Genomic DNA, 115,343 nt, shown 5'->3' with positions numbered 1-115,343 from the left:
GCTGGGCCTCGTTCCGCGCCAGCACCGAGCGCAACGTCGCCGCGCTCGGCGCGGCGATGCGGCTAGGGCCGGACACGGTCGCGCACGTCGTCGCGACGGTTCCGCCGCAGCACATGTACGGCATCGAGCTGTCGATCCTGCTGCCCCTGCTCGGACCGTTCGCCGTGCACGGCGGCCAGCCGCTGTTTCCGGCCGACGTCGCCGCCGCCCTGGCCGACCTGCCCGAGCCGCGACTGCTGGTGACCACGCCGGTGCATCTGCGCGCCCTGCTGGCCGATCCGGTGGCATTGCCCAGGCTCGCCGCGATCGCCTCGGCGACCGCGCCGCTGGACGCCGCCCTCGCCGCCGCGGCCGAAGCGCGCTATGGCGCGCCGGTGCTGGAAATGTTCGGCTCGACGGAAACCTGCGTCATCGCGCAGCGGCGCACCGCATTGGAAACGGATTGGCGCCTGTACGACGGTCTGCGGCTGCGGCCGCAGCCGGACGGCACCCTGGTCGAGGCGCCCTACTTCGACCAGCCGGTGGCGCTGCAGGACCTGGTCGAACTGTGCCCCGGCGGCTTTCGCCTGTGCGGCCGCCACGCCGACCTGATCGAGATCGCCGGCAAGCGCGCCTCGCTGGCCGACCTCACGCGACGCCTGCTCGCCCTGCCCGGCGTGCGCGACGCCGCCGTGCTGCAGCAGGAAACGCCCGACGCGATCGGCGTTCGGCGCATCGCCGCGCTGGTCGTCGCGCCGGAACGCTCCGAGGCGGAACTGCTCGAAGCGCTGCGCGCCGAGGTCGATCCCGCGTTCCTGCCGCGCCCGCTGCGCAAGGTCGATGCGCTGCCGCGCAACGAAACCGGCAAACTGCCGCGTGCCGCGCTGCTCGCCGTTTTGCGCGATCAGTCCTAGCTTCTGCGATCGTCCTTGATCGCCCTCCTCTCGAACGCTGTCCACAGCTCGAGCGCCGCGACGCCGGAGCGCCCAACGCGGCCGTCCTTGGCCGCACTTTTCATGACGGCTTTACTTGCCCGACGACCGCGCCATCATTCGCTGCTCGAAGCCATCCGCGAAAATAAGATCGCCGCCGCCACAGGTTCCAGTTGGCGCGGCGACAGCCGCGACGGCGAAGCCACCACCTTCGAGCCGGCGCTCGACCGGCGCCAGCTTCGCCTGCAGCGCGAAGCCGCTGCCGGCCTGGGCGGCGGACTTGCTCTGCAAGGCGGCCTGCACCTCGAAGCGCACCGGCGCTGCGCTCGCCGAACCGGCGGCCGTCAGAAGGAGCAGTACCGCAGCTGCACCAATGCGACCGCGACCTGGAAGCGGTGGCATCCGCCGTTCGCCGCATCGGGAAATGGGCGCGTTCATCTCACTTCCCCCGCCCGGCTTCGAGCTTGGCCACGCGCGCCATCAGGCGCGTCATCGCCGTCTCCAGCGCGGCGTTCTTTTGCGCCAGATCCCGATTCTTCTGCGCCAGCTCCTGCACCGCCGCGATGGTCACGATCTGCGCAGGATAGGTGTCGACCTGCAGGATCTCGTTGTCCGCCGTCTTCTCGGCGCCCGGCAGGTATTCGCCCGACTTCGTCACCGCGTCCGGAAACACCTCGGCGAACTGCTGCGCGATCACGTTGTAGTAGCGCTGATCGGCGACTTGCGGATGCTCGGCGCGATACGCGTCGGTGTAGCGGAAGCTGACCGGATGCACTTTCGCCAGCGTGTCGAGCGCATCCTCGACCGGTGCGATGTCCTGCTTGATGCGGCCGTCGGAATTGGCCTGCCAGGCGCCGGCGGTGGATTTCGAGGCGGGGCCCTCGACCTTCAAGCTGTCCGCGATTCGTACGGGAGTATTGATATGAACGCCACCCGTGGCCAGTACCTGCATGACTCCGTCGGAATTCCTGACGTAGAGCTTGCCGTAGTGGCCCGATGGAGTTCTCAGTTGCAAGTCGGCGTCGAGGTCGCCTCCCCCGCGCGGATAGATCACGAGGTCATCGGCGGCGAAAGGCACCGTCGACCCATTGATTATGAAACCCCCATCGGCGTAAACGACGAACTGATCCGGCCCCGTGCTTTCGACCCGATTGGCGTCCCCGGTGAAATCTCTGCCGCCCCATACGAAGGTCCGGTCGTGTCCAGCAGGCACGCGGCTGCTGCGCCCGGCGGCGAAACTGTCCACCGCATAGGCAAGTCCGTGGTTGAACGCGGCGGCATGGGCTGCACTCGCCCCGCTGTTGCCCACCTCGAACGAGACGCCATCGGTGTAGTGGCGAATCCCCGCTCCGAAGCGGTCACCCACCCGCATGATCAGATTCTGGTTGTCCAACGTGCCGATGAAACTGCCGCCAGGCAGGCCCGTATTGCCTGTTGTCGACCAGCACTCGCCGCTGCCGTTGATCTCCGAACGCCCGCCCAGTTCGGCGAACTCGCCGTCGCCGGCCTTGCGCACGGCGACGCCGATCCAGCCGCCGTCGGCGGCCACGCTGCCGAAATCGACTTCGGTGCTGAAGCGGCCGTCCTTGACCTCGACGCCGTACAGCGTGATCGCCTCGGCGCGCGGCGCAGCGGCGTTCTCGCTGGCGTAGGGCGTCAGGCGCAGGTCGTAGCGGCCGCTGGCCGGCTGGCCGCCGTCGTCGAGGCTGCCGTGGTAGGTGAAGCTCGCGGCGTGCGCCGCGGTGGCGCCGAGAGCGAGCGCGAGAGCGAGCGCGGCCGGGATCGTGCGGGTTTTCATGAGTCTTCTCCGTGCGTGCGAGGGACACTCCTCGCCGGCACATACGGGAAATCGCGCCGAGCGACGCCACGGGGGGCAAGGAAGGCGATGCCGCTCGCCGGACGTCAGCCTCGCGCCCCTGCCTTCGCGCTCGCGGGGAAAAGGCGTAGCGGCCGCTACCGCTGCGCGAGCCGCTCGCGCAAGCGTTGCAACGGCGCGGTATAGCGCGGCGACAGCGAGCTGTGCTGCGCTTGAATCGCGGCCGCCTGCTCGACCCATTGCATCGCCTCGGCGCGCTTTTCCTGGGCGAGCGCGCATTCGGCGAGCGCGAGCTGGACTTCCGCGATTCTCGGGCTCTTGGGCAGGTACAGGTCGATGCGCGCCGCCAATGCACGCTCGAGAATCGGCCGCGCCGCGGCCGCGTCGCCCGTGCGCAGACGCGCGAGGCCCTCGATCAGATCGCTGTCGGCGATGACCGGACGCAAATAGCGGGCAATGTCGCTCGCGCGCATCCGCTCGCCGAGGGTACTTGCCAGGCGCGCGCTTTTGACGGGATCGCCACCCTGCAGCTCGATTTCCGCTTCCAGCACGGTGCGATGGAAGGACACGAACTCCGCCTCACGCCCCACAGCGTCACCGCGAGGATATTCCTCCAGCAACACGCGCGCTTGCTGCGCATTCCCGAAATCCAGCGCCATGTGAATCTGCGTCGGGACATGGCCGTTGCTCGAGGCGCTCTTGGTACGTTCCCGAATGGCGCGCGCCTCCTCCAGCGCCGCCGAAGCCTCGGGCAGCCTGCCCAGTTCGGCCAGCCGATAGGCCGCGACGAGAAGCGCGGGGGCAAGGCGCGAGTCGGACGTCGTCTCGCGCAGAATTTTCACCGCGGCCGACGCCTCCGCCAGAGCGTCGTCGAATTCTCCCGCGGCACCGAGCGTCACGGCGAGCGTCCGCAGCACGTCGGCGGAAATGGCCGGGTTGTCCGACCCGCCGGCAGGGCCGGCGAGCCATTCCTTTGCCAGGCGCGCGGACTGGAGGCTCTCCTTGATCCGGCCGCCGGAGAACTGGATCGAGGCGATGTTGCTCATCGCCCGCGTTCGGTCGTAGTTGAATTCGCTCCGGTCCTTCAAGCTCAGGTCCAGCGCCTCGCGCGCGGCCGATTCGGCGGCGTCGTAGTCCCTCACGTTCCTCTGCAGTTTTGCCAGACTCGCGTAGGCGCTCATCAACATCGGATCGCGGTCGCCGTCGACGGCGCGTGAGACGCGAATGGCCTCCTGAAGGCTCTCCATGGCGGCTTGCCCGTCGGCGCTCCAGCCCTGGTAGATGAGCGCCCGCACCAGGTCCCTGGACGGCGGGTGTTTGCGCAGCACGGCGACCGCCGCATCGGCCTCCTCGCGGGCGCGGCGCCTGTCCTGATCGAGAAAGGCATATGCCTGCGCGGCGTGGAGACGACCGCGCAGTTCCGAGGTCCGATCGCCGCGGCGATCGAGCGTGCCGGCCGCCGCTTGCAGCAATGCTTTCGCCTCGGCGCTCTTGCCCTGCTCCATCAGCGGTCTCGCCAGGCGCATGCGGTCGCTGGCCGACTCGACGGAATCCTCTCCGTACAGGTCTGCGCTGAGGGCAAGCGCCTGCTGCAGCAGCGGAATGCTCGGATACCCGTCTCCGAGCCCGTTCGCGTACAGGTCGGAAAAAACCCTCAGCAACGCGAGCTTGTTCTCCGGCGCGATGTCGAGCGATTCCTCGATCCGCGCCGCGCCGATGTCGAGCAGTTCGCGCACCGTAGTCTGGCGCGCCTCGGCCGGATCCTTCTGCCCGGTGGAATTCTTGTTGAACAAATCCACCAGAAACCCCTGCACCGCCTCGGCGCGCTGCGCCGCCAGGCGCGCCTTGCCCGCCTGCCAGGCGACCGCGACGGTTGCGACGGCCATCGCCGCGAACAGCAAGCCTGCGGCCGAAAGCGGCAGCCAGTTGCGCACGACGAACTTGCGCAGGCGATAGCCGGCGCTGGCCGGGCGTGCGGCGATCGGCAGGCCGTCGAGATGGCGGCGGATATCCGCCGCGAGCGCTTCGGCGGAGGGATAGCGCCGCGCCGGATCGCGCGCCATCGCGGCCAGCGCGATGCGGTCGAGGTCGCCCCGCAGCTGGCGCCGGCGCGCAGCGGCGACGCCGGTGCCGCGCGTAATCGCCGTGCTCGGCGGCGGCGGCTCAGCGCTCGCCGCGTCATTCGGCGCGAAGCGGCGCGGGCGCGCGTCGGCCAGCAACTCGTAGAGCACGACGCCGAGCGCATAGACGTCGGTGGCGGTGGTGATCGCGCCGCCGCTGAACTGCTCCGGCGCCGCGTAGTCGGGCGTGAGCAGGCGCGCGAGGGTCTGCGTCGGCGCATCCGCCTCGCCGGTCGTCAGCACCTTTGCGATGCCGAAGTCGAGCAGCTTGGGCGTGCCGCCGGCGGTCACGAAGATGTTCGACGGCTTCAGGTCGCGATGCACGACGAGGTTCTGGTGCGCGTACTGCACCGCCTCGCACACGCGCAGGAACAGGTGCAGGCGCGCGCGCAGCTCCGGCACGCGCTCGCGCACGTAGTCGGTGATCGGCACGCCTTCGACGTACTCCATCACCAGATAGGGAATTCCCCTCGCGTCGAGCCCGCCGTCGATCAGACACGCGATGTGCGGATGCTCGAGGCGGGCGAGGATCCTGCGCTCCTGGCGGAAGCGCTGCAGCAGCCGCGGCGTCGGGTAGGCGAGTTGCTTGACCGCCACGCGCTGCTCGAACTCGTCGTCGCCGCGCTCGGCCAGCCAGACCTCGCCCATGCCGCCGATGCCGATCGACCGCAGCACGCGCCAGGCGCCGAATGCGCTCGGCGCGCCGCTTCCTCTCGCCGCCGCCGCCGCGTCGGCGACCAGCCCCGGCGAGCGTTCGATGAAATCGCCCACCTCCGCGTCGGCGCGCAGCAGGCGTTCAACTTCGGCGCGCGTGGCCTCGTCGCCGGCGCACTGCGCGGCGAGCCAGTCCGCGCGCTGCGACTCGGGGAGATCGAGCGCTTGCGCGAACAGCGCGCCGATGCGCTCGCGGTTCATACGTCCGGATGCAGGTGGACGTAGAGCTGCGCTTTCGCGCGCCGCCAGTCGCGGCAGAGCGTGCGTTCACTGGTCGCCTGCAGCAGCGCGATCTCGGCCAGATCGAGACCGCCGAAGAAGCGCATTTCCACCAGCTGAGCCAAGCGCGGCTCGTCCTCCCCGAGCTGGGTCAAAGCGCGGTCCAGCCGCAGCAGTTCGTCGGGCGCAAGCTCGCCGCTGCTCAAGCTGGAAGCTGCTTCGACGTCGATCCACTGCGCGTTTCCGCCGCCGCGCTTGTCGGTCAGCCGCGCACGCGCGTGATCGATGACGATCTGCCGCATCGCCTTGGCGGTGAGCGCGAAGAAGTGCACGCGCCCGCGCAGCTCGCGGCCGTCCGACTTCGCGAGCTTCAGATACGCCTCGTGTACCAGGGCGGTGGTGTTGAGAGTCGATGCGGCGGCGCCGGCGAGTTGCTTGCGGGCGAGAACCTTCAGCTCGCCGTAGACGCGCGCGAACAACGGCTGTACGGCGGAGGGGTCCCCGCCGTTCGCGGCCTCGATGAGCGTCGCGACATCATCGGCCATACGGCCTCCCCGCCACCCTCCGACGGCCGAGTATAACGAGGCAGCCGGCACAGCGACGCGGCGCCGGGGAAGGAGCCTGAAAGCAATCCGTCACTGCGCCCCGAATAGGCGAATCGCCGATACCCGAGCAGGACGGAAATGGATGACCAGCCCTTCGGCCTGTTGAAAGGCGCCTCCCGCATCCGCGGAATGACGGCCGGAGTGCTTGAATGCCCTTCGGCACCCGAACGCCCTACTCGAAGCCGCACCTCATCTGAAAAATGCGGCCATGGACGGCCGCGGGTGGACAGCCCCGAGGGCAATACACCGCAAGACCCGCGAGAGGCCGCAGGCCACGGCGATCCCGGACGGATCGCAAATGAAAGGACGGCCGCGGATGGACAGCCCCGAAGGCAGCCCCCTCACAGCTCGCAAGACTCGCAGGCCACAGCGATCCCGGACGGATCGCAGAAATAAATCGCAGAAAAAAATGCCCCGAGGGCCAGGGGGAGCCCTCGGGGCGGTGAAAACCGGTCTGGGGAGGGACCGGCCTTCGCGGGGTTGCACTCAGGGAGGTGAGTGAACCAGGGCGCCGTTGCGTGCGCCCGGAAACATAGATGGGCATCGGGCCGAAAAGTTTCCAGAGCGGTGACGGGCGCGTTTAGCCGGCATTCATTCCCGTGAAAAGCATGACGAATGGCCTATGCCGCCTCGCGCACCGCCTCAGTGCGCTTCGTCCCAGTTCGCGCCGACCCCGACGTCGACCACCAGCGGCACCGCCAGTTCCGCGGCCGCGGCCATGCGTTCGCGCACGCCGGCGACGACCGCGTCGATGCGGTCCGCACGCACCTCGAACACCAGTTCGTCGTGCACCTGCATCAGCATGCGCGCGCCGTCTTCCTGCTCGAGCAGCCAGGCGTCGACCGCGATCATCGCGCGCTTGATGATGTCGGCTGCGGTGCCCTGCATCGGCGCGTTGATCGCCGCGCGTTCCGCGCCGGCGCGCTGCGCCTGGTTGCGCGAGTTGATGTAGTCCAAGTACAGGCGGCGGCCGAACAGGGTTTCCACGTAGCCGTCGCGGCGCGCCTTCTCGCGCGTTTCTTCCATGAAGGTCTGCACGCCCGGATAACGCGAGAAATAGCGCGCCATGTAGTCCTGCGCCTCGCCGCGCGGCACGCCAAGCTGGCGCGCCAGACCGAACGCGCTCATGCCGTACATCAGGCCGAAGTTGATCGCCTTGGCGGCGCGGCGCTGGTTCGCGTCGACCTCGCCCTGCGGCAGGCCGAACACCTCGGCCGCGGTCGCGCGATGGATGTCCTGGTTGCCGTGGAACGCGGCGAGCAAGCCGGCGTCGCCGGACAGGTGCGCCATGATGCGCAGCTCGATCTGCGAGTAGTCCGCCGCGACGATGCGCCAGCCCTCCGGTGCGACGAAGGCCTGGCGGATGCGCCGCCCCTCCTCGGTGCGGATCGGGATGTTCTGCAGGTTCGGATCCGACGAGGAAAGCCGGCCGGTGGCCGCGGTCGCCTGGCCGTAGCTGGTGTGCACGCGGCCGGTGCGCGGATTGACGATCTCGGCCAGCTTCTCGGTGTAGGTACTGCGCAGCTTGGCGAGGCTGCGGTAGTCGAGGATCACGCGCGGCAGCTCGTGCTGGTCGGCGATCGCCTCCAGCGCCTCCTCGTTGGTCGACGGCTGGCCGCCCGGCGTCTTCACCAGCGCCGGCAGCTTCAGCTCCTCGAACAGGATCGCACCAAGCTGCTTGGTCGAATCCAGGCTGAAGGCATGCCCCGCCAGCGCATGCGCGCGCTCGGTCAGCTCGTGCATGCGCCGCGCGAGTTCGTGGCTCTGCCGCTTCAGCGCCGCGGCGTCGATCAGCACGCCGCGCTGCTCCATGCGCGCGAGCACCGGCACCAGCGGCATCTCGATCGTCTCGTACACCGAACGCAGCTGCGCGTCGCCCTCCAGCTGCGGCCATTGCGCGCGATGCAGGCGCAGCGTGACGTCGGCGTCCTCGGCGGCGTACCGGCACGCGGTGTCGACGTCGACCTGCGAGAACGAGATCTGCTTGGCGCCCTTGCCGGCGACATCCTCGTAGTGGATCGTGTCGTAGCCGAGCAGGCGCTTGGCCTGGGTGTCCATGTCGTGCCGCCAGGTCGAATGCAGCACGTACGACTCGAGCATCGTGTCGTGCGCGACGCCGCGCACCGCGACGCCGGCGTTCGACAGCACGTTGATGTCGTACTTCGCGTGCTGGCCGAGCTTGCGCCGCTGCGCGTCCTCGAGAATCGGCCGCAGCACTGCGAACACGGCTTCGCGCGGCAGCTGCGCCGGCGCGCCGGGATAGTCGTGGCCGAGCGGGATGTAGCAAGCCGACTTCGGCTCCACCGCGAACGACAGGCCGACGATTTCGGCGCGCATCGGATCGAGCGAGGTCGTCTCGCTGTCGAAGGCGATCAGCTGCGCGTCGCGCAGTTTCGCGACCCACGCGTCGAGCCGTTCCGGCGTGGTGACGAGTTCGTAGTCGCCGGGTCCGGCGAGCGCGCTGTCGACGGCTTCCGTTTCGCTGCCGTCATTGCCGCGAACGCCGGAACCCGTGTCGCTTTCCGTACCCGCGTTCGCAGACTCTCCGGCCCGCGCCGGCGACGCCGCGGAAGCGCCGGTTGCCTCCAGCTCCTTCAACGCCGCATTGAACTCGTAGCGCTTGTACAGCCCGCGCAGCGCATCGACGTCGCGATCGCGCAGGTGCAGGTCGGCCGGCCCGCGGTCGAGTTCGACGTCGGTCTTGATCGTCGCCAGCTGGCGCGACAGCGGCAGCTGCGGCAGCGCCTTGCGCAGGTTTTCGCCGATCTTGCCGCCGACCTTTTCCGCCGCGGCGATCACGCCGTCGAGGCTGCCGTACTCGGCCAGCCATTTCGCCGCGGTCTTCGGCCCGCACTTCTCCACGCCGGGAATGTTGTCGACGCTGTCGCCCATCAGCGCGAGGTAGTCGACGATCTGGTCCGGCCGCACGCCGAACTTCTCCATCACCGCGGCGGCGTCGAGCGTGGTGTTGGTCATCGTGTTGACGAGTTCGATGCCGGACTCGACCAGCTGCGCGAAATCCTTGTCGCCGGTCGACACCGTCACGTCGATGCCTGCGGCGACGGCGCGCTTGGCCAGCGTGCCGATCACGTCGTCGGCCTCGACGCCGTCGACGCGCAGGATCGGAAAACCGAGCGCGGCGACGATCGCCATCATCGGCTCGACCTGCGCGATCAGGTCTTCCGGCGTGGCCTGCCGCGTCGCCTTGTAGGCGGGATACAGCGCGTCGCGGAACGTCGGCCCCGGCGCGTCCTGCACGAAGGCGGCGTAGGCGGGCTTCTGCTTCAGGATCGTGCGTAGCATGTTGACCACGCCGAACAGCGCGCCGGTCGGTTCACCGGCCGCGTTCGTCAGCGGCGGCAGCGCGTGGAACGCGCGATACAGATACGAGGAGCCGTCGACGAGGACGAGGCGCGGGCGTGGTTCGGACATGACGGGACGCAACGGCAGCGGGCCCGCAGCTTGGCGCGCGCCCGCCGGCTTTGCAACGCCGCCGCCCTCAGCAGCCTTGCGGCGGTGGATTGAGCGTGCACAGGTCGAGGCTGAGCAGCGTGTCCTCCATCGCGGAACGGAAGATCACGTCGCCGTTGGCGAACGCAGGCACCTGCGGATAGCCGACCACGCCGATGTCGGGATTCACGCGCCAAACGATGCTGTCGTTGCCCAGATACACCTGCGTGGCGCGCAGCGGGATCAGGATTTCCAGCCAGAAGCCCTGGTGCATGCCCCACGCGCCGCTGTTGCCGAGCCCGCCGCGCAGCGGCCGGACGGCATACCCCTGCAATCCCGGCGGAAAGCTCGTCGGGCAGCCGTAGTCCGGATCGGTGTCGAGATTGTGCAGGCGGTTGGGGTTGGGAAGGATCCCGAAGCAGAACACCGGGTCGGTGGCCGAATTGGCGATCTCGATGCCCGGCGGCAGGATCAACTCGATGCCGACCGCGCTGCCGGTGCAGGGATTGCCCGGATGGCCGAGCACGACGTGCGTGTAGAACACCTCGCCCACCGCCGGGGTGAAGTCCGGCGGCGGATGGCTGAAGCCGGCATAGCCCATCACGCGGTCGGAGAAGATCGGCGGATCGCTGAGGCAGTACTGGACCGTGCCGATGCGGGTGATGGGGCCGTTGTACCAGGGCATCAGCTGCATCAGCGCGTCGGACGTCTCGACGCGGTCGAGAAAGGTCGCCTGCGCGGCGGCGGGACCGGCCGCCCACGTGCAGGCGACGGCGAACAGGGCGGAAAGAAAGCGCTGGAACATGAGGCGACTCCGGGCAGGGACCGTCCTCTCCTACGCAAAAGCGCGGCGCCGATCCCAAGCAGGGCCCACAGGGCCGTCGTGACGGCGGCAGCGCACGTCGCCAGTTCCCGGCGTCCACGCTGGAGACGATCCTGCGAACCGCTCCGTCCGGACATCCAGGATGCGGCAAGAACGCGCGCCGCGTTCGCCCAGGTTCAACGGCGGTCTGCTAGGCTCCTGCGCATTCCCAGGAGGCGTCTGCATGAACCCGAAAATCCGTCCTCTTTTCGCCGCCCTGCTCGCCGCCTGCCTCGCCGGCACGGCGCCGGCGATCGCTGCCGAACGCAAGCCCCCGAAGGCCGAAGTACCGCCGCCGCCGGGTCTGAACGATCCGGGCGTCGGCACCGCCGCGGCGCCGCAGGCCGGCACGGAAGCGGCCGCTGCGCAGGAGCCGGCCGTCGTCGACGATCCGCTCGCGCCGCCGCCCAAGCCCGACGCGCGCCTGGTGCGCGACAAGGCCTCGCGCGACCGCGCGGCCAATGCCGAGCGCGTCGCCGCCAGCAACGTGACCACGCGCCAGCAGGGCGACGACACCATCGAGGAGTACCGCCAGAACGGACGCTTGTGGATGATCAAGATCAAGCGCCCGAACGGTCCGGTGCAGACGTTCTACGACGAGGACGGCACCGGTCGCCTTGTGCGCGACGCGCGCGAAGGGCCGGTGTCGCCGGTCTACTTCACGCTGTACGAGTGGAAATGACCCGGCCCGCTCACGAGCCTCAGAGCCAGTCGCGCGGCGTCAGATACTCGGCCAGCCGCGCCTCCGCGCTGCCCGGTTCCGGCACGTAGCCGTACTCGAAGCGCACGCGCGGCGGCAGGCTCATCAGGATCGATTCGGTGCGGCCGCCGGACTGCAGGCCGAACAGTGTGCCGCGGTCGAACACGAGGTTGAACTCGACGTAGCGGCCGCGCCGGTACAGCTGGAATTCGCGCTCGCGCTCGCCGTACGGCGTCGCCTTGCGGCGCTCGACGATCGGCAGATACGCATCGAGGAATCCGTCGCCGACCGCGCGCGTGAAGGCGAAGCAGCGCTCGAAGTCCCACGCGTTCAGGTCGTCGAAGAACAGCCCGCCGATGCCGCGCGTCTCACCGCGGTGCTTGAGGTAGAAGTAGTCGTCGCACCACTGCTTGTAGCGCGGATAGACCTCGGCGCCGAACGGCGCGCACAGGTCGCGCGCGACCGTGTGCCAGTGGCGCGCGTCCTCGTCGAACGGATAGAACGGCGTCAGGTCGAAGCCGCCGCCGAACCACCACACCGGCGCCTGCCCCTCGGCACGCGCCTCGAAGTAGCGCACGTTCATGTGCGTGGTCGGCAGATACGGATTGCGCGGATGCACGACCAGCGACACGCCCAGCGCGGTCCAGGCGCGGCCGGCGAGTTCGGGCCGATGCGCGCTGGCCGCCGGCGGCAGGTGCTCGCCGCCGACGCGCGAGAAGCCGACGCCGGCCTGCTCGAACACCGCACCGTTCTTCAGCACGCGCGAGCGTCCGCCGCCCAGCGACGGAGCGCCGGCCGGCGGCGATGCGGCAGCGGTCTGGGTGTCCGCGCCGCGCTGCCAGACGTCCTCGGCGAACGAGGCGGTTCCGTCCGCGGCCGCCAGCGCCGCGCAGATGCGGTCCTGCAGATCGCCGAGGAAGGCGGCGACCTGGTCGAGCCGGGATGTCGAAGCGGAAGCGGTCACGGTCGGACTCGGCAGCGAGGACGGCGCGCGGGATCGTAGCAGGACGCCGCTGCGGCTCCGCCGCGTCGCGACGCCGCAGCCCTCGGCTTCGCGCGCGCGGCGGCGTGTCATAATTCTATTAGTCCACTGCACCGTTGCCGCGTGCCCAGCCGCATCCGCCCCCTCGCCATCACCGCATTCACCGCCACGTCCGCGCTCGGACGCGGCCGCGCCGCGCACGCAGCCGCTCTGCACGCGCGCCGCAGCGGCCTGCGCGCGAACGACTTCACCCCCGAGCCGCTGGCCTGCGCGATCGGCCGCGTCGAAGGCCTGGAAGCCGCGCCGCTGCCGGCTGCCTACGCCGATCACGACAGCCGCAACAACCGGCTCGCCTGGATGGGCCTGGCCGCCGACGGCTTCCTCGACGCCGTACGCGAATGCATCGAGCGCCACGGCGCCGGCCGCGTCGCGCTCGTGGTCGGCACCTCGACCTCGAGCATCGGCGCGACCGAACAGGCTTACCGCGAACTCGACCACGGCCGCTTTCCGCCGCATCTGCAGGCCGCGAACCTGCACACGCCGCATTCGCTGGGCGAGTTCCTCGAGGCGGCGCTCGGCACGCGCGGGCCGTGCCTGACCGTCGCCACCGCCTGCTCGTCGAGCGCGAAGATCTTCGCCAAGGCCGAACGCCTGCTGCGCCTGGGCCTGGCCGACGCCGCCGTGCTGGCCGGCGTCGACACGCTCTGCGGCAGCGTGCTGTTCGGATTCAATGCGCTGGAGCTGGTCTCGCCCGAGGTCTGCCGCCCGTTCGACGCCGCGCGCCGCGGCCTGTCGCTCGGCGAGGCGGCCGGCTTCGCCCTGCTCGAACGCGACGGCGCCGCCGACGCGCCGCGCCTGCTCGGCTACGGCGAATCCTCCGACGCCTACCACATGTCCACGCCACATCCGGAAGGCCTCGGCGCGCGCCGCGCGCTGGCCGACGCCCTCGCCCGCGCCGGCCTGGCGCCGCGCGAGGTCGACTACGTCAACCTGCACGGCACCGCCACGCTGAAGAACGACGCGGTGGAGGCGGCCGTGGTCGCCGACGTGTTCGACGCCTCGACCCGCGTCAGCGCGACCAAGGGCTGGACCGGCCACACGCTCGGCGCGGCCGGCATCCTCGAGAGCGCGCTGACCTTGCTGGCGATGGAAAGCGACCTGGTGCCCGGCTGCCTCAACAGCACCGTGCCCGACCCCGCCTGCAGCGCCTCGTTCGCGTTCGACAACGAGTCGCGGCCGATCCGCGTCGCCCTGAGCAACTCGTTCGGCTTCGGCGGCAACAACTGCACACTGGCGTTCGGGCGGGCGCACTGAGCCGCGCGCATGGACGCACTGACCGTTCATCTCGAAGGAATCGGCTGGTGGTCACCGCAGTGGCCGACCTGGGCCGCCGCCGCGCGCGCGTTGCGCGGCGAAGCCGTCCCGCCGCAGGCGCCTGTCGCCAGGCCCGCAGCGGGCGTGCTCGCGCCGGGCGAGCGGCGACGCGCTCCGGACGTGGTCCTGCTCGCCTGCGAGGTCGCCGAACAGGCCTGCGTCGCGGCCGCGCGCGCCGCGGCCGACCTGCCGTGCATATTCGTGTCGATGCACGGCGACGTCATCACCACCGACGCCGTCTGCACCACGCTGGCGAACGCCCCGCTCGAGGTGTCGCCCACACGCTTCCACAATTCCGTGCACAACGCCGCCGCCGGCTACTGGACCGTGGCGACCGGCTGCCGCGAGGCCTCCACCGCGCTCGCGGCCGGCAGCGGCAGCTTCGCCGCTGGCCTGCTCGAAGCGGCGCTCGAAGCGCTGGCCGAGCAGCGGCCGGTGCTGCTCGCCGTTTACGACGTCGGCGCCAGCGGCCCGCTGGCCGAGGTCATGCGCGCGGACACGACGCTCGGCGCCGCCTTCGTGCTGAACGCCGTGCGCGGGCCGCAGACGCAGGCGACCCTGCACCTGCGCCATGAGGCCGTGCCCGCCGAAGCCGCCGAGGCCAGGGCCTCGGTCGCCGCCGCGCTGCCGCTGCTGCGCGCGCTGGCGCGCGGCGAAACCGCTTCGCTGCGCCTGCCGGCCGGTGCGGCGAGCGCGCTCGTGGTGGAGGTGTCGGCGTGAGCGCGACCGATCCCGCCCGCGTCGCGGTGGTGATCCCGGCGCTGAACGAGGAGCGCGCGATCCGCGACGTGATCCAGTCCGTGCTGGCGGTCTGCCCGAACGTGATCCTCGTCGACGACGGCTCCACCGACGCCACGCTCGAGCGCGTCGCCGACCTGCCGATCACGGTGATCCGCCACACCGCGCCGCTGGGCAAGGGCCAGGGCCTGCGCGACGGCTTCCGCAAGGCGCTCGAGCTCGGCTTCGACGCGGTGGTCGCAATGGACGGCGACGGCCAGCATCTGGCTTCCGACATCCCGCGCCTGCTCGCGGCGGCGCGGCGCTATCCCGAACACGTCGTGATCGGCGCGCGCATCCGCAACCGCGAGAACCAGCCGCCCGCGCGCCGCCGCGCCAACGACTTCGCCGACTGGGGCATCTCCTGGGGCTGCGGCGTGCCGGTGGCGGACACGCAGAGCGGGCAGCGCTACTACCCGCTCGGCGCGCTCGAACTGGCCGACCTGGAAGCCGACGACTTCGTGTTCGAGGCGGCCCTGCTGATCGCCGCGGCGCGCGACAAGAAGCTCGGCATCGTCTCGGTGCCGATCGAGTCGCGCTACCACGGCGAATTCCGCCTCAGCCATTTCCGTCCGGTGCGCGACGTCACGCGCATCACGCTGTACACGGTCGGCCGCGTGATCCACTACGGCCGCGTCGTGGACAGCTACCGCCGCTCGCACGCGACGCCGCCGCTGGTGTTCGACCCTCCGGCCGACGCCTGACCGCGATCAGCGCTCCAGCACCGCGCGCGCGGCGACCGCGGTGTCCGGGTTGTCGCTGAAGGCGCCGTCCAGGCCCAGGCCGAAGAACAGCGCGTACTCGTCGAAGGCCTTGCCGTACAGCGCCGCGCTGGCCGGATCTGCCGCGTCGCCGACGCGATAGTCCAGCGGCAGGAAGCTGTTCTCGTTGCGGAAGGTCCAGGCGTGCACCAGCAGGCCGGCCGCGTGCGCATCGGCGATGAGGGTCGTCGGCGGCAGCAGGGCCCCGGCCATGTCGCGCGGCACGATCAGGTTCTTGGCCACGCCGACGCCGGCGGCGTAGCGGCGGACTTCGCGCAGGCCGTCGGGCGTGACGAGATCGGCGTAGGTGCGCGGATCGCCGCTGGCGACGAAATCGTACGGCTGGCCGGCGGCGTCGACGAGCTGCACCAGCGGCAGCCGCGTCATGCGCGAAAGATCGCGCAGGTTGCCGACCTCGAAGGACTGGATGAACACCGGCGAGCGCGCGCTGCGGTAGCCGGCCGCGTGCAGCGTGCGCACCAGCGGCGCCTCCAGCGCGAGGCCGATGCTGCGGAAATAGGTCGGATGCTTGGTTTCCGGATACAGGCCGATCGTGCGATGCGTGCTGCGCTGCTTGGCCTTCACCAGCGCGATGACCTCGGCCAGGGTCGGGATCTCGTAGCGGTCGTCGTAGAGCGTGTTGCGCTGGCGCAGCTCCGGCAGGCGCTCGCGCGCGCGCAGGGTCTTCAGCTCGGCCAGCGTGAAGTCCTCGGTGAACCAGCCGATGACGGCGTTGCCGTCGATCGTCTTGGTCGTGCGGCGCTCGGCGAACTCGGGATGATCGGCGACGTCGGTGGTGCCGCCGATCTCGTTCTCGTGGCGGGCGACCAGAACGCCGTCGCGCGTGGACACCACGTCCGGCTCGACGAAGTCGGCGCCGAGATCGATCGCCAGTTCATAGGATGCGAGCGTGTGCTCGGGACGATAGCCGCTCGCTCCGCGGTGGCCGATGACGATCGGCGCGTGCGTGATCGGACGGTTGTCGGATTCCTCGCCGCCGTCGGCGGCCAGGGCGGTGACGCTAGACACGGCGGCGAAGCCGATTGCGAGCAGGACGGAAAACAGGCGCATGGCAGACTCCCCGCGCGACGCGTCGAACGCGCCGCGCATGACGTTGCCCCCTTCGCGAACGAGCTTGCGGTGCGCGCATGAAACATGCGTGACCGTCACGTTGCGCGAGTGCGCAGTGCGTCACGCCATGCCGCCGTTGACGCCGATGACCTGGCCGTTGACGTAGGCGGCCGCCTCCGAGCACAGGAAGCGCACCACGGATGCGACTTCCTCCGGCGTACCGGCGCGGCCGGCCGGAACCAGCGCCCGGATCTCGGCCTCGCCGAAGCTGTCCGCGCTCATGCGTCCGGCGATCACGCCCGGCGCGACTACGTTCACGGTGATGCCGCGCGAAGCCATCTCGCGCGCCAGCGATTTCGACGCGCCGTGCAGGGCCGATTTCGCCGCCGCGTAGTTGGTCTGACCGCGGTTGCCGAGCACGGCCGCCACCGACGACACGCACACGATGCGCCCCCAGCGCAGGCGCGCCATCGGCAGCAGCAGTGGCTGGGTGACGTGGAAGAAACCGTGCAGCGAGACGTCGATGACGCGCCGCCACTGCTCCTCGCGCATGCCGGCCAGTGGCGCGTCGTCGTGGATGCCGGCGTTGTGCACGAGGATCGGCACCGGGCCGCCCTCGAGCACGCGTTCGAGCGCTGCGCGCGTGGCCGCGCCGTCGACCAGGTCGAAGGCCAGCGCCTGCGCGGCGCCGCCGTTGGCGCGGATCGTTTCGGCCACCGCTTCGGCGCGATCGAGCTGCGCGTTGGCGTGCACGAACACCTCGCAGTCTTCGGCCGCCAGCGCCTGCGCGATCGCACCGCCGATGTCGCCGCTGCCGCCGGTGACGAGCGCTCGCCTGCTTCGGTTCATGCGTGGGTTCCCGCCGGAAAACGGCGCATGATGCCGCAAATCCGGCGGCTGCGATCGCGCGGCCGGGTGCGCCGCGCGATCGCGTCCGGCTCACGCGCTCTTCTTCGCCGCCGCGTGCGCTTCCTGCAACGCACGCGCGCAGTCTTCGCAACACACCTCGACGGTCTTGCCGCCGATCTCGACCTTGATCGCGTTCGCGTCCAGTTCGTAGTCGCAGGCGGCACAGGTTCTCGCAGTCATGGTTCGTACTCCTGGTGGGACCCGGGGATCGGGTGGGCCTAGAAAAACAAATCCGCCGCGGCGCCGCTGTCAGAATCTTTAGCGAAACGGGTTCAGCCGTGGATCCGGAACAGCGGCGCCAGGCCGCGCGGTGCCGTGTCGATGCGGAAATCCCGCCAGGGGCGGCGGTCGCGCATCGCGTTGCGCGGGCGGGTCGCACGGATCCGCAGCCGCAACTCGCGCGCGGCGGGCGGGCGTCCGCAGGCCGCGCAGGTCTTGTCGTTCATGGTTCGCTCCGCATTTGCCCGCGATCCGGGCAGGCACAGGAGACCACGCGCGGGCGGTGCGGCGCTGTCGGAAACTTTAGCGAGCGTGCACCGAGCGCTGGAATTCCGCCGGCGTGCGGCCATAGGCCTGGCGGAACGCGGCGCTGAAGTGGCTGTGGCTGGAGAAGCCCAGGTCGGCGCCGAGCCGGGTCAGGTCGTCGTACTCGCCGAGCAGATCGAGCGCGCGCGCCAGACGCAGGCGCAGCTGGTAGCGGTACAGCGGCATCGCCTCGACCTGGCGGAACACCTGGGTCAGGTAGACCGGCGACACGCCGACTTCGCCGGCGATCTCGGCCAGCGTCCAGCGCCGCGCCGGATCCGAACCGAGCACGAGCTTGGCGCGGTCGACCAGCTTCTGCCGGCCGGCGCTGGCCCCGGCCGCGTGCGCGGTGCGCTCGCCGACCGCGCGCCGCAGCAGGGTCAGCGCCAGCGTCTCGGCTTCCAGCGGTTCGGCGGCGCCGCGTGCCAGGCCGTGCCGCAGCAGCGCGACCAGCGCCTGCGCGCGCGGATCGATGCGCAGGCGCTGGCGGCGGAACGCCAGCGCGCCGCCGTCGCGGATCTGGCTGCCGGGCACCAGTTCGCGCAGCCACGCCTCGTCCAGCGACAGCACCAGGCAGGCGTCGCCGCCGGCCACCGGGTGGCTGATGCGATAGCCCTCGTCGCGATTGAAGAACAGCACCTGGTTCGCCTCGGCGACCGCGTCGTCGCTGCCGAGATGGCGCACGTAGACGCCGCGATACGGGAACACCAGATGCGTGTGGCTCGAGCACTCCTCGGCGCTGCGGTGCCGGCACCCGCCGTCGCAGACGACGTCGCGGATCGCCAGGGTATCCGTCTGCAGCAGCGACTGGACCGAGAGTCCGGACATGGTGGGATGGCGCACCGACCCGTTCGAGGCCCGCAACATACTCCGTCCGCGCCCCGGAGTCTGCGCCCTGCCGGCACGCCGCGCCGGCCGCCGTGATTTTTTGCGCCCCCGTGCGAATCATGATTCCGTATTGCGAATGCGGAGCGGCGAAGGTGGAAGGCGTGCTGACCGGCAAGACACGGAACCCGTTGCGCGAGCACTGCCAGCAGCTGCTGCAGGAGCATCGCGGCATCGTGCTCAAGGTGGCGAACCTGTACGGCCGCGGCGTCGAGGACCGGCGCGATCTGGCGCAGGAAATCTGCGCGCAGGCGTGGAAGGCGTTCGCGTCCTGGGACGCGGCGCGGCCGTTCCCGACCTGGCTGTACCGCGTCGCGCTGAACGTGGCGATCTCGCATGCGCGTGCCGGCGGCGTGCGCACCGTGGTCGCGTTCGACGAGCTCGACGTCGAACCGTCCACCGACGGCGAGGCGCAGCGCGAGAACGACGACGGCGTGCGCCGGCTGTACCGCTGCATCGAACGGCTGGGCCCGCTCGATCGCGCGCTGATGCTGCTCTACCTCGACGAGCGCAGCCAGCGCGAAATCGCCGAGGTGCTGGGCCTGAGCGAAACCAACGTGGCGACCAAGATCGGCCGCCTGAAGATCCGCATCCGCCAACAGTTCGGAGCATGACGTGGAGCACACGATGGAACTTGATGATTTCAGGACCGCCTGGCAGACCCTCGACCGCCGCCTGCGCGAGCAGAACGAGGTCGGCTTCCAGCTGCTCAAGCACCAGCGCCTCGACGCGATGCGCCGCGGCCTGCGCCCGCTCGCCGTCGGCCAGGCGATCGGCATGCTGGTCGGCGCGCTCGCGATGGTCTGGCTGCTGCCGATGTGGACCGCGCCGGCGCCGACGCACGATCCGTGGGTCAAGGTCTGCGGCGCGGTGCTGCACGCCTACTGCATCGGCCTGATCGTGCTCGGCGGCATCGTGCAGGCCATGATCGCGCGCGTGGATTACGCCGAGCCCGTGCTGGCGATCCAGCAGCGGCTGCTCAGGCTGCGCCGCATCTATCTCGTCGGCGGCCGCCTGCTCGGCCTGCCGTGGTGGTTCCTGAGCGCGCCGCTGCTCGTCGTGCTGACGCGCGGCGCGATCCTCGACACGGCGCCGTCGGTGATCTGGGGCCAGCTCGCGGTCGGCGCCGCGGGCCTCGTCGCGACCTGGCTCTTCCACCGCTGGGCGCACCGGCCGGCCCGTGCCGACTTCGGCCGCCGCCTCGACGACGGCGCCGCCGGTGGCAGCCTGCGCCGCGCACAGGCCGCACTCGACGATCTGGCGCGCTTCGAGCGGGAATGACGCGGCACGGGCGACGCGACCGCGTCGCCCGCGGCACGAAGGCGGCTACCAGACCTTCACGCGCTGCGCCGGCTCCAGGTGCAGCTTCTGGCCGGGCTTCACGTCGAACGCCGCGTACCAGGCGTCGAGATTGCGCACGGTCAGTGCGCGGTAGCGGCCCGGCGCGTGCACGTTGGTCAGGATCGTGTTGCGCAGCGCCGGCTCGCGCGCCTTGCTGCGCCAGGCCTGCGCCCAGCCGAGGAACAGGCGCTGGTCGGCGCTGAAGCCGTCCAGCGTTTCGCCGGCGCCGGGATGGGCCAGCTTGTAGGCGTCGTAGGCGGTGGCCAGGCCGGCCACGTCGGCGATGTTCTCGCCGAGCGTCAGCTTGCCGTTGACGGCGAGGTCCGGGAACGGCTTGTAGGTGTCGAACTGCGCGGCGAGCGCGGCGCCGGCCGCCTCGAAATGCGCGAGGTCCTCCTTCGTCCACCAGTTCGCCAGCTTGCCGCTCTCGTCGAACAGCGCGCCGCTGTTGTCGAAGCTGTGGCTGATCTCGTGGCCGATCACCGCGCCGATCGCGCCGTAGTTGACCGCGTCGTCGGCGGCGCCGTCGAAGAACGGCGGCTGCAGGATCGCCGCCGGGAAGATCAGCCGGTTCTCCAGCGGCACGTTCAGCGCGTTGACTTCCTGCGGCAGCAGGAACCACTCGCCGCGATCGACCGGCTGGCCGAGCTTGGCGAGGTTGCGCCGGTACTCGAACACGCCGGCGCGCTGTGCGTTGCCGAGCGCGTCGTCGCGGCGCACCTCGAATGCGGCGTAGTCGCGCCACTTCGCGGGATAGCCGACGCCGACCTGCAGCCCGGCCAGCTTGGCCTTCGCGCGCTGCCGCGTCTGCGGGGTCATCCATTCCAGCGCGTCGATGCGCTGGCCGAACGCGACGATCAGGTTCTTCACCATCGCCTCGGCGCGCGCCTTCGTCTCCGGCGAGAAATGCTCGCCGACGTAGATCCTGCCGACCGCCTCGCCGAGCGCGTGGTCGGTCTCGTCGACCGCGCGCTTCCAGCGCTCCTGCTGCTGCGGCGTGCCCGACAGGGCGGTGCCGTGGAACGCGAAATGCGCGTCGGCGAATGCCTTGGGCAGGTACGGCGCGGCGCGGTCGAGCGCGTGGAAGGCCAGATAGTCCTTCCACGTCGCCAGCGGCTGCTTGCCGACCAGCGCGGCGATGCCGCTCACGGCTTTCGGTTGCCAGACGACGAACGTCGGCTGCTTCTGCAGCCCGGCGCCGTCGAGGAAGGCCGCCCAGTCGAGTCCCGGCGCACGCCGCGCGAAATCCGCTGCGGCCCACGCGTTCGCGCCCTTCTGCACGTCGTTGGTGTCCAGCTGGCTGGCGTGCGCGCGCGCGATCTGCGTCTCCAGCGCGACGATGCGCTTGGCCTTCGCCTCGCCGTCGGCGACGCCGGCCAGCTCGAACAGCCTGGCGACGTAGGCGGTGTACTGCGTGCGCAGCTCGGCCATGCGGCCGCCTTCGAGATAGAAATCGCGATCGGGCATGCCCAGGCCGCCCTGCACGAGATACGGCGCGTACGCCTGCGGCTCGAGCAGATTCGGCGACACCCACAGGCCGAACAGGCGGTCGGTGTAGTAGTTGGTCGCGTTGAGCAGGTCGACGTCGGCGCGCAGCGATTGGCCGAATGCGTGCGCCAGCGCCTTCTTGTCGGCGATCGCGGCGATCGCGTCGAGTTCGGGCTGCAGCGGCGCCAGGCCCTTCGCCTCGATGCCGGCCTCGTCGAGGAAGGCGGCGTAGTAGTCGCCGATCTTGCGCGCGTCGCCGCTGGCCGCCGCGTCCGCCGACGCCTTTTCCAGGATCGCGCGCGTGTCCGCGCGCGCCTGTTCGGTCAGCACGGTAAAGCTGTTGTAGCTGGACCGATCGGACGGGATTTCGGTGTTGCGCACCCAGGCGCCGTCGGCGTACTCGAAGAACTCGTCGCCCGGCGCGACCGAGCGGTCCATGCCGGCGGCGTCGAAGCCGAAGCTGCCGAGCGCGGGCTTGGGCGCCGCCGGTGCGGCGGGAGCGGCCGGCGCCTGGTTCGCGCTCGGCGCCGGCGCGGCGCGTTCGGCCGGCGCCGCATCGGAGCGGCCGCAGGCGCCGAGCGCGGCCGCGGCGACCAGGACGGAGAGCGTGGCGGAACGTCGGACCTGGGCGGACATGAGGCGCCTCTGCGCAAGGGAAAGGCCGAGCGTAGGAGCTGCGCCCCCGCGGCGCAAAGCGCGGAAAGTCACGGGTCGCCGCGAAGCCGCTACTGCTGCGCCGGCGGCTCGCTCCGGCGATCGCCGGGCACCTGGACGGAACAGAACGCGTCGAACGCCTCGGCGCGGTTCTCCAAGCCGTGCTCACGTGCGAGTTCCCACGGCCGTTCGCAGCGCTGCGTGCGTGCGCACCACGCGTAGCCGGCGGAGGGAATGCAGCCGTGCGCGTCGCGATCCGATCCGGGCATCGGCGGCTTCGGCGGCGACGCAGGAGCGGTGGCGCGAGCACCGGCGCAGGCGCCGAGCGCGGTGGCGAGCAGCGTCACGAGAAGCGCGCCTGCGCTCGTGCGTCCGATCCAAGCCTGGCGAGTCATCGTGCCCTCCGTCGTCGCGCCCGGCCGGGCGGCGAAGCAGTGTCGCGCGCGCGGACGTGCGCGTCGAGCGGACGGCGTGCGTCAGGCCACGCCGCCGGAGACCGCCGCGATCACCGCCGCCCTCCCCTTCGCGACCACCTCGCCGCGATGCTCGACGCGGAACGCATACTGCCAGCTGCCGTCGCCGCCGAGCAGGCGTTCGGCGTGCACGTCGAGCGTGCCGTCGAGGTCGTCGACGCGCGTGCGGCCCAGCTCGACCTCGCGCAGGGAGACCAGGTACCCCGGCCTGGCCGCGGCGCCGGCCGCGCGTGCGACAAGGCCGCCGTGCACGGCCATCGCCTGCGCGCCGTACTCGCACAGGTGCACGGCGCGCAGCCCTGCGTCGCTGCGCAGCGGATGATCGGTGCGGCGGTGGGAGTCGCTGCGCGCGTGGATGCGGGTCTCGTCCCAGGCGACGACCGCGTCGAGCAGGCTCATCGCGCCGGCGTGCGGGATCAGGCCGGCCCAGTCGGACTTCGGCGGCGCGGGATCGGATGGACGGGACATCGCCAGGCTCCGCAACGAAGGAAACCGGCCGATTATGCGTCCGCCCGGCGCCGCGCGTGCGGGGGCGCGGACCTGCGGGTAACCTAGCCGCATGGCAACACCGCTCTTTCGATTCGGCGCGTTCCGGCTCGATCCCCAGGCGCGCGAATTGTTCGAGAACGGACGGCGCATCGACCTGCCGCTCAGTACCGTCGACTGCCTGATCCACCTGATCCGGCATCGCGACCGGCCGATCGGCCGCGACGAACTCGCCGCCGCGGTCTGGGGCCGCGTCGACGTCAGCGAGGTCTCGCTGAGCCACGCGATCATGCGCCTGCGCCGCGCGCTCGGCGACGACGGCAATGCGCAGCGCTACATCCGCACGGTACCGCGCCTGGGCTACCGCTGGGTCCTGCCGCTGGACGACGACGGGCCGGCACCGGCCGAATCGGCGACGCCGCCCGGCGAGGCCGGCGACGCAGCGGCGCCGCAGCCGGAGCCTGTGCCACACGCGCCGCCGCGTTCCGTGCGGCGGCGTCCGTTCGTCGTGGCAGCCGTCGCCGCAGCGCTCGCGCTCGGCGCATCGGCGCTGTGGCTCGCCCGCGCGCCGTCGCCGCCGGACGCCGCCGCACCGGCAACGAACTCCGCGCTGGTGCTGCCGGTCGCGATCGACGCCGGCGAGGAATCGGCCTGGCTGCGCCTGGGCCTGATGGACCTGCTGGCGATGCAGCTGCGCCGCGGCGGCCTGGCAACCACGCCGAGCGAGACGGTGGTCGCCCTGCTGCGCGAACACGGCGCGGGCAGCGATGCGCTGCCGGCGGCCTGGCGCGTGCAGTCCGCCGCACGCTTCGCGCACGCCGCCTGGACACTGCAGCTGAAGGCCACCGGCGCGGAGCGCACGCTGGAGATCGAAACGCATGCCGACGACGCGCTGAAGGCGGCGCGCGCGGCGGCCGACGAACTGCTGATCAAGCTCGGCCGCACGCCGCCGAACGACGACCTCGGCGACGCCGCGCTCGCCGCCGCGACACTGCGCCAGCGCGTCAACGCGGCGGTGCTCAGCGGCCAGCTCGACGTGGCGCGGCGCGTCATCGAGCAGGCGCCGCCGCCGCTGCAGGCCAGCCCGGAGATCGCGCTCGGCCGCGCCCGCGTCGCGCTGTTCTCCGGCGACTACGCCGCCTGCCGCGCGCAGGCCCAGCAGCTGCTCGACCGGCTGCCGGCGGACGCGCCCGCCGACCTGCGCGCACGCACACTCAACACGTTGGCCGCGGCGGCCATGCGCCAGGGCCGGCTCGACGTGGCCGAACCGGAATTCGCCGAGGCGGCGCGCCTGCAGGACGGCACCGGTCCCGACGTGCTCGCCGCCGCGCACATGGGCCTGGCCAATGTCGCCGCCGGCCGCGGCCAGCTCGAGCGCGCCGCGGCCGACTACGGCCGCGCGCGCACGCTGTACGAGATCGGCAACGATCCGCTCGGCGTCGCCACGGTCGACCTCAACCTCGCCATCAACGCGATGCAGCGCGTGCGGCCGGCCGACGCGCTGCCCATGCTGCGCAGCGTGCGCGAGCGACTGGAGCGCTACGCCGCGACCGAGGCGCTCGGCGCCACCGAGATCGTGATGGTCGAGGCGCAGCTGCTGCTGCTCGACCACGACGGCGCGCTGGCGACCAGCGGACACTTCGCCGACGCCGCCGCCACGGCCGGCAATCCGCGCCAGCGCTGGCAGTACACGTTCGCACGCGCCGCGGCGCTGGCCGGCGCCGGCCGGCTCGACGCGGCGGACGCGCTGCTGGCCGGCCTGCGCGACGGCAGCGACGCGCAGGCCGACGCACTGGCGCGCGCGCTGGGCGACTCGCTGTCGGCGCTGTTCGCGCTGCCGCGCGGCGTGCCGGCGCGCGCGGCCGAGCTGGCTGCCGCCGCGATGACGCCGGAACTGGAGGCGCGCAACCGCGAGCAGTACGCGCAGGCCGGCCTGCTGCGCGTGCGCGCGCTGCAGCAGGCCGGCCAGCTCGACGCGGCCGCGGCCGGCATCGCCCGTCTGCAGGCCTGGAACGCCGCCGCGCCCGACGCCGGCCCGAGCGTGCTGCTGGCCCTCGCCGAGGCCGAACAGGCCGCGGCCGCCGGCGACCTCGATGCCGCACTGCGCCGCTACGCGCAGGCGATGGCGGACGCCGCCGCGCGGGCGATTCCCGAGGAGATGGTGCGCGTGGGCCTGTCTTACGTGCGCCAGCTGGTCGCCGCGCACCGCCTCGACGAGGCCGTCTCGGTCAACGGCCGCATCGCGCCCTGGGCCGACCGCGACATGCGCGCGGCGTGGAGCGAGGCCCTGGTCTACAGCGCCCTCGGCCGCGAGGCGGCCGCGACGGCAGCCCTGGAGCGCGCGCGTCGACTGGCCGGCGAACGCAGCGTCAGCGACGTCGTGGCGAGCCGCCGCTGAGCCGCGGAGCGCGCTTCCTACACGCCCGATACACGCTTTTTACATGCGGATCGCGATGCATTCGCCGACTTTCGGCCCTTCGCGAGCACACCGCTCCGCTGCACGAGACCGCCGATGACCCTCCTTCCGCCCCGAATCCCGCCGCGCCTGCTTCCGTCCGCCCTCGCCGCCGTGCTGTTCTGCGCCGAGGCCGGCGCCGGCACGCCGCTGTATCACCTGAGCGTACTGACCGTGCCGGACGGCGGCGGCACCCAGGCCACCGACGTCAACGACGCCGGCCAGGTCGTCGGCAACTACATGGACGCCGAGTTCAACGCGCGTGCCGTGGTGTGGGACGCCGACGGCACGGCCCATCCGCTCGGCGTGCCGGGCCAGGGCGACGTCTACGCCTACGCGATCAACAATTCCGGCCAGATCGTCGGCTCGTTCCTCGACTACGTGAACCCGGTCGCCGGCCTGCTGTGGAACGCGGCGACGCCGCAGCAGTCCACCCCGCTGCACGACGAGGCGGACGTGAACGTCTCGCCGGCCGACATCAACGACGCCGGCGTCGTGGTCGGCGCCTTCGGCCTGCCGGCGCAGAGCCGCGCCTTCGTCTGGACCGCGGACGGCGGCCTGGTCGACTACGGCGTGCAGGACCCGGACGTCGAGTTCCAGCAGGCGCAGTGGGCGGCGGTGAACGCCTCCGGCAAGCTGGTCGGGCACTGGAACGTGCATTCCTCGACCGTCCACGCCACCGGCGGCCAGGTCGGCACGCCGGCGGTGCTCTCGCTGGGCTCGATGAGCGAGACCTACCCAACCGTCGCCACCGCGCTCAACGACGCCGGCACCGTGGTCGGCGTCGGCCTCGCCGCCGAGGCGCCGGTGCTGGTGCCGGTCGTGTTCGACGAGAACGGTTCCTACACCGAGATTCCCGGCGCAGTGCTGGACCAGGAGAGCGGCTGCGCGTCGGCGATCAACGCCGAAGGCGTCATCGTCGGCAGCGCCGGCATCGGCTCGGCCAGCGGCTGCGTGCCGGGGCTGAAGATCTGGGTCCATCGCGACGACACCGTGTACGACCTGCTCGAGGTGGTCGACGATCCGGGCCCATTCGTGAGCCTGCACAGCGCCGCCGCGATCAATGCGCACGGCGTCATCGTCGGCTTCGGCCGCGACGCGGACGACAACCTCGCCGGCTTCGTGCTGACGCCGATCCAGTCCGACGCGATCTTCGCCGACGGCTTCGACGGCTAGAGACTTCGGTCCGCTCCCCTCACCCGCGCCGGCGGCGCGACCTCTCCCGCAAGCGGGAGAGGTGAAGTCGCAGGCTTTCCGCGCGACGGCCCGAATCGAAAGCGTCAGCGCGGCGAGCGCGCCATCAGCACCGACAGGCAGAAGTGGAAACCGACGCCGAGCGCGACGGTGAGCCCGATCGCGCGCAGCACCGGCAGCGAAGACCACGCCTGCAGGCCGAACACCAGCAGGGCCGAGATCACGCAGACCAGGGTCGCGTGCAGGGTGCGGCGCGCTTCGGCCGCATCCGCCACCGGACGCTCGAAGAACAGCGCGTAGTGCAGGCCGAGGCCGGCGGCGAGCGTCAGCGCGACGAGGTGGAACAGCGACAGCGAGATGCCCGCCGCGCGCTCGACCACGAACACCAGCACCGTCGCCAGCGACATCGGTGCCAGTACGTGCCAGGCGCGCGCGACACTGCGCAGCGCGATCACCACGGTCACCGCGAGCAGACCGAGCGCCAGCGCCAGCGCGGCGAGGATGCGTTCGCGGTAGGCGGCGACCAGCGATTCGGACGCCGCTTTCAGGTCGAGCAGGTGCGCGCGCCCTGCAGTCGATTCGGCCAGCGCGGCCACCGCGGCGGCATCGTGCACGCCCGACAGCGTCGCCAGGCCCAGCCAGGCGTCCTCGCGCTGCACCAGCATCGAGGCGAGCCGGGCGCCGAACGGCGACTGCGCGAAGCGCTCGGCGTGCAGCGGCGGCAGCGTGCGCGCGCGCTCGACGTCGTCGAGGAACGGCGCGAACAGGTCGGCACGGAACGGCAGCTCCGCCTGCGCCATGCCGAGCGCCGCCTCGAGCGCGGCGCGGTCGGGCAGCTTCGCCTGGCGCGCGCGCTGCGTCGCGATGGGCGGCAGGTAGCGGCTCGGCAGCTCGGCGGCGTCGAGCGCGCCGCGCCGCGCAAGTTCGTCGAAGCGCGGTTCGAGCGTCTCCGACAGCGCGAGCACGCCGTCGGCGTCCGGCGCGCGCAGCACCAGCAGGTAGCGCACGTCCGGCGCGCCGAGTTCGCCGCGCAGCGCCGCGTCGCGCAGCAGCAGGTCCTGCGGCACCGGCGTCAGCGCGGCCAGATCGTTCTGCCACAGCGGGCCCGGCGCGCGCCACAGCACGGCCGCCGCGACGAGCAGCAGCGCCCACGGCAGCCAGCGCGGCCGCGGCACGCGATCGAGCCAGCGCGCGGCCGCCGCCATCGCCGGCGAATCGGCCACGTCGCGGAAACCCGCCGGCAGCACGCGCGGCAGCAGGTAGCGCGTGCTCAGCCCGGCGACGAGCAGGCCGGCGATAGTGAACACCGCCAGCTGCTGCAGGCCGGTGACGCCGGAAGCGAAGAACGCCAGATACGCGATCGCCGCCGAGACGATCGCGGTCGCCAGCAGCGGCCACAGCGCGCGCGCGCTGGCGACGGCGTCCTCGCCGGAACGACGGTGGCTGAGCAGGCGGATCGGGTATTCCTGCGCCACGCCGAGCAGGGTGAAGCCGAACGCGAGCGTGATGCCGTGCGCCTGCCCGAAGCCCAGCGCCAGCGCGGCGATGCCGGCCAGCCCGCCGCTGAGGACCGGCAGCGCGGCGAGCAGCAGCGTGGCCAGGCTGCGGTAGGCGAACAGCAGCAGCACCACGAATCCGATCGTGCTGATCGCGCCGAGCCGGTCGGCCTCGGCGCGCGTCCTGGCGTTGATCAGCACCGTGAAATAGCCCGGGCCGCTGATCGTCAAGGTCGCCGCGCCACGCCCGGGCAATGCCGCAAACGCGGCCTGCAGCGCGTCGAGCGCGGCGCCCTGCGCGGCCGGATCGAAGCCGGCCGCGCGCGTCTGCGCCAGCAGCAGCGCTTGACCGGTGGAAGAAAACCAGACGCCGTCGCGCACCGCCGGCGCCTTCGGCGGCGACCAGCGTTCGGCCAGCGCGAGCGTTTCCAGGGTCGGATCGCGCGGCAGCAGCGGCTTGAGCAGGGCCGCCGCCGGCGAGGCCAGTTCCTCGACGCGCTGCTGCAGCTGCTCGGCGAGGTAGTCCGCGTCCAGCGCGTGCGCATCCAGCGTGGGCGACAGCAGGTAGCGGTACGGCAGCAGCGCATCGTCGAGCGCGGACGGATCGAAGGCGCCGTTGAACGCCTGCTCGAAATGGGACGAATCCGCGCGTAGCGCGTCGACGAGGCCGCGGCTGAGTTCGGCCAGGTGCGCTTCCGGCGCGCCGCCGATCGCCAGCAGCAGCAGGCGCGAGCCCGGTCCTTCGCCGACCTGCTCCATCAGCAGCTTCTGTTCCGGCGTCTGCGGCGGCGGCATGAAGCTGCGCAGGTCGGTGCCGATGCGCAGGCGATGGATCGCGAACGCGCCGAGCGCGGCGAGCGCGAGCAGCCACGCCACGAGCAGGATCCACCGCGTCGCCGCGCGCGTGGTCGCCGCGCCGGCGGAAGTCATCGCGCCGGCGCGCCGCGGCACAGCAAGTCGAGTTCGGACTTCGCCGGGCGCGTGGTCAGCTTCGTCGCGGCGAGCGTGTCGACGAGCAGGATCGCCAGGTCGCCGTCGCCCTCGTGCGTGCGGAAGCAGCGCGGCGTGCCGTTCGCGCCGTCCACCTCGATCGCGCGCACGCGCCGCGCCAGGCGCGCGTCGCGCGGCTTGAGCTGCAGCTGCCAGTTCGCCGCACTGCCGCTGGCGGTGAGCGTGAAGTCGTGTTGCAGCGTCTGCGCGTCGCCGCCGAGCAGGGCGGTGAAGCCGCGCAGGAAGCCTTCCAGTTCCGGCGCCTGGCCGAGCGCGAACGTGCGCGGCTCGCGTTCGCCGCGCCGGATCGTCGCGCTGCCGTCGGCGATCGTGGTCTGCTCGCGATAGGGCTGCTCGACGCGCTTGCCGAGCCGGCCGGCGCCGAGGTATTCCAGCTCGCCGCGCAGGATCAGCGGGCGGTCGAGCATTCCCGAGTAGCGCACCTCGGTGTAGGCGGTGCGCGCCGGCGTCTCGCGCTTGAGGCCGGCGACGATCGCGGCCGCGTCGGGACCCGCCTCAGGCGGCGCCGCGCGGGACGGCAGCGGCGTCGACGTCGTCACGGCGATCGCGAGCGCCGCTGCGCAGTTCTTCGGGATTCCAGAAATCATGCCAGTTGAACCAGTTGTAGGGATCGCGCCTGACGTAGTGCTCGAGCCGGTCGGCGTAGCGCTGCGCGACCGCCTGCAGCTCGGCCGCGCGCGCGCGGCGCGGCAGGTCGAGGCGGTCCGCGAACGCCTCGAAGTGCAGATCGTAGCGGTTGCCGCCGCGGTACAGGCCCAGGCACAGCACCACCGGCACCTTCAGCAGCGAGCCGATCAGGAACGGCGCGGCCGGCAGCGCCGCCGGCGCGCCCATGAAGTCGACGGCGACGGTGGACTCGTGCTCGCGCGCGCGGTCGGCGAGCAGGGTCACCAGCGCGCCGGACTGCACGGCCTCGTGCATGGCGAGCACGATGTCGGTGCTCGGCCGCGAGGCGTCGATGACGTTGCGCGCCATCTCCGGATCGAGCGCGTGCAGCAGCTCGGTCAGCGCCGGCGTCTTCTGCGTATCGAGCACCACGCGCACCGGCGGTGCGTCGTCCCTGCGCGCCAGCACGCGCAACACCTCGAAGCTGCCCACGTGCGCGCCGAGCAGCAGCACGCCGCGCCCCGGCTGCAGGCGCGAGGTCAGCGCGTCCAGGCCCTCGACGCGCACGTCGAACGCCTTGAAGCGCTGCGCGAGCAGGAACACGCGATCGAGGATCGTTCCGGCGAAACGGTGGATGTGGCGCAGCACCTGCCACGCGCTCGCCGGACGGCCGAACGCGCGTTCCAGGAACTGGTACGACACGCGCCGCTCGTACGGCCGGCGGATATAGAAGTACAGCGTGATCGGATACAGGCAGATCCGCGCCACGCCGCGGCCGAGGTTCAGCGCGATCGTGCGCAGCAGCCAGATGGCGAAGCGGCCGCCGCCTTCCCTGCGGGCCGTCCAGTGTTCGGTCATGCGAGCTCCCCTTCGCCCGACAGTATCGTCGATCCGTCGCGCTCGATGCGAAAGCGTACGCGCGTACCGTGACGTTTCCAGCTCAGCTGCGCTTCCTGGCCCGGCAGCAGGGGCGATGCGAACTTGACCACGCCCAGGCGCGCGAAGCGGCCCGCGCCGGCGCGTTCGAGCGAGGCGGCGATGCGGTCGAGCAGCAGCACGCCGGCGACGACCGGCGCACCCGGGAAATGTCCGGGCAGGCTCGGATGTTCCGGCTCGATGCGGAAGCGTTCGGTCGCCTCGGCGTCGCTCATCGCGCGGCCCTTGCCGCATCGTCGGCGAAACCGCGCACCAGGCGCGGCCAGCGCCGCACCAGGCGGCCGACGAAGCGCGGCAGCGAGGCGTGCGGGATGTGCCGCAACCGCCAGCGCCGGAACGCGTATTCACCGACCAGGAAGACCAGCACCAGCGCGTAGCTGCCCAGGTGCAGGTACCAGCGCCAGGCGTCGCCGTGCAGCGGAAACGACGACGGCAGCCCGAACGCGGCCAGCGCGCCCGCCGGCACCGCGCACGCGACCAGCCAGGCCAGCAGCGCCGCCTGCGCGCCGAACAGCACGGCCCAGGCCAGGGTCAGCCCGCGCGCGTAGCCGGCCACGCGCGGCAGCGCGAGCCGCTCGCGCCCTTCCAGCGCGGCGATCACGCTCGCGATCAGCGGCTCGCGTCCGCGCGCGAGCGTGCGCGCGAACAGCGTGCACAGCGCCAGGTTGACGAAGATCGGCATCAGGTCCAGCGCGAGGCGGCCGTGGCCGAACGCGGCCAGCGCGACGAGCGCAGCGCCGACCAGCAGCCACAGCCCCCAGGCGAACGCACTGCCGCGACGCAGGCCCGGCGACAACAGAAGGGTCACCAGGGCGAAGGCGGCGAGCAGGTCGAGCCAGGCGTTGCCGCTGGCGATGGCGGCGACCAGCAGCACGCCGTACGCGGCCAGCAGGCCGACGACGAGTCGCGAGCGCGACCCGGGCGGAACGGTCGATGGCGGAGCGGCGGACACGGGAGCGGCGGGCGGGTCGGGTTCGGCGGCGGTACGCGGACCGGCGCGGCCATTGTCGCGCAGAAGGCGGCCGGTGCGCGCCCGCCCGTCCCCGTCGCGCACGCTAGCTCGCGCGGTGTTCCTGGATGTGCGCCGACAATGCGCGCAGGCTGCCGAAGATGCGCCGGTTGTCCGGATTGTCCGAGCGCAGCTGGAAGCCGTAGCGCTTGGACACGGCCAGCGCCAGCTCGAGCGCGTCGATCGAGTCGAGGCCGAGGTCGCTGCCGAACAGCGCGGCGTCCGGATCGATCTCGTCGGGCTTGACCCAGTCGATGTTGAGGCTTTCGGTGAGCAGCTGCGCGAGCTCGTGTTCGGCTGGCGTCTGCGCGACGCTGGCTTTGGTGTTCATGCGGCGGGTTCGGGCGGAAAGATAGCCCGGTAGTGTATCATCCGCGCCCCGCGCCTTCCGTCCCGCCGCAATGCCGTGAACCGCATGTCGATGCCGATGACCGAACCCGACGCGCTGGTGCGGTTCGGCTACGAGCAGGCACCGGCGGAACTCCTGCTGCAACAGCCCGACGTGCTGGCCGTGATCGGCTTCGGCGCGTCCGCCGCGCTGCCGTCCGATCCGCGCGTGCTGCGGGTCGGGCTGGAGCCGGTGCAGGCGTCCGCGCTGGAGGTCTGGCGCGGCGTCGCGCCGGTGCACAGCGGCCGCGACGGCGACCTGCGCTGGAGCAGCGACGGCGAGCACCTGTTCTTCGCGATCGAGGCCGACGAGGCGGCGCACGGCGGCATCGTCGCCGCCGCGCAGTATGCCTATCACACGCTGACCGCCTTCGTCTCCGGCGGCTCGACGCCACATCTGCTGCGACTGTGGAACTACCTCGACGCGATCAACCTCGGCGACGGCGACGAGGAGCGCTACCGGCGGTTCTGCGACGGCCGCGCGCAGGGCATGCGCGCGGCGGCGGGCACGCGCTATCCGGCCGCGACCGCGATCGGCCGCCAGGACGGCGTGCGCGTGCTGCAGGTCTACGGCCTGGCCGCGCGCAACGCGGGCGCTGCGATCGAGAACCCGCGCCAGGTCAGCGCCTGGCGCTACCCGCGCCAGTACGGCCCGACCGCACCGACCTTCGCGCGCGGCATGCGCACCTCGGCCGCGCAGCTGCTGATCTCCGGCACCGCCGCCGTGGTCGGTCACGCCTCGCGGCACGAGGACGATCTGGACGCGCAGATCGAGGAGACGCTGGCCAATCTCGACAGCCTGCTGCGCCAGGCGGCGGTTCCCGATGCGCAGCTCGGTGCGGGCAGCCTGCTGAAGGCGTACGTGCGCGACGCGGCCGACGCGGCCGTGCTCGAGGCCGCGCTGCGCCGGCGCGTGCCGCGCCTGGGCGGTCTGCTGCTGCTCGCCGGCGACATCTGCCGCCGCGAACTGCTGGTCGAGATCGACGGCTCGCACCACGCCGCCTCCTGACGCGCCCGCGGCGCGTCGCTTCCCGCGTTTCCTCCCCGATCCGGCCGCGCTATGCCAGCCGCGGCGCAATGCCGCGCGGACGACTGTTCCGTGCTTGGCACAGTGGCAAAAAATCGTTGCGGCGCAACAATTTGCAATGCATTGATCCTTGTGAATTTCTCCTGGGCGGCCGCTTTTGGCACGAGCGCTGCAGATAAAACGGTGCGTCGCAGGACCGGCCCGGCAGCGGGATCGGGCTTCTGCGACAGATCCGGCCGCACGAGCGCCTCAAAAAAACTTGCCAGTTCGTCAGGAGGGAGCACCGATATGAGTAGATTCTTCGCAGGGTATCAACCGCGATCGTTCGCGCTGTGCGCGGCCGTCGCGGCCGCGCTCGTCGCAGGCGCCGCGACGGCCAACGACGAAGTCATGAAGATGTCGCAGAACCCGGACGGCTGGGGCACGCCGAGCGGCGACTACGCCGGCACGCGCCACAGCAAGCTGGCCGACATCACCAAGAGCAACGCCAAGGACCTGGAGATGGTCTGGTCGATGTCGACCGGCGGCCCGCGCGGCCACGAGGGCCAGCCGCTGGTGATCGGCAACACGATGTACTACGTCAGCGGCTACCCGAACTACGTGTGGGCGCTGGATCTGTCCGAGCCCGACGCCTACCACGTGCTGTGGAAGTACTCGCCCAAGCAGGACGAGCACGCGGTCGCGGTGGCCTGTTGCGACACGGTCAACCGCGGCGCCTCGTACGCCGACGGCAAGCTCGTGTTCAACACGCTCGACGGCCAGCTGATCGCGCTCGACGCCAAGACCGGCAAGGAGGTGTGGAAGGTCAAGCACGCCGAGCCGAAGAAGGGCGAGACCTCCACGCCGGCTCCGCTGATCGTCAAGGATCTGGTCATCACCGGCATGGGCGGCGACGAGTTCGGCGCGCGCGGCCGGCTCGCCGCGTACCGCCTGGCCGACGGCAAGGAGGCCTGGGTCTGCCACAGCACCGGTCCGGACAAGGACGTGTGCCTGGGCAAGGACTTCAACAAGGCGCATCCGGAACACGGCCAGCTCGGCGACCTCGGCGTGAAGAGCTATCCGGGCGACGAATGGCAGCGTGGCGGCGGCGCGCCGTGGGGCTGGCTGACCTACGATCCCAAGCTCGACCTCGTCTACTACGGCACCGGCAACCCGGGCCTGTGGAGCCCGACCTACCGCTGCAAGTACAAGACGCACGAGGAGTGCAACAAGGGCGACCAGGACAACAAGTGGTCGATGACGATCTTCGCGCGCAAGCCCGACACCGGCGAGGCCGTGTGGGGCTACCAGAAGACGCCGTTCGACCAGTGGGACTACGACGGCATCAACGAGAACATCCTCGTCGAGATCGACGGCAAGCCGGTGCTGGTCAACTTCGACCGCAACGGCTTCGCCTACGTGCTCGATCGCCGCGACGGCACCATCCTGCACGCCAACAAGTACGTCAACGTCGACTGGGCCGAGAAGATCGACCTCAAGACCGGCCGTCCGATCAAGGTCAAGGAACACTCGCCGTTCGACCTCAACAAGCCGGTCAAGGCCTCGCCGTCGGCGATGGGCGGCAAGGACCAGCAGCCGTGCGCGGTCGATCCGAAGGATTCGAAGATCTTCTTCTGCCCGACCAACAACTGGTACATGGAAGACGAGCCGAAGGAACGCGGCGCGATCATGACCGGCATCGTCTACGTGTTCGCCAACGTCGCGATGAAGCCGGAGAAGCCCGGCAACCTCGGCAACTTCAAGGCCTTCGACGTCACCACCGGCAAGACCAAGTGGGAGATCAACGAGAAGTTCCCGACCTGGGGCGGCGCCCTGGTGACCGACGGCGGCGTGGTGTTCTACGGCACGCTCGACGGCTGGTTCCGCGCGGTCGACAAGGACAGCGGCAAGATCCTGTGGTCGAAGAAGCTGTCGTCGGGAATCATCGGCAACCCGATCACCTACAAGGTGGCCGGCCACCAGTACGTGTCGGTCTTCACCGGCATCGGCGGCTGGATCGGCCTGCCGATCGCGGGCGGCCTCGACCCGTCCGATCCGTTCGGCGCGCTCGGCGCGGTCGGTCTGGCGTACCAGAACGGCTTCGACAAGATCCCGACCGGCGGATCGCTGTTCACGTTCCGCGTTGACACCGGCGAGGCGGTCGGCAAGAAGGTGGCCCAGAAATAGGCCAGATCACGGTCCACACGCCGGGGCCCGATGGGCCCCGGCGCTTTTTTTTCGACCCGGGGCGGGGGTCGTCGAGTTCCGGAAATACAGAGCAGTGAATTTTTCCCTATCGAATATCCGCCGTTTATTGCTTCGATACACGCGCTACACTCCCGATCAGCCTGCATTCAATCCGGTCCGCATAACGTCTTCATTCGTTCGCGGATCGCAGCCGAAATCGAGGAGTGGCCCATGTCCTTGAAAGCGACCCTGGCGCTCGCCGCCGCCCTGGCTTGCGCGAACTTCGCCGCCGCCGCCGAAGATGCCCTTCCGCTGCGCGTGTGCGCCGACCCCGGCAACATGCCGCTGTCCAACAACAAGGGCGAAGGCTTTCAGAACAAGGTCGCCGAGGTGCTCGCCAAGGGCATGGGCACCACCCTGGAGTACTACTGGTACCCCTACTACGGCCGCGGCCTGGTACGCAGCACGCTCAACGCCGGCCAGTGCGACGTGCTGATGGACGTGCCGTCCGATTTCGAAATGGCATTGACGACCAAGCCCTATTTCAAATCGACCTTCGTTCTGGTGCACAGAAACGACCGCAAATACCACATCGGATCGCTCGACGATCCGCTGCTTAAAACCCTGAATATCGGCGTGTTCCAGAGCTCTCCGGCACGCGAAGCCCTGCGCTCACACGGAGTGCTGGAAAAAACCAGGGTTCAATACGTCTTTTTCGACTCCTATTCCAATACCAAGGATTATCCCGGCAAGCAGGTCGAGCAGGTCGTCGACGGCACGCTCGACGCCGCGGAGGCCTGGGGGCCGATCGCCGGCTACTACGCGGTCAAGAAGAAGGCGCCGCTGACCCTGCTGCCGATGAACCGGCTCGACGACGGCATCCCGCTCGAGTTCGAGATGTCGCTCGGCGTGCGCCGCGCCGACAAGGATCTCAAGCAGCGCCTGGATCGCGCGCTGGAGGCCAATCGCGACGAGATCCGCGCCATCCTCGCCGACTACGGCGTGCCGCTGGTGCACTGCGACGACTGCGTCGTGTCCGGCGACCTGCCCGAGCACGGCCCGTACACGGCGATCGAGAAGGCGCACCTGCAGGCGCGCGGCGACCATCCCGAATCCTCCGCACAGGAACTGGCCGCGACCAAGTCGCGCCTGGCCGAAGGCGGCGACGCGAGCAAGGAGCTCGTCGACGCCGTGCTCGGCAACGATCCCGACCGCGTGCGCTTCCTGCTCGATCGCGGCGCCGATCCGAACAAGGTCGCCGAGCTCGACTACAACGCGCTGCAGACCGCGGTGCGCGAGGGTCATCTGGCGATCGCGCAGATCCTGCTCGAGCGCGGCGCCGACATCGACCGGCTCGACAAGGACGGCTGGTCGCCGCTGATGTTCGCGGTGTACCGCAACAATCCGGACATGATCGCGCTGCTGCTGCGCAAGGGCGCGAACAAGGACATCTACGGCACCAGCGGCTGGAGCGCGCTTTCGGTCGCGATCACCTACGGCGACGCCGCGCGCGTGAAGCAGCTGCTCGACGCCGGCGCGAACGTCAACGCGGCGAATGCGGCCGGCTACACGCCGGTGATGTTCGCCACCGCCAAGAGCGCCGACGGCGTGCTCGATCTGCTGATCCAGCGCGGCGCGAAGGTCGGCGCGGCGAACAAGGCCGGCATCACCTCGCTCATGCTCGCCGCGGCCGAGAACAACGCCGACGCGGCCCGGCTGCTGCTCGCGGCCGGCGCCGACACCACCACCAAGGACGCCGAAGGTCAGACCGCGCTGGAGATCGCGCGCGCCAAGCGCAACGCGCAGGTCGAGGCCCTGCTCAGCGAGCGTCCGAAAGGCTGAACCGCGCGACCGCGGAACCCTGCTGTTGATCGATGCAAGACGATGGAGATGAAGATGACCTTTCGCACCACCTTGACGGCCGTCGCGTTCGCGGCGGCGTGTTCCGCCGCGGCGCTGGCCGCGTTCCAGCACGACGCCCACGCGCAGGCCGACGCGACCAAGCCGGCGGCGGCCGGCGGCAAGAACGACCACGGCCTGGACATCGTCAAGAATCCCTACACCGACAACGCCGAGGCGATCGCCAAGGGCAAGGACCTGTTCGTGTCGAAGGCGTGCAGCGGCTGCCACGGTGCCGGCGGCGGCGGCGGCATGTGTCCGCCGGTCGTCAACGACACCTGGGTCTACGGCAGCGACGACACGACCCTGTTCAACCTGGTCAAGCTCGGCAGCACCGGGCTGCAGGGCAAGGGCTACTCGCGTATCGGCCACGAGAACGTGGTCGGCGACATGCCGCCGTTCGCCAGCATCGTCACCGACGACGAGCTGTGGAAGATGCTCGCCTACGTGCGTTCCAGGTACGCCGGCGACCCGGCCGCCAAGAACTGGTGAAACTCCGTTCGCGGTCGTCCGGCGCCCCGCGCCGGATGACCGTGCAGGGACTCTGAGGCACGATGCCGGGTCCGACACATTCGACCGGAGCAGACATGATTTCCTCCAGCCCCCGCAGGATCCCGTTCCTCTCCCCCGTCCTCGCCGCGCTCGCCTGCGCGGTGTCCGGCGCGGTCGCCGCCGCGCCCCTGGCCTACGTGCCGAACCAGAAGAGCGGCACGATCTCGGTCATCGACACCGCGGGCGACACCGTGGTGAAGACGCTCAGCGCCGGCGGCAAGCTCGGCAAGCGCCTGCAGGCGATCGACGCCGACGCCAAGGGCACCACGATCTACGTGGTCGACGCCGAGCACGATCAGCTCGTCGCGATCGATCCGGCCACCGACACGATCCGCCACAGCGTGAAGATCGGCGAGGACGCCGAAGGCGTGCGGCTGGCGCCCGGCGGCAGGAAGCTGGCGGTCTGCGTCGAGGGCCAGCACCGGGTTCTGCTGATCGACGCGGCGACGTTCGCGGTCGAGGCGCAGATCCCGACCAAGGGCCGCAATCCCGAGCATTGCGAGTTCACGCCCGACGGGAAATCGCTGCTGACCAGCAACGAAGGTTCCAACGACATGGACGTGATCGACCTCGCCGCGAAGGCCTCGACCGGCACCATCGCCACCAGCGGCCATCCGCGCGGCACCGCCTTCGTCGGCGCCTCGAAGGTGTATGTCGCGCAGGAGGCGGCGAACGGGGTCGACGTGATCGACGTCGGCGCGCGCAAGAAGGTGGCCAGCATCCCGACCGCACTGCGCGCGGCGGGCGCGATCGCCAGCGCCGACGGCAAGCGCGTCTACGTCGCCAACGGCGGCGCCGGCAGCGTGTCGGCGATCGACACCGCGACGGACAAGGTGGTCAAGGAGGTCGCGGTCGGCAAGCGGCCCTGGAACATGGCGCTGACGCCCGACGGGAAGAAGCTGTACGTCGCCAACGGCCGCTCCAACAGCGTCAGCGTGATCGACACCGGCAAGCTCGAAGTGGTCAAGGAGATCGCCGTCGGCGAACTGCCGTGGGGCGTGGTCATCCCGCAGTGAGGACATCGCGGCGCCGGCGCGCAGCCGGCACCGGCACTGTTCCGCGGCGAACGGGGCGATGCGCCGGCAGGTGTTCCATTTCCGTTTCACCACCACGGCGCGCGCTGCCGCGGCCGCCGCGGAAGGCGAAGAAAAACCGGGCCTTGCGCGAGGCCCGAAAGCGCGCCGCAAATGGCATGCACATTGCAGCAACGGCGACGCTGTCCCAAGGACGCTTGAACGTAGGAGAAAGCGAACAATGAAAACCCGAGCAGCCGTGGCCTGGGAGGCCGGCAAACCCCTCGAAATCGAGGAAGTCGATCTGGAAGGCCCGCGCGCCGGCGAAGTGCTGGTGAAGATCGTCGCGACCGGCGTCTGCCACACCGACGCGTTCACGCAGTCCGGCGCCGATCCGGAAGGTCTGTTTCCGGTGATCCTCGGCCACGAAGGCGGCGGCATCGTGCAGGAAGTCGGCCCCGGCGTGACCAGCGTCAAGCCCGGCGACCACGTGATCCCGCTGTACACGCCCGAATGCGGCGTCTGCAAGTTCTGCACCTCGGGCCGCACCAACCTGTGCCAGGCGATCCGCGTGACGCAGGGCAAGGGCCTGATGCCCGACGGCACCTCGCGCTTCTCGATCAAGGGCAAGCCGATCCTGCACTACATGGGCACCAGCACGTTCTCCGAGTACACCGTGCTGCCGGAAATCGCGCTGGCGAAGATCAACCCGAAGGCGCCGCTGGACAAGGTCTGCCTGCTCGGCTGCGGCATCACCACCGGCGTCGGCGCGGTGCTCAATACCGCCAAGGTGTGGCCGGGCGCGACGGTGGCGGTGTTCGGCCTCGGCGGCATCGGCCTGGCCGTGGTGCAGGGCGCGGTGATGGCCAAGGCCTCGCGCATCATCGCGGTCGACCTGAACCCGTCCAAGTGGGAAATGGCCAAGGCGATGGGCGCCACCGACTTCGTCAATCCGAAGGACTACGACCGTCCGATCCAGCAGGTGCTGGTCGACCTGACCGACGGCGGCGTGGACTTCTCGTTCGAGTGCATCGGCAACGTCAACGTGATGCGCTCGGCGCTGGAGTGCTGCCACAAGGGCTGGGGCGAGTCGATCATCATCGGCGTCGCCGGCGCCGGACAGGAGATCTCCACGCGCCCGTTCCAGCTCGTCACCGGCCGCGTCTGGCGCGGCTCGGCCTTCGGCGGCGTCAAGGGCCGCTCGCAACTGCCGGGCTACGTCGACCGCTACCTCGCCGGCGAGCTGAAAGTGGACGAGTTCGTCAGCGAAGTGCTGCCGCTCGAACAGATCAACCACGCCTTCGACCTGATGCACGAGGGCAAGGTGATCCGTTCGGTGATCAAGTACTAGAGGCGCTTTTGAATTTGGCGTTTGCAGACTCCGGCAACGCAAGCTCCATGCTTTTCCTTCTCCCGCCGGCGGGAGAAGGTGCCGAAGGCGGATGAGGGGAAACGAAGCGCTGCGCTCTGATCTCCCTCACCCGCGCCTGCGGCGCGACCTCTCCCGCAAGCGGGAGAGGTGATCAAGCTGCTGCAAAATGTGAATCAACGATGCTCCAACGGAGCTGAACATCCAATCGGGAGGCAAATCATGGCCGTCGCAATCCATCCGTCCGTCGACAACGGAATCAAGCCCGCCGCCGACGGCTTCGCCGGCGGCACCCTCGTCTGCCACTGCGCGCAGAATCCGGTCAAGGTCTCGATCGGCTCGCAGGTGCTGCACAACCACGCCTGCGGCTGCACGAAGTGCTGGAAGCCGGACGGCGCGCTGTTCTCGGTCGTCGGCGTGGTGCCGCGCGACAAGGTCGACGTGACCGACAACGCCGGCAGGCTGAAGATCGTCGACGACAAGGCGACCATCCAGCGCCACGCCTGCAGCGGCTGCGGCGTGCACATGTACGGCCGCATCGAGAACGACAAGCACGCGTTCTACGGCCTGGACTTCATCCACACCGAGCTGTCGCCGCAGACCGGCTGGGCGCCGCCCGGGTTCGCCGCGTTCGTCTCCTCGATCATCGAGTCCGGCGCCGATCCGGCCAACATGGGCGCCGTGCGCGGCCGGCTGAAGGACGTCGGCCTGGAACCCTACGACTGCCTCAATCCGCCGCTGATGGACGCGCTGGCCACGCAAGCGGCGAAGCTGTCGGGCGTGCTGAAGTCCTGACCGGAAGCGCGCGTCGCGGCATCCATCGCCGCGGCGCGCGACCGGCGTTCCCGCCTTCGGCCAAACCCATGCCCGCCTGCGAACCGCTGAAGATCGCGATCGCCGACGACCACGCGGTCGTGCGCAGCGGCTACCGCCGCCTGCTCGAACTCGACGAGACGGTCGAGGTGGTCGCCGAATTCGCCGACGGCGAAAGCGCCTACCGCTGGCTCAGCGATCATCGCGCCGACATCCTGATCCTGGACCTGTCGATGCCCGGCCGCGGCGGCCTGGCGACCTTGCAGCGCCTGCGCCACCGCGTTCCGCAATTGCGCGTGCTCGTGTTCACGATGCACGACAGCCCGGCGCTGGCCGCGCAGGCCCTGCACCTGGGCGCCAGCGGCTACGTCACCAAGAGCAGTCCGCCGGAATCGCTGATCGACGCGGTGCGCCTCGTCGGCGAGGGCGGCTGCGCGCTGTCGGCCGAAATCGCCGGCGCGCTGCAGGCGTCCACGGATGCCGGCGCGCTGCCGCACAAGCAGCTGTCGCCGCGCGAGTTCGACCTGTTCCTGCTGTTCGCCGGCGGCGTCGGCGTCGAGCAGATCGCCGCCGACCGCTGCCTCAGCGTGAAGACCGTGGCCAACTACCAGACCACGATCCGCCACAAGACCGGCCTCGGCAACGCACTGGAGATGTACCGCTACGCGCAGGAGCACGGCCTGCTGCAAGGCTCCGGCTCGAACCGGCTGCAGTAGTTCAGGACCCCGCCTGCGCGTGCGCGCCGCCGTCGAACCGCGCGACCAGACGCAGGCCCGGCCGCGTCGCGTCCGCGCGCGACGGTCCGATGCGCAGATCGCCGCCGTGCGCCCAGACGCGTTCGCGCATGCCGGCCAGGCCGTTGCCGCGCTGCGCGGCGCCTTCGACCGACTCGATGCCGACGCCGTCGTCCTCGTAGCGCCACTCCACCGCGTCCGCGTCGGCCGATTCCAGCTCGATGCGGATCCGCGTCGCCTGCGCGTGGCGCATCGCGTTCGTCAGCGCCTCCTGCGTCAGCCGGTACAGCGTCGGCACGAGTTCGTCGCCCAGGCGCGAATCGTCGACGCCGCAGGCCAGCTCGATGCGCACGGCCTGCTCCGGCCGCTCGCGCCAGCTGGCGACGAGGTCTTCGAGCAGGCGGCGCAGCGGCGCGCGCGCACCGCGCGGGCGCAGCTCGCGCAGCAGGTCGCGTACGCCCAGATGCAGCCGCTCGCTGTGGGCGGCGAACTCGTGCGCGACCTTCTGCACGTCCGGCTGCGCGGCGGTGCGGTGCGTCAGCCACAGCGCGTCGGCGCGCATCGCGGTCAGCGCTTGGCCGAACTCGTCGTGCAGCTCGCGCGCCAGCCGCGCGCGTTCGTCCTCCTGCGTGGTCAGCAGCTTCAGGCTCAGCCGGCGGCGCTGCTCCTGCGCCTGGCCGAGCGCGGCGGCGAGATGGTTCAGCGCGCGCGCGATCGCGTCCATCTCGCGCAGGCGCTGCGGCGGCAGGCGGTGCTCGAAGTCGTTGCGCTCGTAGCGCGCGATCGCGCCGAGGATCGGCTGCAGCGGCGCCAGCGCGCGCTTGAGCGCCCAGTACACGGCGACCAGCACGGCGAGGGCGAAACCGGCCAGCAGGCCGAGCATGCCGAGCAGGTTGTCCAGCGCCTCGCGCTGCTCGCTGGCCGGGTCCAGCGCGACCGTCGCGACGAACACCTGGCCGTCGTCGCGGCGCAGCGTCCAAGGCCCGGACGCTTCGCGATGCTCGCCGCGCACGCCCGGCGCGAGGCGCGCGAACGCGCGCTGCAGGACGCCCGGCGGCGGCGCCGCGCGCGGCGCGACCAGCACGTGGCCGAGCGCGTCGCGCAGTTCCAGCCGCACGTGGCGCAGGTCGCCGGACGCGGCGATGCGCTCGAGCGCGGCGATGTTCGCATCGACGTCGGCGCGCGGCCCGTTCTCGAGCGCGTACAGGCGCTCGAACAGGCGGGCGGTCTGCGCGGCGCCCACTTCCTCGCGCCGCACGTCGACCTGCGCCCGCCACAGCGCGAGCGCGAGCGCCGCCGCGAGGATGGCCAAACTCAGCGCGGCGATGCGCAGCATCAGGTAACGGGAAATCTGCATCGACCGCTCCGACGATCGGGAATCGTTCCTATGGCCGGCCCGCCTGCGTGCGCCTAACGTTGCGGCGAACCGGGCTCGTCCATTCACGATGCTACGCGACCACGAATCCGCACAAGGGGAAGTCTCCATGCCGCACCTGCGCCGACCCTCGCCACGCCGCCGCCTCGCACCGCTCGCCGCCGCGCTGGCCGGCCTGCTCGGCCACGCCGGCGCCGCCGAGCCGCCGTCGACGAACCCGGAGAACGTGACCACGCTCGACCTCGTCAGCGTGGTCGGCGTCACGCCGATCGCCGGCACCGAGATCGCCGCGGGCAAGCTTCCGTACAACGTGCAGTCGATCAACGACGACGCGCTGAACCGCGCGCAGACGCTGGACCTGACCGACTTCATGAATCGCCATCTGGCCGGCGTGACGACCAACGGCGCGCAGAACAACCCGCTGCAGCCGGACGTACAGTTCCGCGGCTTCACCGCCACGCCGCTGCTCGGCGGTTCGGAGGGCATGTCGGTGTACCTAGACGGCGTGCGCGTCAATGAGGTGTTCGGCGACACCGTCAACTGGGACCTGATCCCGGAAGCGGCGATCGAGCGCATGAGCCTGCTCGCCGGCGCCAATCCGGTGTTCGGCCTCAACACGCTCGGCGGCGCGATCTCGATCCAGACCAAGACCGGCTTCAGCGATCCGGGCACTCGCTTCGAGTTCTACGGCGGCTCGTTCGGCCGCACCGAGGCGACCTTCGAGACGGCCGGCAACAGCGGCAGCTGGGGCTGGTACCTGATGGGCAACCGCTTCGACGAGGACGGCTGGCGCGACCTGTCGCCGTCGAACGCGAAGAACTTCTACGGCACGCTGTCGTGGCGCGGCGAAGGCGCCTCGCTCGACCTGCACCTCGGCCATGCCGACACCGACCTGACCGGCAACGGCGCCGCGCCGGCCGAACTGCTCGCGCGCGACTGGAAGGCGGTCTTCACCGCGCCGGACGAAACCGCCAACCGCATGGACCTGGTCAGCGCGCAGGGCAGCTTCGACCTCGGCGAATCGACGCGGCTGTCGTTCAATCTGTTCCACCGCGAGGTCAGGACGCGCTCGTACAACGGCGACGGCAGCGATTTCGAGGAATGCGAGGACGACGACGACGTGCTGTGCGAGGACGACAGCGACGAACGCGTGCTCGACCAGAACGGCGAGCCGATCTCCTCCGAATACGACGCGATCAACAACATCAGCCACCGGCGTCAGCGCAGCAACGGCGGCACCCTGCAGCTGAGCTTCGACCAGCCGATCGGCGGCATGGCGAACCAGCTCGTGGTCGGCGTCGATCACACCGACGGCCGCCTCGTGTTCGACTCCGCGGTCGAGGTGGCCACCTTGCTGGACGACCGCAGCACCTCGCCGAATTCCGGCCTGTTCGTGCCGGAGGACGCGCTGCGCGTGCGCAGCCGCACGCGCAGCACCGGCGTGTTCGCGACCGACACGCTGTCGATCACCGACGCGCTCGCGCTGACCCTGTCCGGGCGCAGCAACCACACGCGCACGACGATCCAGGACCTGACCGGCGAGAACCCCGACCTCAACGGACGCCACCGCTTCTCGCGCTTCAACCCGGCCGCCGGCCTGACCTACCAGTGGAGTTCCGCGCTGAACCTCTACGGCGGCTACAGCGAGTCCACGCGCGCGCCGACGCCGGTCGAGCTGACCTGCTCGGACGAGGAAGCGCCGTGCAAGCTGCCCAACCAGTTCCTGTCCGATCCGCCGCTCAAGCAGGTGGTGGCCAAGAGCTGGGAAGCCGGCGTGCGCGGCACGCTCGGCGATCCCGGCAACGGCCAGCACCTGAACTGGCACCTGGGCCTGTTCCGCACGACCAACGTCGACGACATCCTGTTCCAGTCCACCGGCGGCGTGCAGTCCAACGAGGGCTTCTTCGCCAACGTCGGCGACACGCGCCGGCAGGGCATCGAGGCGAGCCTGTCCGGCGCGCTGTGGGAGAAGCGCCTGCGCTGGTACGCGAACTACACCCTGCTCGACGCGACCTACCGCAGCGCGTTCTCCGAGAACAGCGCCAACCACCCCGACGCCGACGACGACGGCCTGATCTTCATCCGCAAGGGCGACCGCATCCCGAGCCTGCCGCGGCACAGCGTCAAGCTCGGCGCCGATTTCGCGCTGACCCCGGCGTTCGGCATCGGCGGCGACCTGATCGCCAACTCCGGCCAGTACCTGCGCGGCGACGAGGCCAACCTGCTCGGCAAGACCGGTGGCTACGCGGTGCTGAACCTGCGCGCGAACTACGTGTTCAACCGCCACTTCAGCCTGTTCGCACGCGTGGACAACGTCTTCGACCGGCGCTACCACACGTTCGGCACGCTCGGCGAGCCGGACGAGGTATTCCCCGATTTCGAAGACCCGCGCTTCTACGGCGCGGCGCAGCCGCGCGGCGCGTGGGTCGGCTTCCGCCTCGCGCTGTAGGGACGGCGCCGGTCAGGCCTTGCGCAGGAAGCAGGTCTTCAGCACCAGGCCCTTGATCTTGTCGGAGTGGCCTTCGATGTGCTCGGCGTCGTCCTCGACCAGGCGGATGTTCCGGATGACGGTGCCCTGCTTGAGCGGAATCGACGAACCCTTGACCTTGAGGTCCTTGATCACCACCACCGTGTCGCCATCCGCCAGCGGGTTTCCGTTGCTGTCGCGCACGACGGCGGCGGTCTCTGCCGCAGCCGCCGGCGCCGACGGCCACTCGTAGCCGCAGTCCGCGCAGACGAAGTTGTCGCCGTCGGGGTAGGTGTTCTCGAGCGTGCATTGCGGACAGGGCGGGATCGCGGACATGCGCGGCACTCGACGACGGAAGGAAGCGGCGCATTCTAAAGGCTGCACGAGGCGCACGTCGCGCCGGCGCCGCGACAGATCGGCGCGCCCGCCGATACCGCGGCCGCGCCCGGTACGTTCCGCGGCCGGGCGGCCTTGCTAGAATCCGCCGGGGGCCGCTGATGCGGCCCTTCGCTTTTCCGCTGGCGCCTCTCGCGATCCGCACGGCGGCAGACACGCGCCGAGGCTTCGGCTTCGACAGATCCGACCGCGGCCATCCCCGGCCGCACTCTTCAAATCAGGAACCGATCGACCGCATGCTTTCCATCGAACAACGCATCGCCCAGGACATCGCCGCGCAGCCGGCGCAGGTGAAGGCCGCCATCGAACTGCTCGACGGCGGCGCGACCGTGCCCTTCATCGCGCGCTATCGCAAGGAAGTCACCGGCGCGCTGGACGACACCCAGCTGCGCCTGCTGGAGGAACGGCTGGGCTACCTGCGCGAACTGGAGGACCGCCGCGCGGCGATCCTCGCCAGCATCGAGGAACAGGGCAAGCTCGACGACGCGCTGAAGGCGCAGATCCTCGAGGCCGACACCAAGGCGCGGCTGGAAGACCTGTACCTGCCGTACAAGCCCAAGCGCCGCACCAAGGCGCAGATCGCGCGCGAAGCCGGCCTGGAACCGCTGGCGCTGGGCCTGCGCGAAGACCCGACCGTCGCGCCGGAAGAACGCGCCGCCGCGTTCGTCGATGCGGACAAGGGCGTGCCCGACGTGAAGGCGGCGCTCGACGGTGCGCGGCAGATCCTGATCGAGTCGATCGCCGAGGACGCCGCGCTGCTCGGCGAGCTGCGCGACTGGGTCTGGAGCAAGGGCCAGGTCCGCGCCAAGGTCGTCGAGGGCAAGGAGAACGAAGGCGCCAAGTTCCGCGACTACTTCGACCACGCCGAGGCGATCGGGAAGATTCCCTCGCACCGCATGCTCGCGCTGCTGCGCGCGCGCAACGAGGGCGTGCTCGCGCTCGACCTGCTGCCGACGGCCGAGCCCGAGCAGGGCAACGCCGAAGCCGAAGGCCGCGTCGCCGCCGCGGCCGGCATCGCCGCGCGCGGACGCGCCGCCGACGCCTGGCTGCTCGACACCTGCCGCCTCGCCTGGCGCGTGAAGCTGCACCTGTCGCTGACGCTGGACCTGTTCGGCCGCGCGCGCGAAGGTGCCGAGGACGAGGCGATCCGCGTGTTCGGCGACAACCTCAAGGACCTGATGCTGGCCGCGCCGGCCGGCCCGAAGGTGGTCATGGGCCTGGATCCGGGCATCCGCACGGGCGTGAAGGTCGCCGTGGTCGACGCCACCGGCAAGCTGCTGGCGACGAGCACGGTCTATCCGCACGAGCCGCGCCGCCAGTGGGACCAGTCGCTGGCCGAACTCGGCGCGCTGTGCCTCAGGCACGGCGTCGCGCTGATCGCGATCGGCAACGGCACCGCCTCGCGCGAGACCGACAAGCTCGCCGGCGAGCTGATCAAGAAGCTCGGCGGCACGATCGCCAAGATCGTCGTCAGCGAAGCTGGCGCGTCGGTGTATTCCGCCTCCGAGATGGCCGCCAGGGAATTTCCGGGGCTGGACGTCAGCCTGCGCGGCGCCGTCTCGATCGCGCGCCGCCTGCAGGACCCGCTGGCCGAACTGGTGAAGATCGAGCCGAAGGCGATCGGCGTGGGCCAGTACCAGCACGACGTGAACCAGATCAAGCTCGCGCGTGCGCTCGACGCGAAGGTCGAGGACTGCGTGAACGCGGTCGGCGTCGACGTGAACACCGCGTCCGCGCCGCTGCTCTCGCGCGTCGCCGGGCTTTCCTCGAGCGTGGCCGAGAACATCGTGCGCCACCGCGACGAGAACGGCCCGTTCCGCACGCGCCAGTCGCTGAAGAAGGTGCCGCGGCTCGGTGACAAGGCGTTCGAGCAGTGCGCCGGCTTCCTGCGCATCGCCGAAGGCGACGAGCCGCTGGACGCCAGTGGCGTGCATCCGGAGGCCTATCCGGTGGTCGCGCGCATCGTCGCCGCCTGCGGACGCGAGGCCCGGCAGGTCATCGGCGACGGCGCGCTGCTGCGTGGATTGAATCCCTCGCAGTTCACCGACGAGCGCTTCGGCCTGCCGACCGTGCGCGACATCCTGAAGGAGCTGGAGAAGCCCGGCCGCGACCCGCGCCCGGCCTTCGTCGCGCCGACCTTCGCCGAGGGCGTGGAGGACCTGAAGGACCTCGTCGTCGGCATGGTGCTCGAAGGCCGCGTCACCAACGTCGCCGCGTTCGGCGCCTTCGTCGACATCGGCGTGCACCAGGACGGCCTGGTGCACGTGTCGGCGCTGTCGCACAAATTCGTGCGCGACCCGCGCGAGGCGGTCAAGGCCGGCGACATCGTCAAGGTCAAGGTCATGGAAGTGGACCTGCAGCGCCAGCGCATCGCGCTGTCGATGCGTCTGGACGACGTGCCCGGCGAAGCGCGCAACACGCGCGAATCGCGTGGCGGCGACCGCGGTGACCGCGGCGCTCCGCGCGGCGCCCCTGCGCGCAAGCCGGCCGCCGCGCCGGCGCCGGTGAACAGCGCGTTCGCCGACGCGTTCGCGCGCGCGCGCAAGAACTGAGTCGTTGCGTTTCACCTCTCCCGCCGGCGGGAGAGGTCGCGCCAAAAGGCGCGGGTGAGGGAAACCGTGAGAGCGACTCTCACGGCACGTGCGCTTCGCTCCGCCCGCCCTCACCCCGGCCCTCTCCCGCAAGCGGGAGAGGGAGAACGGCGGCGCGCCGCATGAACGACGCGCCACCAGCCACCTGAGCGGACACCAAACGAGAATCCGCCACTCGGCGGATCGCGCGGACGTGCGCCGTACACTGGCACACAGGATTTCCTATCGGGGTGCTGCCATGAAGACACTCACCATATTCAGCCTGCAACTGGCACTCGCCACGGCGCTGCTCGTCGGCCTCGCCGCCTGCGGCGACAAGCCGGCATCGACGAGCGCTCCGGCCGCGGCGAACACGCCGGCCGCCACACCGGCGGTCGAGCCCGCCGCGCCGGCCCCCGACGCACCGAAGGACGCGCCACCACCGGCCGCACCCCAGGCGCCGACCGCGCGCGACCTGGTCGCCGCGCCGCCGCATTCGATCGAACCGTCGCAGACCGCACAGGCGGCGCCGGCACCGCAGGAAAGCGCCGCCGAGCCGGCGCCGCCGGAGGACGAACCGGCCGCACCCCGCCCGTCGGCGTCCGCCGCAGCACCGTCCGCGGGCGCACGCTACGCCAACGTGGTCAGCGTGCAGCCGGTCAAGCACAAGGTCGACCGCAAGCGCGAGGTGTGCCGCGACGAGCGCATCGTGCACAAGGCTCGGCCGAAGGACGACCACCAGATCGCCGGCACCGTCATCGGCGCGATCGCCGGCGGCGTGATCGGCAACCAGGTCGGCGGCGGGCGCGGACGCGACATCGCCACGGTCGCCGGCGCGGTCGGCGGCGGCTACGCCGGCAAGAAGATCCAGCAGGGCCAGCAGGATCGCAACACCTACACGACCACCGAACGCCGCTGCCGCCAGATCAACGAGCCGACCGAGGAAGTGGTCGCCTACGACGTCGTCTACGAATACCTCGGCACGACGCAGAAGGTGCGCCTCGACCACGATCCGGGCGAGCGCGTCGAGCTGCCGGTGCGCGGGATCGAATAGTTCGAGCGTTCCGACGCGCTGGCTCTCGCCGGAGAGCTACAGCAGAGGCAACTGAGGCTGCTCGTCGCGCGCGACTTCGGCGCGACGGATCATCTGCTGCACTTCCGGAGCGGCATGAATGGGGATCAGTTCGATCGCCGGATGCTCGTTCGCGAAGACCCTGAAAACCTCGTCGGCGAAGGCCTGGCCGATCGTCGTCACCTCTTCGAAATCCAGGATCACGGTGCTGAAGCGATCGACTCGCCGAAGCAGTCGTTTGGCTTGCGAGCGGGAAACCAGATTTTCGTCTCCGATCCGTGCGAGACGTACCGGCACAATCGTCTTCGCGAACGTGTAGTCGTCCGGACCGCTGGAGAACTGATCGAAAACTTCCTTCGTCGTCCGCGCCGACGGCACGGCAATTTCCATCACCACCGCCGTACCGACGGATGAACCAGGCAGATCGACTTCGGCGAGCACGTCCCGGCTTTCCGCATCGTCGTGATCGAACATCAGACCGCCCGACTGGATGGTAAAGACGTCGAACATGCGCGAGGTGAAGAAGATGCCTTCACCCGAATGCTTTGCCGGATCGGTGGTCAGTTTTCCTTTCGACAGCTCCAGCAATGCCAGACGCTCGTCCGGCAATTCGAGGGCGCGTGTGATCTTGCGAAAGATGCCGATGCCGTCGTCGGCCACCATCAAGGCAACGCGCGCCTCGGTACGATCGAGGAAGATCTGCAGGAAGCGGCCTTCGGAATGGTCGATCGCATTGTTGACCATCTCGGTCAGGCCATGATGGCAAATGTCGATGACGTTGCGCGGCAAACCCTCCAGCAGCGGAGCGACATCGCTCGACCACACCCGGTCCTCGGCCAAGCCCTTCAAGGCATGCTCGACGGAGCTGCGTCGGTTTCGCCCCAATCGATACGTCGGCCGCGTGGTGCCCGATTTTTCGAGATAGCCCTCCTCGATCAGAACACGGGCTCGTGCGACGACCGCAGCGCGGCTGACGCCGATCGCATCCGAGACGACACGCACCAAGTCGCCGGGGTGCCGCGGCGCCTCGGCCAGCAAGGCGGTTTCGATCTGGACGGAACGATTCGGGCGCGGCATTGCACGATTGGAAAGTTACGCGCCTCGATTAAATAGTTATTCGAGATCATTGTAAAGTTTCGAACACCGGGACCGCCTCAGCGCGACCAGCTCCAGCGCAGCCCGACCATCACGGTGCGATCCGGCGCCGGCTCGAAGTAGCGGCCGTTGGCATCGTTGACGATGACCGAGCCGGCGTAGCGGCGATCGAACAGGTTGTCCACGCGCGCGAAGGCGCGCAGCTGTCCCGACGGCAGCTCGAAGCCGTAGGCGAGGTCGGCGCCGGCGACGAAGTATGCCGGTGCGCGGTCGCTGCCGAGGTCGTTGACGGTCACCGTGTCGACGTAGTCGCCGCCGAACGAGGCGCGCCAGCCGCGCTCGCCGCCCCACTGCAGCGCAACGTGCACGTCCTGCCTGGGAATGCCGGGAATGCGCGTGCCGGCGGCGACCTGGGTCGGCGTGCACGGCGTGCCGACGCAGGTAGCGAACGCCGAGCGGAACGTCGCGTCGAGCCAGGTATAGGCGGCCTGCAGACGCCAGCGCTCGGCGAAGCGCCAGTCGAGCGACACCTCGGCGCCGTCGCGGCGCGCCTTGCCGATGTTCTGGTAGGTCGTGCGGCCGCCGGCGGAAGTGGCCACCGCCAGCTCGTCCCTGGTGTCGGCGCGGAACACGGCGAAATTCGCCTCCAGGCCGGAGGCCGGGCGCAGCTTGAGGCCGAGTTCGGCGTTGCGCGTGCGCGCGGGCGTCAGGTCGAAGGCGAGGCCGGCGCGGCCGTCCGCGCGGTAGGCCAGTTCGTTGAAGGTCGGCGTCTCGAAGCCCTTGCCGTAGGACACGTACAGGTTCGCCCAGTCCGCCGCGCGGTAGAGCAGGCCGGCGACCGGCGTGGTCGCGCCATAGTCGACGCGGCCGCTGTCGTCGGGATTGGCCGCGGTGACGTAGCGGTCGGCGGAATCGAAGCGCATCTGGCTGTGGCGCAGGCCGGCGGTCAGGGTCCAGCGTTCGGCGAAGCGCCAGTTCGCCTGCGCGTACTGGTCGAAGTTGCGCACCGTGTCGATCTCGTCGCGGCGCGGCGCGCCGCGCACGCCGAGCGCGGTGCCGACGAAATTCTCGTAGCCGCGGCGATGCTGCTCCTGCCGGTCCCAGGCCAGGCCCGCGGCGAGGTCGAACGCGCCGCCGGCAAGCTCGCCGCGATACGTCCAGCGCGCGTCGGCGCCGCCGTAGTCGCTGTCGAGGTCGACCACGCCGCCCGAATGCAGCGGATTGGCCTGCGCCGACGTCGGCACCGCCAGGAACTGCTCGACCTCGCGCCGGCCGGCGTAGCCGAGCAGGCGCAGGCCGTGGCCGCCGCCGAGGTCCTGTTCGTAGATCGCACCGGCCTGGTCCTGGTGCACGCTCTTGCGCGTATTGAACTGCTGCGCGACGGCGGCGACGCCGCGCGGATCCGCCTGGAACTGCGCGCGTGTGAGACCGAGCGGATCCTGCGCGCCGGGCAGGTCGACCGTGTTCAGCAGCACGGTCAGCTTGCCGCCGTCGCCGATCTTCCAGCCGAGCTTGGCGTTGCCCGACTCGCGCCGGGCGCGGCTGTGGTCGCGGTAGCCGTCGGTTTCGAAATGCGTGAAATCGAGGTTGTAGTCGAAGCCGCCGCTGGCGCCGCGCGCGTTGGCGCTCGTGCGCCAGGTGCCGTAGCTCGCGCCGGCTAGGCCGAAGTCGAACCTCGGCGGGCCTTCGCCGTCGGCGGTGAACACCTGGATCACGCCGCCGGAGGAATTGCCGTACAGCGCCGAGAACGGCCCGCGCAGCACCTCGATGCGCTCGGCGGAATCGAGGTTGAAATGCGAGACCTGGCCCTGCCCGTCCGGCATCGTCGCCGGAATGCCGTCGACGTACAGGCGCAGCCCGCGCACGCCGAAGGTGGAGCGCGCGCCGAAGCCGCGGATGGAGATCTGCTCGTCCTGCGCGTAGTTCTGCCGGTCGCGCGCGAGCACGCCGGGAATGGCCGCGAGGAATTCGGAAGGGTTCACGCCGAGCGTGTCCGATTGCGCGTCGACGTCGACCGAGTCGATCGAGGCCGGCACCTGGAAGGCATCCTGCTCGCTGCGGGTGGCGGTGACGACGACGGTCGGCAGGTCTTCCTTCGGCGGCGCCGGCGGGGCGTCTTCCGCCGCGAACACCCGTGCCGCGAGCCCGCAGCCGGCGAGCATCACCTTCCAGTCCGTACCGCGCATGCCCTCGTCCCGTCGACTTCGAGCCGTCGATGCTAGCAAGGGCGGCGACGCGGGCCGCTAGCGAAAATCGTGAAACGGGCGCTCGGCGGCGCGCCGGTGCGAGGTCACTCCGCCAGCGGGATCTGGTGCTTGCGGATCTTGCGGTACAGCGTGTTGCGGCTGACGCCGAGCGCGTCGGCGGTGTGCGTGATGTTCCAGCGGTTGCGCTCCAGCTCGCGCAGCAGGGCGGCGTGCTCGGCGGTGTCCAGCGGCGTGCGGCAGCAGCTCTCGGCCGCGTTGGGCGTCAGCGCGATCGGCAGCTCGCGCGCGACCGGCGGCGCCGGCACGCCCTTCGCCGCCGCGTCGAGCAGTTCCTGCGGCAGGTTGGAGATGCGGATCGTGTTGTCCTGGCACAGCGCGGCGGCGGTGCGCAGCACGTTGCGCAGCTGGCGGATGTTGCCGGGCCAGTGATAGTTCAGCAGCGCGTGCAGCGCGTCGGGCTGGATGCTGACCGGCGCCGCATCGTCGCTTTCCTCGCGCAGCAGCGTCTCGATCAGCTCGGCGCGGTCGGCGCGTTCGCGCAGCAGCGGCAGCTGCAGCGTGATGCCGTTGAGGCGGTAGTAGAGGTCTTCGCGGAAGTCGCCGTCCTGCACCATCTGGCGGATGTCGCGGTGGCTGGCGCTGATCACGTGCAGGTCGACCGTGATCGACTGGTCGCCGCCGAGCGGCACGATCTCGAATTCCTCGATCACGCGCAGCAGGCGCGTCTGCAGCGTGAGCGGCATGTCGCCGATCTCGTCGAGGAACAGCGTGCCGCCGCTGGACTGCAGGATCTTGCCGGGCCGGCCGTGGCGGTCGGCGTCGGTGAAGGCGCCGCGCGTGTAGCCGAACAGCTCGCTCTCGATCAGCGATTCGGGGATCGCACCGCAATTGACCGCGACGAACGGCTTGCCGGCCCAGGCCGAAGCGTTGTGCAGCACGCGCGCGAACGCTTCCTTGCCGGTGCCGGTGGCGCCCTGCAGCAGGATCGGCACGCGCTTGCCGAACAGCTGCTGGGCGCAGTTGAGGTTGTGCAGCATCGACGGATCGCTGCCGACGTGACGCCGCCCGCCGCCCTCCTGGCCGAGCGAGATCAGCGTGGCGCTGCGCGGACCGCCGTCGGCGGCACGCGCTCCGGCCTGCTCGCGCGAGCGCACCAGGGCGAAGAAGCGGCGGCCGTGCTCGACCTCGCGGATCGGCCAGATCGTGCGCGGATCGTTGGCCGCGCGCTGCTGCAGGGTCGAGAACGCGAACTGGAACACCGATTCGATCGGCCGTCCGACCAGGCGGCTGCGGTCGGGATGGCCGAGCTGCGCCATCGCGCTTTCGTTGACGGCGAGGATCGTGCCGTCGCCGGCCACCGCGATCAGCGCCTCGTGCAGCAGGCCGACGAACTCGGGGCGGCTGTGGAAGCGCAGGATGTAGGCATCCGGGAATTCGCGCAGGAAATGGAAGCGCGAGATCAGGTTCGCCGACATCGTGACCAGGGCCATGGTGTGGCGCTGGATCAGGCGCGTGTCGCTGCTGTTGGCCGAAGAGGCGTCGAGCACGCCGAGCAGGCCGCCGCGCGCGTCGAGGATCGGCGCGCCGGAGCACGACAGCGTGACGTTGTAGCCCATGAAGTGTTCGTCGCGGTGCACCGTCACCGGCGCGTGCTCGGCGACCGCGGTGCCGATGCCGTTGGTGCCCTCGTGGCGCTCGTCCCACAGCGCGCCGAGCCACAGACCGGCGTGGCGGAACTCGCGCTTGAGGGTCGGATCGGTGATCGTGTGCAGGATGGTCGCGTCGGCGTCGGCCAGGATCACCGCGTAGCCGGAGCCGGAGATCTGCTCGTACAGGCTTTCCATCTCCGCGCGCGCGACGCCGAGCAGTTCGCCCATGCGCTGCTGGCGCTCGCGCAGCTGGCTGGGTTCGAGCACCGCGGTGGCGCGCGCGCCGTCGGGGACCATGCCGTATTCGGTCAGGCAGCGGTCCCAGGACTTGGCCACGTGCGGCGCCAGCGAAGTACGCAGCTCCCCGCGCACGGCCTTGAGGACGCGGGAGGCGTGCCGTACGGCCAGGGCTGAATCGCTCATGCATCATCTCCGCGTAGCGCGGATCACGTGCATCCATCGCGGCGATCCGCAGGTTCCCGGCGACTGAAGCACCGGGAAGTTTTCCCGCCAGGGACCGCGAGCGTGGCCCGATCGGCCGGATTTCGCAAACCGCAGCGCAGCATAAACCGGGCTTCACGAGCGCCACGCGCGCGGCCGCGCGCTCAGGCCGGCACGAACTCCAGCGCCGCCGAATTCAGGCAGTAGCGCAGTCGCGTCGGCGGCGGACCATCCGGGAACACGTGGCCCAGATGCCCGTCGCAGCGCGCGCAGCGGATCTCGGTGCGGACCATGCCGTGGCTGGTGTCGCGCACCTCGCGGATGTGCTGCGGATCGAACGGCTCGTAGAAGCTCGGCCAGCCGGTGCCCGATTCGAACTTCGCCGCGGCGCGGAACAGCGGCAGCTCGCACAGGCGGCACTGGTAGACGCCGGCGCCCTTTTCCTCGAGCAGGCCGCCGCAGAACGGCGGCTCGGTGCCGTGGTCGATCATCACGCGGCGCTCCTCGGGACTCAGGCGCGCGGCGAGGCGCTCGCGCTCGGCGGCGGTCGGCGGCGTGAGGTCGTGGCCCGAGGCCGAACGGCGCGGGGTTCCGGATGACGCCGGTACGGGTGTCGTCGGTACGTTCATGCAAACCTCCTTTCGGAATCGAGGGTCGGGATCAGCGCGGCGCCCGCAGCAGGTCGCCGAAGCGCTGGCGCAGCTTGGTCACCTTCGGCGCGGCCACCGCGGCGATGTACGGCTGGGACGGATGCAGCGCGGCGTAGTTCTGATGATAGGCCTCGGCCTGGTGGAACGATTCCAAGGGCACCAGCCGGGTGGCGATCGGCGCATCGAACGCCTTCGCCTCGTCGAGCTGGCGGATGTAGGCGGCGGCGGTCTCGCGCTGCGCGTCGTCGGCCCAGAAGATCGCCGAACGGTACTGGCGGCCGCGGTCGTTGCCCTGGCGGTCGATCTGGGTCGGATCGTGGGCGACGGCGAAGAACACCTTCAGCAGCCGGCCGTAGCCGATCCGCTGCGGGTCGAAGCGGATCGCGACGGCTTCGGCGTGGTCGGTGCGGCCGCTGCAGACCGCGTCGTAGTGGGCGCTCGCCGCGTCGCCGCCGCTGTAGCCGGAGGTCACCTCCAGCACGCCGTCGAGCTGGCGGAACACCGCCTCCACGCACCAGAAGCAGCCGCCGGCGAGCACGGCGAGCTGCTCGCCGGGCGTGGCCTGCGTGAGGTCGAAGGCCGGGTCGGGAAAACGGTCGCGCTCGATCGCCAGCGCGGCGCCGGGAAGGTCGCAGGTCGGGTTCATGGCAGTCTCCGTCGAGGGGCATGCGGCCGCCCGGCGGACTCTGACATCACCGGGAGGACGCATCGGAAGGGATGCTCCCCAGATGGCGTCCGCGGCGGCGGACACAAGGTGCGGAACTCCCCGCTCCGGCGCGCTTCCAAGCCCGGCGGCGGCGCGTTGTAAAGACGGATTTACTCCGCTGGAACGCCTTTGTCGCCGCGCCGCTGCTAGCCTGTGCACGTACGTTCCGCATCGCAAAAGGACTCGCCCGCATGTCGCGTTGGAAAACCGCGCTCGTCCTCCTCGTCCTGGCCGCGCTCGCCGTGCTCGGCTGGCGCCTGCTGCATCGCCCCGGCGCGTCGGCGCCCGGCATGCACGGCGGCGCGGGCGGCGCCGACGCTCCGATCCCGGTCACCGTGGTGCCGGTGGAGCAGAAGGACGTCCCGGTCTACCTGACCGCGCTCGGCACGGTGCAGGCGCTGAACACGGTGACGGTCAGCTCGCAGGTGACCGGCCAGCTGAAGGCGCTGCACTTCGCCGAGGGCGACGAGATCCAGCAGGGCGCGCTGATCGCCGAGATCGATCCGCGCACGTTCCAGGCCGCGGTCGACCAGGCGGTGGCCAAGAAGAACCAGGACGCGGCGCAGCTGTCGGCCTCGCGCAGCACGCTCAAGCGCTACGAGGAACTGATCGTCAAGCATTTCGTCTCGGCGCAGGACCTGGAGAACCAGCGCCAGACGGTGCGCCAGCAGGAAGCCCTGGTCGCCGCCGACGACGCCGCGATCTCCTCTGCGCGCACCCAGCTCGGCTACACGCGCATCACCGCGCCGATCACCGGCATCGCCGGCATCCGCCAGGTCGACGTCGGCAACCTCGTCACCGCCAACAGCAGCACCGGCATCGTCACGCTGACCCAGGTGCACCCGATCAACGTGATCTTCACCCTGCCCGAACAGAACCTGGGCGAGGTGCGCAACGGCCAGGGCGCCGCCGCGCTGGCGGTCACCGCGCTCGACCGCACCGACGCGCACGCGCTCGGCGACGGCGTGCTCAAGGTCATCGACAACCAGATCGACAGCAGCACCGGCACGTTCAAGCTGAAGTCGGAATTCGCCAACGAGAACAACGCGCTGTGGCCGGGCCAGTTCGTCAACGTGCGCCTGCGCATCAAGACCGTGAGCAACGGGCTGGTGGTGCCGGCGACCGCACTGCAGCGCGGACCGGAAGGCAGCTACGTCTACGCGCTGCAGCCCGATGACACGGTGGCGATGAAGCCGGTCACCCCGGCCGGCGAGGCGGGCGACAACGGCATCCTGATCGGCAGCGGCGTGGCCGCCGGCGATCGCGTGGTCACCGAGGGCCAGTTCCGCCTCAAGCCCGGCAGCAAGGTCGTCGCGCTCGCGCCGGGGCAGGCCGCCCCGCAGACCAGCGAGGCGGAGCTGTCGAAGCTGAAGGAGCAGGACAAGGGCCAGCCGCAGCGGCGTGGCGGTCGGCGTGGCGGATAGCGGCGCCCTTTTCGTCTTCACCTCTCCCGCCCGCGGGACAGCAGGTCTTTTCCTTCCCCCGCCCGCGGGGGAAGGTGCCGAAGGCAGACGGGGGAAGCCGGAACGAAGCGTTTCACTCCGTTCGCCCTCACCCCAGATCTCTCCCGCACGCGGAAGAGACGGAAATTCAGGATGATCCCGTGAGCTTCTCCTCGATCTTCATCCAGCGCCCGATCGCCACCTCGCTGCTGATGGCCGCGCTGCTGCTGCTCGGCGCGATCGGCTATCGCGCGCTGCCGGTCGCCGCGCTGCCGGACATCGACGCGCCGAGCCTGGTGGTGACCACGCAATACCCCGGCGCCAGCGCCTCGACCATGGCCGCGCTGGTGACCACGCCGCTGGAGCGCCAGCTCGGCCAGATCTCCGGCATCGCCACGATGAGCTCGGACAGCTCGGCCGGCCTGTCGACGATCATCATCGAGTTCGACCAGGGCCGCGACATCGACGCCGCCGGCCAGGACGTGCAGTCGGCGATCAACGCCGCGCGCGGCACGCTGCCCAACAACCTGCCCTACCCGCCCGTCTACAACAAGGTCAATCCGGCCGACGCGCCGATCCTGACCCTGATGCTGACCTCCGACTCGCGCCCGCTGCGCGAGGTCAACGACTACGCCGACAGCATCCTCGCCCAGCGCCTGTCGCAGATCTCCGGCGTCGGCCTGGTCTCGATCGCCGGCAACGTGCGCCCGGCCGTGCGCGTGCAGGTGAATCCGGCGCAGCTCGCCGGCCTCGGCCTGACCATGGAGGACGTGCGCTCGGCGCTGACCCAGGCCAACGTCAACGCGCCCAAGGGCAGCCTCAACGGCACCGTGCAGAGCTTCTCGATCGGCACCAACGACCAGCTCGCCGACGCCGCCGACTACCGCTCGACGATCGTCAGCTACAAGAACGGCGCGCCGGTGAAGCTGTCGGACATCGCGCGGGTCGTCGACGGCGTGGAGAACGACCAGCTCGCCGCGTGGGCCAACTCGCGGCCGGCGGTGCTGCTGGACATCCGCCGCCAGCCGGCGGCCAACATCGTGCAGACCGTCGAGGAGATCCGCCGCCAGCTGCCGAGCCTGCAGGCGCTGCTGCCGGCCGACGTCAAGCTGCAGGTGTTCTCCGACCGCACCGTGACGATCCGCGCCTCGGTCGAGGACGTCGAATTCACCCTGGTGCTGACGATCTGCCTCGTCATCGCCGTGATCTTCGTGTTCCTGCGCCGCCTGTGGGCGACGGTGATTCCGTCGGTGGCGGTGCCGCTGTCCCTGCTCGGCACGTTCGGCGTGATGGCCTTCGCCGGCATGTCGCTCGACAACCTGTCGCTGATGGCGCTCACCGTCGCCACCGGCTTCGTCGTCGACGACGCGATCGTGATGATCGAGAACATCGTGCGCTACATCGAGCAGGGCAAGCAGCCGAAGGAAGCGGCCGAGATCGGCGCAAAGGAAATCGGCTTCACCGTGCTGTCGCTGACCGTGTCGCTGATCGCGGTGTTCCTGCCGCTGCTGCTGATGCCCGGCGTCACCGGCCGCCTGTTCCACGAGTTCGCCTGGGTGCTGACCATCGCGGTGGCGATCTCGATGCTGATCTCGCTGACGCTGACGCCGATGATGTGCGCGTATCTGCTCAAGGCCGATGCGCTGCCGGCGGGGGATCACGTCGAGACGCACGACGAGACGTCGGCTCACGCTTCCCTCACCCCGCCATCGGCATCCGCCGACGGCCCTCCCCTCTCCCGCACGGCGGGCGAGGGGCAGTCGCGCGACCTCTGGTCGCGGATTCTCCATGGCTACGGCCGCAGCCTCGACTGGGTGCTCGCGCGCCAGCCGCTGATGCTGCTGGTCGCCTCGGCGACCGTGGTCGTCACCATCGCGCTGTACGTCGCGATCCCGAAGGGCCTGCTGCCGGAGCAGGACACCGGCCTGGTCACCGGCGTCGTGCAGGCCGACCAGAACATCGCGTTCCCGGCGATGCAGGAGCGCACCAAGGCGGTCGCCGACGCGCTGCGCGACGTGCCGGGCGTGGCCGGCGTGGCCGCGTTCATCGGCGCCGGCTCGGTCAACCCGACCCTGAACCAGGGACAGCTCAGCATCGTGCTGAAGCCGCGCGGCGAGCGCGGCGGACTCGCCGAAGTGCTGCCGGCGCTGCAGCGCGCCGCCGCGCCGATCCCCGGCGTCGCGCTGTACCTCAAGCCGGTGCAGGACGTCGCGCTCGACACGCGCGTGGCGCCGACCGAATACCAGTACGCGCTGTCGGAGGTGAACTCCAAGGAGCTGGCCGGCTTCGCCGCGCAGATGACCGAGGCGCTGAAGAAGCGTCCGGAACTGGCCGACGTCGACAACAACCTCGCCAACCAGGGCAACGCGCTGAACCTGACCATCGACCGCGAGAAGGCCAGCCGCCTCGGCGTGCCGATGCAGACGATCGACGACACGCTGTACGACGCGTTCGGCCAGCGCCAGATCTCGACCATCTTCACGCAGCTCAACCAGTACCGCGTGGTGCTCGAGGTCGCGCCGGAGTTCCGCACCAGCAGCGCGCTGCTGAACCAGCTGACCGTGCGCGGCAACGGCAACGGCGCGCTCACCGGCAGCAACGCGACGACGCTCGGCCAGGCCACCTCGAGCAACTCGGCCACGCCGTCGGGCATCGGCAGCACCGGCAATATCGGCATCGCGCTCGGCGCCGGCGGCACGATCCCGCTGTCCGCGCTGGCCAGCGCCGAACAGACGACGGCGCCGCTGGTGGTCAGCCACCAGGACCAGCTGCCGGCGGTGACGATCTCGTTCAACCTCGCGCCGGGCCATTCGCTGTCCGACGCAGTGCGCGCCTTCCGCGAAGTGGAGACGCAGCTGAAGTTTCCGCCGCAGGTGCGCGGCCAGTTCATCGGCAAGGCGGCCGAGTTCTCCGCCTCGCTGACCGACGAGATCCTGCTGCTGCTCGCCGCGATCGTGGTGATCTACATCGTGCTCGGCGTGCTGTACGAGAGCTACATCCACCCGATCACGATCATCTCGACCCTGCCGCCGGCCGGCGTCGGCGCCCTGCTCGCGCTGATGCTGTGCGGCATGAGCCTGTCGGTCGACGGCATCGTCGGCATCGTGCTGCTGATCGGCATCGTGAAGAAGAACGCGATCATGATGATCGACTTCGCCATCGACGCGCAGCGCGCCGGCCTGCGCGCGCACGATGCGATCCGCCGCGCCTGCATCCTGCGCTTCCGCCCGATCATGATGACCACCGCCGCCGCCCTGCTCGGCGCGCTGCCGCTGGCGCTCGGCAACGGCATCGGCTCGGAGCTGCGCAAGCCGCTGGGCGTGTCGATCGTCGGCGGCCTGCTGCTGTCGCAGCTCATCACGCTGTACACCACGCCGGTGATCTACCTGTACTTCGAGCGCCTGTCGGACTGGATCGCCGCACGCCGCGAGCGGCGCGCGGCGCTGCGGGAGCGCACGGCGTGAGCGTTCGCACGAGAACGCCCTCACCCTGCCCTCTCCCGCAAGCGGGAGAGGGAAGAGCGGCGGTCATCCCGACTCGAAAGGTTCGCGCCTGCTGCTCTGCCGTTCTCCCTCTCCCGCTTGCGGGAGGGCCTCGCAATCCTCTTTCCCCTCTCCCGCTTGCGGGAGAGGGCTGGGGTGAGGGCAAGCGGAGCGCAACGCCGCAAGAATCGATTCAAGCACCGCTTCCGTGCGCAGCAGCGCGTCGTCGTCCCAGAAACGCAGCACGCGAAAACCTCCGCGCTCCAGATGACGCGCGCGCGCTTCGTCCTCGACTCGCCGATCCACGTGCTGGCCGCCATCCAGCTCCACGACCAGACGCGCCTGCATGCAGGCGAAATCGGCCACGTAACCACCCAATGGCACCTGGCGGCGAAAGCGGTATCCGCTCAGGCGGCGGTTGCGCAGGAAATACCAGAGCTTTTGCTCGGCATCGGTCGCACGCCGGCGTAGTGCGCGTGCGTTTTCTATCCTCGAGTGCATGCGCGAGATTTCCCTCACCCTGCCCTCTCCCGCAAGCGGGAGAGGGAAAGGCCGCTCGTGCGAATCCCTCGCGCACTTGCATGGGAAATCTCCGACATCCAGACGGCACCTTCACTCCCCTCTCTCTCCTGCTTGCGGGAGAGGGTCGAAGCCGCCTTCCGGCGGCTGAGGGCCAGGGCAGTGATGCGCTGGCGGCACGCGAAGCAGGGATAGCGCCGCGGGGTGAGGGCAATCGGAGCACAACGCCATGAACATCTCCGGCCCCTTCATCCGCCGCCCGATCGGCACCTCGCTGCTGGCGGTCGGGCTGTTCGTGCTCGGCATGATCTGCTACTCCCTGCTCGGCGTGGCGGCGCTGCCGAACCTGGAGTTCCCGGCGATCTTCGTCACCGCCAGCCAGCCCGGCGGCAGCGCCGACGTGATGGCCTCGACCGTCGCCGCGCCGCTCGAGCGGCACCTGGGGCAGATTCCGGGCATCGACACGATCAACTCGTCGAGCAGCGAGAACAGCGCCTCGGTGTTCCTGTCCTTCGACGGCAAGCGCAGCGTGGACGACTACGCGCGCGACGTGCAGGCGGCGATCAACGCCGCCGCGCCGGACCTGCCGTCGGGGCTGACCAACGCGCCGACCTACCGCAAGATGAATCCGAACAACCAGCCGGTGCTGATCCTCGCGCTGACCTCGGATACCGAACCGCTGTCGAAGCTGTACGACTACGCCGACTCGCTGCTCGCGCAGCGCATCCGCCAGCTGCCCGGCGTCAGTGACGTCGAGGTCGCCGGCGGCGCCACGCCGGCCGTGCGCGTGGACCTGAACCTGCGCGCGCTGAACGCGATGGGCCTGTCGCCGGACCAGCTGCGCAACGCGCTGGTCGCCGCCAACGTGACCTCGCCGCAGGGCTTCCTGTCCGACGGCAAGACGACGATGGCGGTGATCGCCAACGACGCGCTGCATACCGCGGCCGAGTTCGCCGACCTGGTGGTGTCGACGAAGAACGGCGTGCCGGTGCGGCTGAAGGACGTCGCGCGCGTCTACGACGGCCAGCAGGACCAGTACCAGGCGGCGTGGTTCGGCACGCGCCGCGCGATCTTGCTGTTCGTGCGCAAGCAGGCCGACGCCAACGTGATCGCCACGGTGGACAGCGTCAAGGCCGACATCCCGCTGATGCAGACCTGGCTGCCGGCCGGCGTCACGCTGACGCCGTTCTTCGACCGCACGCCGATCATCCGCGCCTCGGTCGACGAGGTGCAGGTGACCTTGCTGATCAGCCTGGGCATGGTCGTGCTGACGATGGCGCTGTTCCTGCGCCGGCTCGCGCCGACCCTGATCGCGGCGACCGCGGTGCCGCTGTCGATCGCCGGCGCGTTCACCGTGATGTACGTGCTCGGCTACACGCTCGACAACATGTCGCTGATGGCGCTGGTGATCGCGATCGGCTTCGTCGTCGACGACGCGATCGTGGTCATCGAGAACGTGATCCGCCACGTCGACGCCGGCATGTCGCGCCTGCAGGCGACCCTGCTCGGCGCGAAGGAGATCGGCTTCACCATCGTCTCGATCACCGCCTCGCTCATCGCGGTGTTCGTGCCGGTGGTGTTCGCCGGCGGCATCACCGGCATGTTCTTCAAAGAATTCACGGTGACCCTGATCGCGGCGATCGCGTTCTCCGCGATCGTCTCGCTGACCCTGACGCCGGCGCTGTGCGGACGCTTCCTCAAGCCGCACGCGGCGGCGAAGCCCTCGCGCATCGGCCGCTGGCTCGACGCGTTCCACGCCGGCATGCTCGACCTGTACCGCCGCGCGCTCGACCACGCGCTGCACTGGCCGCGCCTGACCGCGCTGCAGCCGCTGCTGCTGATCGTCCTGACGGTGTTCCTGATGCGCTTCGTGCAGGGCGGCCTGTTCCCGCAGCAGGACACCGGCATGCTGTCCGGCCGCACCACCGCGGGCTCCGACGTGTCGCCCTCGCGCATGATGGAGCAGCAGCGCAAGATCGCCGCGCTGGTCATGCAGGACCCGGCGGTGGAGAGCGTCGGCTCGCGCCTGGGCGGCGGCTGGGGCGGCGGCGGCGGCGGTTCGGGCCAGCTCTACATCAGCCTGAAGCCGCTGGCCGAGCGTGGCGGCGATTCGACCTTCGCGGTCATGACGCGGCTCAACAAGATGGCCGGCGACGTGCCCGGCGTGCGCCTGCGCCTGCGCCCGGTGCAGGACCTGCCCAGCGGCGGTGGCGGCGGCGGCAATTCCGGCGGGCAGTACCAGGTGTCGCTGAAGGGCAACGACATCGTCAGCCTGCAGGAATGGACGCCGAAACTGGTCGAGGCCCTGAAGAAGATCCCGCAGCTGCGCGACGTCGGCAGCGACGTCGACGAGGCCGGCCCACGCCAGATGCTGCAGATCGACCGCGACACCGCCGCACGCCTGGGCGTGAGCGTCGGCGCGATCGACAGCGCGCTGTACGACGCGTTCGGCCAGCGCCAGGTGTCGACGATCTATTCCGACATCAACCAGTTCAAGGTGGTCGTCAGCGCGCTGCCGAACCAGGCCACCGACCCGGCGTCGCTCGAGCGCATCTACGTGCGCGCCAGTTCCGGCGCGATGGTGCCGATCACCGCGGTGACCAAGATGGTCGACACGGTCGCGCCGACCGAGGTCAACCACGAAGACCAGTTCTCCACCATCAGCCTGAGCTTCAACCTCGCGCCCGAGGCGACCATGAGCCAGGCGCAGAAGCTGATCCAGGACACCATCACCGGCCTGCGCCTGCCCGGCGACATCCGCCTGGACTTCGCCGGCGACTTCCGCAATTTCCAGAAGCAGCAGGGCGACAACTCGATCCTGATCTTCGGCGCGATCATCGCCGTGTACATCGTGCTCGGCATGCTCTACGAGAGCCTGATCCATCCGGTCACGATCCTCTCGACGCTGCCGTCGGCCGGCGTCGGCGCGCTGCTGGCGATGGTGGTCACCGGCACCGAGCTGTCGGTGATCTCGATGATCGCGATCGTGCTGCTGATCGGCATCGTCAAGAAGAACGCGATCATGATGGTCGACTTCGCGCTGGTCGCCGAACGCGAACACGGCCTGGCGCCGTTCGAGGCGATCCGCGAAGCCTCGCTGGTGCGCTTCCGTCCGATCATGATGACCTCGATGGTGGCGATCTGCGCTGCGCTGCCGCTGGCGATCGGCTTCGGCGTCGGCTCGGAGCTGCGCCGCCCGCTCGGCATCGCGATGATCGGCGGACTGATCGTCTCGCAGAGCCTGACCCTGCTGTCGACGCCGGCGATCTACCTGCTGTTCGCGCGCGTCAGCGAACGCCGGCGCAAGCGCAAGGAGGAGCGCCGCCGGCGTGCCGCGACGCGGATGGCGGCGACCTAGGGTCCATCGTCTGCGCGGCGTGGATCGAACACGCGACGGCGACCGCTCTGCCGGAGATGACCCTCACCCGGCGCGCGCCGACCTTTCCCGCGAGCGGGAGAGGTGACGTCTTCACAAGGCCATGCAGGTCGGCGCTCGCGGCGTCACCTGCGCGACGCGCGACACGCCTTCCTGCAGCCGTCCGGCCTCACGTGCCGTCGGGCGGCAGATCCTGCGTGCCGTCGCCGTACGGCACGTCGAAGCCGTCCTTGAAGACGACCAGCGCGTTGCTGTCGCTCACCGTCGCCGCGCCCGTCGCGACGACGTCGAGCGTGACTATCGTTTCCGGGGTATCGGGAAGGGTCGGCACGCTGACCACCCAGCTGACGCGCGCGCCGGGCGGCAGCATGGCCAGGTCGCTCAACGGACCGCTGCCGCTCGCCGCGCAGGTCGCGCCGTCGGTGCCGGGATAGCAGACCCAGCTCGCGCCGGCCGGATCCCAGGCCGGCGACAGCTCGACCGACACCGGTACGGCCGCGGCCGCATCGCCGTCGTTGGTCAGGGTGACGACGTAGTCGAGCGTCTGGCCGTAGCGCACGAAATCGTGGCCGTCGGCGAGGGTCAGGGTGAGTGTCTGGCCGGCCGTCGCCGCCGGCAGCCATGCGGCCAGCACGCAGGAAAGGAGGCGGAGAGACGTCATCGGTTCACCTCGCAAGGGTCGTGTCCTGCGCGCCGTCGAAGCCGTCGCGGAACAGCACGATCGTCGCGCTGTCGACGACGGGGTCCAGGCCCTCGGCGGAAAATTCGAAGTCGAGCGCGCCGGCCTGCGTCGCCGTCGCCACCGGCACGTGGATCAGCCAGGTCATCGACACGCCCGGCGGGATCGTCACCGCGTCGTCGATCGGACCGTTGCCGGCCGTGGCGCAGACCGCGTCGACGCTGCCGGCGATGCACTGCCACGTGCTCGCGCCGACGTCGGCGCCGCCGCCGAAGCTCGCCTGCACGGCATGGCCCGTCGCCGTCGCGCTGCCGTTGTTGCTCAGCGTGACGACGTAGTCGACGATCTGGCCGTAGGTCACGTAGTCCGGTCCGCCTTGCGTCAGGGTCAGCGTCAGGTTCGCCGCCGGCGGCGCCTGCACCACGCCCGAGCCGAGGTACGTCAGCTGATGGAACGGATACGCCGCGGCCATCGTCACGCCCGCGCCGCCGACGTTGGCGACGGCACCGGCCGCCAGGCCCGGATCGGCGAACCAGGCCGGCGTGCCGTCGACCAGCGCGCCGGCATCGTTGCCGTCGTGATCGACGACGGAATACGAATCCACGCTCACCGCCGGTACGCCTTGCGTCACGTGCGCGCCTTGCGCGACCACGAGCACGTGGGGAAAACCGTTCAGCAGCGGATACGGATACCCCGCCACCCAGCCGTTGGCGGAATTCCACAGGCCGGTCGCGATCGGGCCATCCGACAGCCAGCGCGACGTGGAAAGGCCGGTGATGCCGGTGGTCAGGCCCGCGGCGGTGTCGGCGATGCCGACGCCTTGCCCGACCAGGCCGATGTTCCAGAAACCGTTGCCGATGAGTCCGCCCGACGCGTCGGCGTTGTAGCCGACCAGACCGGCGGCATTGGGGCCGGACACGCTGCCGGTGGCGTAGACGTCGTGGAGACTGCCCTGGTTGCCGCCGAGCACGCCGCCGACGTAGAGGCCGGTGCTGGAGACGTCGGCGCTCGCGTAGGCGTTGCTGAGGATGCCGCCCTGCATCGCGCCGATGATGCCGCCGACCGTGCCGGTACCCGATACGCTGCCGGTGACGTAGACGTTGCTGACGATCCCGCCCTGGCTCAGGCCGATCAGGCCGCCGACCTCCTGCGTGCCGACGATCGAGACGTTGGCCATGCCGAGATTCTTCACGACGGCCCCGCCGGTCTTGCCGAACAGGCCGACCCAGGCGTCGATCGCCGGCCGGTGGATCGTGAGGCCGCGGATGACGTGGTACTGCCCGTCCAGGCTGCCGACGAACCGCGGGCCGTCGGTACCCACGCGCATGAAGCCGGTCTGCGCCCACATGCCGTTGCTGTTGGCGGCCGTGCCGTCGTTGCGGCCGGTTTCGCCGGCGTCGACGTGCCTGCCGAGCATGTAGGCCGCGTCGAGCTTCAGGCTCATCAGCTGCAGCTGGTGCGCATTGGTCAGCGTGGTCTGCCATTCGCCTTGCAGGAACGGACGCGTGCCGTCGAACGCCGTCCAGGCGCTGCCGAAATCGAGGCTCGCGTAGGCGCCCTGCTTGAAGGCGTAGTCGGCCGCAGCGCCTTGCGCCGGATCGCTGGTGACGGCGGTGAGGTTGGTGACGGTGGCGTTGTCGTTGACCACGCCCACGCCGTCGCCCTGGCCGGTGCTGAAGCGGTCCCAGTAGCTGTCGTCGACGGTGCCGTCCATGGCCAGCCCCACCAGGCCGCCGACGTTGCTGCCGCTGCCCGTCACCGGGCCACTGGCCCACACGTGGCGGATCGCGCCGCGATTGCCGCCGGTCAGGCCGCCAGCGTCTTCGCCGCTGACCGTTACGCTGCCGGTCGCGTAGGCATCGCTGACGTTGCCCGTGGTGAAGCCGACCAGGCCGCCGCCGCCCTGGCCCGCCGTCACGTCGACGGCGGCATAGGCCTGGCTGATCTCGCCGGCGTCGTTGTAGCCGACCAGGCCGCCGACCAGCACGCCGCCGGTGACGGCGCCGCCGTCCACACCCACGTTGCGCACCACGCCGCCGATGCCGATGCCGCCGAACAGGCCCACGCAGATCGCGTCGACGCGATGGATGAAGAGATCCTCGACCACGTGCCCCAGCCCGTCGAAGCGGCCGTCCAGGCCGCCGGCGCAGTTGCCGATCGGCACGAAGCCCGCACCGCCGTTCCAATCGCGCGTCGCCGTGGCGTCGATGTCCTCGAACAAGGCGAAGTGGCCCGCCAGGTCGTCGTTGATCGCCTGCAGCTGCTCCAGCGTGATCACCGGCACGTAGACCCGCGCGCTGGATGCACTGGCGCTTTCCGCCTTCACGTACACCGCGCCGGGTACGGATTTGAGGTATGGCGTGGTCTTGCCGTTCTGGTTGGCCCACACGGCGGCATCGAAACCGCCCGGCAATGCCGAAATCAGGTTCGCCAGAGGAATCGCCGTGCCGGCGCCATTGTCCGGGTGCGCGCCGGGCGTGTTGCTGGCGAACCAGCCGTCGCTGACGCTGCCGCCGGCCTCGGTTGGGTTGTGGCCCACCAGACCGCCGACATAGCTGTTGCTGCTGGCCGAAACACCGCCGGTGGCAAAGACATGCTCGACGAGGCCCCGGTTGTAGCCGACGAGGCCGCCGACCTGAAGGCTGCCCGCCACATTGCCGGTGGCATAGGCATTGCGCAGGGTACTGCCGAGGTCGGCGGCTCCCACCAGCCCGCCGATGCTGGACTCGGTGCCCGTCACGTCGCCGCTGGCCCAGACGTTGTCGACGGCACTGCCCGAGGTGGTGCCCACGAGGCCGCCGACCGCGCCCGTGCCGGTCACGTTGCCGCCGGCCCAGGCATCGGCGACCAGGCTGCCGTCGCCTTGTTGGAAGCCCACCAGACCGCCGACGAACACAGTGCCCGAGACGTCGGCCGTGGAATAGACGTGGGCGATGACGCCGGAGCTGTTGCCGACCAGCGTACCGACCCACCCGCCGCCCGACACACTGCCGCCGCGCACGCCGAGGTTGCGGATCACGGCGCCCCCGTCAGCGCTGAAAAACAGTCCCGTATCGTCGGCATTGCCGGGGATGGCGAGACCGAGCAGCTGATGGCCGAGGCCGTCGAACCGACCGCTGACGCCCAGGGTACCCAGCGGCGTCTGGCTGGCGGCGCCGCTCCAGTCCACATCCGCCGCCAGCGCGTAGCCGCCGTTGACGGTGCCGCCCGCCGGTGGACGGACGGCTTCCAGTTCGGCCAGGGTACGGATCAGCGTGTAGGCCGTGCCGTTGACGCGGTAGCTTTGCCCGCTTCCCGCGAAATCCACGCGCCCGGTGAAGCCGCCGGCCGTCAGCGCCATAGCCACGCCGCCGTCGGCAGCGGACGCGTCGGTTTCAAGCGACAGGCCGGCCGAGCCCGAGGCCGTCATCACCGCATTCACGTTCACGCGGCCCGACGGCGCCGACAGCGTGAGCGTGTGCGCGCCCCAGTTCACCGCGTCGTCGACGACGATGTCGCCCGACGCCGCGGTGAGCGTGACGTCGCCGTCGGCGAGCTGCGCCGACAGGCGCGCGCCGGTGATGTCGCCGCCGCTGGGCGCGATCACGTAGTCGGCGAACGCGGGTGGCGCGAGGAGCGCCATGAACGCGGCGAGAAAGCGCAGGCGAGTGGTCGGTTTCATGGGGAAGTCCTCGGGTTCATTGGCCGGCGCCGTCGAAGCCGTCGCGGAACAGCACGATCGTCGCGCTGTCGTGCAGCGCCTGGAGCGCCGCGGCGTCGAACGTGAAGTCGAGCGTGCCCGCCGCCGTCGCCGTCGACACCGGCACGTGGATCAGCCAGGTCATGCTGACGCCGGGTGGGACGGTCACGCTGTCGTCGATCGGGCCGTTGCCGGCGATGGTGCAGCTCGCAGCGACGCTGCCGGCGATGCACTGCCACGTCGTCGCGCCGACGTCGGCGCCGCCGCCGAACACGGCGTGCACGTCGAAGCCTCTCGCCGGGTACGCGCCGCCGTTGGTCAGCGTCACGACGTAGTCGACGGTCTCACCGTAGTGCACGTAGTCGGGCGCGGCCTGTGCCAGGGCGAGCGCGAGCCTCGTCGAGGCGTAGGTCAGCTGATGTCCGGCAGCGGCCTGCACGCCGCTGCCGCCGACGTTGGGCAGCGGATCGGCCGGTGCGGCGGGATCGACGAACCAGGTCGGCGTGCCGCTGACGAGCGCGCTCGCGTCGGCGCCGTCCTGATCCGTCGCGGCATACGAACCCACGCCCGGCGTCGCCGATCCCGGCACGATGCTCACGCCCTGCGCGACGACGACGACGTGCGGCAAGGCCTTCAGCACCGGATACGGATAGCCCGGCACCCAGGTGTCGTCGACGTCCCACGCCGCGGTCGCGACCGGGCCCTGCGTGAGCCAGTGCGGCGTGGACAGGCCGGTCACGCCCGGCGCGGCAGGGTCGTTGGCGATGCCCGGCAGGCCGTCGTTGACGTCGCTGTCCCAGAACGTGCCGGCGTAGCTGCCGGCCTGGTCGCTGCCGACCAGGCCGCCGGCCAGATGGGTGACGCCGGTGCCGACCTCGACGTGCCCGATCGCATAGCTGCGGCGGATGCCGGCGTTGCTGGCCGCGCTCACCAGGCCGCCGAGCGCGGCGACGCCGTAGACGCCGCTGGTGGCGACGCTCGCCGCCGCGTAGCTGTCCGCGATCTCGCTGTCGTAGACGAGTCCGACGAGTCCGCCGCCGTACGCCGGCTGGCCGCTGCCGATGCCCTTCGCGACGATGGTGCCGCTGACGTAGGCGCGGGCCACGCGGGTGCCCGTGTCGATGCGCGCGGCGAGGCCGCCGGCGACGAACGACGAGGCGACGTCGGCGCGATCGAGGCCGAAATCGCTGATGCCTGCGCCGCTGACCCAGCCGAACAGGCCGCCGACGTGCTGCCCGTCGTCGGCGCGGCGTACCGTGAGTCCGCCGACGACGTGGCCGCGGCCGTCGAGCACGCCCCTGAACGGGTTGTCGCCGCCGAATCCGATCGGCGCGAAGCCCGCACGCGTCCAGATACCGCCGGCGTTGGCCGCGCTGCCGTCGTTGCGGCCGGTCTCGGCGGCGTCGACGGGCGCGCCGAGCACGTAGCGCGCGCCGTGGTCCAGCGCCATCAGCTGAAGCTGGTGCGCGTTGCGCACGAGGGTGCTGTATTCGCTGCGCAGGAACGGCCGCGTCTGGCCTTCGATCAGGTACCAGGTCGAGGCGAAGTCGAACAGCGCGTGGGCGCCTTGCGCATAGGCCGTGCCGGACTGACTGGAAACGGTGAGGACGTTGCTGACGGTGCCGAAGTTGGTGCCGCCCACGCCGTTCGCCTGGCCGGTGCTGTCGCTGTCCCAGTAGCTGTCGGCGGCGGACTGGCTGAAGTCGACGAAGCCGACCAGTCCGCCGGCGTGCAGCGGCGCGCCGCCGCTGGTCGACACGCGACCGCTGGCCCAGCACTGGCTGACGCTGCCGGCGTCCCTGCCGACCAGCCCTCCGGCGTCGAGCGTGCCGTTGCCGCTGACGCTCACGCTGGCGGTGGCGTAGCTGTGGCCGACCATCGACTGGTAGGCGCTGCCGACCAGGCCGCCGACCGACACGCCGGCGTCGCCGGCCTCGACCGTCACGCTGCCGCCGGCCCAGCTTTGCGCGATGCTGCTGCCGGCGGCGTAGCTGACGAGGCCGCCGGCCGTGCCGCCGCCCTGCGCCTCCACCTGCACCTGCGCCCAGCTGCGGCGCACGCTGCTGCCGTCGATCGATGCGGCCAGTCCGCCGAGGCCGGAGCCGGCCACGCGGCCGCTGACCCACACGCTGTCGATGCGGCTGTTCCTGGCGTAGCCGACCAGTCCGCCGGCGCCGGTGCCGGTGACGTCGACGTCCTGCAGGCCGAGATCGACGACGCTGGCGCCGCCGGCGTCGCTGCCGATGCCGCCGAACAGGCCGCCGCCCTGCACCGCGTCCGGACGATCGACGAACAGGCCGCGCACGACGTGGCCGAGGCCGGCCAGCGTGCCGCTGAACGGCGTGCCGAGGAAGGACGAAACGCCGATGGGCGCGAATCCCGCGCCGTCGTTCCAGCCGCGCGTGGCGCGCGCGTCGACGTCGCGGGCGAGCGCGTAGCGGCCGGCGAGGTCGTCGCGCATCGCCTGCAGCGCGTCGACGTCGCGAAGCAGCGCGTAGGCGTTGCCGTTGACGCTGAAGTGGCCGCCCGGTTCCGCGCCGAAGTCGACCGGCGCGTCGACGAGGTAGTCGGTGCCCGCGGGCGGCGTGACGCCGGGATCGCCGGCGGTGCCGCCGTAGTTGAGCGCGAGGCCGCCGCCGGCGTGGCGCACGTCGAGCGGGGCGCGCAGGCGGATGCTGCCCGGCGCGTTCAGCGTCAAGGTGGTGGCGGCGTTCCACGCCACCGCGTCGTTCACGACGACGTCGCCGCTGGCGGCGGCGAGCGTGACGTCGCCGCCGGCGAGCTGGGCCGACAGCTGCGCACCGGTGATGTCGCCGCCGGTCGGCGCGATCACGTAGTCGGCGAACGCCGGCGTTGCGAACGTCGCGGCCAGCACGAGCGCCGCGTTCACGACGTGTCGCATCCTCGTCGCCGCCCGTTCGTGGCCGAGCACCGGCGACGCGGTGCGGATGCGCGGTGTCATCGGCCCTGCTCCGGCATCAAATCCAGCGCCAGCGATCCGGCCGCGCCTTCCAGCAGCAGCACGCCGTCGACGCGCGCGAGCGCGAGCGCCGCGCCCGCGCGCACCGGCGACCACGCGCTGACGCGCTCGGCGCCGCGCGCGGATATGCGCAGGCGTACGTAGTCCTGCGCGCCGAGGCGGGCGCGGTCGACGCGCACGTCCGACTGCTCGACGTGCCAGTGCTTCACGGTCGCGACGACGGGGCCCGGGTCGGGCGGCAGCACGAACGTTTCGGCCGCGGCGCCGTCGCGCGGCAGCGCCTGCGCGCCGTCGCCGTAGGGCACGTCGACGCCGTCGCGGAAGATCACCAGCGCGTCGACGTCCGTCACCACCGCGGTGCTGTCCGCCTGCGCCTGTGCCGTCGCCGTGTCCTGCACCGCGTCGAGCCGGACCGGCACGCTGAGCAGGAAGGCCAGGCGGCGGCCGGCCGGTATCGTCACGCGATCTTCGAGCGGACCGCTGCCGGCGGCGGCGCAATGGGCGTCCACGCTGCCGGGATAGCAGACCCAGGTCGCGCCGGCCGCGTCGAGTGCCGGCGACAGCACGGAGACGACGGCGACGCCGTCGACCGGACCGCCGGTGTTGGTCAGCGTGACGACGTAGTCCACCACACCGCCGTAGCGCGCGTACGCCTGGCCGTCGTCGATGCGCAGTTCCAGTTGCGGAACGCTGATGCAGCTGACGTGGACGTCGAGCACGTCCGCGCCCGCAATCGTGCCGCCGGCGCCGCCGTCGACCGTGCACGACTGGCCGTGCGGCTGCTGGCTGACCGTCACGGCGTAGGCGGTGCCGCTGGCGACCGGCGTGGCGAACGCGAAGCCGGTCTGGCCGGGCGTCACGGTCGCCACCTGCACGTCGCCGGCGGACAGCTGCAGCTGCAGATCCGAACCGAGGTCGAGCAGGCCGTCGACGCGGCCGCCGACGGTGTAGGCGTTGGTCGTGCAGTCCACCGCCACGTCGGTCACGTCGGCGCCGTCGAGCGTGCCGCTGGCCGTGGCCGGATCGACCATGCAGGTCTGCCACGGCGCGGTCGGCTGCGCCGACACCGTCACCGACCATGCGCCGAGATCGGGTATCGGCGCGAACGTGAAATGCGGATCGGCAGCCGACACCGTCTGCGCGTCGCCGCCGTTGAGGCGCACTTCCAGGCCGCTGCCGGCCAGGCCGCTGGCCGTACCGCCGACGGTGTGCAGGTCGATCGCGAACGACGCCGTGCAGCTGCGGTTGGCGTCCAGCGTCACCGAGCCGTCGGCATCGCAGTCGCCGCCCCAGGCGGCGAAGTGGTAGTGCGGCTCCGCCGCGGCGGTCAGCGTCACGCTCGACGGCGCGCCCTCGCCTTCGGCCGGATAGTTCGCCGAACAGGTGCCGCCGCCGCCGCTGCAGCCGGCGATGGCGCCGTCGCTGCTGGCGACCGAACCGTTCGGCGTGGTCACCGTCACGGCGAGCGCGTACAGGCTCACCTCGGTCGCGCCGATGTCGCAATGCGCGCCCTGCGGGCGCGGGCGGCCGCGCTGGTCGGTGTCGGCGCAGCCGGCGTCGTCGGCGGTGTCGATGGCCGAGCTGCCGGCGCCGGGCAGCATCGTCGGCGTGAATCCGCCGTGGTCGCCGAGCGGACCCAGCTTCGGATCGGCCGTCAGCACGGCGCCGTCGCAGGCGACGGCCGCCGGACAGCCGCCGTCGATCACGCTGTCGGAAACGGCGCTGGCGGAGCCGGCGCTCGCCGTCTCGTGCAGCTCGGCGTCCTGCGCCGCGGCGTCGCCCCACGCGATCACGTTCTTCAGCGTCAGGCTGCCGCCGTCGTGGTGGATCGCGCCGCCGGCCGCGGCCGTGTTGGCGCTGAACGTGACGTGGGCCAGCTGCACGGCGCCGCCGTTGACGGCCAGCGCGCCGCCGCCTTGCGTGGCGGCGACGTTGCCGGTGAAGGTGGCGTTGCGCAGATCGAGGTCGACGTCGAAGGTCCGCACGGCGCCGCCGGAGCGCTCCGCGCGGTTGTCGGCGAACGTGACCCGTTCCAGCACCGGGGCGCCGCCTCCGCCCTGCGCGGCGAGCAGCAGCGCGCCCGCGTCGCGGGCCGAATTGCCGCGGAACACCACGTCGGTGAACACCGCGCTGACGGTCTGCGCGTACGACAGCGACACCGCGCCGCCGTCGGTCGCGGCGGCGCGGTTGTTGACGAACACCACGCGGCTGACAACCGGACTGGCTTCGGCCATCGACGCGGCCGCGATCGCCGCGCCGCCGTCGGCCGCGTTGGCGCTGAAGACCAGGTTGGACAAGGTCGGATTGCAGCGGCCGGCGCCGGCGCCGCTGCCGCAGTACAGGCCGCCGCCGGACTGGCTGCCGCCGTTGCCGGCGGTGATAGTGAAGCCGTCGAGCACGGTGTCCGCCGCGACGACGAGGCCGACGCCGTCCAGGCTCGCCACGTGCAGGCTGTTCTCGCCGTTGCTGCCGTCGCCCGGCACGTCGACGTCGACGCCGTCCACCGCGCCGCTGTCGTCGCCGGCGAGATCGCCCGAGAGTACCGTGAGCCGCGCCGCCGGATCGCGCTGATCGAGTGCGATCTCGTCGCCGGCGAATCCGCCGTACAGCTTGGTTCCCGGCACGAGGCGGAAGGTCGCCGTGCGTTCGGCCTCGGTGACCGCCTGCGGATCGGCGGGCGTGACGGGCCGGTACACGCCGCGTGCCACCCACACCTCGGTGCAGCTCGCATCCGTCAGGGCCGATTGCAGGTCGACGTAGGCATCGGTCCAGGAGCTTCCGTCGTCCGCGCCGGCGGCGTCGTGCCGCACATGACAGCGCCGCGGATCGACGTAGGTGTACTGGCCGGCGCCGCCGGCCGCGCTGGTGCCGCCCGCGGTCGTCACGGTCACGTCGACCGTGCCCGCGACGTGGGCCGGCGCGATCGCGCGGATGTGGCTGTCGTCGTCGACGCTGAACGAGGCCGCCGCGACCGCGCCGAAATTCACCGCGCTCGCACCGCTCAGGTTCGCACCGGAAATCGCCACCGGCTGGCCGCCGGAGATCAGGCCGCGATCCGGCTCGACGGCACTGACCGTCGGCGCGGCGCGGTAGGTGTAGGCATCGGCCTTGCTGCCGTTGCCGCCGACCGTGGTCACCGCCACCGCGACCGCGCCGGCCGCATGCGCCGGCGTGATCGCGACGATCGCGCTCGCATTCGTCACCGTGAACGAGGCGGCCGGCGTGCCGCCGAACGTCACCGACGTCGCGCCGCCGAGGTCCGCGCCGGCAATCGTCACGCTGCTGCCGCCGGCCAGCGGTCCTTCGGCCGGCGACACGCCGGCGACCGTCGGTACCGGCACGTAGGTGTAGGCGTTCGCCGCGCTGCCGCTGCCGCCGATCGTGGTCACCGCGATCGCTACTGCACCGGCCGCGTGCGCCGGCGCCGTCGCGGTGATCTGCGTCGCGCTGTTCACCGTGAACGCGCCCGCCGGCGTGCCGCCGAAGCTCACCGCCGTGGCACCGCCGAAGTTCGCACCGGTGATCGTCACGCTGGTGCCGCCGGCGGTCGGACCCTGCACCGGTGACACGCCGGTGATCGCCGGAGCGGCGACGTAGGTATAGGCGTTTGCCGCGCTGCCGGTGCCGCCGATCGTGGTCACCGCGATCGCCACCGCACCGGCCGCGTGCGCCGGAGCGGTCGCAGTGATCTGCGTCGCACTGTTCACCGCGAACGTCGCCGGCGTGCCGTCGAAGCTCACCGTCGTGGCGCCGCCGAAGTTCGCACCGGTAATCGCCACGCTGGTGCCGCCGGCGGCCGGACCCTGCGCCGGCGACACACCGGCGATCGCCGGGGCGGCGACGTAGGTGTAGGCGTTGGCCGCGCTGCCGGTGCCGCCGGCTGTCGTCACCGCGACCGCGACCGCACCGGCCGCGTGCGCCGGAGCGGTCGCGGTGATCTGCGTCGCGCTGTTCACCGTGAACGCAGCCGGCGTGCCGCCGAAGCTCACCGCTGTGGCGCCGCCGAAGTTCGCCCCGGTGATCGCCACGCTGGTGCCGCCGGCGGTCGGGCCCAGTGCCGGAGCGACGCCCGCGACCGTCGGCGCATCCGCCACCGACAGGACGACGTCGTTGCCGGTGCCGCCGGCGTAGCTGATCCGGAAAGCGATGCCGCCGGCACTGAACGTGCCGCCTTCGGCCAGGCCGGCGAACGTGCCGCCGATTCCGCCACCGCCCTGGTTGTCGATGAGGCGGATCACGCTGCCCGGCGGTGGCGCGGCGCCGACACTCAGCGCGAGCGTGGCGCCGCCGAGATTCACCGGACCCGGGGCGGCGAGCTGCCCGGCGCTGCCGCCGTCCACACGCACCTCGAAGACGCTGCCGGCCTGCAGCGTGACGGCCGCCGCGACCGTCAGCGTGCCGACGCCGAACGAGTGCGACGCGAGGTCGTAGGCGCCCGGACTCAGGCGGCCGCCGCCGGCGACGTCGACTGCGCCGGTGACGTGGCCGGCGCCGCCGAGGCTCGCTCCGGACGACACGCTCACGCCGCCGCCGTGGCTGCCTTCGACCGCGAGTTCGCCCGCCTGTACCGCGAACTGGCTCGCCGCGGAGGAGCCGGCGAGGACCAGGACACCGGGCCCGGTCTTGTCGGCCGTGCGGCTGGGCGCCGCCACCGCGACGCTGGAATCGGCCGCCACCAGCAGGCCGTCGTCGGCCACCGTCATGTCGAAGCGGGTGTGATCGGCCAGATCCAGCCGGGTGCCGACGATGCGCGCCAGGCGGCCGCTCTGCGTGCCGGTCTGGAGGTAGGGCGTGGTGCCGCGCAGGAGCAGCGTCCCGCCGTTGCCGGTGAGGGTGAAGTTTCCGCCGCCGGAAATGTTGGTGAAGCGCAGCCGGTTCACGGTGTAGGTGCGGCCGTCCAGGTCGGCCGCGCCGACGTAGCCGGTCGAGTACGGGTTCATGCGCGCGTCGGCGGTCGCGCTGTTGGGAAAGCTGTTCGGGCAGCAGTCCGGCGGATTCCACACCACGCCGGCTTCGTGCCATTTGCCGGGATAGCCGCTCGCCGGCTCCCAGCTCCAGGTGTTCACCTGCGCGGACAGCGGCAGCGCGAACGACGCCAGCACGGCAACGAGGAGCAGGCGCGCCAGACGGTACGCATCGATGCGGATGGTTTTCACGGGTCGCCCTGGGTTGCCGCGGCGCCTGGCGCCTTGCGGGGCCGCGCCGGTGCGGAATGTGAAAAAGGGTAAACTTCCCGGCAAATCGGGCAATCACACTTTGGAGTGAGTCGGATGCGAGCTTCGGCTGCCGAAGACGCCGTGCGGACGCGGTTCGAGCGCCGGCTGGTCGAGCTGTACGCGGCCGAGCCCGACCTGCACACGATCGCGCGCGAAGTGTTCGTCAGCACGGAGCTGGCGACCGACTGCGACATGGTCGGCTACAGCGAATTCCACCTGGGCAGCGGCGAGTTCCGCGTCGAGTACTCACACCCCGATCCCGATCCCGAACGCCGCGCCACCACCACCGCGGCCTATCTCAAGCACGCCGGCAGCCATCCGTTCTGGGGCAAGGATCCGGCCTTCTTCGGCGAGCGCGCGCTGCGCGAGTCGGACTTCTTCAGCGACGCGCAGTTCATGGAGCTGCCGATCGCGCGCGAGGTGTTCCTGCCGGCGCACGCGCACCGGCAGATGACCACGATGATCGTGCAGGAAGGCTACGCGGTGGCGATCTCGGCGCATCGCGTGCTCGGCCGTCCGGCCTTTTCCGACGCCGAGCGCGACCGCATGCAGGAACTGCGCGGCCACGTCGCGCGCGTGTACCGGCAGGCGCTGGAGCGCACCGTGCAGTCGATGGCGCCGGTGGAGCGGCTGATCCACCTGTGCCCGGACCTGTCGCCGCGCCAGCGCGAGGTCGCGCGCTGGATCGCCGCCGGCAAGTCGAACGAATCGATCGCCGGCCTGCTCGGCATCCGCCTGGACACGGTCAAGAGCCACGTGCGCGGCGTGTTCGAGAAGCTCGGCGTGGACGACCGCCTCGGCGCCGCGCTGGCCGTGCACCAGCGCCCGCCGTTCACGCAGCTGCCGCCGATGTGGACCCTGGCCGGTTCGCGCTGGAGCCCGGCGGGCCTGCGCACGACCGCCGCCGCGACGCCGGACTGAGCGCGACCGCCGCCGTCCGTTTCCCGCGGCGCCGCGCGATACCGCCCGCTCCAGGAGAACCGATGTTCGACCACGTGAAATTCGGCGTCAGCGACTATGCGGCGAGCAAGGCGTTCTTCCTCCGCGCGCTCGCGCCGCTCGGCGTCGCCGTCGTCTCGGAAGGGACGCCGGACTACGGCGTCGAGCTCAGCGCGAAGGGCAAGGCTTCGCTGTGCCTGTTCCAGACCGACCAGAAGCCGGCGCACCTGCACCTGGCGTTCGTGGCGCACAACCGCCGGCAGGTCGACGACTTCCACCGCGCGGCGCTGGCGGCGGGCGGCACGGACAACGGCGCGCCCGGCCTGCGCCCGCAGTACAACGCGACCTACTACGCCGCCTTCGTCATCGGCCCGGACGGACACAACATCGAAGCGGTCTGCCACGCGCCCGAGACGTGAGCCTTCGGCCTACTCGAAACCGTCGCGCGGATTTTCGAACGGCCTGCGGCGCGATCCTGCCGCGCGCCGCTCAGCCCGGCGCGTCGAGCGCGCGGCGCAGCGGATCGAGCAGCGCGCCGTAGCGCTCGGCCAGCGGCACGCGCCGCTGCAGCGGACGGCGCACCTGCGCCGCGCTCGCCGTGTGCACTTCGCGCCGCGCTTCGTGGAAGCGCAGGCAGGCCGCATCGAAGGCAAGGCCGCAGGCGTCCAGCAAGGCGCGCGTGCGCGCTTCGGGCTGCGCCAGCAGCGCCTCGTGATCGTGCCGGTGGATCCAGCCCGGATGACGCGCGTCCCACGTGCGCATCGCGCGCGTGCAGTCGCGCAAGAACGCGGCCAGCTCGGCGGGATCGTAGGTGAAGAACTGCGCCTCGCCGAAGTGGTGCTTGTAGCAGCTCCACAGCGTCTCCAGCGGATCGCGCACGCAGTGCACGATCCGCGCGCCGGGCAGCATGCGGGCGATCGCGCCGAGCGTCTGCCAGTTGGTCAGCGTCTTGTCGGTGAAATGCGCGCGATCGCCGCGCCAGGCGGCGCTGCGCTGCAGGTACTGCTCGCCGAGCCGGCGCCAGTCGGCTGCGTCCGCCTCGGCCACCCAGGCCGGGAAGCGCCGGCCGCGGCGCGCCGATTCCTGGTGCAGGACGTGCACCACGTCCTCGCGCTCGCCGCCGCCGGAAACGTCCGGATGCGCGGCCAGGATCTGCTCGGCCAGGGTCGAGCCCGAACGCGGCATGCCGACCAGGAAGATCGCGCCGTGCCCGCGCGTCGCATCCGCGTCGGCCGGCGCCGGGGGCGCGAACGCGGCGAGGATGTCGTCGACCAGCGCGCTGACCGCCGCGGCGTCCCAACGCACGCGCCGCCGCTTGGCCGCGTTCGCCGCCTGCACGGCGTCGAATGCCTCGGCGTAGCGGCCGGCGGCCTCCAGCATCGAGCCGTAGGCGAAGCCGAGGTCGATGCGCTGCGTCTCGTCCAGCCGCGGATCGGCGTACAGGCGGCCGACCGCGGCGAGATCGGCACCGTCCGGCGCGAACGCGCGCAGGTTGGCCAGCGCGACCCACGCGGCGACCGCGCCCGGATCCTCGTGCAGCAGCGCGCGCAACGCCTGTTCCGCCTCGGCCAGGCGGCCGAGCTTCTTCAGGCTCTCCGCGCGCAGCACGCGTGCCGGCGGATGGTGCGGGTCGATGCGCAGCGCGTGTTCGAGCGCGGCGCAGGCCGCCGCCGCGTCGCCGCGCAGGTCGAGCGCGCGGCCGAGGTTGTAGGCCGCGTCGAGCAGCGCGGGATCGAGTTCGAGCGCGCGGCGAAATGCCTCGATCGCGGCGTCCATGCGCCCGGCCAGCGCCAGCGCCGCGCCGAGATGGTTGGCCAGCGCCGCGTCCTGCGGAAAGCTGCGATGCAGATGGGCGAACAGCCCCACCGCGTTGGCGAGGTTGCCGCGCCCCTGCTCGAGCAGGCCGCTCAGGCGCAGCAGTTGCGGATGCCCGGGCTGCAGCGCGAGCGCGCCGTTCAGCGGCTGCACCGCCTCGTCCCAGGCGCCGCGCTCGATCGCCTGCTGCGCGCTGCGCGCCAGCGCGGCGGCGGACGGCGACAGCGGAGCGATGACGGGAGGCGCGGCGTTCATGACCGCGCAGTATGCCCCGCGGCACGACGGCGCTGCGAGCGGCCGGAATCGACCGGGGCGTGCATGCGGCGCGGACTACCGTTTGCCTCGGCGCCGCGGTTCAAGTCCGGCGACGCGTGCGCGCCCCGCACGGAATCGGCTCATCGGCTGCGGCAACGCTCCGGCAGCCCGCCGAGCGAGTCCGTCGCCCCTTCGAGCCAGACGTCCAGTTGGCCGTCCGGACTGCGCGGAAGCTCGTAGCTCACGTTCGTGTTCACGACGAATCCCAGCCCGGCGGTCGTGGCGCTGCTGTCGTAGGGAACCGAGTCCTGCAGCCTGGATCGATCGGTGAAGAACACCAGGTACCTGACCCGGGAGGCGTCGACCTCGAGCGAGGAAAAGTAGCCGACATCCTTCTTCGACCATCCGCGCCGGAAGCACAGCCCCAGCTCCTTCGGCGCGGCGACCGGCGCGAAGTCGCCGTCCAGCGCGATGACCGAGGGCACGAACACCGTCGCCATCGAGCCGCGACCGCCGCCGAGCATCTCGGAGCGGACGTTGATCACCGCAGGCTGCCGCTGCTGCGGAACCTCCACCGCCATGAAGTAGCTGCGGCCGGCGGGAAACGGGCGGACCTGCGCCGAGGCGGACGGGAAGTTCCCCGAAGTTCGGCCCGGCGAGAGTTTCTCGTAGCGCAACCCGGACAGGGCTTCGCAGCACGACGGCTGACGGTCCAGCTGCTCGATCGCCGAGTTCGAGCGGTCACGCGCCGCCTTCCGCAGCTCGCTCTCGCTCGCACAGCCGCCCAGGAAGACGCCGAGGGCGAGCAGAAGCAAAGGGCGCATGGACGCAGGGAACTCCTTCGACGGACTCATCTTCATCACCGCTGCATTCGTCAGGTTTCGGGGACGGCGCTGCGCCGGACGGCGGCGGGAAACCGGGCCGGCCGCCGCCGTGACTTCCAAGCATCGCCGCGCACCGGTGCCGCGCGGAAGTCGCCTAGACCTCACCCAGCGCACGGCTCATGTGTTCGTAGCGGTGCCCGGCCAGCCGGCGCTCGCCGTCGACGGCGAAGCCGAGTTTCGCATAGAGACGCTTCACGCCGGGCTTGTCGACGTCCACCAGCAGACCGGCGCGCGCGTGGCCGGCCTGCGCCGCGCGCGCGCAGGCGGCCGCGATCAATGTCGCGGCGTGGCCGGCGCCGCGATGCCGCGGCGCCACCGCCAGCGCGTCGAGATAGAACTCGTCGGGCGAACTCTCCGCTTCGAGCCGGTAATGCGCGGACGGGTCGCGCGCGCGACACGCCGCCAGCACCGGTGCGGCCAGCGCCGCTTCGTCGCGACCCGGGTAGCCGAGGATCGCCGCGGCGATCTCGCCGCCCTGCTCGAGCACCAGTACGTGCTCGCGGCCGTAGCGGTTTCCGCCCGTCTCGAACAGGCGCGCAAAGAACGGCACGGCGGCGGCGTGGTCGGCAGCGCCGGCCAGGTGCAGCGCGAGATGATCGATCGCCTCGACCAGCAGCGGCACGACTTGCGCGCCGTCGTCCGGACGCGCCTGCCGCACACCGGAATGGGTCGCTGCCATGCGCTCCCCTTTTGGGTGGACTCAGAATCCGAGCTTGCCGCGATCGAGCGCCGCCGCGCCGCGCGGCGTCGTGTCGAAGCGCCGCGACGCCGGCAGCGCGGCGCCGTCGGCCAGATGCGCCCAGACCGCGTCGAGCGCGGCGTAGCCGTACGGCAGCAGCGGCACGTAGCCGTCGCCGAAGCCCGGCAGGGCGAGGAAGGCGTCGAAGTGCTGCGCGTGCGGCACGCGCCAATACACCGGCGCGACGCCGTCGGCCTCCAGCGCCTGCACGTACGGCGCGCTGGAGAACGCGATCGGCAGCAGGCCGTCGCGCTCGCCCTGCGCGATCAGGATCGGCAGGCCGGCGCGCGGCCGTTTCGCCGCCGTCGCCGCGACCGACGCGTGCAGGCGCCGCGCATCGGCGCCGTCGCCGCTCCACAAGGTGCGCAGGCAGTCGAGGCCGACCCAGCTCGGATCGGCGGACGCATCGGTGCCGCCGAGCAGGGCAATGCCGGCGCCGGGCGGGATGCCGCTGGCGTCGGACCACCACGCCGCGCGCGTCGCCGCGTCGGCCGGCGCCGGCGCCGGCGCGCCATGGGCGACGGCGAAGCGGAATCCGCACGGCATCGCGTCGGCCGGCGCGCGCAGGTAGGCCGAGGTGTAGGTCGCACCGATCGCGCGCCACAGGTCGAACGCGGTCGTGCTCGCCGCGGTGGCGAGGGTCGCCTCGTCCCAGCCGTGGGCATGCAGGCGCGCGAGGGCGTCGGCCGCCTGCGCGGCGAGGTTGCCGCCGTCGACCAGGCCGGCTTCGTGCAGGCGCGCGCAGCGCGCACGCCACGCCGGCAGCGCGGCCGCCACGCGCGCGAACGGCGTCGTCTCGAAGCGCGCGTCGAGCAGCGCGCACGGCAGGTACAGGGCCGCCTCGGTGATGTAGTCGAAGGCGGCGCGACCGCGGCCTTCGACGTGCACGTTCGGCTCCAGCGCGACCACGCCCGACAGCAGCCCGGCCTCGTCGAGGCCGGCGGCCTGCAGCGCCGCGCCGCCGCCGTTGGAGAGTCCGACCGCGATCACGCGCGTGTTCGACGGCGTGAACGGCGCGGCGGCGGGAAACGCGCGGTCGAGCGCTGCGAGGCCGAAGCGCGCGGCGGCGAGCACGTGGCGCCCCCAGTCGGCCTCCGGGTTGTCGCCCGAATGCGCATGCTTGATCGCCACGCCGCCGGCGGCCTCGTGCGCCGGCTCGAACTCGAGCGGCGCCGCGCCGCGCGCCGCGCGCGTGCCGTCCAGCGCCACGCCGGTGCGCGAATCGAAGTCGTAGTAGCCGGTGCCGGCGCCCTTGTCGGTGTAGACCACCGCGCAGCCGCGCGGCAGGCCCCAGGCGCCGGCCAGCGCGATCGCGCCGTACACGCCGCGCGAGCCCGAGGCCGGCGCGACCAGCAGGCAGCGCGCCTTCGCGTCGAACGCGTCAGGCACCTGCGCCAGCACGCGGAACGGCGCCTGCGCATCCGGCAGTCTGGCGAACGCCTGGTACTCGCGGCCGGGCACGGAAGGCACGCCGCCGTAGAGCGTGCCGTAGCCGCCGAGCGGACCGAGGTCGGCGATGCCGTTCCAGTTCGCATGGATCGCGCGGCGGCGCAGTTCCTGCGGCGTCGGTGCGGCCGCGTCGGCGAATGCCGCCGGCTTGGCGCGCAGGCCGGCGAGACCGAGGCCGGCGCTGAGCAGGTCGTCGTCGCCGGAGTGGCGGGTTTCGCGGATGTCGCTGACGAGAGCGGGATCGGGCATCGCCGGATGGACCAGGGCGGGCCGCGGCACGCAGGCCGCGAGCGGAGCGAGCAACGATAGCAGGACGAGTCGGCGCATCGGCGCAGGGTAGCGCGCGAAATCGCGCCCGGCATCGTACTTAAGTCCAGCGGACGGCGAGGCCGGCGCGTGACCGCCTGCTACAGTGGCGCGATGCGCCTGCTGCTCGCCGACGATCATCCGCTGTTCCGCCTCGCGCTGGCGCAGGCCGTGCGCGCAGTCGCCCCGGAGGCGACCATCGCCGAGGCCGGCAGCTTTGACGAGGCGCACGCGGCGCTGGCCGCGCAGCCGGACACCGACCTCGTCCTGCTCGACCTGCACATGCCCGGCAGCCACGGCCTGATGGGGCTGGCGACGCTGCGCGGCGAGCATCCGGCGGTCGCCGTCGCGATGATTTCCGCGCACGACGATCCGCTGACGATCCGCCGCGCGCTGGCCTACGGCGCGGCCGGCTTCATCTCCAAGCGCGCCGGTCTCGACGAGCTGTGCGAGGCGCTGCGCGCCGTGCTGTCGGCGCAGTCGTGGCTGCCGCCATCGCTGCGCGGGGCGGTCGCCGCGACCGCGACCGCTGCGGACGACCGCGCACTGGCCGCACGGCTGGCCAGCCTCAGCCCGCAGCAGATGCGCGTGCTCGGCCTGGTCGCCGACGGCCTTTTGAACAAGCAGATCGCCGACCGCCTCGACGTGCAGGAACGCACGGTGAAGGCGCACCTGACCGCGGTCTTCGAACGGCTCGGCGTGCGCAATCGCACGCAGGCCGGCGTGCTGCTGCGTTCGCTCGCGCTGGCCGATCCGGCCGGCATCGCGGAACCCGTCGCCGGCGGTTGACAGCCGGCCCGTTGGCCGAAGAATGACGTCACCGCGCCGAACGGATGCTCGCCCGCCGGGACGACCAGGTCTGGCGCCCGTTCGAGCCCGTCGCCTGCACGCACGATCCGGCCCACATTCCTCTCTCGAAGAATTCCATGCGCATCACCGGCAGCTGCCACTGCGGCAATCTCTCCTTCGTGCTGGACTGGCGCGGCGACGCCGACGCGATTCCGGCGCGCGCCTGCACCTGCTCGTTCTGCCGCAAGCACGGCGCGGTCTGGACTGCCGATCCCGCCGCGACGCTCGAGGTGCAGGTGCGCGACGCCGCCGCGCATTCGACCTACCGCTTCGAGACCGCCACCGCCGACTTCCACGTCTGCGCGCGCTGCGGCGCGGTGCCGCTGGTGACCAGCGACATCGAGGGACGCGTGCACGCCGTCGTCAACGTGAACGCGTTCGACGACGTCGACCCGTCGCGGCTGCGCCGCTCCGAGGTCAGCTTCGACGGCGAGGAAACCGGTTCACGGCTGGCGCGACGCCAGCGCGGATGGATCGGACAGGTGCGGTTTGCGCCGGCGGACCGGACATGACGATCCGCTGGTCGGGTGAAACGCGATTCAGTCGAGCGGATCGTACGCCGTGACGTAATAGACGCCGCACGGTCCGTTGGATTTCCCGATGACGAGCTGATACTCGCCCGAAACACCGGCGCTTGAGATAGACATCCCGAGAGACGTACCGTAGGCGATACAGGCGTCCGAAGGGCCAGCCCCTGCAGGGCACAGGAACATCGCAAGAGCGCCACTTCCGGCGGAAGCGCTGACGAAGAATTTCGCAAGCCCTCCGGTCAGGGTGACTGGATGAACCGCAACAGGACCGGCGAACACCGTCGTACCGGAAGCCGCCTGCGGCAGCAGATCGGTTCCGTCGCACGTATTTCCATCGTAGGAAGCTCCGTTCAAGGGCAGCGGCTGCTGATTTGGCTCGATGTTGCCGGCGAGCAGGGATTCAAAGTTGCTCCGGAACAGCTGATCGTCGCTGGTCGTGATGTGGCCAAACGTGAAGGCATGATTGGCCAGTTCACTAGCAAATGCGGTCGTGGTAGAGAACAAACCGAAGCTCACGCGGTCCGCTCCACCCGTCACGGCATTGTCGAGAGCGTTCAGCAGCAGATACGGCTCGGTGGTATCTGGATCGGAATTCAACCAGAGCCGAAGGCGGCCGGACGAGCCCACGCCGATTTCGACGTCGAGCGCGATATCGAGAGGGAAATCGGCCGAGGAAAGATCGACTGGCCCAGTGATCCTGCAGTACTTGGAGGGCGACACGGTCGCGCACCAGCCTCCGAGCTGCAGCCGGAAAGTCGAGCTGTCCTGGCCACGAGTGAGCGCCACCTGGAATACGGGGTTGCCGGGCATCGCGGCCGGTTCGATACGTCGCGCAACGCCCCGCACCAAGGCCGCGTACGCCAACGGCCCCATGGCCGGCAGCTCGGACGTATCGACGGAAAACCGCAAGCGCAGCGGAGCCGTCGGTTCGCGACGCACGTAGCTGACCGACGCCGACGTGGACATGGCGATCCCGCTTGGATCGGAAACGCTGGCGCGCAGTCGGCAGTCGCCGGCGTCATCCTCCCAGACGGTCGTGCCCAAAACGTTCCATCTGTCGACGAACGGCGTGGAATTGCAGGCGAGCACAGCCGAAGCCGGCATCATCAAAGCGGCGAACATCGCAGCCCAGCGAATCCATCGAGCGGCCATCCGGAACCCCTTTTCCGACGACATCGAGGAAGATCTTCGTACTCGCGGCGGCAAGTTGCAAGCCGTTGAAGGAAACCGCGAAACGTCACCACCGGAAGGCGTGCGGACACGCAAGTGACACACCGCGGTGATAGCGAAGCGCCCCGGATTCCGTTCCCTGGAAGACCTCGCTTCCCGGAGAACGACATGCGCGCCAACCCCTTCCCGATCCCGACCGCCCTGATCCTGTCGGCGCTCGCGCTGTCCGGCGCGGCAGTGGCGGACGACTTCCACGTCGACAGCCTGTTCGACGACGGCGTCGGTTCGCTGCGCGCCGCCATCGCGTTCGCCAACCAGACGCCGGGGCCGGATCGCATCGTGTTCCACGGCGACCTCGCCGGGAAGACGCTGTGGATCGATGCGCCGGCGCCGGTGATCAGCGAAGCGGTGGAAGTGATCGGACCGGCCGGCGGCGCAGCGACCGTGCGCAGCACCGGCAACGACCGCGTGCTGAGCGTGGTCACCGACTGGGGTGCGATCGTGGTCCTGCGCGATCTGGTGCTGGCGGACGGCGGCCTGCTCAACCAGAGCGGCGGCTGCCTGAGCATCCAGGGCGCCAGCGTGCTGCTCGATCGCGTGCGCGTGACCGGCTGCAAGGCGGCCCACGGCGGCGCCATCTCCGCCCAGCTCGGCGCGATCCTCGAACTGCAGGACAGTCGCATCGATCACAACCGCGCGGTCTGGAGCGGCGGCGGCATCCGCACGGACGGTGCGTTGTTCGTCGGCCGCAGCGAGATCGACCACAACACGGTGGACGGTTTCGGCCGCGGCGGCGGCATCGCCTTCTGGCCGTTCGCCGATAACCAGTCGATGCTGTGGATCCTCGACAGCCACCTGCACCACAACGCGGCGACGAGCTCCGACCCGGCCGGCGCCAGCCTCGGCGGCGCGCTCGACGCCGGCAACGGCCGGCTGCGGGTGGAACGCAGCAGCTTCTACGCCAATCGCGCGCGCCACGGCGCCGCGCTCAGCCGCTCGGGAAACGTCGATCTGCCGATGGACGCCCGCCTCGTCAATTCCACCTTCGCCGGCAACGTCGGCGACGACGTCGTTTCGATCGCGCAGGGCGAGGTCGCGCTCGAATACAGCACGATCTCGGCCAACATCCGCGACGGCGGCGAGGGCGTCGCGCGCGCGTTCGACTCTCCGGCCACGGTGTCGGTGCGCATCGCCGGCAGCGTCGTCAGCGGCAACTATCCGGGCCAGGACGGCATCGACCTCGCCTCGGGCGAACGCCGGATCGATGCCGACTACAGCCTGATCGGCGTCGCCGGGCTGGGCTCGGTCGACGCGGCCAATCCCGGCACCAACCGCTTCGGCATCGTCGATCCGCGCCTGCGCGCGCTCGGCTGGAACGGCGGACCGACGCCGACGATGCCGCCGATGGCCGACAGCCCGCTGATCGACGCCGGCGGCGATGCCGACCTGCCGGCGACCGACCAGCGCGGCTCGGCACGCCTGGTCGGCAGCGCAGCCGACATCGGCGCGGTCGAGGACGACGGCGACCGGCTGTTCGCCGACGCGTTCGACGGCGCTCCTGCCGACGGATGACGATCGCCGCCGCGACGCAGACGGCGCAATCTCCGCAACGCGATGGCGATAGGGAAGCACGCCCGATTCCGTTCTCCGGAAAGACCTGCATTGCGGAGAACGACATGCGCCCCACCCTGCCCTTCCTGCTGACCGCGCTGATGCTGCCGTGCGCGGCGACGGCCGCCGACTTCCAGGTCGACAGCCTGTTCGACGACGGCGTCGGCTCGCTGCGCGCCGCCATCGCGTTCGCCAACCAGACGCCGGGACCGGATCGCATCGTGTTCCACGGCGACCTCGCCGGAAAGACGCTGTGGATCGACACGCCCACGCCGGTCATTACCGAGGCGGTCGAGGTGATCGGACCGGACGGCGACGTCGCGACCGTGCGCAGCACCGGCAACGACCGCGTCCTGCGCGTGCTCACCGAGGCCGGCGCCGGGGTCACCCTGCGCCGGCTGGTGCTCGCCGGCGGCCGCCACGCCACCGATGCCGGCGGCTGCCTGGAGATCCGGCGCGCCGCCGTGCTGCTCGACGGCGTGCGCCTCACCGAATGCGAAGCCGTGCTCGGCGGCGCCGTCGCGGCCGGCGACGGCGCCATCCTCGAACTGCAGGACAGCCGCGTCGACCACAGCCGCGCGCTGCGCAGCGGCGGTGCCATCTACGCCGCCGGACCGCTCTTCATCGGCAACAGCGAGATCGACCACAACGCCATCGACGGCGGCGGCTACATCTCCGGCGGCGCGATCCAGTTCGGACCGAACGACACGCAATCGATGCTGTGGATCCTCGACAGCCGCCTGCACCACAACTCGGCGCTGACCTCCTCGCCGCAGGAACCGGGCAGCGGCAGCGCCGGCGGCGCGGTCAGCGCCTCGCACGGCGAGGTGCGGATCGAGCGCAGCAGCTTCTACGCGAACCGCGCGATGTACGGCGCCGCCGTCAACCGCAACGGCTTCAGCGGTGAAGACATCCGCGCACGCATCGTCAATTCCACGTTCGCGCGCAACCAGGGCCGCCAGATCGTCTCGATCCTGACCGGCAGCATCCAGCTCGAATACAGCACGATCTCCGACAACCGGCGCATCGACGACAGCCCCTGGGCGTCCAGCGCGTTCGACGCCTGGTCCGTGGTGCCGGTGCGCATCCTCGCCAGCGCCGTCGGCGGCAACTACGTCGGCGAGAACGGCATCGATCTGACCTCCGGCGGCACGCCCGTCGACGCCGCGTACAGCCTGATCGAGCGGGCCGGCGCAGGCTCGGTGGATCCGGCCAATCCGGGCACGAATCTCCTCGGCGCGGCGCCGCTGCTGCTGCCGCTGCGCTGGAACGGCGGCCCGACGCCGACGATGTGGCCGCAGACCGGTGGCCCGCTGATCGACGGCGCCGCCTCGGCCGACCTGCCGCCGACCGACCAGCGCGGCTACGCGCGGCCGTCCGGCGCGGGCGCCGACATCGGCGCAGTGGAGCACGACGGCGATCGCCTGTTCGACGATTCGTTCGAGGCCGGGCCGGCGGACTGAGCGCGCGCGGCGGCCGGCGCCGTCAGGCCGGCGCCGCGTTCGCCGCCAGCACGCGCGCCATCAGCGACTTCAGCGCCAGCGGCTTGAGCGGCTTGTGCAGCAGATGGCAGCCGGCCGCGGCGACGGCGGCGCGCACGCTCTCGTCGTGGTCGGCGGTGACGACGATGCACGGCAGCCCGGCGACGTCCGCGCCGAGGCCGGCGCGCAGGTCCAGGCCGGTGACGCCGCCGTCGAGGTGGTAGTCGAGCACGAGCAGCTCCGGCCGCGCGCGCGCGCACTGCGCCGCCGCGGCGGCGGCATCGGCGGCGCCCAGCACTTCGCAGTTCCAGCCGGCGAGCAGGGCCGCGGTCGCGGCCAGCACGGCGGCGTCGTTGTCGACGACGAGCACGCGATGCCCCGGCGCCGCATCCGACTCCGCGGCGACGTCGACGGCGACGGCGACCGGCGCCGTGCGCGGCACCTCGATCGCGAACGTGCTGCCGTGGCCGAGGCGCGAGCGCAGGGTCAGCGGGAGGTCGAGCAGGCGCGCGATGCGTTCGGCGATCGCCAGGCCGAGCCCGAGGCCGGCGCCGCCGCGGTCGAGGCGGCGGAATTCCTCGAAGATCGCCGCGCGGTCGGCCTCGGCGATGCCCGGGCCGCTGTCCCACACCTCGATGCGCAGGGCGTCGCCGTGCCGGCGCGCGCCGAGCAGCACGCGTCCGCGGCGCGTGTACTTCACCGCGTTGGACAGGAAGTTCTGCAGCACGCGGCGCAGCAGCTGCGGATCGCTGCGCAGCCACGCGCGCGTCGGCACGCAGTGCAGCTCCAGCCCCTTCGCCGCGGCGAGCAGGCGGAACTCGGTGGCCAGTCCCTGCAGCAGCGGTCCGGCGGCGAACGCGCGCACCTCGCTCGGCATGCCGCCGGCGTCCAGGCGCGCGATGTCGAGCAGGCCGCCGAGCAGGCTCTCGGCCGAACCGAGCGCGCCGTCGATGTGCGCGACGGTTTCGCGTTCGGGCCGGTCGCCCAGACGCTGCGCCAGCGCATGCGTGAACAGGTGCGCGGCGTGCAGCGGCTGCGCCAGGTCGTGGCTGACCGCGGCGAGGAAGCGCGTCTTGTCACGGTTGGCACGCTCGGCCACGGCGCTGGCGCGCGCCAGTTCACCGGTGCGTTCGGCGACGCGCTGCTCCAGCGTTTCGTTCGCGCGCGTGAGGTCCTGTTCGGCGCGGCGGAACGCGGTGACGTCGGTGAAGGTCGCGACGAAACCGCCGCCGGGCATCGGGTTGCCGCGGATCTCGACCACGGTGCCGTCCGGGAACGTGCGTTCGGCCAGATGCGGCGAGCCCGAACGCATCTGCGCCAGCCGCCGCTCCACGCGCGTGTCGATGTCGCCGGCGCCGGCGAGCCCGCGCGCGAAATTGTGCCGCATCAGCTCGGCCACCGGCCGGCCGATCGCCAGCAGGCCGTCGGGATAGGCGAACAGCTCGGCGTAGCGGCGGTTCCACGCGACCACGTTGAGCGCCGCGTCGACCACGCAGATGCCCTGGCTCATGTTCTCCAGCGCCGCCTCGAGCACGCGCTGGTTGAAGCGCAGGTCCTGGCTGGCCTCGCCGACGATGGCGGCGACCGCGTCGAGCTGGCCGCGGCGTTCGCGCCGCGCCACCTCGATCAGCAGACGCGCCGACGAGGCGCCGATCACACCGGCCAGCTCGTGCTCGACCGCGGCGACCGCGGCGGCATCGGCGCGACCGTGATGCGGCGCATCGCCGAGCAGCGCGACGATCCGCTCGCGCGGCAAGAAGCGCGTGGCCAGCGCCTGCAGTTCGGCGGCGGCGAGGTCGCCGTGCGCCGAGACGGCGCCGTCGCGCGCCCAGCGCGTGCGCGCGGCCAGCGCGAGCACCGCGACGTTCACCGCCAGGCTGGCGACCACCGCGCGCGCCAGCTCGCTCCAGTCGCCCAGCCCGAACAGCTGCGCCGGCGACAGCGCCGCGAGGCCGAACGGCCCGCCGTGCAGCAGCGGCGCGGCGCCCGGCAGCAAGGTCGGCGACAGCACGTAGAGCCAGACCAGGCTGCCGGCGACGAGGCCGAGCGCGACCGCGCGCGGGCCGATCGACGGCCGGTACATCGCCACCAGCACCGCCGGCGTCAGGCCGGCCAGCGCCGAGAACGACAGCGCGCCGATGTCGGCCAGCGCGTCGCTGCCGGCGAGCGCGCGCGAATACGCCCAGGCCAGCAGCAGCACCGCGAGGATCGCCGCGCGGCGCTGGCGCAGCACCGCCGGACGCAGGTCGCCGGCGTCGCCGCGGCCCCAGCCGGCGCGCACGCGCAGCGGCGCGATCCAGTGGTTGCCGATCATCAGGCTCAGCGCCAGCGTGGCGACGATGACCATGCTGGTCGCCGCGCTGAGTCCGCCGAGGAAGCCGAGCACGGCCAGGCCGTAGCGGTCCTGCGACAGGGGCAGGGCCAGCACGTACAGGTCCGACGACACGCCCAGCGCACCCAGGCGCGCCGCGCCCGCCTGCGCCAGCGGCAGGATCGGCAGCGCGATCAGGCCGAGGTAGAGCGGGAACAGCCAGCGCGCGGTGCGCACGTGGCCGGCGTCGCGGCATTCGACCACGCCGGCGTGGAACTGGTGCGGCAGGGTGAACGCGGCGAGCGCGCCGAGCAGCACCAGCGGCGCCACGCCGCTGCTGTCGCGCGGCTGCGCCGCGGTCGCCGCCGCGACGTCGGGCAGCTGCAGCACGAGCGCGCCGATCGCCAGCATCGCGACCAGCTTGAATACCGACTCGAACGCGAGCGCCAGCACCAGCCCGCGGTTGTGCGCGGCGGCCGGCGCGCGGCGCGTGCCGAACAGCATCGCGAACAGCGCCATCGCCAGCGCGACGTAGAGCGCGCTGTCCTGCCAGGCCGGCGTGGCCAGATCGTCGCCGCGGCCGAACAGCGCGTAGCTCATCGCCACCGCCTTCAGCTGCAGCGCGATGTACGGCACGATGCCCAGCGCGGTCACCGCGGTGATCAGCGCGGCCAGACCTGCGTGCCGGCCGAGCCGCGCGGCGACCAGGTCGGCCAGCGAGCTGGCGTTGTGCTCGCGCGCCAGCCGCACCAGCCGCACCAGCACGCCGGCGGCGAGCACGTACAGCAGGATCAGGCCGACGAAGGTCGGCGGCAGCCACCAGCCCGAACGTTCGGCCTGCGTGACCGTGCCGTAGAACGTCCACGACGTGCAGTGCACGCCGAGCGACAGCGCGTAGACGACGCCCCAGCGGTTCGCCAGCACGCGCGGATGGCGTTCGCCGTACAGCGCGATGCCGAACAGCAGGATCAGCCAGACCAGGCCGGCGAGCGCGACGAGCAGTTCGGAGAACGCCATGAGGTCGGATCGGTGCGCGCGCGAGGCGGCGGCGCTACACCCAGACGTCGTTCGGCGCGGTGTAGCCACCGCCGGCCTCGCCGGTGTTCACCACGCCGCGCGGCTCGACCAGCATGACGCTGCATTCCTCGCGCGCCACCGGCCGGTGCTCCACGCCCTTCGGCACGACGTACATCTCGCCGGCCGTCATCGGCACACACTTGTCGCGGAATTCGAGCGTCATCTCGCCTTCGAGCACGATGAACACCTCGTCGGTGTCGGCGTGCGAATGCCAGACGAACTCGCCCTGCAGCTTGGCCAGCTTGAACTGGTAGTCGTTCATCTCGGCGACGACGCGCGGCGACCAGTGTTCGGCGAAGCGGCTCAGCTTGTCGCGCAGGTTGATGGCGGTGTCGCTCATGCGTACGGCATCCGGCTGGGTGGCGCGAAACGGGGGCCGATCCGAAAAGCCGCGCCGTCGAAGCGCAACCGCCGGCCCATGGCAGAATGAAGCGGACGCCAAGCGTATCGCGACCGGTGCGGCGCGCACACCGGCGTCGTCCGTCCCGCGCCGTCCCTTCTGCAGGAGCGTCACGTGCCGATCCAGTCGTGCATCCCGGTGATTCCCAGCGCGGACGTCGAAAACAGCCTGCACTTCTGGGTCGACGGCCTGGGCCTGCGCATGGACCAGGCGATGCGGCAGGACGGCAGGCTCGTCGGCTGCATGGTGGGCAACGAACGCGTGCGCTTCTGGCTCAACCGTCGCGCGGGCGCGCCGCGATCGCCGGACGACGGCGAAGGCATCCGCCTGTACTGGGCACCGGACGATCTGCCGGCCTTGCGCGAGCGGCTGAAGGCGCTGGGCTACGCGGTTTCGGACGTGGCCGAGCGGGACTACGGCCAGACCGAGTTCTTCGTGACCGACGACGACGGCCATTCGCATTGCTTCGGCGTGTCGACGCGCCGGACGTGAGCCGAACCGCCGCGGAAGAATCGAACCCCTGCTCCCGCCACGCTTCCGCACGCCGAAGGCAATGCCGCCCTCATCCACGCGCGAGCGCGTCCGCGCCCCTCACTTCAGCGGCGCGCCCAGCGCATCGGCCATCGCCGCCACCGCGCGCATCTGTACGCCGTCGCGCGTGTCGTAGGCCTCGCCGCCGTAGCCCCACCAGTCCCAGCAGCCCTTCGGGTTCAGCGGCGCCATCGTGGCGCGGGTCTGCGGGTAGAGCACGACCACGCCGTAAGCGTCGGCCCAGCGGTTGTAGCCGGCGTCCTTGACGAAGGTTTCGCCGATCGTGTCGGCGTTCTGCTGGCAGCCGTGGAAGGCGACGTGCAGCGCGCAGGTCTTGCCGTCGGCGCAGGCCTTGGGCACGTAGAGATAACCCTTCGCTCCGAGGAAGGCGTCGGCGCCGGCGGGGCGGAACGCGTCCTGGTCGAAGCTGCGCAGTTCGCCGCCCGCGTCCTTCGCCGCGTGCGGCGGCTTGCCGTAGAGGTCGGCGAAGATCGCGCCGGCGGCGTCGAAGCCGCACTTGCCGACGTAGGGCGCCGTGGCGGTCTCGCACGAGGCGCCCGCGGATTCGGTCGGGAAGGTGTGCGTGAAGCCGCGCGCGAGGTCCTCGTGCAGCTTCGCCTTCGGCGCGAGCTCCCGGTACAGCGCGGCGGTGTCGCGGCTGAGCGACTCGCCGACGGTCTTGTCGGCCTTGCCGTGCAGCACCAGCACCGCGTCGCCGGCGAGGCCGGACAGCGGCGCGATGCGGCCGGCCTTCGCCGCCTCGGCCGCGTGCTGGGCCAGCGCCTTCACCTGCGGCCCCTTGCCTTCGGCCGGCGTCATGCAGCGCGCCAGCGCCGTCTCGAGCTTGCCGTCGGCGCAGTGGTACGGACCGCCGGCGATCAGCGCGGTGCCGGCGACGTGGTCGGAGAACGCGACGTGCACCTGGTGCGCCATGTAGGCGCCGGAGGAGAGGCCCGAGACGGTCGTGCGCGCCGGATCGAGCTTGAGCCTGGGCAGGGCAGCGTCGGCCGCGTGCGCCGAGGCGGTGCCGAGCGCGAGCGACAGGGCGAGGATCGATGAAGTGGTGGTGTGCACGATGTTCTCCATGATGAGTTGCGCGTGTCGGCGAGAAGGGCCGGGCGATGCGCTCCGCCGGCCCTCACCCTGCCCTCTCCCGCGAGCGGGAGAGGGAAACGGCCTGCCGCTCCGATTCCCGATTCCCGATTCCCGATTCCCGATTCCCGATTCCCGATTCCCGATTCCCGATTCCCGATTCCCGATTCTCAGAAACTGTAGCGCGCCGACACGTAGTAGTTGCGCGGCCAGCCGTAGTACGCGGTCTGGATGTTGCCGACGCTGGAGAATTCCTGGCCGTCGGTCTTGTAGGTCTTGTCGGTGAGATTGCGCACGCCGGCGCGGACCTGCCAGTGGCCGTCGGCGGAATCGTAGACGCCGAACAGGCCGACGAGCGTGTAGGCGTCCTGCATCAGGCCGGGCCGGTTGTCGACGCTGAGCCAGGTGTCGTCGCGGTAGGAGACGTCGCCGCCGAGCGTGACCGCGCCGCCGTCGGCGAGATTGAAGGTCTGCGTCAGCGCGACGCGCGCACTCCACTTCGGCGAGAACGGCACGTGCGCGTGCAGGCTGGCCAGGTTCGGATCGATCTGCACGCGCGGATCGACGAACTTGTCGTAGCGCGCGTCGAGATAGGTCAGCTGGCCGGACAGGCGCGTGCCCTGGCCGAGCAGCGCGGCGCCCTCGAACTCCAGGCCGTCCATCTTCAGCTTGGCCGCGTTGAGCACCGGGAAGGCGAAAGTCGGCGTGGGCGAGCCGGGATTGAGCACTTCCGACACGCGCGCCTGGAAATCCTTGTAGTCGCTGTGGAACGCGGCGATGTTGCCCTGCAGGCGGCCGTCGGCCGAACGCATCTTCAGGCCGATCTCGTAGGTCCAGACGAATTCCGGGTCGAACACCGCGCTGGCCGCCTCGGCGGCGCTGTTGGCGCGGCCGTTGAAGCCGCCGGACTTGAAGCCGCGGTTGGCCGAGACGTAGGCCATGACCTGGTCGTTGACCTGCTTCTGCAGCGAGATCGACGGCGTCCACGCGGTCCAGTCCTGCTTGCCGGAGAAGGCGAGCGTGCCGTCGACCAGGCCCGGCGGGATCTGCGGGTTCCAGAAGATGCTGGTGCTGCGGTCGTAGTCCTTGCTCTCGCGCGTCCAGCGCAGGCCGGCGGCGAGGGTCCAGCTCGGCACGAACTCCCAGTTCAGGTGCGCGAAGCCGGCGTAGCTGGTGGTGCGCAGGTCGTCGTCGATCGTGCGCAGGAACTTGATCGGCGCGCCGCCGAGCGCGAACAGGTCGTCGGCGTAGGCTTCCTGATGCGAGGGCACGGTCTCGCGCAGCCAGTACAGGCCGTACACCGCCTGCAGGTTGCTGCCGTTGTCGTACTGCAGCTGCAGTTCCTGGCTGGCCTGCTTCTGGCGGAAGCCGACGAACACGTCGCCGAGCTGGAACTGCGAGGCGTCGATGTCGATGTAGGACGCGCTGTTCAAGCGGCGATACGCGCTGATGCTCTTCAGCGTCCAGGCGTCGGACAGCTTCCAGTCCAGGTGCAGCGAGGCGCCCTTGTGGGTCAGGCTCTGGCCCTGGTCCGGTGCGAACGAGGTGCGCGACTTGAAGTCGTACTCGCGCGTCGACGGAGGCAGCAGCACCACCGCGCCGAGCGCGAAGTCGCTCTGGATCAGCGGCGCGGTCGGCTCGCCGAGCGTGAGCGCGGTGGTCTGGCGCGTGTAGTCCAGCGCCAGCGTGGCCTTGAAGTCCTCGCCCGGCTTGAACTGCAGCTTGGCGCGCACGGCCTTGGTGTCGTCGTCGTTGTAGTCCTGGCGCGTGACCGGATCGCGCACGTAGCCGTCGTTGCCGACGATCGCGCCGGCGATGCTGGCCGACCAGCGTTCGTCGAACGAGCCGGACAGATAGAAGCGTCCTTCGGCGCGGCCGTAGTCGCCGAGCGTGCCCTCCACCGAGCCGGTGGTGGCCTCGCTCGGATCGCGCGTCTGGATCTTGATCGCGCCGCCGGTGGAGTTCTTGCCGTACAGCGTGCCCTGCGGGCCGCGCAGTACTTCGACGTGATCGACGTCGAACAGGCTGATCAGCGCGCCCTGGATGCGCGAGTAGTAGATGTCGTCGACGTACATGCCCACGCCGGGATCGAAGGTCTGCAGCGCGTCCGGCTGGCCGATGCCGCGGATGAACACGTTGACCGCCGAGGAGGAGCCGCGCCCCTGCACGACGTTGAGCCCCGGCACGGCGCCCTGCAGGCCGTCGATGTTGCTCGCCTGCAGGTCCTTGAGGTCCTCCTCGCTGAACGCGCTGATCGCGACCGGCACCTTCTCGATGTTTTCCGAGCGGCGGCGCGCAGTGACCGAGATCGTTTCCAGCTGCGCCGATTCCCCGGTCGGATGCGCCGGCAGCGGCGGCGTCTCGGATTGCGCCGCGTCGGCGGGCGTGTCCGCAGCGGTGGTGTCCGCGGCGCGCGCGGCATGGGCTTGCACGCCGATCGCGCAGGCGATGGCGAAGCTCAGTAGACGAAGTTGCATGGTTCCCCCTCCAGCTCGCGCCGGTCTCGTGGCCAGTGTGCGCCCACGCTAGAGGACGCCCGCCGGCGCCACACTTGTACCTTCGTACAGTAGGTGGCGCGCCCGCGCCGCGCCTACCCTGCACGCGCATCCGGCGGCCTGGTCCGCGCCGGTCCGCTTCCGCACGCACGGGGGATCCATCGTCGATGTCGCTGCTGGTCGTGCTCGCCGCGCTGGTGTTCCTGATGCTGGTCGCCTACCGCGGCTACAGCGTGATCCTGTTCGCGCCGGTCGCCGCGCTCGGCGCCGTGCTGCTGACCGACCCGGGTCTGGTCGCGCCGATGTTCACCGGCCTGTTCATGGACCGCATGGTCGGCTTCCTCAAGCTGTACTTCCCGGTGTTCCTGCTCGGCGCGGTGTTCGGCAAGCTGATCGAGCTGGCCGGCTTCTCCAAGTCGATCGTCGCGGCGACGATCGGGCTGGTCGGACGCAGCCGCGCGATCCTCGCCATCGTGCTGGTCTGCGCCCTGCTGACCTACGGCGGCGTGTCGCTGTTCGTGGTGGTGTTCGCGGTGTATCCGTTCGCCGCCGAGCTGTTCCGCCAGAGCGACATTCCCAAGCGCCTGATTCCCGGCACCATCGCGCTGGGTGCGTTCACCTTCACGATGGACGCGCTGCCCGGCACGCCGCAGATCCAGAACATCATCCCGACCACGTTCTTCGAGACGAACGCCTGGGCGGCGCCGTGGCTCGGCACGCTCGGCGCGCTGTTCGTGCTGGCGGCCGGCCTGGCCTACCTCGAATCGCGGCGCCGCCGTGCCGCGGCGGCCGGCGAGGGCTACGGCAGCGACCTGTCCAACGAACCGGCACCGTTCCGCGGCGAGCGCCTGGCGCATCCGCTGCTCGCGCTGCTGCCGCTGGTCGTCGTCGGCGTGCTGAACTTCGCGCTGACGCAGGCGATCCCGCGCTGGTACGGCGCCTCGCACAGCTTCGTGCCGGCGGCGGTCGGCGAGGCCAAGCCGGTGGTGCAGGAAGTGGCCAGGCTGGCCGCGATCTGGGCGGTCGAAGGCGCCCTGCTCGCCGGCATCGCCTGCGTGCTCGTGTTCGGCTGGCGCGCGGTGCGCGCGAGCTTCGCCGAAGGCTCGAAGACGGCCGTGGGCGGCGCCCTGCTGGCGTCGATGAACACTGCGTCGGAGTACGGCTTCGGTGCCGTCATCGCGGCGCTGCCGGGTTTCCTCGTCGTCGCCGACGCGCTGCGCGCGATCCCCAATCCGCTGGTCAACGAGGCGGTCTCGGTCACCGCGCTGGCCGGCATCACCGGTTCGGCGTCCGGCGGCATGAGCATCGCGCTGGCGGCGATGGCCGACACCTTCGTGCGCAATGCGCAGGCGGCGGGCATCCCGATGGAGGTGCTGCATCGCGTCGCGGCGATGGCGTCCGGCGGCATGGACACGCTGCCGCACAACGGCGCGGTGATCACGCTGCTGGCGGTGACCGGCCTGACCCACCGGCAGTCCTATCGGGACATCTTCGCCATCACGCTGATCAAGACGCTCGCCGTGTTCGTCGTGATCGCGACGTACTACGCGACCGGCCTGGTCTGAGCGCTACTTCGCGCGGTCCGGCACCGCGGCCTCGCGCGCCACCTCGTCGATCGCCTTCGCCACCGCCTCGGGCCGGTCCTCGTGAATGTTGTGGCCGGAGTTCGAGACGGCGACGACGCGGCCGCGCGTGGACAGCGCCGCGATGCGCCGGTGCGCCTTGGCGTAGGCGGCCTCGGCTTCCTTGCGGTCCTGCGGTTCGATCCATTCGCGCTGCTGCGCACTTAGCACCTGCAGCGGGAGCCTGGAATACGCCGCCGTCGACGCGGCCTTCACCGCGGCGACGCTGGCGGCGTCGGCGTCGCGTTCGGACAGGGCCGTGTCCCAGTAGGCGGCGGTGCGGAAGCGGTTGCGGATCGACTCGCCGAGCTTCTGGCTGAAGCCCGCAATCGGCGGCGGCACGCAGGCCTGCGCCGCAGGCGTGGTTCCGGCCAGGTCGCCGGCACGCGCGGCCTGTGCGCACTTGCGCCCGTAGTCGGTGTTGGCCGCGCTGGCCTTCGCCTCGCGCGCGGCGTAGTCCGGCGCATCTTCCGCCAGCGTCTCGGACACCGGATCGACCAGCACCAGCCCGGCCACCTCCTGCGGATGCGCCGACGCGTACAACCGCACGACGTAGCTGCCCATCGAGTGCCCGACCAGCAGCAGCGGCGGCTGGATGCCGGCGGCGCGGACGAGCGCGTACAGGTCGCCGGCTGCGGCCGGCGCAGTGCGCGGCAGCGGCCCTGCGTCGCTGAAGCCGAGGCCGGCGCGGTCGTAGGCGCAGACGCGACGGGTTTTCGCGGCCAGCGGCTGCAGCTTGCGCCACGCCATCGAGGTCATGCCCTGGCCGCTCTCGAGGATCACCGTCGGCGCGCCGCTGCCGCTGCAGCGCAGGTTCAGGCGCCGGCCGCCGCCGATGTCGACGAGTTGCGCGGGCTCGGCGTAGACGTCGAGCGAGAGATCCGGCGCCGGCGCCGGCGAATCCGGTGCAGCGGATGCGAGCGAGGAAAGCGAGGCGAGTACGGCGGTGGCGACGATCGATGCGCGCATGCGACGGCTCCGGAAAGGGACGCGGCATCGTCCGCAATCGCCGCGCGCCGGTCCAGCCCCGCTGCGGCGGCGCGTTCGACGCGGTTCAGTAAGGATGCGCGTGCTCGAATTCCGGGCTCGCCCGCAGCGCGCGCGGCAGGATCAGCTCGCCGTCGGCGCCGGCCTGGGCAAGCAGGCGGTGCAGCTCGGCGGCGTCCAGCGGGCGGCTGAACCAGTGCCCCTGGCCCTCGGTGCAGTGGTGCTGCAGCAGCCAGTCGAACTGGCTCTCGGTCTCCACGCCCTCGGCGGCGGTGCGCAGGCCCAGCTCCCCGGCGAGACCGATGACCGCGTCGACGATCGCCATCGAATCGGCGTCCATGCCGATGTCGCGCACGAACGACATGTCGATCTTGATGCGGTCGAACGGAAACGTGCGCAGCAGCTGCAGCGAGGAGTAGCCGGTGCCGAAGTCGTCCAGCGACAGGCGCACGCCGTGGTCGTGCAGGTCGTGCAGGGCCACGCGCGTGGCCACGTCGCGCGCGAGCAGCGCGCTCTCGGTGACTTCGAGATCGAGCCGCTCGGCCGGCAGCCCCGCCTCGCGCAGCGCGTTGATGACGTTGAGCACGAGCCCCTGGCGCCGCAGCTGCAGCGGCGACACGTTCACGCCGACCTTGATCGCGCGCGGCCACGACGCGGCCGCGCGGCAGGCTTCGCGCAGCACCCAGTCGCCGAGCTGGCCGATCAGGCCCATCTCCTCGACGATCGGGATGAACACGCTCGGCGAGACCTCGCCCTGGCTCGGATGGCGCCAGCGCAGCAGCGCTTCCACGGCGATCAGTTCGTTCGTCGCCAGCGCGACGATCGGCTGGTAGACGAGGCTGAACTCGCCGGCGGCGATCGCGCTGCGCAGGTCCTGCTTCAGGCTCAGGCGCAGCTGCACCATGGCCTCCATCTCCGGCGCGAAGAAGCGATAGGTGCGCCCGCCTTCGCGCTTGGCCGCGTACAGGGCGAGATCGGCGCGCTTGAACAGCTCGGTCAGCGGCATCGCGCCCGAACGCGTCTGCGCGATGCCGATGCTGGCGCCGACGCCGACGCGCGACTCCTCGAGGTCGAACGGCTCGTCGAGCGCGGCGACGATGCGCCGCGCCAGCAGGTGGCCGTCGCGGATGCCGTCGGTGCAGGTCTGCACCAGCGCGAACTCGTCGCCGCCCAGGCGCGCGACCCAGGTGCCGTCGCCGGCGCAGGCGAGCAGGCGGCGCCCGACCTGCACCAGCAGCAGGTCGCCGGCGAGATGTCCGAACGAGTCGTTGACGGCCTTGAAGTCGTCCAGGTCGACGTAGTGGACGTTCAGCACCGAGCCGGTCGGCAGCGTCGCCAGCGCCTGCTGCGCGAGACGCTGGAACTCGGTGCGGTTCGGCAGCCCCGTCAGCGTGTCGTAGTAGGCGAGCTGGTTGATCCGCGCCTGCGCCTCCTCGTGCACGATGGCGATCGCGCACAGGTGCACGCAGCGGTCGACGATCTCTTGCTCCAGTTCCGTGGGGCCGCGGCGGTCGCGGTAGTAGAAGGCGAACGTGCCGACGACGCGGCCGTCGCTGGTCTTGATCGGACTCGACCAGCAGGCGCGCAGGCCCAGCGCGAGCACCGGATCGCGGAAGCCGTCCCAGCGCGGATCGGCCTCGATGTCGAGGACCTCCACCGGCTCGCCGAGAAACGCGGCGGAACCGCAGGAGCCGACTCCGGCGCCGATCTGCACGCCGTCGAGCGAGCGCGAGTAGGCCTGCGGCAGGCTCGGCGCGGACAGCGGATGCAGGCGGCCGTGCAGGTCGACCGTGAGGATGGAGCAGACCGCGCCGTCGGCGAGGCGCTCGGCGCTGGCACACAGATGGTCGGCGATCGCCGACAGCGCGGCGCCGTGCGCGACCTCCTCGAGGATCTGTCCCTGCAGCTGCAGGAGCGAGGCCACCGCGCTGGAGCTGATCATGACGTGCGCGCTCCGCCGTGCGTGCGACGCGGCGCCGGGCGTGGACGGACTTTCCGTACAACGACGACCTGTCCTGGCATGGGCGATCTCCCGCCGACCGCGTTCAATCCGGCGATGCGGGCCCGCGCATCACCGGTTCCGATCTTTTTCTTCTCAGCCGGCCGACGCCCCCTGCGCCGACTCGCGCATCGGTTCGGCATCGAACTGATGCAGATCCAGATGCTCGGTCGCGACCGGCTTGTAGTCCGCACCGAACGCAACGTCGCCGAGCTTCCAGCCCGCCGGCGTCCACAGCGCACCCCAGAAGCGCCGGAACGCGCCCCACTGCATCGCGACCAGGCCGCGCTCGTTGTCAACGTCGACCATCGGATCGGCCACGCCGGTGCGCCGCGGCGGCTCGCCGTACAGCGCGGTGCCGAACAGCACGTCCCAGATCGACAGTACCTGGCCGTAGTTGCAGTCGTGCAGTCGCGGCCGTTCGGGGTCGACGATCATGTGGTGCAGGCGATGGAATTTCGGATCGACGAAGATCCGCTCGAACACGCGGCCGAAGCCGAAGCGCACGTTCGCGTGCGAGAAGTTCTGCACCAGCTCGGCGATGAACAGCAGCAGCGCGAACTGGTCCGGCTCGATGCCGATGAACAGGGCGACCGTGGCCAGCACCATCGACTGCAGGAAGCCGTCGACGTAGCTGCCGCGGTCGTTGGTCCAGCAGCTCATCTGCCGCTGGCTGTGGTGCATGCTGTGCAACGCCCACCACCACGGGATGGCGTGCTGGGCGCGATGCATCCAGTAGTAGACGAGGTCGTAGATCAGGTAGTAGACGGCGAACAGCGCCAGCGGATGGTGCTGGAACCACGGCACCCAGTGCGCCAGGCCGGTGGCGACCTCGTCACTGCCGGTGGCCACCGGCACGCCGCCGGAGAACGCGTTCGCCAGCGGCGTCAGCACCAGGTAGGCGAACAGCGGATTGAGGCCGAGCAGCATGACCAGCGTGTAGGTGCGGTCGATGCGCGTGTGGCGGCGATCGTTCCAGTGTTCGGCGGGCGCCAGGCTTTCCAGCGGGCGGAAGATCAGCCCGATCACCAGCACCTGCGCGATCGCGATCAGCAACGCCGCGGCGATCTCGCGCGGATCGCCGGCGAGGCCGTTCAGGTGAACCAGAGCGAGGAACGGCGTGACTACGTACGCGTCCAGCCCGTCGACGGCATGGGACCACAAGTCGAGCATGTCGCGATTGTAGCGCTGCCGCCGGCGGCCGCGGCCGCCCCGCGACGTTCGTCTGCCGCCCGTTTCATCACGAAACTTTCACGAAAGGCGGCGTCAGGCCGCCGCCGGCCACTGCCGGAACACGACGCATACGTCGGTCGCATCGCGCACGGCGAACTCGAGGGCGCCCCACGGCTTCTTCGTCACGACCGGACTGTCCGGATGCAGCAGGTCCGGCCGGCGCGAGCGGATCTCCACGTGCAGCACGCCGATCGTGTCGGTCTCGATGGCGAATTCCGGACGGTTCTTGCCGGCGTGCTCCGCGCTCTGGATCAGATAGGCCTTGGCGCCGTCGCGCTCGACCACCGCCATGCCCTCGTCCTGGTGCAGGACCAGGAAACCGAGCCCGTCGACGAAGAAATCGAAGCCTTCGTCGAGGTGTTCGTAGAAGATTTTCGGAATCAACTTCTGCAGCATCGCCGCGCCTCCTTCGTGGATCGCATCATCCGCGACGGAGCCGGGGCGAAGCTGCGTAAACGGTCGCAAATCCAAATCTCCAATACGCACGGCGCCGTGACCGGCGTTCACGCGGCGTCGACGCGGGCTGCGCTTCAGTCCGGCAGCGCGCCGATGAAATCGGTCTTGCCGATCTCCACGCCGTTGTGGCGCAGGAGCGCGTAGGCCATGCCGACGTGGAAATAGAAATTCGGCTGGGCGAAGCCGAGCAGGTACGGCGCCCCCTTCAGCACCAGCTCGCGACCGCGCACCGGCACGCTGATCTCGCGCTCGTCGCTGCCCTCGAAGCGGGCCGGATCCAGCGTCTTCAGGTAGTCGAGCGTCTTGGCGATGCGCGCCTGCAGCTGCTCGAAGGTGGTTTCGTCGTCCTCGAACACCGGCCGCTCGGCGCCGGCCAGGCGGCCGCTGCCGTTCTTGGCGTGATCGGTCGCGATCTGCACCTGCTTGGAAAGAGGCAGCATGTCGGGGTACAGGCGCGCGCCGACCAGCACGGCCGGATCGATCTTCTTCGCGGCGGCGTGCGTGGCGGCCTTGTCGAGGATGGCGGCGAGGTGGCCGAGGTTGCGCGCGAACACGGGAACCGAAGCCTGGTACATCGAGAGGGTCATGGCGAATCCTGCGGTGGCGGAGCGCCCGACGTTGAGGCCGTCCCGCACCGTTGCAAGGGCGGCGGCGGCCACCGACAGCCCGGGCGCTGCTACCCTCGCCTGCCCTGTACCCTCCGGCCGCCGACGGCCGCTCCCGTCATGAAGATCTGGGTCGACGCCGACGCCTGCCCGAAGGTGGTCAAGGAAATCCTCTACCGCGCCGCCGAACGCGTGCGCGTGCCGCTGATCCTGGTCGCCAACCAGCCGCTGGCCGTGCCGCGCTCGGAATTCATCAGCAGCCGCAGCGTGGCGCAGGGGCTGGACGCCGCCGACCAGGCCATCGTCGACTGGGCCGAGGCGGGCGACCTCGCCGTGACCGCCGACATCCCGCTGGCCGCGCGCCTGGTCGAGAAGAACGTGCTCGCGATCAACCCGCGCGGCGAGCTGTACAGCCGCGAGAACGTGCGCCAGCAGCTGTCGATGCGCGACTTCATGGACGAACTGCGCGGCAGCGGCGTGCAGACCGGCGGCCCGCCCGCCTTCCACGCGCGCGACCGCCAGGCGTTCGCCAACCAGCTCGATCGCCTGCTGGCGCGCCGGACGCCGTAGCCGCGTCTTGCGGCACTCGCGTGCCTCGCAACATCTGAGACGTCGCGGCGCATACTGGCGCGCAGATGAAATCCGGCCCCCGCCCGTTCAGCCCCGACCGCATCGATGCTCCCGCGCGCATCAAGGGCCGCGGCGCGGCCTCCAACCCGGAAGGCCGCTTCGAGTCGATCGAGAAGACGCGCGAGGACGACGGCTGGCACCGCGAGGAAGCCGACGCGCCGCGGCCGCCGACCCAGATCACCGAAGAACGCGCGCGTTCGATCATCAGCCGCAACGATTCGCCCGACATCCACTTCACGCAGTCGATCAATCCCTACCGCGGCTGCGAGCACGGCTGCGTCTACTGCTACGCGCGGCCGTCGCACGCCTACCTGAACCTGTCGCCCGGCATCGATTTCGAGACCCGGCTGTTCGCCAAGACCAACGCCGCCGAGCTGCTGCGCAAGGAACTGGCCAAGCCCGGCTACGCCTGCTCGCCGATCAACCTCGGCGCGAACACCGACCCGTACCAGCCGATCGAGCGGCGCTACCGCATCACGCGCTCGGTGCTCGAGGTGCTGTACGAATGCCGGCATCCGTGCACGATCATCACCAAGAACGCGCTGATCGAACGCGACCTCGACCTGCTGGTGCCGATGGCGCAAGAGCGGCTGGTACACGCCTTCGTCTCGGTCACCTCGCTGGACAACCGCCTGTCCAGCGCGCTGGAGCCGCGTGCCAGCGCACCGCACCGGCGCCTGGAAGCCGTGGCCGCACTGAACGCGGCCGGCGTACCCTGCGGCGTGATGGTGGCGCCGATCCTGCCGATGGTGACCGACCGCTGGATCGAGCAGATCCTTCAACGCGCCGCCGCCGCCGGCGCGACGATCGCCGGCTACACCGTGCTGCGCCTGCCGTACGAGCTGAAGGACCTGTTCCGCGAATGGCTGGAGCTGCACGTGCCGCAGCGCGCCGCGCACGTCATGAGCCTGATCCGCCAGATGCGCTCTGGCCGTGACAACGACCCCAACTTCGGCTCGCGCATGCGCGGCGAAGGCGAGTTCGCCGAACTGATCCGCCAGCGCTTCCAGCTCGCCTGCCGCAAGCACGGCATCGGCCGCGGACGCGAGGTGCGGCTCGACACGAGCGCGTTCCGCCCGCCGCGTGCGGCGTCGCCGCAGGGCGAGCTGTTGTAGGCCGCGGGCGAAGCTATTTCTTCTGCGTCTTCTGTGTCAGACGCGCTGTCGGAACGCTCAGCAAGGCGAAGTCGTTGCGGACCCAGCTGCGCTCGCCGCGCTCCTGGTCGAGAAGGACGGTCTGGTCGTGGTAGCGCCGCCTGGGCAGCGCATCGCTCGGATTCGCGCCGATGTCGTAGTTGAGCATCGTCACGGTTTCCGCCGCCGCGGCCTCGAGCACCTGCGTCCACTGCTCGGCACCGAGTTCGCCCCAGCCAGTGCCACCGGGAGCATCCTCCCGCGGCAGCACGTATTCGAAGATCTGCCAGTAGCGGACCTTGGAATCGAGCCTGCCTTTCGCGTTCTGCGCGCGGTCGACAAGGGTGACGTCCAGCGCGTACGAGAAGAACGAACCATCGTAGCTCACCGAATAGCGCGGCGTGAGGACGAGGATGTTGCTGCCGACGGTCAGCGTCTTCGCCTTGGCGTCGTCCCTCTCCGCCCGGTCCAGCCTGACCAGGGCGATGTCCCCGGCGATGCGCTCGCGATCCAGGCCTTCCAAACTGCGATGGATGAGCTCGTCGATCGAAAGACCGCTCGTACGTTCCTGGATCGGCCGCTGCTGCTCCTTCGCCACGTTGCTGCGATGGGCAGTGACCGCCGTGTCGATCAACGAGCCGATCAGGCCCGCCGCGGCGCCGGCGGCGAAACCGCCCGCCGCGACGGCCGGCGAACCCGCCATCTGAATGCCGGCGGCCGCGCCCTGCACCGACGGCTGATACGAAACTTCGATCTGGTGCTGCGTCAGACGCACTTCCACGTCGACGTGCTGCGCCAGCGGCAGCGCCAACGGTTCACTGCGCTGAACGCGCGGCCCGGTGGCGCAGGCGGACAGGAGGAGAAAGAGAAACGGTGCTGCCTTGCGGATTTTCATGTTCTTGCTTCCTTGCGTTAAGGATTTCTGGAAAAAATTTATCTGGGTGACGCCTTTGCCGACGTCACGGGCCGTACTCGTCACGCCTGCGGAAACTTCGCCAGCGGGGAGTCATTGATTTGGCAGCCCGTATGAATCACGCCGGCCGACTCGGCCATCTCGTAGCCGGTTCCGCCGTGCGTCGCGTTCGACTTCAGCGACGCTGGACGCTGACCAGCGTTCGATCCGAATGATGCTGCGGCGCAGTCAGAAAACGGCACCGCCCGGCAACGATCGTGTTTTGAGAAAGACTATAAATATGGAGACCCCTCGAATCCCATATCGCTTTCCATCACGAAACAAATGCTCCAGGAATAGTTTTCGCTAAAAATTACACTTGGAGTCGAGAGCAATAGCCAAAATGCCAAAATTACACTGCTCACATTCCCTTCGATGGCAGGATCGGCCGCACTGCCACTGATATAAATGACAGGATCTTCCAAACAATCTTCTGTGATTATTTTATCGAAGAATCCCGTGATTCTGTTTGTTTTATTTCATGAACTTTATTCAAAATCAAAACTGCATCTTTAACTTTCCGCCAATCTATTTTCAATCCGAGCGATGGAAAAATTTCCCTAGCTTTGCAAAAAGAATTTTTTTCCGAATCGGCAATGCCCCTAAGCTTGTCTGATGTAAATTCATCCCTTCAACTCCCCAAAGATCTGCAGATCATATAAATCTACAATTAATCCGCGTCACTCAATTGAGCCTCGTCGCCTCTTGAATTAAATTGGCAATCGTCTTCTTTTCTTAAACCTACGCTATAATCAGAAGGTACCGGCACATCACTCTCTTCATTCATCCTCAAAGATAGACGATACTTCTTCCCAAGAAATAAACTTTCATTAGTGCAAACCGAAATGGTCGCGACATCCGCATCGGAGAACTTTTCGCCTTCATGCGCAGCTGAAATTCTCCTCATGACTTCGACAACGCTTATATTCTTTTTGCAATCGAATACCGTGCATCTTCCGTGAATTTCAGTAATCCTTCCTTCAACCACCAAGTCCGGCTCCTCAGCAACATCCACGGCCGATTCTTCTTCTTGAGCGAAAGCGAGTAGCCCCTCTGAAAAAAAGATATTCTTTGCGACAAATAAGAAGAGAAGAAGAAGAGTTCTTTTATTGCTCAGCATGGCGTTCAATGCTCCTTCATTTCTTGGCCGCACGCACAAACGTCCCTGCATCGGTCTCAGCGCCCCCTCGTCGCGTCGCGGCACTAGCACCAGGCGTCGAAGCTCGTGGGATCAGTTGTTATTCCCTTTGCAAAACTGCCAAATCAAGCCCCACAGCGCCCATACGGAAAAATATATTCCAATAGCAAATCAGCTACTGCAAACTCTCGTAGAGTCGAATGCGCTCCTCTGGCACATCCAGTCGATCAAACTCTCGAGCAAAGTCCTCCATCGTAGCGCCGACCTCTAGCCCATATTTCCACAACGCGACAGACACTACTTGCTGAAGAAAGCGCATAGCCGCCAAGAAATCATGGCTGCTATCGTAGGACTTTCCTTTAATTAGTCGCCGCAGGCCAAGATATATTGATTCAAAGTCCGATCTATTTTTATTAGAGAATATGCCCTTGTAAATATTTAGCTCATTTCTTCTGTCGTCACTGGAAATATTGGGACGATCGACCCCTCCCAAATACTCCTCTATCCACGGCACCCTGTCTTCCCCATCAAGGAGAAATAGAGAGTATATTTTTTCCATAAGCTCATTAATCATACGCTAATCTCTTCTTGGTTGTAGGTGCCACACTTCCTTTGTGGTTGGATTATATATCATCTCATAGTGATCATTAGTGTATCTGTTAAATCCTGGCATTCTATCAGGCACTACTTTTGTTGCTGTATTTAATACTTCTTCCGCCTGTAGAAATGGCGCCCCTCGCCCCGTCGCCCACAGTTTTTTGTAGTAATACTCAGAGAATTTGAATGCAGATTCTGCGGTCTGATAGAAACGATCTATAAGGTTTATCTCTCTTCCAATTGATACCCCCATTTTTACCGCTGCGCTTCCTGCCTTCGTCGGCGGAAATGCGCCAACTGCGGCTAATCCCCATTCAGCGGAATTACATGTGCCCGAAGAAGCACATCTCGCAACATCATATCCAGGAATAAATCCAAGAAGCTCATCGACAAAGTTACTTGCTAGTGATTTCGTGGCGCCTTTAACCTGCTCTATGTCGCCTGCAGCCTTATTAGCCGTAAACATCGCCATGTGAGCCATGCTATTAAAGGCATACCCAAACGCCGCCGTAACCGCCCCATTGGCGAACTTCCCTCCCCCCGCCACCGAGGCCGTGCCGCCCACCACCGAGCGGAGGATGCCTTCGGCAAGCGGATCCTGAGCCCGGCCGATCACCGGACTCAGCGCCTCGCTCACGCCCGCGCTGAGGAATCCGTGGCCGAACCGCCCGCCCTGCAATGTTTCCATCACGCCGCCCGCCATGCCGTGACTGAGGGTCTTTGCGGCGTAGCCCTCGAAGCTCAACCGGCCGCCGTCGAACATCCAGTCTCCGCCCACGCCCTGGCTGAATGACGTGCCGATGCCGAAGAACAGGCCCGAGCTGACGGCGCCGGCGACGGCCCCTTTCAGCGACCCGGACTGCACGGCTCCCGCCGCGAATCCGCCGGCAACCGTCCAGGCGGCGGCGTTCCAGATCGCGCCGCTGCTGACCGCGGCCGACACGCTGCCGGCGGTGTGGATCACGCCGGCGGCCATTCCTCCGGTCCAGTAGCTGATCGCCACCGCCGCTGCCATGCGCGCGATGTCCCCCACCGACAGATACCCACTCGGATCCGTATACGCCAGCGGGTTGTTGAACGTGTAGCTGTAGCGGTTCCAGTTCTGCCCGTTGCCGGGGCTCTGCACGAACGGATCCGCCTGCAGGAACCTCGCCAGCTGCGGGTCGTAGATACGGCCGTTCATGTGGATCACGCCGACCGACTCGGCCATCTCGTGGCCGGTGTAGCCGTGCGTCGTGCTCGATCTCAGCAGGCTTTCCAGACCTTGCGTCCACGGCACCGCCGCTCCCCAGCTCGCCGCGTCGCGGCGCTGGCCCCAGGCGTCGAAGCTCGACGGACTTGCCGCGTTCACCGGCTGCAGCGTCATCGCGCCCAGCACCTGGTGGGTGCTGCCCTGGCGGTCGGTCAGCAGCACCTGCCGCGTCAGCCGGTAGTTCGCGCCGCTGCCGCTTTGCACCACCAGCACGTTGCCGACGTAGCGGCGCACTTCCTGCAATGCGCCGGCGCCGTCGGTCGACGTCGCCGTGTAGCGGATCTGCGCGCCGCCCACCTCGTGCACCACCGTGTCCGCGCTCAGCGCGCCCGCGCCGGCGTAGTCCAGGCGGCGCACGCGTTCGCGGCTGGGGCCGTAGCGGAAGCCGACGCGGTTGACGCCGTCGCGGATGTCGCTGACCTGGTCCGCTGCCGTGTACGCGATCGTCTGCGTTCCCTGCGACGTCACCCGTCTGGCCACGTTGCCGTTGGCGTCGTAGCACAGCGAGGTGTTCGAGCCGGCGGCGCTCACCGCGTGCGGGCCGGGCGTCGCATAGCCGCTGCAGGCCGGCTCGCGCTGGCCGTAGCGGTACGGCGTGCCGACGTCGCTCTTGGCCAGGATGTTGCCCTGCGCGTCGTAGCTCTGCGTGCGCACGTACGTGGTCTGGCCGGCCTGGCGCACCGTCGCCGAGGTCAGCCGCTGCAGCGCGTCGTAGCCGAATTCCTCGGTCAGCGCATACGGACCATTGCCGTCGATGCGGCTCGTCACGTTGCCGATCAGGTCGTAGTCGTAGCGCACGTTCTGCAGGATGCCGGCGGTGACGGACTGCACCAGGATCTCCCTCAGGCGCCCGGTGTCGTCGTCGAAGCGCCGCTCCTGCGAGTACTCCATGCCCGGCGCGGCGCGTTCCTTCACGGCCTGGCCGCGCGCGTTCACCGCCTGGATTTCGCGATAGGTGAGCACGCGGCCGTCACGCAGCGGATAGGCCGAGCGGATCTCGCGCAGGTAGCCGCCCTCGTAGCGGTTCTGCTCGCCGGTCCTGGGCTGCCCCGGCGCCTGGAAGAACTGCTGGAACGGGCGTCCGAACGGATCGAACGTCCACTCCTGCACGTAGTTCTTGCCGTCCAGGCTCGTCTCCGTCCGCGCCGGGCGGCCCAGGTCGTCGTAGAAGAAGTTGCGCGCCAGCTGGCCGTTGGATTCCTGCGTCGGCTGGCCGGCGCTGGCCGTGTCGTAGACCCAGGTCGCGGTGGATTCCAGGGTCGCGCACGCGCCGCCGTAGTCGCGGCGGCGCCAGACGCGCCCGCGGCCGTCGTAGTCGTTCTTCGTGCACGCGCCGCGCGGGCTGGTCTGGCGGATCACCTCGCCGGCGCCGTTGACCGCGTAGGACCAACCCGAGCCTGCGTCCGGATCGGACATGCCGATCTTGCGGCCGAGCGTGTCGTAGACCATCGTCGTGACGAGGCTGCCACGGCGGATCGTTTCCGGATTGCCGGCCGCGTCGTACAGCGTCGCCACCTCGTAGCCGTTCGCATCGATGCTGCGCACGGTCTCGCCCAGGCCGTTGCGGATCTCGGTGAGGGTCTGGCTCGGGCCCAGTCCGCCCACGCCGTTCGGCGGCAACGTGGTCACTGTGCGCAGGCCGCTGTAGCCGATCCTCGTCGTCGCGCCGGTCCCCGTGTGCCGGATCGTCGTGGGGCGGCTCAACGCGTCGTAGCTGGTCTCGGTCCAGGTGAGAGCGGTGGCGCCCGCCGGCCGCGCCGCGTTGGCGCCCGTGTCCGTGGCGAAGAACGGATCGTATTGGCGCGCGACGTTGCCGACCGCGTCGTACTGCACCATCGCGGCGGACCAGGTGTTCGACGCGAAGCCCTGGGTCAGGGTGAGCACCGGCCGTCCCAGCACGTCGTGGAAGGCGATGCTGGTCGGCGCCCCGGACTTCGTCGTGGTCGCGCGGTAGACCAGGCCCAGATTCGCCGGGCACGACACGCTCGGCGTTCCCGCCGGAACCTGCACGCCGCTGCAGTAGCGCGCCTCCCAGCGTGTCGAGGCGCCGTCCTGCGACCAGCTGAAGCGCTTGCGGCCGAGGGTGCCGTAGCGGATCTTCGCCTTGGTTCCGTTGAAGTCCTGGATCTCCAGAGGGTCGCCGGACGGGGTGCGCGCGGCCACGCTCGAGGCAAGCTGGCGCGCGCCGCCGGCACCGCCGGACGCCTGGAACAGTTCGTAAGTCGTGTCGGCGAAGCGGCCGGAAGGATCGTAGGCCGCACCGGACTGTCGCATCACGTCGGTTTCGACGTCCGGATGGAAGGCGAAGCCGCCGCCGCCCTGCGCCGTCTGCTGCCGGCACAGCGATTGGCTGATCCTCGTGCTGCACACGAAGGTTCCGGTGCGGTTTCCGAACGTGTCGTATGCGTAGTACTTGGCCACGGTCGGCGCGCCCGCGTCGACGCTGCCGTTCTTCACGCCTTCGACGCGCTCCGACTCGAGCATTCCCCTGGCGTCGTAGGTGAAGCTCGACTTACGTGTATTGGAGCTGCGCACGGTGCCCGAATCGCTCTTCGTCACGCGCGTGGTGACGGCGGTCGCCGTTTGCAGGCGGCCGAGCTTCCAGTTCGGCTCGTCGTTGTCGTAGAGGAAGGTGCTCGCCACGTCGACCGTCGCGCCGCCGCCGGACTTGCTGCTCCTGCCTGCGCGCGGATTGCCGTAGTCGTCGTAGTCGGCCATCGCGAAGTCGACGGATTCCGAACTGAGCACGTCGCCGGGATTGGCGGGGATGCCCTCGCCGAGATCGTAGTTGCCGGTCAGCGAATGGATGCGCGCGAGGAAGATCGGTGCCGGCGCGGCGGACCTCAGCGCGAGCTGGTCGACTTCATCGGGTTGCGCCCAGTACCACCCACCGGGGCACGCCACCGCCATCGTCTCGTCCAGGTCGAGCGGTGCAGCAGCATCCGCACCCGCCTCTCCGGTCACGAGCCCGGAAACGCACTGCTGGGTCAGCGCGCCGAGCTTGCTCCCCGAACGCCATTGCCACGTGTCCGAGGATTCCTTGACGACGAGCTTCTGGTTCGAAATGCCGGGCAGGTCGTCGTCGCAGGCGGAATTCAGTCCGCCCGCGCAGGGGGGAACGTATTTCATGCAGGCGGGCGAGTCGGCCGTGGCCGTCACGCCGCTCCCGCACGGATCGGCTTCCACGCGCGATGCGGGATCGAAGACTCGCGTCTGCGTGAAGTAGGACAGACCCGTGTACGGGAAGCGTTGCGTGTAGTACGAGTCGACTTCCGTCTTGTTCTGCACGTCGTAGGAGGAGACGCGCCGGAAGCCGAGCGAGCCGCGGCCGCCGGCCTGCACCTTGAGGCCGGCATAGCGGTACGTCACCGTGGCCTTGGCGTTCGCGCTGGCGAACGTCGGCGCACTGCTGCTGACGCTGCGCACGGCGTAGCTCGGCGCGGCGACGTCGAACACGGCCGAGCCGCGGCCGGAGCGGAAGAACGGCGCATCGTGGTCGCGCCGGTAGAGCGAGGAGAACGTGAGCGGACCGTAGTCGATCCGCGTGACGGCACCGAATCCGTTCTCGATCGTCGTGACGACGCCGCGCGGCTTGTGGTGCGCCTTGGAGCGGCGCAGATTCCACTTCGTGCCGCCCGTGTCGGCGAGGAAGCTGTCGATCGAGCCGTCGCCGTCGAAGTCGCCGATCACCGACATCTGGTTCGGGCTGGCCTTCGGATAGTCCGTCCGCACGATCGCCGTGGAAGACCAGTTGTCGCCGCGCCACAGCCACACGGAATAGTCCGTGCCGTCGCCGTTCCACAGATCGAGCTTGCCGTCGCCGTCGAAGTCGAGCAGCTGCAGGTACCTGGGATCCGCCTGGAAGCCGCCCGAGACGAGGGAGTCGGCGACCTGGGCGTCACGGGCTCCGGCATACGGCCCGCCGAGGCGATAGCGCCACTTGCCGTCGGCGAGGAGATAGACGAGATCGGTCAAGCCGTCGCCGTTGACGTCGAGCGTGCGGATCTTCTGTCCGGCCTGGGCGATTCCCTCTCTTTCGCCGACCGAGATCGCCGGCGGCGCGCCGAACGGGCGCGACGCCTGGAACACGAACGTCCCGTCGGCGGCGATGCCTTTGGAAAGGAACACGTCGAGCCGGAAATCCGGATCGCCCGAATCGCGCAAGCATCGGCGCGCGTCGACCAGGAAGCGCAGGTCCGCACGGCCGTCACCGTCGAAATCCGTGGCCTGGCTGAAGTTCTCCTCCTTGCGCCACAGGTTGGCGGTGCCGTAGCCGCAGCGGTCGCCGCTGAGCGGAGATCCGGCTTCGTTGAGGAACTTCACTTCGACCGGCGTGAGCGCGTACGGCGCAGCGGTGTTGCCGGTGCGCTTCATCAGCGCGACCCAGAACTTGCCGTCGCAGGCGCGGAACACGAGATCGGCCAGGCCGTCGCCGTCGACGTCCGCCAGCATGCTGCTGCCGAGGTACTTGGCCTTGGCGCTGGGCTGGTTCTCCGATATCCCGGCGGCCTGCAGCTCCACGGCCAGCTTCGAGGAATAGGTCCGGCACTGGGCCCAGTCGATCGTCACGGAGGCCATCAGCTCCGGATCGCCCAGCCCCGTTCCGGTGGAGCGGCGCAGATACCAGTCCATGCGGTTGCGCGGATCCCGGTCCTGGCCGTCCTGCGTGTTGAACGCGTACAGGAGATCGTCGCGGCCGTCGCCGTCGCCGTCGAATACCTCCCACAGTCCTCCGTTCAGATATCCGTTGGGGAACCGCATGCCGGGGTCGATCGTGCGCAGGGTCGGCGGTCCGTTCGGGCTGTCGGAGGTGAACGTGCTGATGCGCAGCGACTGGTCCGCCTGTCCGTTCGACATGGTGGTCCACCAGATGTCCGCGCGCTTGTCGCCGTTGAAGTCACCGACCTTGTAGTAGCCGCCCGGCGTGACGGGCAGGTTGCCCTCGAACGGATCGGTGTAGGCCGAAGCGAAACTCCAGCCCAGGCGCGTGGCCGGATAGCAGACGCCGTTGCGG

Annotated in this window: 85 protein-coding genes (2 of these 85 only partly in view); 34 read left to right on the top strand and 51 right to left on the bottom strand. The window is 70.4% G+C overall.

The window, feature by feature from the left end; genetic code table 11:
• Positions 1–893 carry the 3' portion of an AMP-binding protein gene (locus ACFO6Q_RS07460; RefSeq protein WP_380019985.1) on the top strand. It extends 472 nt beyond the left edge of the window, so only the last 893 of its 1,365 coding nucleotides appear in the window; its start codon lies off the left edge, out of view; it ends in the stop codon at positions 891–893.
• Between the two features lie 111 nt (positions 894–1,004).
• Here the strand turns inward: ACFO6Q_RS07460 and ACFO6Q_RS07455 are convergent, their stop codons facing one another.
• The 6 genes from ACFO6Q_RS07455 to ACFO6Q_RS07430 form a co-directional block, all read right to left on the bottom strand.
• The gene (locus tag ACFO6Q_RS07455) at positions 1,005–1,349 is read right to left on the bottom strand and encodes a hypothetical protein (RefSeq protein ID WP_380019984.1); all 345 of its coding nucleotides are present in this window, start codon (positions 1,347–1,349) and stop codon (positions 1,005–1,007) included.
• A 1-nt stretch (position 1,350) separates the two neighbouring features.
• Positions 1,351–2,709 carry a tail fiber domain-containing protein gene (locus ACFO6Q_RS07450; protein WP_380019982.1) on the bottom strand — a complete coding sequence of 453 codons (1,359 nt, stop codon included), beginning with the start codon at positions 2,707–2,709 and terminating at the stop codon, positions 1,351–1,353.
• Between the two features lie 155 nt (positions 2,710–2,864).
• Complete coding sequence (locus tag ACFO6Q_RS07445; protein WP_380019981.1) at positions 2,865–5,762, bottom strand: serine/threonine-protein kinase; 2,898 nt, start codon at positions 5,760–5,762, stop codon at positions 2,865–2,867.
• Positions 5,759–6,325 carry an ECF-type sigma factor gene (locus ACFO6Q_RS07440; RefSeq protein WP_380019980.1) on the bottom strand — a complete coding sequence of 189 codons (567 nt, stop codon included), beginning with the start codon at positions 6,323–6,325 and terminating at the stop codon, positions 5,759–5,761. Before ACFO6Q_RS07440 ends, ACFO6Q_RS07445 begins: the two co-directional genes overlap by 4 nt.
• A 702-nt stretch (positions 6,326–7,027) precedes the next feature.
• Positions 7,028–9,817 carry a DNA polymerase I gene (polA, locus tag ACFO6Q_RS07435; protein ID WP_380019979.1) on the bottom strand — a complete coding sequence of 930 codons (2,790 nt, stop codon included), beginning with the start codon at positions 9,815–9,817 and terminating at the stop codon, positions 7,028–7,030.
• Between the two features lie 67 nt (positions 9,818–9,884).
• Positions 9,885–10,640, bottom strand: a complete 756-nt coding sequence (locus ACFO6Q_RS07430) for a hypothetical protein (RefSeq protein WP_380019978.1) — start codon at positions 10,638–10,640, stop codon at positions 9,885–9,887.
• Positions 10,641–10,881: 241 nt separating this feature from the next.
• Between ACFO6Q_RS07430 and ACFO6Q_RS07425 the strand changes: the two genes are divergently transcribed.
• The gene (locus tag ACFO6Q_RS07425) at positions 10,882–11,379 is read left to right on the top strand and encodes a DUF2782 domain-containing protein (RefSeq protein ID WP_380019977.1); all 498 of its coding nucleotides are present in this window, start codon (positions 10,882–10,884) and stop codon (positions 11,377–11,379) included.
• A 19-nt stretch (positions 11,380–11,398) separates the two neighbouring features.
• Here ACFO6Q_RS07425 and hemF read toward each other — a convergent pair whose 3' ends face one another.
• Positions 11,399–12,361: an oxygen-dependent coproporphyrinogen oxidase gene (hemF, locus tag ACFO6Q_RS07420; RefSeq protein ID WP_380019976.1), complete on the bottom strand. Its 963-nt coding sequence runs from the start codon at positions 12,359–12,361 to the stop codon at positions 11,399–11,401.
• A gap of 141 nt (positions 12,362–12,502) precedes the next feature.
• On the opposite strand from hemF, the gene ACFO6Q_RS07415 reads away from it, so the two are divergent.
• From ACFO6Q_RS07415 to ACFO6Q_RS07405, 3 genes are read left to right on the top strand one after another with little or no spacing between them, the layout of a single operon-like run.
• Positions 12,503–13,693: a beta-ketoacyl-ACP synthase gene (locus ACFO6Q_RS07415; RefSeq protein WP_380019975.1), complete on the top strand. Its 1,191-nt coding sequence runs from the start codon at positions 12,503–12,505 to the stop codon at positions 13,691–13,693.
• Between the two features lie 9 nt (positions 13,694–13,702).
• A complete protein-coding gene (locus tag ACFO6Q_RS07410; RefSeq protein WP_380019974.1) occupies positions 13,703–14,473 on the top strand; it encodes a beta-ketoacyl synthase chain length factor in 771 nt (256 codons plus the stop codon).
• The gene (locus tag ACFO6Q_RS07405; RefSeq protein WP_380019973.1) at positions 14,470–15,234 is read left to right on the top strand and encodes a glycosyltransferase family 2 protein; all 765 of its coding nucleotides are present in this window, start codon (positions 14,470–14,472) and stop codon (positions 15,232–15,234) included. The genes ACFO6Q_RS07410 and ACFO6Q_RS07405 overlap by 4 nt, the downstream gene beginning before the upstream one ends.
• Before the next feature lie 6 nt (positions 15,235–15,240).
• On the opposite strand, the gene ACFO6Q_RS07400 is transcribed toward ACFO6Q_RS07405, so the two are convergent.
• From ACFO6Q_RS07400 to ACFO6Q_RS07380, 5 genes are all read right to left on the bottom strand, one after another.
• Positions 15,241–16,362, bottom strand: a complete 1,122-nt coding sequence (locus tag ACFO6Q_RS07400; RefSeq protein ID WP_380019972.1) for a glycerophosphodiester phosphodiesterase — start codon at positions 16,360–16,362, stop codon at positions 15,241–15,243.
• A 120-nt stretch (positions 16,363–16,482) separates the two neighbouring features.
• Positions 16,483–17,211: a 3-oxoacyl-ACP reductase FabG gene (gene fabG / locus ACFO6Q_RS07395; RefSeq protein ID WP_380019970.1), complete on the bottom strand. Its 729-nt coding sequence runs from the start codon at positions 17,209–17,211 to the stop codon at positions 16,483–16,485.
• A gap of 90 nt (positions 17,212–17,301) precedes the next feature.
• Positions 17,302–17,451 (bottom strand): hypothetical protein, encoded by a 150-nt coding sequence (locus tag ACFO6Q_RS07390; RefSeq protein WP_380019969.1) that lies wholly within the window; start codon positions 17,449–17,451, stop codon positions 17,302–17,304.
• Positions 17,452–17,543: 92 nt separating this feature from the next.
• A complete protein-coding gene (locus ACFO6Q_RS07385) occupies positions 17,544–17,717 on the bottom strand; it encodes a hypothetical protein (protein ID WP_380019968.1) in 174 nt (57 codons plus the stop codon).
• A 76-nt stretch (positions 17,718–17,793) separates the two neighbouring features.
• Positions 17,794–18,624, bottom strand: a complete 831-nt coding sequence (locus ACFO6Q_RS07380) for a helix-turn-helix transcriptional regulator (RefSeq protein WP_380019967.1) — start codon at positions 18,622–18,624, stop codon at positions 17,794–17,796.
• Between the two features lie 119 nt (positions 18,625–18,743).
• On the opposite strand from ACFO6Q_RS07380, the gene ACFO6Q_RS07375 reads away from it, so the two are divergent.
• Both ACFO6Q_RS07375 and ACFO6Q_RS07370 read left to right on the top strand, forming a co-directional pair.
• Positions 18,744–19,295, top strand: a complete 552-nt coding sequence (locus tag ACFO6Q_RS07375; protein ID WP_380019966.1) for an RNA polymerase sigma factor — start codon at positions 18,744–18,746, stop codon at positions 19,293–19,295.
• Positions 19,296–19,308: 13 nt separating this feature from the next.
• The gene (locus tag ACFO6Q_RS07370; protein ID WP_380019964.1) at positions 19,309–19,962 is read left to right on the top strand and encodes a hypothetical protein; all 654 of its coding nucleotides are present in this window, start codon (positions 19,309–19,311) and stop codon (positions 19,960–19,962) included.
• Between the two features lie 45 nt (positions 19,963–20,007).
• Here ACFO6Q_RS07370 and ACFO6Q_RS07365 read toward each other — a convergent pair whose 3' ends face one another.
• The 3 genes from ACFO6Q_RS07365 to ACFO6Q_RS07355 form a co-directional block, all read right to left on the bottom strand.
• Complete coding sequence (locus ACFO6Q_RS07365; RefSeq protein WP_380019963.1) at positions 20,008–22,146, bottom strand: M13 family metallopeptidase; 2,139 nt, start codon at positions 22,144–22,146, stop codon at positions 20,008–20,010.
• A gap of 89 nt (positions 22,147–22,235) precedes the next feature.
• Complete coding sequence (locus ACFO6Q_RS07360) at positions 22,236–22,559, bottom strand: hypothetical protein (protein WP_380019962.1); 324 nt, start codon at positions 22,557–22,559, stop codon at positions 22,236–22,238.
• A gap of 81 nt (positions 22,560–22,640) precedes the next feature.
• Positions 22,641–23,105, bottom strand: coding sequence for a hotdog family protein (locus ACFO6Q_RS07355; protein ID WP_380019961.1), 465 nt, complete (start codon positions 23,103–23,105; stop codon positions 22,641–22,643).
• A 91-nt stretch (positions 23,106–23,196) separates the two neighbouring features.
• Between ACFO6Q_RS07355 and ACFO6Q_RS07350 the strand changes: the two genes are divergently transcribed.
• Positions 23,197–25,521 (top strand): winged helix-turn-helix domain-containing protein, encoded by a 2,325-nt coding sequence (locus ACFO6Q_RS07350; RefSeq protein ID WP_380019960.1) that lies wholly within the window; start codon positions 23,197–23,199, stop codon positions 25,519–25,521.
• Between the two features lie 114 nt (positions 25,522–25,635).
• The gene (locus ACFO6Q_RS07345; protein ID WP_380019959.1) at positions 25,636–26,754 is read left to right on the top strand and encodes a hypothetical protein; all 1,119 of its coding nucleotides are present in this window, start codon (positions 25,636–25,638) and stop codon (positions 26,752–26,754) included.
• 104 nt (positions 26,755–26,858) lie between these two features.
• On the opposite strand, the gene ACFO6Q_RS07340 is transcribed toward ACFO6Q_RS07345, so the two are convergent.
• The 6 genes from ACFO6Q_RS07340 to ACFO6Q_RS07315 all read right to left on the bottom strand — a co-directional run bounded on the left by ACFO6Q_RS07340 (position 26,859) and on the right by ACFO6Q_RS07315 (position 32,161).
• Complete coding sequence (locus ACFO6Q_RS07340; RefSeq protein WP_380019957.1) at positions 26,859–29,198, bottom strand: MMPL family transporter; 2,340 nt, start codon at positions 29,196–29,198, stop codon at positions 26,859–26,861.
• The gene (locus ACFO6Q_RS07335; RefSeq protein ID WP_380019956.1) at positions 29,195–29,818 is read right to left on the bottom strand and encodes a LolA-related protein; all 624 of its coding nucleotides are present in this window, start codon (positions 29,816–29,818) and stop codon (positions 29,195–29,197) included. The genes ACFO6Q_RS07340 and ACFO6Q_RS07335 overlap by 4 nt, the downstream gene beginning before the upstream one ends.
• Entirely contained in the window at positions 29,775–30,743 is a 969-nt protein-coding gene (locus ACFO6Q_RS07330) for an LpxL/LpxP family acyltransferase (protein WP_380019955.1), read from the bottom strand. Before ACFO6Q_RS07330 ends, ACFO6Q_RS07335 begins: the two co-directional genes overlap by 44 nt.
• Positions 30,740–31,036 (bottom strand): ApeI family dehydratase, encoded by a 297-nt coding sequence (locus ACFO6Q_RS07325; protein WP_380019954.1) that lies wholly within the window; start codon positions 31,034–31,036, stop codon positions 30,740–30,742. Before ACFO6Q_RS07325 ends, ACFO6Q_RS07330 begins: the two co-directional genes overlap by 4 nt.
• Complete coding sequence (locus tag ACFO6Q_RS07320) at positions 31,033–31,773, bottom strand: COG4648 family protein (protein WP_380019953.1); 741 nt, start codon at positions 31,771–31,773, stop codon at positions 31,033–31,035. The genes ACFO6Q_RS07325 and ACFO6Q_RS07320 overlap by 4 nt, the downstream gene beginning before the upstream one ends.
• 103 nt (positions 31,774–31,876) lie before the next feature.
• Positions 31,877–32,161, bottom strand: a complete 285-nt coding sequence (locus tag ACFO6Q_RS07315) for a phosphopantetheine-binding protein (protein WP_380019952.1) — start codon at positions 32,159–32,161, stop codon at positions 31,877–31,879.
• A gap of 84 nt (positions 32,162–32,245) precedes the next feature.
• Between ACFO6Q_RS07315 and ACFO6Q_RS07310 the strand changes: the two genes are divergently transcribed.
• The 8 genes from ACFO6Q_RS07310 (at position 32,246) to ACFO6Q_RS07275 (ending at position 41,772) form a co-directional block, all read left to right on the top strand.
• Positions 32,246–33,226 carry a chorismate transformation FkbO/Hyg5 family protein gene (locus tag ACFO6Q_RS07310; RefSeq protein ID WP_380019950.1) on the top strand — a complete coding sequence of 327 codons (981 nt, stop codon included), beginning with the start codon at positions 32,246–32,248 and terminating at the stop codon, positions 33,224–33,226.
• Between the two features lie 306 nt (positions 33,227–33,532).
• Positions 33,533–35,410 (top strand): PQQ-dependent dehydrogenase, methanol/ethanol family, encoded by a 1,878-nt coding sequence (locus ACFO6Q_RS07305; protein ID WP_380019949.1) that lies wholly within the window; start codon positions 33,533–33,535, stop codon positions 35,408–35,410.
• 231 nt (positions 35,411–35,641) lie between these two features.
• Positions 35,642–37,252: a quinoprotein dehydrogenase-associated putative ABC transporter substrate-binding protein gene (locus tag ACFO6Q_RS07300; protein ID WP_380019948.1), complete on the top strand. Its 1,611-nt coding sequence runs from the start codon at positions 35,642–35,644 to the stop codon at positions 37,250–37,252.
• Positions 37,253–37,306: 54 nt separating this feature from the next.
• Positions 37,307–37,801: a c-type cytochrome gene (locus tag ACFO6Q_RS07295; protein ID WP_380019947.1), complete on the top strand. Its 495-nt coding sequence runs from the start codon at positions 37,307–37,309 to the stop codon at positions 37,799–37,801.
• A 95-nt stretch (positions 37,802–37,896) separates the two neighbouring features.
• The gene (locus ACFO6Q_RS07290; RefSeq protein WP_380019946.1) at positions 37,897–38,877 is read left to right on the top strand and encodes a YVTN family beta-propeller repeat protein; all 981 of its coding nucleotides are present in this window, start codon (positions 37,897–37,899) and stop codon (positions 38,875–38,877) included.
• A 238-nt stretch (positions 38,878–39,115) separates the two neighbouring features.
• Positions 39,116–40,225 carry an S-(hydroxymethyl)glutathione dehydrogenase/class III alcohol dehydrogenase gene (locus ACFO6Q_RS07285; RefSeq protein WP_380019945.1) on the top strand — a complete coding sequence of 370 codons (1,110 nt, stop codon included), beginning with the start codon at positions 39,116–39,118 and terminating at the stop codon, positions 40,223–40,225.
• A gap of 237 nt (positions 40,226–40,462) precedes the next feature.
• On the top strand, positions 40,463–41,038 hold the full coding sequence (gfa, locus tag ACFO6Q_RS07280) for an S-(hydroxymethyl)glutathione synthase (protein WP_380020047.1): 576 nt from the start codon (positions 40,463–40,465) through the stop codon (positions 41,036–41,038).
• Between the two features lie 68 nt (positions 41,039–41,106).
• Positions 41,107–41,772 (top strand): response regulator transcription factor, encoded by a 666-nt coding sequence (locus ACFO6Q_RS07275; protein ID WP_380019944.1) that lies wholly within the window; start codon positions 41,107–41,109, stop codon positions 41,770–41,772.
• Between the two features lies 1 nt (position 41,773).
• Here the strand turns inward: ACFO6Q_RS07275 and ACFO6Q_RS07270 are convergent, their stop codons facing one another.
• On the bottom strand, positions 41,774–43,147 hold the full coding sequence (locus ACFO6Q_RS07270; RefSeq protein ID WP_380019943.1) for a histidine kinase: 1,374 nt from the start codon (positions 43,145–43,147) through the stop codon (positions 41,774–41,776).
• A gap of 127 nt (positions 43,148–43,274) precedes the next feature.
• On the opposite strand from ACFO6Q_RS07270, the gene ACFO6Q_RS07265 reads away from it, so the two are divergent.
• Complete coding sequence (locus tag ACFO6Q_RS07265; protein WP_380019942.1) at positions 43,275–45,614, top strand: TonB-dependent receptor; 2,340 nt, start codon at positions 43,275–43,277, stop codon at positions 45,612–45,614.
• Positions 45,615–45,626: 12 nt separating this feature from the next.
• Here ACFO6Q_RS07265 and ACFO6Q_RS07260 read toward each other — a convergent pair whose 3' ends face one another.
• Positions 45,627–45,968 (bottom strand): zinc ribbon domain-containing protein YjdM, encoded by a 342-nt coding sequence (locus ACFO6Q_RS07260; protein WP_380019941.1) that lies wholly within the window; start codon positions 45,966–45,968, stop codon positions 45,627–45,629.
• 296 nt (positions 45,969–46,264) lie between these two features.
• On the opposite strand from ACFO6Q_RS07260, the gene ACFO6Q_RS07255 reads away from it, so the two are divergent.
• Positions 46,265–48,580, top strand: a complete 2,316-nt coding sequence (locus tag ACFO6Q_RS07255) for a Tex family protein (RefSeq protein ID WP_380019940.1) — start codon at positions 46,265–46,267, stop codon at positions 48,578–48,580.
• Between the two features lie 277 nt (positions 48,581–48,857).
• Entirely contained in the window at positions 48,858–49,652 is a 795-nt protein-coding gene (locus tag ACFO6Q_RS07250; protein WP_380019939.1) for a glycine zipper 2TM domain-containing protein, read from the top strand.
• Between the two features lie 36 nt (positions 49,653–49,688).
• Here ACFO6Q_RS07250 and ACFO6Q_RS07245 read toward each other — a convergent pair whose 3' ends face one another.
• The 5 genes from ACFO6Q_RS07245 to msrA form a co-directional block, all read right to left on the bottom strand.
• Complete coding sequence (locus ACFO6Q_RS07245; RefSeq protein ID WP_380019938.1) at positions 49,689–50,747, bottom strand: STAS-like domain-containing protein; 1,059 nt, start codon at positions 50,745–50,747, stop codon at positions 49,689–49,691.
• A 77-nt stretch (positions 50,748–50,824) separates the two neighbouring features.
• Positions 50,825–52,951 carry a TonB-dependent receptor family protein gene (locus ACFO6Q_RS07240; RefSeq protein ID WP_380019936.1) on the bottom strand — a complete coding sequence of 709 codons (2,127 nt, stop codon included), beginning with the start codon at positions 52,949–52,951 and terminating at the stop codon, positions 50,825–50,827.
• Between the two features lie 104 nt (positions 52,952–53,055).
• Complete coding sequence (locus ACFO6Q_RS07235) at positions 53,056–55,044, bottom strand: sigma-54-dependent Fis family transcriptional regulator (RefSeq protein WP_380019935.1); 1,989 nt, start codon at positions 55,042–55,044, stop codon at positions 53,056–53,058.
• Positions 55,045–55,226: 182 nt separating this feature from the next.
• The gene (msrB, locus tag ACFO6Q_RS07230; RefSeq protein WP_380019934.1) at positions 55,227–55,691 is read right to left on the bottom strand and encodes a peptide-methionine (R)-S-oxide reductase MsrB; all 465 of its coding nucleotides are present in this window, start codon (positions 55,689–55,691) and stop codon (positions 55,227–55,229) included.
• Between the two features lie 31 nt (positions 55,692–55,722).
• Positions 55,723–56,358 carry a peptide-methionine (S)-S-oxide reductase MsrA gene (gene msrA / locus ACFO6Q_RS07225; RefSeq protein WP_380019933.1) on the bottom strand — a complete coding sequence of 212 codons (636 nt, stop codon included), beginning with the start codon at positions 56,356–56,358 and terminating at the stop codon, positions 55,723–55,725.
• A gap of 251 nt (positions 56,359–56,609) precedes the next feature.
• Between msrA and ACFO6Q_RS07220 the strand changes: the two genes are divergently transcribed.
• Both ACFO6Q_RS07220 and ACFO6Q_RS07215 read left to right on the top strand, forming a co-directional pair.
• Entirely contained in the window at positions 56,610–57,842 is a 1,233-nt protein-coding gene (locus tag ACFO6Q_RS07220; RefSeq protein ID WP_380019932.1) for an efflux RND transporter periplasmic adaptor subunit, read from the top strand.
• Positions 57,843–58,021: 179 nt separating this feature from the next.
• Entirely contained in the window at positions 58,022–61,324 is a 3,303-nt protein-coding gene (locus tag ACFO6Q_RS07215; RefSeq protein WP_380019931.1) for an efflux RND transporter permease subunit, read from the top strand.
• Positions 61,325–61,387: 63 nt separating this feature from the next.
• Here the strand turns inward: ACFO6Q_RS07215 and ACFO6Q_RS07210 are convergent, their stop codons facing one another.
• The gene (locus ACFO6Q_RS07210) at positions 61,388–61,843 is read right to left on the bottom strand and encodes an endonuclease domain-containing protein (RefSeq protein ID WP_380020046.1); all 456 of its coding nucleotides are present in this window, start codon (positions 61,841–61,843) and stop codon (positions 61,388–61,390) included.
• 247 nt (positions 61,844–62,090) lie between these two features.
• Between ACFO6Q_RS07210 and ACFO6Q_RS07205 the strand changes: the two genes are divergently transcribed.
• Complete coding sequence (locus ACFO6Q_RS07205) at positions 62,091–65,219, top strand: efflux RND transporter permease subunit (protein ID WP_380019929.1); 3,129 nt, start codon at positions 62,091–62,093, stop codon at positions 65,217–65,219.
• Positions 65,220–65,406: 187 nt separating this feature from the next.
• On the opposite strand, the gene ACFO6Q_RS07200 is transcribed toward ACFO6Q_RS07205, so the two are convergent.
• Genes ACFO6Q_RS07200 through ACFO6Q_RS07185 form a run of 4 tightly spaced genes read right to left on the bottom strand, consistent with a single transcriptional unit; the run spans position 65,407 to position 77,731 of the window.
• Positions 65,407–65,898 carry a hypothetical protein gene (locus ACFO6Q_RS07200; RefSeq protein ID WP_380019928.1) on the bottom strand — a complete coding sequence of 164 codons (492 nt, stop codon included), beginning with the start codon at positions 65,896–65,898 and terminating at the stop codon, positions 65,407–65,409.
• Positions 65,899–65,902: 4 nt separating this feature from the next.
• Positions 65,903–69,577, bottom strand: a complete 3,675-nt coding sequence (locus ACFO6Q_RS07195; RefSeq protein WP_380019927.1) for a beta strand repeat-containing protein — start codon at positions 69,575–69,577, stop codon at positions 65,903–65,905.
• A gap of 16 nt (positions 69,578–69,593) precedes the next feature.
• Positions 69,594–72,557 (bottom strand): hypothetical protein, encoded by a 2,964-nt coding sequence (locus ACFO6Q_RS07190; RefSeq protein ID WP_380019926.1) that lies wholly within the window; start codon positions 72,555–72,557, stop codon positions 69,594–69,596.
• Positions 72,554–77,731, bottom strand: a complete 5,178-nt coding sequence (locus ACFO6Q_RS07185; RefSeq protein WP_380019925.1) for an IPT/TIG domain-containing protein — start codon at positions 77,729–77,731, stop codon at positions 72,554–72,556. The genes ACFO6Q_RS07190 and ACFO6Q_RS07185 overlap by 4 nt, the downstream gene beginning before the upstream one ends.
• Positions 77,732–77,872: 141 nt before the next feature.
• Between ACFO6Q_RS07185 and ACFO6Q_RS07180 the strand changes: the two genes are divergently transcribed.
• Positions 77,873–78,712 (top strand): helix-turn-helix transcriptional regulator, encoded by an 840-nt coding sequence (locus tag ACFO6Q_RS07180; RefSeq protein WP_380019924.1) that lies wholly within the window; start codon positions 77,873–77,875, stop codon positions 78,710–78,712.
• A gap of 62 nt (positions 78,713–78,774) precedes the next feature.
• Positions 78,775–79,149 carry a VOC family protein gene (locus ACFO6Q_RS07175; protein WP_380019923.1) on the top strand — a complete coding sequence of 125 codons (375 nt, stop codon included), beginning with the start codon at positions 78,775–78,777 and terminating at the stop codon, positions 79,147–79,149.
• Positions 79,150–79,219: 70 nt separating this feature from the next.
• On the opposite strand, the gene ACFO6Q_RS07170 is transcribed toward ACFO6Q_RS07175, so the two are convergent.
• The 4 genes from ACFO6Q_RS07170 to ACFO6Q_RS07155 all read right to left on the bottom strand — a co-directional run bounded on the left by ACFO6Q_RS07170 (position 79,220) and on the right by ACFO6Q_RS07155 (position 84,151).
• On the bottom strand, positions 79,220–80,800 hold the full coding sequence (locus tag ACFO6Q_RS07170) for a tetratricopeptide repeat-containing sulfotransferase family protein (protein WP_380019922.1): 1,581 nt from the start codon (positions 80,798–80,800) through the stop codon (positions 79,220–79,222).
• 140 nt (positions 80,801–80,940) lie between these two features.
• Complete coding sequence (locus ACFO6Q_RS07165) at positions 80,941–81,744, bottom strand: hypothetical protein (protein WP_380019921.1); 804 nt, start codon at positions 81,742–81,744, stop codon at positions 80,941–80,943.
• 34 nt (positions 81,745–81,778) lie between these two features.
• A complete protein-coding gene (locus ACFO6Q_RS07160) occupies positions 81,779–82,363 on the bottom strand; it encodes a GNAT family N-acetyltransferase (RefSeq protein ID WP_380019920.1) in 585 nt (194 codons plus the stop codon).
• 21 nt (positions 82,364–82,384) lie between these two features.
• Positions 82,385–84,151 carry a 3-hydroxybutyrate oligomer hydrolase family protein gene (locus ACFO6Q_RS07155; protein WP_380019919.1) on the bottom strand — a complete coding sequence of 589 codons (1,767 nt, stop codon included), beginning with the start codon at positions 84,149–84,151 and terminating at the stop codon, positions 82,385–82,387.
• 141 nt (positions 84,152–84,292) lie between these two features.
• On the opposite strand from ACFO6Q_RS07155, the gene ACFO6Q_RS07150 reads away from it, so the two are divergent.
• Together ACFO6Q_RS07150 and ACFO6Q_RS07145 are read left to right on the top strand one after the other, a co-directional pair.
• Positions 84,293–84,967 (top strand): response regulator transcription factor, encoded by a 675-nt coding sequence (locus ACFO6Q_RS07150; protein ID WP_380020045.1) that lies wholly within the window; start codon positions 84,293–84,295, stop codon positions 84,965–84,967.
• Between the two features lie 137 nt (positions 84,968–85,104).
• Complete coding sequence (locus ACFO6Q_RS07145) at positions 85,105–85,539, top strand: GFA family protein (RefSeq protein WP_380019918.1); 435 nt, start codon at positions 85,105–85,107, stop codon at positions 85,537–85,539.
• A 27-nt stretch (positions 85,540–85,566) separates the two neighbouring features.
• Here ACFO6Q_RS07145 and ACFO6Q_RS07140 read toward each other — a convergent pair whose 3' ends face one another.
• Complete coding sequence (locus ACFO6Q_RS07140; RefSeq protein ID WP_380019917.1) at positions 85,567–86,523, bottom strand: hypothetical protein; 957 nt, start codon at positions 86,521–86,523, stop codon at positions 85,567–85,569.
• Between ACFO6Q_RS07140 and ACFO6Q_RS07135 the strand changes: the two genes are divergently transcribed.
• The 3 genes from ACFO6Q_RS07135 to ACFO6Q_RS07125 all read left to right on the top strand — a co-directional run bounded on the left by ACFO6Q_RS07135 (position 86,522) and on the right by ACFO6Q_RS07125 (position 89,801).
• Positions 86,522–86,827 (top strand): hypothetical protein, encoded by a 306-nt coding sequence (locus tag ACFO6Q_RS07135; RefSeq protein ID WP_380019916.1) that lies wholly within the window; start codon positions 86,522–86,524, stop codon positions 86,825–86,827. The genes ACFO6Q_RS07140 and ACFO6Q_RS07135 overlap by 2 nt on opposite strands.
• Positions 86,828–86,895: 68 nt before the next feature.
• Positions 86,896–88,299 carry a choice-of-anchor Q domain-containing protein gene (locus ACFO6Q_RS07130; protein ID WP_380019915.1) on the top strand — a complete coding sequence of 468 codons (1,404 nt, stop codon included), beginning with the start codon at positions 86,896–86,898 and terminating at the stop codon, positions 88,297–88,299.
• 104 nt (positions 88,300–88,403) lie between these two features.
• Positions 88,404–89,801 (top strand): choice-of-anchor Q domain-containing protein, encoded by a 1,398-nt coding sequence (locus ACFO6Q_RS07125; protein WP_380019913.1) that lies wholly within the window; start codon positions 88,404–88,406, stop codon positions 89,799–89,801.
• Positions 89,802–89,823: 22 nt separating this feature from the next.
• On the opposite strand, the gene ACFO6Q_RS07120 is transcribed toward ACFO6Q_RS07125, so the two are convergent.
• Entirely contained in the window at positions 89,824–93,147 is a 3,324-nt protein-coding gene (locus ACFO6Q_RS07120; RefSeq protein ID WP_380019912.1) for a hybrid sensor histidine kinase/response regulator, read from the bottom strand.
• 34 nt (positions 93,148–93,181) lie between these two features.
• A complete protein-coding gene (locus tag ACFO6Q_RS07115) occupies positions 93,182–93,547 on the bottom strand; it encodes a cupin domain-containing protein (RefSeq protein WP_380019911.1) in 366 nt (121 codons plus the stop codon).
• Between the two features lie 174 nt (positions 93,548–93,721).
• On the opposite strand from ACFO6Q_RS07115, the gene ACFO6Q_RS07110 reads away from it, so the two are divergent.
• Positions 93,722–94,099 carry a VOC family protein gene (locus ACFO6Q_RS07110; RefSeq protein ID WP_380019910.1) on the top strand — a complete coding sequence of 126 codons (378 nt, stop codon included), beginning with the start codon at positions 93,722–93,724 and terminating at the stop codon, positions 94,097–94,099.
• A 99-nt stretch (positions 94,100–94,198) separates the two neighbouring features.
• Here ACFO6Q_RS07110 and ACFO6Q_RS07105 read toward each other — a convergent pair whose 3' ends face one another.
• Together ACFO6Q_RS07105 and ACFO6Q_RS07100 are read right to left on the bottom strand one after the other, a co-directional pair.
• Positions 94,199–95,224: an extracellular catalytic domain type 2 short-chain-length polyhydroxyalkanoate depolymerase gene (locus ACFO6Q_RS07105; protein WP_380019909.1), complete on the bottom strand. Its 1,026-nt coding sequence runs from the start codon at positions 95,222–95,224 to the stop codon at positions 94,199–94,201.
• 176 nt (positions 95,225–95,400) lie between these two features.
• Positions 95,401–97,707, bottom strand: coding sequence for a TonB-dependent receptor (locus ACFO6Q_RS07100; protein WP_380019908.1), 2,307 nt, complete (start codon positions 97,705–97,707; stop codon positions 95,401–95,403).
• A 185-nt stretch (positions 97,708–97,892) separates the two neighbouring features.
• Here ACFO6Q_RS07100 and ACFO6Q_RS07095 point away from each other — a divergent pair, with 185 nt between their 5' ends.
• Positions 97,893–99,290 carry a GntP family permease gene (locus ACFO6Q_RS07095; protein ID WP_380019907.1) on the top strand — a complete coding sequence of 466 codons (1,398 nt, stop codon included), beginning with the start codon at positions 97,893–97,895 and terminating at the stop codon, positions 99,288–99,290.
• 3 nt (positions 99,291–99,293) lie between these two features.
• Here the strand turns inward: ACFO6Q_RS07095 and ACFO6Q_RS07090 are convergent, their stop codons facing one another.
• The 5 genes from ACFO6Q_RS07090 to ACFO6Q_RS07070 all read right to left on the bottom strand — a co-directional run bounded on the left by ACFO6Q_RS07090 (position 99,294) and on the right by ACFO6Q_RS07070 (position 104,609).
• A complete protein-coding gene (locus ACFO6Q_RS07090) occupies positions 99,294–100,316 on the bottom strand; it encodes an alpha/beta fold hydrolase (RefSeq protein ID WP_380019906.1) in 1,023 nt (340 codons plus the stop codon).
• An 85-nt stretch (positions 100,317–100,401) separates the two neighbouring features.
• A complete protein-coding gene (locus tag ACFO6Q_RS07085) occupies positions 100,402–102,276 on the bottom strand; it encodes a putative bifunctional diguanylate cyclase/phosphodiesterase (RefSeq protein ID WP_380019905.1) in 1,875 nt (624 codons plus the stop codon).
• A 153-nt stretch (positions 102,277–102,429) separates the two neighbouring features.
• A complete protein-coding gene (locus ACFO6Q_RS07080; protein WP_380019904.1) occupies positions 102,430–103,506 on the bottom strand; it encodes a sterol desaturase family protein in 1,077 nt (358 codons plus the stop codon).
• 93 nt (positions 103,507–103,599) lie between these two features.
• A complete protein-coding gene (locus ACFO6Q_RS07075) occupies positions 103,600–103,962 on the bottom strand; it encodes a VOC family protein (RefSeq protein ID WP_380019903.1) in 363 nt (120 codons plus the stop codon).
• 134 nt (positions 103,963–104,096) lie between these two features.
• On the bottom strand, positions 104,097–104,609 hold the full coding sequence (locus ACFO6Q_RS07070) for a DUF1993 domain-containing protein (protein ID WP_380019901.1): 513 nt from the start codon (positions 104,607–104,609) through the stop codon (positions 104,097–104,099).
• 138 nt (positions 104,610–104,747) lie between these two features.
• Between ACFO6Q_RS07070 and ACFO6Q_RS07065 the strand changes: the two genes are divergently transcribed.
• Positions 104,748–105,197, top strand: a complete 450-nt coding sequence (locus ACFO6Q_RS07065; RefSeq protein ID WP_380019900.1) for a YaiI/YqxD family protein — start codon at positions 104,748–104,750, stop codon at positions 105,195–105,197.
• A gap of 65 nt (positions 105,198–105,262) precedes the next feature.
• A complete protein-coding gene (locus ACFO6Q_RS07060; RefSeq protein ID WP_380019898.1) occupies positions 105,263–106,372 on the top strand; it encodes a PA0069 family radical SAM protein in 1,110 nt (369 codons plus the stop codon).
• Between the two features lie 13 nt (positions 106,373–106,385).
• Here ACFO6Q_RS07060 and ACFO6Q_RS07055 read toward each other — a convergent pair whose 3' ends face one another.
• From ACFO6Q_RS07055 to ACFO6Q_RS07040, 4 genes are all read right to left on the bottom strand, one after another.
• The gene (locus ACFO6Q_RS07055; protein ID WP_380019896.1) at positions 106,386–107,285 is read right to left on the bottom strand and encodes a hypothetical protein; all 900 of its coding nucleotides are present in this window, start codon (positions 107,283–107,285) and stop codon (positions 106,386–106,388) included.
• 727 nt (positions 107,286–108,012) lie between these two features.
• Positions 108,013–108,471, bottom strand: a complete 459-nt coding sequence (locus tag ACFO6Q_RS07050; protein WP_380019895.1) for a hypothetical protein — start codon at positions 108,469–108,471, stop codon at positions 108,013–108,015.
• Positions 108,472–108,655: 184 nt separating this feature from the next.
• The gene (locus ACFO6Q_RS07045) at positions 108,656–109,054 is read right to left on the bottom strand and encodes a hypothetical protein (RefSeq protein ID WP_380019894.1); all 399 of its coding nucleotides are present in this window, start codon (positions 109,052–109,054) and stop codon (positions 108,656–108,658) included.
• A 3-nt stretch (positions 109,055–109,057) separates the two neighbouring features.
• A protein-coding gene (locus ACFO6Q_RS07040; protein WP_380019893.1) for an RHS repeat-associated core domain-containing protein crosses the window boundary here: on the bottom strand, positions 109,058–115,343 show its 3' portion. Its footprint extends 3,299 nt past the window's final position; 6,286 of the gene's 9,585 nt are visible here — the last part of the coding sequence; its start codon lies off the right edge, out of view; the stop codon is at positions 109,058–109,060.

This window comes from Dokdonella ginsengisoli (genome assembly GCF_042652785.1).
In the GTDB taxonomy this organism is placed as follows: Bacteria; Pseudomonadota; Gammaproteobacteria; order Xanthomonadales; family Rhodanobacteraceae; genus Dokdonella_A; species Dokdonella_A ginsengisoli.
Note: the sequence above shows the minus strand (reverse complement) of the source record. Positions and strands in the feature narration are given on the sequence as shown.

Coding starts and splice junctions, on each gene's coding strand:
- ACFO6Q_RS07455 (WP_380019984.1), bottom strand. CDS start 1,349: ATGAACGCGCCCATTTCCCGATGCGGCGAACGGCGGATGCCACCGCTT.
- ACFO6Q_RS07450 (WP_380019982.1), bottom strand. CDS start 2,709: ATGAAAACCCGCACGATCCCGGCCGCGCTCGCTCTCGCGCTCGCTCTC.
- ACFO6Q_RS07445 (WP_380019981.1), bottom strand. CDS start 5,762: ATGAACCGCGAGCGCATCGGCGCGCTGTTCGCGCAAGCGCTCGATCTC.
- ACFO6Q_RS07440 (WP_380019980.1), bottom strand. CDS start 6,325: ATGGCCGATGATGTCGCGACGCTCATCGAGGCCGCGAACGGCGGGGAC.
- polA (WP_380019979.1), bottom strand. CDS start 9,817: ATGTCCGAACCACGCCCGCGCCTCGTCCTCGTCGACGGCTCCTCGTAT.
- ACFO6Q_RS07430 (WP_380019978.1), bottom strand. CDS start 10,640: ATGTTCCAGCGCTTTCTTTCCGCCCTGTTCGCCGTCGCCTGCACGTGG.
- ACFO6Q_RS07425 (WP_380019977.1), top strand. CDS start 10,882: ATGAACCCGAAAATCCGTCCTCTTTTCGCCGCCCTGCTCGCCGCCTGC.
- ACFO6Q_RS07410 (WP_380019974.1), top strand. CDS start 13,703: ATGGACGCACTGACCGTTCATCTCGAAGGAATCGGCTGGTGGTCACCG.
- ACFO6Q_RS07400 (WP_380019972.1), bottom strand. CDS start 16,362: ATGCGCCTGTTTTCCGTCCTGCTCGCAATCGGCTTCGCCGCCGTGTCT.
- fabG (WP_380019970.1), bottom strand. CDS start 17,211: ATGAACCGAAGCAGGCGAGCGCTCGTCACCGGCGGCAGCGGCGACATC.
- ACFO6Q_RS07390 (WP_380019969.1), bottom strand. CDS start 17,451: ATGACTGCGAGAACCTGTGCCGCCTGCGACTACGAACTGGACGCGAAC.
- ACFO6Q_RS07385 (WP_380019968.1), bottom strand. CDS start 17,717: ATGAACGACAAGACCTGCGCGGCCTGCGGACGCCCGCCCGCCGCGCGC.
- ACFO6Q_RS07380 (WP_380019967.1), bottom strand. CDS start 18,624: ATGTCCGGACTCTCGGTCCAGTCGCTGCTGCAGACGGATACCCTGGCG.
- ACFO6Q_RS07375 (WP_380019966.1), top strand. CDS start 18,744: ATGATTCCGTATTGCGAATGCGGAGCGGCGAAGGTGGAAGGCGTGCTG.
- ACFO6Q_RS07370 (WP_380019964.1), top strand. CDS start 19,309: ATGGAACTTGATGATTTCAGGACCGCCTGGCAGACCCTCGACCGCCGC.
- ACFO6Q_RS07365 (WP_380019963.1), bottom strand. CDS start 22,146: ATGTCCGCCCAGGTCCGACGTTCCGCCACGCTCTCCGTCCTGGTCGCC.
- ACFO6Q_RS07360 (WP_380019962.1), bottom strand. CDS start 22,559: ATGACTCGCCAGGCTTGGATCGGACGCACGAGCGCAGGCGCGCTTCTC.
- ACFO6Q_RS07355 (WP_380019961.1), bottom strand. CDS start 23,105: ATGTCCCGTCCATCCGATCCCGCGCCGCCGAAGTCCGACTGGGCCGGC.
- ACFO6Q_RS07350 (WP_380019960.1), top strand. CDS start 23,197: ATGGCAACACCGCTCTTTCGATTCGGCGCGTTCCGGCTCGATCCCCAG.
- ACFO6Q_RS07345 (WP_380019959.1), top strand. CDS start 25,636: ATGACCCTCCTTCCGCCCCGAATCCCGCCGCGCCTGCTTCCGTCCGCC.
- ACFO6Q_RS07340 (WP_380019957.1), bottom strand. CDS start 29,198: ATGACTTCCGCCGGCGCGGCGACCACGCGCGCGGCGACGCGGTGGATC.
- ACFO6Q_RS07330 (WP_380019955.1), bottom strand. CDS start 30,743: ATGACCGAACACTGGACGGCCCGCAGGGAAGGCGGCGGCCGCTTCGCC.
- ACFO6Q_RS07325 (WP_380019954.1), bottom strand. CDS start 31,036: ATGAGCGACGCCGAGGCGACCGAACGCTTCCGCATCGAGCCGGAACAT.
- ACFO6Q_RS07315 (WP_380019952.1), bottom strand. CDS start 32,161: ATGAACACCAAAGCCAGCGTCGCGCAGACGCCAGCCGAACACGAGCTC.
- ACFO6Q_RS07310 (WP_380019950.1), top strand. CDS start 32,246: ATGTCGATGCCGATGACCGAACCCGACGCGCTGGTGCGGTTCGGCTAC.
- ACFO6Q_RS07305 (WP_380019949.1), top strand. CDS start 33,533: ATGAGTAGATTCTTCGCAGGGTATCAACCGCGATCGTTCGCGCTGTGC.
- ACFO6Q_RS07300 (WP_380019948.1), top strand. CDS start 35,642: ATGTCCTTGAAAGCGACCCTGGCGCTCGCCGCCGCCCTGGCTTGCGCG.
- ACFO6Q_RS07295 (WP_380019947.1), top strand. CDS start 37,307: ATGACCTTTCGCACCACCTTGACGGCCGTCGCGTTCGCGGCGGCGTGT.
- ACFO6Q_RS07290 (WP_380019946.1), top strand. CDS start 37,897: ATGATTTCCTCCAGCCCCCGCAGGATCCCGTTCCTCTCCCCCGTCCTC.
- ACFO6Q_RS07285 (WP_380019945.1), top strand. CDS start 39,116: ATGAAAACCCGAGCAGCCGTGGCCTGGGAGGCCGGCAAACCCCTCGAA.
- ACFO6Q_RS07275 (WP_380019944.1), top strand. CDS start 41,107: ATGCCCGCCTGCGAACCGCTGAAGATCGCGATCGCCGACGACCACGCG.
- ACFO6Q_RS07270 (WP_380019943.1), bottom strand. CDS start 43,147: ATGCAGATTTCCCGTTACCTGATGCTGCGCATCGCCGCGCTGAGTTTG.
- ACFO6Q_RS07265 (WP_380019942.1), top strand. CDS start 43,275: ATGCCGCACCTGCGCCGACCCTCGCCACGCCGCCGCCTCGCACCGCTC.
- ACFO6Q_RS07260 (WP_380019941.1), bottom strand. CDS start 45,968: ATGTCCGCGATCCCGCCCTGTCCGCAATGCACGCTCGAGAACACCTAC.
- ACFO6Q_RS07255 (WP_380019940.1), top strand. CDS start 46,265: ATGCTTTCCATCGAACAACGCATCGCCCAGGACATCGCCGCGCAGCCG.
- ACFO6Q_RS07250 (WP_380019939.1), top strand. CDS start 48,858: ATGAAGACACTCACCATATTCAGCCTGCAACTGGCACTCGCCACGGCG.
- ACFO6Q_RS07245 (WP_380019938.1), bottom strand. CDS start 50,747: ATGCCGCGCCCGAATCGTTCCGTCCAGATCGAAACCGCCTTGCTGGCC.
- ACFO6Q_RS07240 (WP_380019936.1), bottom strand. CDS start 52,951: ATGCGCGGTACGGACTGGAAGGTGATGCTCGCCGGCTGCGGGCTCGCG.
- ACFO6Q_RS07235 (WP_380019935.1), bottom strand. CDS start 55,044: ATGAGCGATTCAGCCCTGGCCGTACGGCACGCCTCCCGCGTCCTCAAG.
- msrB (WP_380019934.1), bottom strand. CDS start 55,691: ATGAACGTACCGACGACACCCGTACCGGCGTCATCCGGAACCCCGCGC.
- msrA (WP_380019933.1), bottom strand. CDS start 56,358: ATGAACCCGACCTGCGACCTTCCCGGCGCCGCGCTGGCGATCGAGCGC.
- ACFO6Q_RS07220 (WP_380019932.1), top strand. CDS start 56,610: ATGTCGCGTTGGAAAACCGCGCTCGTCCTCCTCGTCCTGGCCGCGCTC.
- ACFO6Q_RS07210 (WP_380020046.1), bottom strand. CDS start 61,843: ATGCACTCGAGGATAGAAAACGCACGCGCACTACGCCGGCGTGCGACC.
- ACFO6Q_RS07205 (WP_380019929.1), top strand. CDS start 62,091: ATGAACATCTCCGGCCCCTTCATCCGCCGCCCGATCGGCACCTCGCTG.
- ACFO6Q_RS07200 (WP_380019928.1), bottom strand. CDS start 65,898: ATGACGTCTCTCCGCCTCCTTTCCTGCGTGCTGGCCGCATGGCTGCCG.
- ACFO6Q_RS07195 (WP_380019927.1), bottom strand. CDS start 69,577: ATGAAACCGACCACTCGCCTGCGCTTTCTCGCCGCGTTCATGGCGCTC.
- ACFO6Q_RS07190 (WP_380019926.1), bottom strand. CDS start 72,557: ATGACACCGCGCATCCGCACCGCGTCGCCGGTGCTCGGCCACGAACGG.
- ACFO6Q_RS07175 (WP_380019923.1), top strand. CDS start 78,775: ATGTTCGACCACGTGAAATTCGGCGTCAGCGACTATGCGGCGAGCAAG.
- ACFO6Q_RS07170 (WP_380019922.1), bottom strand. CDS start 80,800: ATGAACGCCGCGCCTCCCGTCATCGCTCCGCTGTCGCCGTCCGCCGCC.
- ACFO6Q_RS07160 (WP_380019920.1), bottom strand. CDS start 82,363: ATGGCAGCGACCCATTCCGGTGTGCGGCAGGCGCGTCCGGACGACGGC.
- ACFO6Q_RS07150 (WP_380020045.1), top strand. CDS start 84,293: ATGCGCCTGCTGCTCGCCGACGATCATCCGCTGTTCCGCCTCGCGCTG.
- ACFO6Q_RS07145 (WP_380019918.1), top strand. CDS start 85,105: ATGCGCATCACCGGCAGCTGCCACTGCGGCAATCTCTCCTTCGTGCTG.
- ACFO6Q_RS07135 (WP_380019916.1), top strand. CDS start 86,522: ATGGCGATCCCGCTTGGATCGGAAACGCTGGCGCGCAGTCGGCAGTCG.
- ACFO6Q_RS07140 (WP_380019917.1), bottom strand. CDS start 86,523: ATGTCCACGTCGGCGTCGGTCAGCTACGTGCGTCGCGAACCGACGGCT.
- ACFO6Q_RS07130 (WP_380019915.1), top strand. CDS start 86,896: ATGCGCGCCAACCCCTTCCCGATCCCGACCGCCCTGATCCTGTCGGCG.
- ACFO6Q_RS07125 (WP_380019913.1), top strand. CDS start 88,404: ATGCGCCCCACCCTGCCCTTCCTGCTGACCGCGCTGATGCTGCCGTGC.
- ACFO6Q_RS07120 (WP_380019912.1), bottom strand. CDS start 93,147: ATGGCGTTCTCCGAACTGCTCGTCGCGCTCGCCGGCCTGGTCTGGCTG.
- ACFO6Q_RS07115 (WP_380019911.1), bottom strand. CDS start 93,547: ATGAGCGACACCGCCATCAACCTGCGCGACAAGCTGAGCCGCTTCGCC.
- ACFO6Q_RS07105 (WP_380019909.1), bottom strand. CDS start 95,224: ATGGAGAACATCGTGCACACCACCACTTCATCGATCCTCGCCCTGTCG.
- ACFO6Q_RS07100 (WP_380019908.1), bottom strand. CDS start 97,707: ATGCAACTTCGTCTACTGAGCTTCGCCATCGCCTGCGCGATCGGCGTG.
- ACFO6Q_RS07095 (WP_380019907.1), top strand. CDS start 97,893: ATGTCGCTGCTGGTCGTGCTCGCCGCGCTGGTGTTCCTGATGCTGGTC.
- ACFO6Q_RS07090 (WP_380019906.1), bottom strand. CDS start 100,316: ATGCGCGCATCGATCGTCGCCACCGCCGTACTCGCCTCGCTTTCCTCG.
- ACFO6Q_RS07085 (WP_380019905.1), bottom strand. CDS start 102,276: ATGATCAGCTCCAGCGCGGTGGCCTCGCTCCTGCAGCTGCAGGGACAG.
- ACFO6Q_RS07080 (WP_380019904.1), bottom strand. CDS start 103,506: ATGCTCGACTTGTGGTCCCATGCCGTCGACGGGCTGGACGCGTACGTA.
- ACFO6Q_RS07075 (WP_380019903.1), bottom strand. CDS start 103,962: ATGCTGCAGAAGTTGATTCCGAAAATCTTCTACGAACACCTCGACGAA.
- ACFO6Q_RS07070 (WP_380019901.1), bottom strand. CDS start 104,609: ATGACCCTCTCGATGTACCAGGCTTCGGTTCCCGTGTTCGCGCGCAAC.
- ACFO6Q_RS07065 (WP_380019900.1), top strand. CDS start 104,748: ATGAAGATCTGGGTCGACGCCGACGCCTGCCCGAAGGTGGTCAAGGAA.
- ACFO6Q_RS07060 (WP_380019898.1), top strand. CDS start 105,263: ATGAAATCCGGCCCCCGCCCGTTCAGCCCCGACCGCATCGATGCTCCC.
- ACFO6Q_RS07055 (WP_380019896.1), bottom strand. CDS start 107,285: ATGAAAATCCGCAAGGCAGCACCGTTTCTCTTTCTCCTCCTGTCCGCC.
- ACFO6Q_RS07045 (WP_380019894.1), bottom strand. CDS start 109,054: ATGATTAATGAGCTTATGGAAAAAATATACTCTCTATTTCTCCTTGAT.